This window comes from Bacillus sp. NMCC46, from assembly GCF_002998465.1.
Taxonomy (GTDB): Bacteria; Bacillota; Bacilli; order Bacillales; family Bacillaceae; genus Bacillus.
Window position 1 is genome coordinate 173,014 of sequence record NZ_PVQZ01000006.1, and the last position, 115,343, is coordinate 288,356.

The window sequence follows — 115,343 nt, forward strand, 5'->3', positions numbered from 1 at the left end:
CATATTGGGATGGACGAGTATTTGCACTTGAAGAAGAAGGAATGGATATTGGTTTCTCATATCCGAAAGAAGGCGCTGTTGCAGCTGTTGCGAGCTGGGCTTTAACGAAGGGAAGTCAGCATGAAGAAGCGGCTTACAAACTATTAAACTATTTAAGTGGAAAAGAAGCTCAGGAGGCTTTCTCGGAAAAATCTTATTATGGCATGTCGAATTCTGATGTGAAATACGGTGACAAGATTAAGGGGAAGGTCAAGGTTGGAGAGAATTATTATAGCAAGCTGACTTGGGTAGATTACGAAACAGCAACTTCAGAGCTTGGCAATTGGACAAATCGATGGAACGAAGTATTAGGCGGAGGAAAATAGGTGATCGCATGAGTGGAATCCATTTAGAACATATCAGCCAGCATTTCGGCGAGCAGATTGCTCTTAACGATGTCAGTCTTACGGTGAATGAGGGAGAGTTTTTCTCCCTTCTTGGCCCTAGCGGCTGCGGAAAATCAACGTTATTAAACATCATTGGCGGTTTTTTAGAGCCAACAAAAGGTGTCGTCTATATTGGTGATCAGGATGTGACGACTTTACCGCCTTATCAAAGAAAAACGGGTATGGTCTTTCAAAGCTATGCACTCTTTCCGCATCTGACCGTATTTGATAATGTGGCGTATGGGTTAAAGGTTCAAAAGAAAAAGAAGGCAGAAATCAAAGAGAAAGTAATGGAATGTTTGTCTCTTGTACAATTAGAGGCGTTTGCGAAACGTATGCCGCATCAATTAAGTGGTGGACAGCAGCAGCGGGTAGCGATTGCAAGGGCGCTTGCGATTCAGCCGTCTGTTCTTCTTCTTGATGAACCGCTCAGTAACCTAGATGCAAAACTTAGAAAAAATATGCAGACAGAGCTTCGAAATATTCAAAGGAATGTCGGAATTACAACCATCCTCGTGACCCATGACCAAGAGGAAGCATTAAGCCTTTCTGATCGGATTGGGATTTTAGGTGAGGGAAGAATCCAGCAGATTGGGACGCCTTTAGAGGTGTATCGCCAGCCAAACAATCGATTTGTTGCTGAATTTATCGGGCAGGTGAACCTATTTGAAGCAGTATATGATGAAGCTAAAGCTGCATTTATCGTTCCTCATTTAACCCAGTCAAACGGGCAGCATGTTGAGTTAAAGGCTGCGGCACACCAAGAGAAGAAGGGGAATCATTTACTCATGCTCCGTCCAGAAAGAATCAGCATATCTTCTGAGTGGGAAGACGTTCAGCCCAACCATGTATCAGGCGTGCTGGCAGATGTCAGTTATATTGGTCACTCATTACGTTTGGTGGTGGGGCTCGATAGCGGTGAAATGATTGTCCATGCTTCTGATGCAGCATTTCCTGAACTGCCGAAAGCTGGAGAAGCAATTCATATCAATTGGCAGCCTGAAGATATCGTTTTCCTAGATTCGAAGGTGCATACGTGATGCGTATCAAGAAAAAGAATCAGCGATTTCATTGGTTCATGCTGCTGCCTGCGTGTTTGTTTCTTGTTGTATTTCTTCTAGCGCCGCTTGTGATGATGTTCGTCCTCAGTTTTCGCGATGTGGATTCAATGATGAATACATTACAAACATATAGCTTTTCTCAATATATTCATGTGTTCACGACAGATGCGTATGTGAAGGCGATTGGAAGTACAGTGTGGGTAGCCTTGCAGACAACGGTGATTTGTTTATTGATGGCATACCCCGCAGCATACGTGCTTGTCAAGGCACCTCATCCGCGTCTGCGGGCATTTTTCTATATCTTACTTGTCTCGCCGCTTTTGACAAGTGTTGTGATTCGGACGTTTGCATGGATTGTCCTTCTTTCGCAAAATGGTCTGGTCAATGGCATGTTATTAGATTTACATGTGATTGAAAAGCCGCTCTCTATGCTGTGGAATATGAATGCGGTGATTATTGCTTATGTTCAGGTCATGCTGCCTTTTGCAGTGCTGCCTATCGCGACGAGCTTAACCGATATGGATCGTCATTTACGACCGGCTTCTATGAGTCTAGGAGCTGGACGTATTCGAACCTTCTTTCATGTGACCTTTCCACTGACCATTCCAGGTATGGTGACTGGAGCTATTATTGTCTTTTCACTGGCGGCTGGGAGCTATATCACCCCGCTGTTAGTCGGCGGAAGGATGCAGCCTCTGCTGCCGCTGTCTATTTATCAGCAGGTCATGCAGGTGTATAACTTGCCTCTTGCTGCAGCGATGTCCTTTACGTTATTGGTTTGTGTGCTTGTGGTGGTCAGTTTATTAAGCTATCTATTGAAGCGTTGGGAGGCGAGGATGCATGCGTAAAAAATCATTAGGTGACCGCTTGCTTTCAATCCTGATTTGGACTGCTGGGTCATTGGTTTATCTCTTTTTAACCATACCTGTTCTTGTCATCGTCCTATCTGCTTTTAGTCCAAATGCCTTTCCTGAATTTCCGCCGACTTCGTTCTCCGTTCGTTGGTTTCAAGAGGTCGTGTCGAATCCAGAATGGATGGAGTCTCTGCGTATCAGTGTGATTTTGCTATTCATCGTAACGCCGCTCACGGTTCTTTTAGGCACGATGGCTTCGTATGCTTTAGCAAGGCTTACCTTTAAGGGAAAGGAGGCCATCCAAGCCTTCATTTTGTCACCACTTATGATTCCTCAGGTAGTGTTGGGGATTGCCATGCTTTATTTGTTTACGGCTATGGGGTTTACGGGATCTTTGTGGGCGCTTGTCATAGGTCACGTCATTATTGGCTTTCCCTATGTGGTTCGAACAGTAGGCGTCAGTGTCTCGAATTTGGACCCGCGGCTTGAGCTAGCTTCAATGAATCTTGGCGCAGGACCCATTCGCACATTCTTTCGAGTGACGCTGCCTTTGATTAAGCCAGGAATTATTGCAGGCGGGGTGTTTTCAGCTGTGACGTCATTTGGGGAAATATCGATCAGTTTGTTCGTTTCCTCTCCCCAAACCATTACGATTCCCATCAGGACGTTTAATTACATTGAGCAAACCTTTGATCCGAGTGTCAATGCGATATCTGTCATATTTATTATCATTTCTATCATTGCGTTGCTCATCATTGAGAAAACGATTGGCCTGTCTAAGGTGATGTAAATATAATGAAGAAACAAGGGAGCTGTCATTTGAAATGGCAGCTCTTTTTGTGTTGTTTTTACGGTAAATATTTTCAATTTTTCAGGGAATATAGTTCTTAAGATTTAAGAAATTTTGGAGAATGAAAGGAGACCTCTATCCTGCATTTTCGGTCATATTTGCAAATTTTAAGGGGAAACATGAAATTTTTGCGGTATTTAGTCGATTATTTTCGGTTGAACGCAACTATTATTAGTTATTTTCGGTAAATATCGTAAATTATCATGTGATTCATTCGGTATAACGCATGAATCTTTACACCCATTTTTCGGTGAAAAAAACAATAATTTCATATAAAGTGGACGTAAATAGAAAATATTTAAAAAGAAAAGAAGAAAAAGGCAAATCTATGGAAACGTAGAGACGCAAAGCCATGTCCTAAGGTAAATGTTGCTTTTTTACTATGGTCGGCAGGTTACCGAATCAAAATGGGAGTCCCTCCGTTTTATTCGGGGTGGGCTTCTTTCCGTATTGCGTCTATTTAATCAAATAGACTTGGTTCTTTTGATATAGAGGGTTCAGGGTGTCACATTGGTGGAGAAAACATAAAAGAGGCGGAGGATAAGAATGAATACAGTTTATTACCCCTTAACACATGCGCAAAAGCGAGTATTCTACACGGAAAGATTTTATCCAGGTACAAGTATTTCTAATTTGGGTGGATTCGCCAGATTGAGATCGGTATCAGGTTTAGATCCATCTTTAGTCGTTGACGTGCTTCAAGCGTACATTCGCCAAACTGACTCCCTTCGTTTGAGGCTGGTGTATCGACATGAGCAGGAGGAGCCTGTTCAATATATGAAGCCTTATGAAGAACAGCCGATTCGCATGGAGAAGGGCTGGAGTGAAGAAGAAGTGAGGGCTTGGGCGAATGAGCAAATCCGTGAGCCAATGCCGTTAATTGACAGCCCCTTGATTGAATTTACGGTCTTTCAAATCAGTGATCAAGAGTGCTGGCTGTTCTGTAAAGCACATCATATTGTGGCGGATGGTATCTCGATTATCTTGATGGGAAATCGCATTATCGACTTATACCAGGACATGCTGCACGGGGTAGACATCTCACCGGTTGAGGAGATTTCCTTCGTTGATCACATCATGAGTGAGCAAAGCTATGAAACTTCTAAACGATTTCAAAAAGACCAAGCCTTTTGGAATGAGCAATTTGCCAATATTCCAGATTTCGCTTCTTTAAAACCGCATAAGGGATACGAGATGAGTTTACATGCGCAGCGATTTTCGGGGGATATTCCAGATTCTTTGAAGGAGAAACTTCGTGCTTTTTGTGAAGAGCAGAAAGTCAGTATGCTCTCGATGTTTATGTCCACTGTTTATGTATATTTACATCGTTTTAGCGGCTTGGAGGATGTTGTTCTTGGAACCTTTATGGGCAACCGAACGAATGCCAAAGAAAAAAAGATGATTGGTATGTTTGTTTCCACGATTCCAATGCGTGCATCTGTTCATGGATCGCAAACATTTCTTGATTTCGTAAAACAGGTCATGGCGGATCAAATGAAGATCTTGCGTCACCAAAAGTACCCTTACAATCTCCTCATGAATGATTTGCGAGAAAGAGAAGGGTTTACAGGGCGCCTTTTTGATATTTCTTTAGAATACCAGGTCATGCAGTGGCAGAAAAAAGAGAATCTGTCTTTTATTACTGAACCGATTTTTAGCGGGAGCGGAATGAATGATATTTCAATCCATGTAAAGGACCGCTGGGATACAGATACATTGACCATTGATTTGGACTACCGTACAGATGTATTCACCGAAGAAGAAATCAGTAAAATGTTTGATCGATTTTTGATCATACTAGAGGCGGCGGTCTCTCAGCCTGACCAGCTGATCGGGACACTTCCTTTACTTCCATCAGATGAACAAAAGGAACTGCTGCAACTATCTGAGAGAATTCCGTTTGAAAAACCAGCTGAAAAACCGGTTCACCACATGTTTGATGAGACAGCAAATAAGTATGCAGAGCGGACAGCCGTTGTAGCGGAAAATGGAGCATTTACTTATGGAGAGCTGTATCAAAAGGCAGAAAAGCTGGCGCGGTTTTTACAAATGAAAGGTGTCTCGCGTGATGTGCCTGTTGCTGTCCTAATGGATCGGAAGGCAGATGCTATGGTGGCGATCTTCGGCATATTAAAGGCTGGCGGGGCGTATGTACCGATTGATCCGGCATTACCTGAGGAGCGCATTCAATATATTGTGGAGGATTCTGGTGCTTCCATTGTGTTAACAGAGGAATCGTTCGTTTCAACATACCGTGCCCTCTCGGAAAAAATGGTCGTTCAGCAGCAAATCGAATTAGATGATGGTCTGCTGCCTGAGCTTGTAAATCAGTCGGCACCTGAGGATTTGGCTTACATGATTTATACATCAGGTACGACTGGAAAGCCGAAAGGCGTCATGATTGAGCATCTTCAGCTGCATCATTTGGTCCATGCCTTGCATCATGAGATTTATCAAGGGGCGAGTGAGCTTCAAATGGCGCTTCTTGCACCATTCCATTTTGATGCATCGGTGAAACAAATCTTTGCTGCTCTTTTATTTGGGCATACGCTTCATATCATCCCGCGAGAAACGACGAGAAATGGTGTTCAATTAGCGGCTTATTATAAAAAACATCAAATTGAAGCAGCAGACGGAACACCGGCGCATGTGCAGCTTTTACTTGCAGCGGATTTGGACGGGCTGTCATTGACACACATGTTGATTGGGGGAGAAGCATTGCCTGCGAAAGCAGCACACTCTCTTATCGAAGCGGTTCGTATGAGTGAGCCTGATTTTACTTTGTGGAATGTGTATGGTCCGACTGAGACGTGTGTCGATGCGGCGGTTCATCGTCTGGAACTAAGTGAGCTGCGCGAATCATCTGAACAGCAGCGTTATGTGTCGATCGGAAAACCACTCGGTCATCACCGTCTTTATATTTTAAATGACCATGATCAATTACAGGTGCAGGGGGCTGTTGGAGAGCTATGCATTGCAGGGATAGGTGTTGGACGAGGCTATGTGAATCAGCCTGAATTAACGGAGAAGGTATTCACGGCAGATCCGTTTTCTCCACACGAGCGTATGTATCGAACGGGGGATCTAGTCAGATGGCTTCCGGATGGCAAGATTGATTATCTTGGCAGAATGGATGATCAAGTAAAAATAAGGGGTTACCGCATAGAAACAGGCGAAATTGAAGCAGTGATGGAGCAGGTAGATGGAGTTGATCAAGCTGTCGTACTTGTGGTTGATGAAGCGGACGGGGAAAAGGCGTTAAGTGCTTACTATCAAGCTCGTCAAGAAGGTGTGTCAGTTGACATGCTGCAAGCCGTTATCAAACATCAGCTTCCAGCTTACATGATGCCGCTCTATTTCAAAGAGCTCGATGCATTTCCACTCACAGTCAGCGGCAAAGTCGATCGTCGTGCACTTGCTGCTTTAAAAGGCGACAAAGCAGTTCATGCTGTATATGCTGCACCTAGAAACGATCTCGAAACGAAGCTTGTGCGTTTGTGGGAAGAAATCCTTGGTCAAGAGAAGATTGGTGTATATGATTCTTTCTTCGAGCGAGGTGGTCATTCACTTAAAGCGATGACAGTACTCACACATGTTCAGCGAGACTTTCAGGTGGAAGTGCCGCTCTCCATTTTATTTGAACAGCAGACCATTGCCGCTTTGGCTGCCTACATTGAGCAAGCGGAAACATCTTCTGAAACGTTGATACCAAAAGCGCCGGCAGCAGACCACTATCCATTGTCACCTCCACAGCAGCGCGTTTATATGGTGAGTCAATTGGAGCAAAGCACCGCATACCATATGCCAGCTGTTGTGAGGTTAAAAGGAACATTGCAGCGAGAGAAGCTGACTGAAGCCTTTGAAAGACTCATCACACGTCATGATATGCTGCGTACTTCTTTTCATACGTTGAAAGGTGTTCCATGTCAGCAGGTAGCTCCATCAGTGCCATTTCAAATAGAGCAGCTGACAGGCGGCACGATGGAAGAAAATATGCAGCAATTTGTCAGACCTTTTGACCTTGAGTGTGCACCACTTCTTCGTATTGGCTTGAAGTCATTACATGATCAGGAGCACCTGCTCTTTTTCGATATGCATCATCTCATCTCAGATGGTCTTTCGATTGATTTAATGCTGCGTGAGCTGTCAGATGCTTACGAGGGATCGGTCAAAGCTCCATTGAAGCTTCAATATCAAGATTATGCTGTTTGGCAAGAACAACAAGATTTTCAAAAAGAAGAGGCATTCTGGCTGCAGGAATTTCCGGGTGATCTTCCTGCTTTACAGCTGTTGACCGATTATCAACGCCCAGCGGTCCAGTCTTTTGCAGGGGACCGTGTGATCAAAGAAATAGATGAAACGTTAAAGGAACAATTGCAGGAGCTTGCGGCAAATCACCACACGACACTGTATACGGTTCTGCTTTCTGCTTACTATACATTGCTTGCGAAATACACGGGTCAAAAGGAATTCGTGGTTGGAACACCGGCGGCAGGGCGTGTGCATGCAGACCTGGATGACATGATCGGCATGTTTGTCCAGACACTTGCTTTGCGGTCAGAGGTTGATCCGAATGGAACCATGTCGCAGTTGATCGAGCAAGTTAAGGAAAAGACGATGCATGCATTTGAGCATCAGCAATATCCATTTGAACGGCTGCTTGAAAAGCTGAATATACCAAGAGATTTTAGCCGTCATCCTTTATTCGATACCGTTTTTACACTCATGCCAGATCATGGAGCAGCCCAGCATATTGGAGAGATGCAAGTTGAAATTGAAGAAACCAATTTCCATATTGCAAAGTTTGATTTAACGCTGCAAGCGATGGAGTCAGATCAAGGTTTATCCTTTGTCCTCGATTACAGTACGGCGCTATTTAAACGAAGTACAGCCGAGCAAATGCTGCATCATTATATGTATTTGCTGGAGCAGATGGTCCAATCGCCGGAGGAAGCGATTCGATCCTATCGATTACTGTCTGAACAGGAAGCGGAAGCGCAACTGAATCTGTGGAATCCGTTACCGACGCCTTATCCGGCAGAAGAAACCATTGTGACGCAGTTTGAAGCGCAGGTGCAGGAGCATGGTCATAAGTCTGCACTCCAATGTGAAGGTGTGATTCTTTCTTACCAAGAACTGAATGACCGAGTGAACCAGCTGGCTCATTATTTGCGTGAACATGGGTTTGAAAGAGGGATGAAAGCGGCCTTATTCTTTGAACGATCCAATGAGATGGTACTCTCTGTTCTAGCTGTGCTTAAGGCGGGCGGCGTCTATGTACCAATTGATCCTGATTTCCCTGATGAGCGCGTGAAGCACTTTTTGACAGATAGCGGTGCACAATTTTTACTGACACACCAGGTGCTGCGCCAACGTTCGGTACTCGCTTCTTTTGAGGGAACCGTCGTCGAAACAGAAGATCAACTGATTGTTCAGCAGTCAGGCAGCAATATAGACATACCTATTTTACCTGAGGACTTGGCGAATTTGACCTATACATCTGGTACAACTGGCAAGCCGAAAGGAAATATGGTGACACACCGGAATATTTTGAGAACGGTGAAGCAATCAAATTATCTTGCCATTCATCATGAAGACACGGTGATGAGTCTATCAAACTATGTATTTGATGCTTTTATGTTTGATGTGTTTGGTGCTTTATTAAACGGAGCGAAACTGATTGTTCTGCCAAAGGACCATATCTTAAATATGAATGAGCTTTCTGGAGCGATTGAGAAGGGAAAAGTCAGTATTTTAATGATCACGACAGCTCTTTTTCACTTACTCATCGATATGAAAAAAGACAGCCTGAAGAACGTCAGAAAAGTTCTGTTTGGCGGAGAGCGAGCTTCCGTGCCTCATGTCATGACTGCACTTGAAACGGTGGGGGAAGGCAAGCTTGTTCATATGTACGGTCCTTCTGAAAGCACGATTTTCACTACGTATTATCCAGTGAATCACATTGAGAAGCAGGCGTTATCCATTCCAATTGGAAAGCCAGTGAGTCAAACGGCTGTTTACATTGTAGATGAATTTGGACATGTGCAGCCGCCGGGTGTTGCGGGAGAGCTATGTGTCGCTGGTGATGGACTGGTGAAAGGATATTATGGGCAGCCAGAACTCACAAGCGAAAAATTTGTGGAAAATCCTTTCCGCCCTGGTGAGGTCATGTATAAAACGGGTGATCTTGCACGATGGCTGTCAAATGGAGAGATTGAATTCATTGGACGGATTGATCATCAAGTGAAGATTCGAGGTCAGCGTATTGAACTTGGAGAAATTGAGCATCAGCTGCTGCGACATCCGCAATTGAAGGAAGCCGTCGTCATTGCAGCTCCAAATGACACATTATGTGCATATTTTACAGCCGAAGGGTCCGTCTCATTAACTGATTTGCGCGAGCAAGCAGGGCGTGAACTGCCTGTGTATATGATGCCGTCGTTCTTCATGCAATTAGACGAGCTTCCGCTGACGAATAACGGCAAGGTAGATAGGCGCGCCTTACCGGTGCCTGACCTAAGTGAGCAGGGGGTAAATGAGTACATCCCTCCTCAAACCGAAACAGAGCATCACGTAGCGCGCATTTGGGAGGAAGTTCTTGAAGTGCCGAGAATCGGCAGGGACGATCATTTCTTTGAATGCGGTGGCCATTCGCTGCGCGGCATGAAAATGCTGAACAGGCTGTATGAAGAGATGCACGTGGAGCTCACTTTGAAGTCTTTATTTGAATCTCCAACATTAGAGGCGTTTGCCTTTGCGGTTGATCAAGCGGATCAAACGGAGATCAAGCGGGTGGAGGTTGCAGAAGAAGCGGCCTATTATCCAGTGACATCTGCTCAGAAAAGGCTGTTTGTATTGGAGAAAATGACCGATGCGGAGCAAAGCTATCATATGCCGGCTGCTTTAAAGCTAGAAGGTGTTTTTGATGAAAAACGATTTAAAAAAGCGATTGAGCAGCTTGTCCATCGTCATGAAGCATTTAGAACGAGCTTTGACTTTGTTCAGAATGAACCTGTTCAACGGATTGAATCAAATATTTCCTTAGACATTGAGGAAATCGAAGGGAACGGAAGAGACATACAGGAATTGATGAATGACTTTATCCGTCCATTTGATGTAGGAAAGGCGCCTTTACTCAGAGTAGGTCTAGTTTCTGTTTCCGTAAATGTCCATTATTTACTGATTGATATGCATCATATCATTTCAGATGGCGCATCTGTTGGCATTTTAATTGAGGAGCTTTCAGCCTTGTATCGAGGAGACAAACTACAGGAATTACCTGTTCAATATAAGGATTATGCGGTTTGGTCAAAAAGTGAGACGTTTGCTGCACAAAAAAGAGCTGAAGAGGCGTTTTGGCTGGAGCAATTACAAGGAGAGCTGCCTGTACTGGGACTGCCGGAAGACCTGCCAAGACCAAAAGTGCAAACATTCGCAGGAGAGCGTGTCTCCTTTACAATCGATGGGCCGCTTAAAGCGAAATTGGATGAGCTGGTCAGAGCGCTAAACAGCACGACGTATACAGTCCTGCTCACTTGCTACAGTACCCTTTTAAGCAAGCTTTCGAGACAAGAAGATATCATCATCGGTTCTCCGATTGTAGGCAGAACTCATCCTGATATTCAATCTGTCATCGGTATGTTTGTGAATACGCTGGCACTTAGAACCAAGCCAGCAGGACATCAGACAGCTGCAGAATTTGCGTCAAATGTACACCAGCTTGTGTTAGAGGTAAATGAGCATCAGCTGTACCCATTTGAAGAATTGGTAGACCAAGTGCAAACGGTTCGAGACACTAGCCGTCATCCCATCTTTGATGTGGTGTTCTCAATGGAAAATGCGGATATCCGTGACTTAACGATGGATGGACTTCACATTGTTCCAAAGCCATTCGAAGAGAACATCGCCAAATTTGATTTGACCTTAACTGGAAACGAATCGGCTGATCATATTGAGCTTGTGTTTGATTTTAATTCTTCTATCTATCAACAGTCGTCGATTGAAAAGTGGAAGGAATATTTCCTTCATCTGTTGGAACAAATGGTATCAGCGCCAGATCAATCGTTAGATCAAATGCAGCTATTATCACCGAAGCAGCAGCAAAAACTGCTCAGCGAATGGTCAGGACCTGTCCTAGACGTCCCGTCAGATCAAACGGTCCATGCACTGATTGAGGCCAAGGTACATGAGGCACCCCTACAAAAAGCGGCGACTTTCTGCGGAACGAGCTGGACGTATGAAGAGCTCAACAGCCGGGCGAATGTAGTTGCTTCAAGACTTATCTCAAGCGGTACAAAACCAGGAGACCGCGTCGGTATTCTCACCCGCCCATCGCTTGATATGACGGCCGCTGTCCTTGGAGTTCTCAAGACAGGTGCGGCATTCGTTCCAATTGATGCGGATTATCCTGATCAGCGTATTGCTTACATGATGGAAGACTGCGGGGCAGAGATACTTCTGATGCAAAAAGGATTAACTGCACCAACTTCCTTTGCAGGTCATGTCCTGCTGATAGAAGATGCCGTAGAAGGCGAAGCAAAAGAGATTCAGGTTCATATGAAACCAACGGATCTCGCCTATATGATTTACACATCGGGAACGACTGGACAGCCGAAGGGTGTCATGGTCGAGCACCAGTCCCTTGTCAATCTTGCTTTCTGGCACAATGATGCCTTCCAAGTGACAAATGCGGATCGAACCGCCAAATATGCCGGCTTTGGCTTTGACGCCTCCATTTGGGAAATGTTCCCGTCATGGATCGCCGGCGCAGAGCTGCACATCATCGATGAAGCGATTCGTTTCGATATGATCAAGCTCAATGCGTATTTCAATCAAGAAGGTATCACCATTGCGTTCCTGCCGACCCAGTTATGCGAGCAATTTATGTCAATGGACAATCATTCACTGCGCTACCTACTGACTGGCGGAGACAAGTTGAAACAGGTAAAGCCTGTTCCATATAAACTCGTTAATAACTACGGTCCGACGGAAAATACAGTCGTGGCGACAAGCGGGATCATCAACCCAGATCAAGGAACGCTTCCAATCGGAACAGCGATTGCCAATACCCGTTTTTACATTATGGGTTCGTTATATGACCTCTCGCCGCCAGACGTACCGGGTGAGCTCGTGATTGCGGGGAAAGGACTGGCAAGAGGGTACTGGAATCTTCCAGAGGAAACCAACAAACGATTTGTCCCAGATCCATTTTATCCAGGTGAGCGCATGTACCGTACAGGCGACTTAGTGAAATGGACAGAGGATGGCGAGCTGATCTATCTCGGCAGAAAAGACCATCAGGTCAACATTCGAGGCTTCCGGATTGAGTTGTCAGAAATTGAGGCGCAGCTTCTTGAACTGAATTCAGTCAAAGAAGCAGTCGTGACAACGGTGAAAGATGCAAGCGATCAAGACGCCCTTGCCGCATATGTCATCACGGAGAATGAAACAGAAGACTTAAAAGAAAGCTTAAAACGCACGTTGCCAGACTATATGGTGCCTTCATGGATCATCAAGCTAGACCAACTGCCGATGACGGCAAATGGCAAAGTCGATCTGAAAGCATTGCCAGCGCCTGATATGGAAGCAAACCAAACGGCATACGAAGCGCCAAGAGACGAAGTCGAAACGCTTCTATGCGGCATTTGGGAAGACGTGCTTGGCGTGAGCCAAGTCGGCATTCACGATCACTTCTTCTTCCTTGGCGGAGATTCGATTAAAGGCATTCAAATGGCAAGCAGACTCACACAAGCGGGCTGGAAGCTTGATATGAAGCTATTGTTCCAATATCCAACGATTGCGGAGCTCCGCCCATATATTGAAGAAGCTGATCAAATGACAGCCGACCAATCACCAGTTGAAGGGGAAGTCATTTTCACACCGATTCAGCGCTGGTTCTTTGAGCGAAACTTTACGAGTCAGCACCATTGGAACCAATCGGTTATGCTCCATGCGCTAAATGGCTTGGATGAAGCCATCGTTCAGCAAGTGTTGGAGCAGCTGATGATCCATCATGATGCCTTGCGAATGGTGTATCAGCTTGAAGAAGGGCGCATGATCCAGCGTCATCGAAGAATTGAGGAAAACATGGTGGCTGTTGAGGTGATGGAAGTACAAGGAGAACTGTCGCAGCAAATCCAGCAGGTAGAAAAGCTTGCAAATGAAGTGCAGGCGAGTATATCGCTGGCGGAGGGACCTTTAGTGAAGCCAGTCATTTTCCGAACGGATCAAGGGGATCATTTATTGCTCGCTGTACACCATCTTGTCATCGATGGTGTGTCATGGCGTATTTTCCTTGAAGATTTTATGGCTCTTTATGAACAGTCGAAGCGGGGGGAAGACCTGACACTTCCTGAAAAAACACACTCCTTCCAAGAATATGCCCAGAAGCTGACGGAATACGCGATGTCAGATGAACTGCTATCGGAAAGAGCTTATTGGAAAAAGGTACTTGCACATTCCGTTACACCGCTTCAAAAGGATCATGTGACGGAGGATCAGCGGATGCTTCATACACAGACCATTCGCTTTACATTGTCTAAGGAGGAAACACGCAGTCTGCTGACAGATGTACATGAAGCATACCAAACAGACATCAATGATATTTTGCTGACAGCATTAGGATTGTCCATGAAAGAGTGGACAGGTGAAGAGAGACACTTTATTCATCTTGAAGGACACGGAAGAGAGGAAATCCTCCCTGGGGTCGATGTATCACGAACCATCGGCTGGTTTACAAGCATGTATCCTGTGTTACTGGATATGTCGCATGCAGACGATCTTTCTTATCAGATCAAGCATTTAAAAGAGGAACTCAGGCACATTCCGAACAAGGGAATCGGCTATGGCATATTAAAATATTTAACCCCTGACAAGATGAAGGACGATATCTCATTTGATGTCACACCAGATATCAGCTTTAACTATCTTGGTCAGTTTGATGAACAGATCGGCGGTGAGTTAAGCCGCTCAACGTGGCATCCAGGACAATCGTTGAGCCCTGAATCAGAGAAGCCTCATGCACTTGATATTGTTGGTTTCGTAGAACAAGCAATGCTCCATGTGACGATTTCTTATCATCATCTTGAATTTGAAGAAGGTACGATGGAACAATTCAAGAATCTCCTTGAAAAGAATGTGAAGGCGCTGATCTCACATTGCGTATCACAGGAGGAAACCCAGATGACACCTAGTGATGTAGGGGATGAAGATCTCACCATGGATGAACTTGAAAAGCTAATGGATATATTTTAAGCAAACGAAGAGGTGGACTTATGAGCAAGCAGAAGATTCAAAAGGTATATCCTTTAACACCCATGCAGGAGGGCATGCTGTATCATGCCATGCTAGACCCTAATTCCTCCTCTTATTTCACACAGCTTGAGCTTGGAATAAGCGGAGAGTTTGATCTCGCTCTTTTTGAAAAAAGTCTCAATGAGCTCATACGGACATATGACATTCTCCGTACAGCCTTTGTCTATCAACAATTGCAAAAGCCTCGTCAGGTTGTACTGGCTGAACGTCATCTAGATGTGTATCGAGAGAATCTATCTCATCTGAATCATCAAGAGCAGCAAAAGGTATTGGGTCAATATAAAAAGCAAGTGAGAAAGCAAGGATTTCACTTAACGAATGATCTATTATTGAAGGTCGCTGTTTTTCAACTAAATGAAACAAATTGGCATCTGATTTGGAGCAACCATCACATCATCATGGACGGTTGGTCCATGGGTGTTTTAATGAAAAAACTGTTTCATTACTATGAATCTTATCGGAACGGTCGAACGCCGGATCGCTCACAGGGTAAGCCTTATGCAGATTATATCCATTGGCTTGGAAAGCAAAATAAACAAGAAGCGGAAAGCTATTGGAAGAAGCGTCTAGATGGCGCTGTTCAACATCAAGGACTGCTGCAGCAAAAAGAATCGAACGGACAATACGACCATCGGGAATGGACGTTTACATGGGATGCTCATACGGTACAAGCCATTCAAGATGTGGCAAGACAAAGCCAAGTGACGGCACCGAACTTGTTCCAAGCGGTCTGGTCCGTTCTTTTAGGCACCTATCATGCAGCAGATGATGTGACATTCGGAACCGTTGTATCAGGCAGACCTCCTAGTGTATCTGGGATTGAGCGCATGGCAGGGCTGTTTATCAATACGATACCCGTTCGGGTGACATTGGATCAGGGGCAGACGTTCAAACAGTTGTTTCAAAAGGTTCAGCAGCATGCACTGGAAGCGGAAAACTATGATTTTATGCCGCTTTATGACATTCAGCAAAAGACAGCTGCTGGAGGGCAGCTCTTTGATCATTTGGTTGGGTTTGAGAACTATCCTTTAGATCAGGAGCTGTCTGGAGATACCATGTCTGCACGGCTTGGTTTTTCCATTGATGTAAAGGACGGATTTGAACAAACGAATTTCGACCTAAATGTCCTTGTTTATCCAGGTGAAACGTGGACATTGAAAATCAAATACAACGCCATAGCTTTTGAAGAAAAGATCATTGAAAACATATCAAAACATCTGACCAATCTCATGAAGCAAATCATCCAGAACCCTGATGTACGCCTTCATGATGTGACATGTATCACAGAAAAGGAGAAGCAGCAGATTGAAGCGTGGAATCAGACAGAGCGAGATTATCCGAAGCATCTGTCTATTCCTGAGCTGCTTAATGAACGTATGAAGGCGCAGCCTGACTATCTGGCATTAGTTGAAGGCGATCGAACATTCACGTACGGGGAGCTTGGACAAGAAATCCGTCGTTTAGCCGGCAGTCTTGTTGAAAACGGCGTACAGCCGGGGGATGCTGTCGCGGTGTATATGAACCGATCAACAGATGCGGTGATCGCCATTTTAGCAGTTCTGCACGCAGGGGCTGCTTATGTGCCGATTGATCCTTCCCAGCCTGAGGAGAGAATCCGATGGATGCTTGAAGACAGCGGCGCATCCATTTTGCTTCATGCTGACAATCAGCCGCCAGTTGATGAACATATCAAGGCTGTACATGTGACGAGTAAGCCTCATCACTCACACGTGGATTTATCAGTTCGGACGTCTCCATCTCAATTGGCGTATATCATGTATACATCAGGATCAACTGGACAGCCAAAAGGGGTTCAAATTGAGCATCAGCATATTGTGAGATTGGCTTGCTCTCAGGAGAAATTAGGCTTGACCCAGTCGGATCGTATGGCGCATACAGGGGCCGTTAGCTTTGATGCTATTACCTTTGAGATATTTACCACGCTGCTAAATGGGGCGACGCTTTATCCTGTTGACCGTGATACTTTATTGGATATCCATCGATTCGAACAATTTATCCAAACACATCAGTTGACGGCGCTCTTTTTAACAACTGGATTATTTAATCAGCTCGCTCAGCAGCGGCCGCAAATGTTCAAAGGATTAACCACATTAATTACAGGCGGTGACGTCATCAATGTGAAGAGTGCGGAGCTTGTGAAACAGCATCATCCAGCACTTGTCTTACTGAATGCCTATGGCCCAACAGAAAATACAACCATCTCGACCATTTACGAAGTAAGAGGAGATGAAACGGGGCCGATCCCAATTGGCCAGCCGATCAACCATTCGTCAGCTTATATTTTAGATGATGATCAAAGATTGCAGCCAATTGGAGCGCCAGGAGAGCTGTATGTTGGTGGAGATGGTGTCGCAAGAGGGTATCTCCATCGTCCAGATTTGACCAATCAAGTGTTCATGGCAGATCCTTTTAAGCCGTCAGGCCGTTTGTATCGAACAGGAGATTTGGCTAGATATGGCGCGGATGGCCAGATCGAATTCCTCGGCCGGACAGATGATCAGGTGAAAATTCGAGGCTTCCGTATTGAGCTTGGTGAAATTGAAACAGTGCTTCAGCAAGAATCGGGCATAGATGATGCGGTTGTGCTTGTCCATTCGTTTTCCTCAGATGAAAAGGAAATCACTGCTTACTTCACAGGGACGATGACAGAAGAAGAGGTGCGGGATTTATTCAATCAAGAGCTGCCAGCTTATATGGTGCCGCACCATGTGATGAAGCTGGATGCTTTTACGCTCACGTCGAACGGGAAGGTAGATCGAAAAGCTTTACCAAAGCCGGACGCGCATCGGGATGAAAAGGAAATCATTCCGCCTGAGACGGAGACGGAAAAGGCACTTGCTCAAATTTGGGAGGAGCTCCTTGGGAAAACGGTAGGAGTAGATGAACATTTCTTTATGGCTGGCGGGCACTCTCTCAAAGCGATGATGATGTCCGCGAAAATTCAAGAGGTGCTTCAAAAGGAAGTACCGATTCAAGTGATATTTGAGAAGCCGACAATTCGTTCATTAGCGGCGTACATCGATCAGGACGGTCAAGAAGAAACGGGGCATCCTATTTTACCAGCAGAGCAGGCGGAAGAATATCCGGTATCACCAGCCCAGCGCCGTTTATACATTTTGCAGACACTTGAACCTGACAGCACGAATTATCATATTCCGATCGTCTTAACGCTTGAAGGGACACTCGAATATCAGCGGCTCAGATCGGCGTTTGATCAGTTGATCCAAACGCATGAAATCTTAAGAACGAGTTTTCATATAAATGGAGAAGACATCGTCCAAAGGGTGAATGAATGGACTGCATTTGACCTTCCCGTTCATGACATCAAGGAAGAAGAGGCGGAGGCATTCCTTTCTGAAAGTCAAACACCATTTGATTTAACAGCTGCGCCTCTATTGCGAGCTCAGTTGTTGAAGGTCAGTGAGAACCGTCATCTTCTCGTCTTGGAAGCACATCATCTCATTACAGATGGCAGCTCCATGAAGACGTTCATTCAAGATTTGGCGAAGGCCTATGATGGAGAAGCTCTTGCAGAAAGAGCCATTCATTATAAAGATTACGCTGTCTGGCAGTTAAGTGAAGAAGAGACGGAGAAACAGAAGGAGCATGAAGCATATTGGTTGAAGCAATTCGAAGGGGACTTGCCGGTATTAGAGCTGCCAACTGATTATCCGCGTCCAGCGGAACGTGATTTTTCCGGGGAACGATTCATGTTTGGCTGTGATCAAGCGACGACTCAGCGGATTCATGAATTGCTTCAGAAAACAGATACGACCATGTACATGTTCTTGTTATCTGCTTTTCAAGTGCTGCTTGCCACTTATAGCGGCCAGGAAGATATCATTGTTGGTTCCCCTGTTGCAGGACGGACACATCCTGATATACAGGACATGCCGGGGATGTTTATCAACACCGTTGCGATGCGCGGAAAACCAGAACAAACGAAAACATTTTTACAGCTGCTTGAAGAAATAAAAGAAACGAGTGTTGACGCTTTTGCTCATCAAAGCTATCCGCTCGAAGAATTAATTGCACGCCTTCCGCTAGATCGTGATACAACCCGAAGCCCGCTCTTTAGCGTGTCATTTAACATGCAGAACATGGAGGTTCCGGCGCTAAAGCTCGGCAATCTGCACATTTCGCCTTATGCCATTCAGCATCACTCTGTCAAATTTGACTTGTCTCTAGAAGCATTTGAACGAGAGGGAGCATTAAAGCTGAGCTTTGACTATGCAGCGGCATTATTTAAAGAAGAGACGGTCCGCAGGTTCGGAACTCATCTTCTAGCGATTATTCGTGAAGCGGTCCAACACCCGGATGAACAGATCGGCTTGCTCCGTATCCTTGATCAGCATGAGCAAATAGAGCGATTGGAGAAAAAAGACGAAGTGCAATCGAATCGTCATGAGCCCTTCCATGTCCAATTTTCGCGTCAGGTAAAGGAAACACCAGATGCCATTGCGGTGATGGATGATCAACGGAAGCTCACTTACCGCGAGCTGGAAGACATGGCAAATGCGCTTGGCAGTGAACTGAAGGTACGAGGCGTCGAGAAAGAAAAGACTGTAGCACTGATTCTTGACCGCTCTGTCTATGTCATCGTCTCAATGCTTGGTGTGATGAAAGCAGGTGGTGCATTTGTACCAATTGATCCGGCCTTCCCTGCGGAACGTATCCGTTACACATTAGAAGATTCAGGTGCACAAGTGATCGTGACAAATGAGTCTCTTGCAGGTTCCTATCAAGATCACAAGTCGATTCAGGTGGTGCAGGTTGAAAAAGCAGTGCAGCAAAGCCGCTCGCTAGATCTGCCGGAAGGCTCAGCCGATCAGCTCGCTTATGTAATATACACATCTGGTACAACAGGGAAGCCGAAGGGTGTACAGCTCACGCATCGTAATCTATCACACTATGTCAACTGGCTGACAAATGAGGTGACATTGCAAGAATGCGATAGGACGGCACTGCTTTCTTCTTATGCATACGATCTCGGTTACACAAGCATTTTCCCTGTTTTAAAAGCAGGGGGGACACTGTATGTGCCTCGTGAAGATGTGTATACAGACCCGGTGCGTCTCATGCGTTTGATTGATGAACAAGAGCTGACGTATATCAAAATGACACCATCCTTATTTCATATGATGGCAGATTCGAAGGATCATGCATTTAACGCTTTACGCCTTGTGATACTTGGAGGGGAACCGATTGTCTCTGAGGATGTTGAAACGTTTATGGAGCAGCACCCATGTGTGGCAGTGATGAACCACTATGGTCCGACAGAGACAACTATTGGGACTGTGACCAAGCTGATCACACCGCAAGAGCTAGGCGCTTTGAAGGATCGCTCTGTGATCGGGCAGCCAATTGCTCACACAAGAGCGCTCGCACTCAATCGTCAGAAGCGCCTCGTCCCTTACGGCGCACCTGGAGAGCTTTATATATCGGGGGAAGGTGTATCGAGAGGGTATTTGAATCAGCCTGAATTAACAGCAGAGCGTTTTCTTGAAAATCCGTATTTTCCTGAAGAGCGGATGTATCGTACAGGGGATTTGGTGAGACAGCATGCAAATGGAGACATTGAGTTTCTCGGAAGAATAGATGATCAAGTGAAAATCCGCGGTTATCGTATTGAGAAACAGGAAATTGAGCATGCCGCGCGTGCACGATTATCCATTCAAGAGGTGTATGTCAAAGTAATTCACATGTCCCGTTTACCGGAGCTTGCACTCTATTACGCAGCGCCTGAACCAATTGGAACACTGACGTTTAGAGAAAAGCTTGCGGAGACACTGCCGGATTATATGATTCCAACGTACTTTGTCAAAGTCGACCACATTCCGCTCACACAAAACGGAAAGGTAGATGCGAAGTCTCTGCCGCTTCCGCACGAGGTGCATATGAACCGCGCGGTGCATGCAGCACCAGAAACGGCACTTGAGCAATCGCTGTGTGACATTTGGTCAGAAGTACTTGGGGTTGAACAAATAGGTGTTCATGGTCACTTCTTTGAATTGGGAGGTCATTCTCTCAAAGGCATGGTGCTCATTTCGAAGGTACAAGCCAAGCTGAACAAGCATGTGCCGCTCAAAGTCCTTTTTGAAAAGCCAACGATACGGGCGATGGCAGCCTATTTGGAAGAAGTGGATTCTTCGGACATCACATCCATTCATCCGGCGGAGAAGCAAGATTTTTATCCTGTCTCTTCCGCTCAAAAGCGGATGTATGTGTTACAGCAGCTGCATCCAGAAGCAGTTACTTACCATATGCCTGCCGTTTTGATGATGGAAGGCAGCCTTGATGTAAAGCAGCTAGAAGAAGCGCTGCAAGCCTTGATCGAACGACATGAATCATTGCGGACAGCCTTTGTAGAAATTGACGGCGTACCAGTTCAAAAAGTCTATCGCCGAGTGCCGTTTACGTTAGAGGTTGTTGAAGTAGAGAGAGGTCATGAGCAGCCTGTCATAGACGCATTTATCACCCCATTCTCATTACATCAAGCACCATTAATGAGGGCAAAGGTGGCGAAGCTTTCTGATGAGAAATATGTGTTCATGATGGATATGCACCATATCATCGCAGATGGTGTCACACGCAGTTTGCTCATTCAAGAATTGGCAGAGTTGTATGAGAAAAAGACATTACCGCCAGTTCAGCTGCACTACAAGGATTATGCGGTATGGCAGCAGGAAGAAAAGCAGCAAGCGCTGCTCGAGAAACAGCGTCAATATTGGCTGGAGCAATACGCTCAGCCGCCTGAAGATTTGGCGCTGCCACTTGATTTTCCACGCCCTCATGTTCAGTCATTTGAAGGAGACCGCGTCGATAGATGGTTATCTGCTGAAAAGGTGCAGTCCATTAAAACGCTCATGGCTGAAAAAGGTGTGAGCTTGAACATGGTCATGCAAACGGCATTTGCCATTTTCCTTTCCAAATTAACTGGGCAGACAGATATCGTTATAGGCGCTGTGACAGCAGGACGTACGCAAGCTTCAATCGAACGGGTTCCGGGCATGTTTGTGAATACACTGGCTCTTCGACATGAAGTGCAGTTAGAGGAAACGACAGCACAATTGCTTGAAAAAATGAAAGATCGCAGCCTAGCAGCCTATGAACATCAAGAATTCCCGTTTGAGGAATTGGTGGCACAGTTAGATCTTCCGAAAGACACGAGCCGCAACCCATTGTTTAGTGTCATGCTGACAACGGATGACCGAGACCTGACGTTACCGGATCTGGATGGACTCAAGCTTTCGCAAAAACAGCAAGAAACAGTTCAAGCAAAATTTGATGTAACGCTCGGTGTATTTGAAGAAAAAGACCAAGTGGGCCTGCGTTTTGAGTATGCAGGGGCACTGTTTAAAAAGAAGACCATTCAGCGTTGGAGTCAATATTTTGAACAAATCATAGACGAAATGCTGGCTAAGCTAAATCAGCCAATTTCAGCGCTATCGATCTTAACTGAAGAGGAAAAACGAGAACTGATCAATGAATGGTCAGGTCCTGTCCTAGACGTCACGTCAGATCAAACGGTCCATGCACTGATTGAGGCCAAGGTACATGAGGCACCCCTACAAAAAGCGGCGACATTCTGCGGAACGAGCTGGACATATGAGGAACTGAACAATCGGGCGAATATAGTTGCTCAGAAATTGATCTCTCTTGGCACAAAACCCGGAGATCGCGTCGGCATTCTCACCCGTCCATCGCTTGACATGACGGCAGCCGTCCTTGGCGTCCTGAAGGCAGGTGCGGCATTCGTTCCAATTGATGCGGATTATCCGGCTCAGCGTATTGCGTACATGCTAGAGGACTGCGAGGCAGAGGTGCTTCTGATGCAAAAAGGACTGACTGCACCAACTTCTTTCACAGGTCATGTTCTGCAAATAGAAGATGCCGTAGAAGGAGAAGCACAAGAAATTCAGGTACATGTGAAACCAACAGATCTCGCCTATATGATTTACACATCGGGAACGACTGGACAGCCGAAGGGTGTCATGGTCGAGCACCAGTCTCTTGTCAATCTTGCTTTCTGGCACAATGATGCCTTCCAAGTGACAAATGCGGATCGAACCGCCAAATATGCCGGCTTTGGCTTTGACGCCTCCATTTGGGAGATGTTCCCGTCGTGGATCGCCGGCGCAGAGCTGCACATCATCGATGAAGCGATTCGTCTCGATATGATCAAGCTCAATACGTATTTCAATGAAAAAGGTATCACCATTGCGTTCCTGCCGACCCAGTTATGCGAGCAGTTTATGTCAATGGACAATCATTCACTGCGCTACCTACTGACTGGCGGAGACAAGTTGAAACAGGTAAAGCCTGTTCCATATAAACTCGTTAATAACTACGGTCCGACGGAAAATACAGTCGTGGCGACAAGCGGGATCATCAACCCAGATCAAGGAACGCTTCCAATCGGAACAGCGATTGCCAATACCCGTTTTTACATTATGGGTTTGTTATATGACCTCTCGCCGCCAGACGTACCGGGTGAGCTCGTGATTGCGGGGAAAGGACTGGCAAGAGGGTACTGGAATCTTCCAGAGGAAACCAACAAACGATTTGTCCCAGATCCATTTTATCCAGGTGAGCGCATGTACCGTACAGGCGACTTAGTGAAATGGACAGAGGATGGCGAGCTGATCTATCTCGGCAGAAAAGACCATCAGGTCAATATCCGAGGCTTCCGTATTGAACTGTCAGAAGTTGAGGCGCAGCTCCTTGCGCTGGCGGAAGTCAAAGAAGCAGTCGTGACAACGGTGAAAGATGCAAGCGATCAAGACGCCCTTGCCGCATATGTCATCACGGAGAATGAAACAGAAGACTTAAAAGAAAGCTTAAAACGCACGTTGCCAGACTATATGGTGCCATCATACATCATCAAGCTTAACCAACTGCCGATGACGGCAAATGGCAAAGTCGATCTGAAAGCATTGCCAGCGCCTGATATGGAAGCAAACCAAACGGCATACGAAGCCCCAAGAGACGAAGTTGAAACACTGCTTTGCGATATTTGGGCAGATGTCCTTGGCGTGAGCCAAGTCGGCATTCACGACCACTTCTTCTTCCTTGGTGGAGACTCAATTAAAGGCATCCAAATGGCAAGCAGACTCACGCAAGCGGGCTGGAAGCTTGATATGAAGCTATTGTTCCAATATCCAACGATTGCGGAGCTGCGCCCATATATCGAAGAAGCCGATCAATTGACAGCTGACCAATCATCGGTTGAAGGGGAAGTCATTTTGACTCCAATTCAACGCTGGTTCTTTGAGCGAGCATTCAGTGACCAGCACCATTGGAATCTCTCGATGATGCTTCATGCGCCAAACGGATTTGACCTTTCGATTACAGAACAAGTGATGCAGAAATTGCTTTCACACCATGATGCACTGCGCATGGTATACAGGCAGGAGCATGATGACATTCTGCAATACAATCAGCGGGAGCTCACGGAATCGATTGCGATTATTTCTCATGATGTCTCTAAAGAGCACGACGTGAAAAAGGCCATTTCCACATATGCCAACGAGTATCAGCGTCAGCTGAACCTCGAAACAGGTCCGCTCATGAAAGTGATTTGTTTCCGTGCAAAAGATGGCGATCACTTACTCATCGTGACACACCATCTTGTCATTGACGGTGTTTCATGCCGAATTTTACTAGAGGATTTTATGTCTCTTTATCAGCAGGCAGCTCAAGGACAAACGCTCGTCCTTCCGCCAAAAACCCATTCCTTTAAAGAATGGGCAGAGGCAATCGAACGATACGCACAGTCCAAGCCGTTAAAAAGCCAAAGTGAGTACTGGACAGAGATTGACACTCTGCCATTGACCACTTTACCTGTTGATCATGAAGTAAAGAAAAGAAAAGTTGCTCAAACAAAAGCAGTACAGATGCAGCTTTCAGAGTCCGAAACCGAGCATCTCTTAACCGATATTCATCTACCGTACACAACGGAAATGAACGATATTCTTCTATGTGCTCTCGGGCTTGCCGTTCAGGAGTGGACAGGGAAGTCCCATGTACATGTGCAGCTTGAAGGTCATGGAAGAGAGGATATTTTATCAGGGCTGGATGTCTCCCGCACGGTTGGCTGGTTTACGAGTATGTATCCAGTTGTTCTTGAAGCAAAGCCGGATCAGACCATAGCTGATGCTATTAAAGGAACGAAAGAGATGCTGCGGCGTGTGCCAAATAAAGGAATTGGCTACGGGATTTTGAAATACATGACAGCCACTGAGCCGTCAGGACAGCACGTACATCCTGAAATCAGCTTGAACTATCTTGGGCAGATCGATCAGGAAGTGACGACAGAACTCTTTGGACCGTCCACCTATGATATGGGACGACAAGCAAGCCCTGATTCAGAAGCTGTCTATAAGCTGAACCTCAGTGGTCTTGTTCAACACAATCGATTCATGTTGTCGTGTTCCTATTGTACAGATGAATATGAAGAACAAACGATACAGCAGTTCATGGCATTGTTGAAAGAAAAAATCCAATCCATCATTACCCATTGTTTAGCGCAGCAAGAAAGAGAATTTACGCCAAGTGACTTCTCTGCGGCTGATCTTGAAATGGATGAAATGGACGACATTTTTGACATGCTTGAGGAAAAATTGACCTAACAACACGAGATCAGTCATACAAACGGGAAGGGAGGATGAAATAGATGAGTTCATTTAAAAGGGATCAAGTTCAAGACATGTATTATCTGTCACCGATGCAAGAAGGAATGCTGTTTCATACCCTCCATCATCAAGAAAAGGGATTTTATGTAGAGCAAATGGATATGAACGTAAAGGGCACACTGCGTCATGACTTACTTGAGAAAAGCATGAATGTCATCGTGGAGCGGTACGATATTTTTCGTACCGTATTTCTCCACGAAAAAGTGAAGCGCCCTGTCCAAGTTGTGCTGAAGAAACGCCCTTTTACGCTTGATGTGGTGGACATGCAGGATCTTTCTAAAGACGAACAGCTTGTACGTATTGAGACATTTAAACAACAGGATCAGCTGAGAGGATTTGATCTCTCGAAGGATTCTCTCATGCGGGCATCCGTTTTCCAAACGGGTCCTGCCAGCTATCGCTGGATATGGAGCTATCACCATATCCTCCTTGATGGCTGGTGCTTTGGGCTTGTGGTGCAGGAGTTATTTGCAATTTATCATGCACTTTTGCATGACGTCCCTTACAAGCTGGAACCGGTTAAACCATACAAAGAATATATTCAATGGCTGGAAAAACAAGATAAACAAGCATCACTTCAATATTGGCAGCAATCATTAGCCGGGTTTGATGGACAATCAACCTTTAAAGAACAGAGAAAACAAACGAATGAACATGAATTAGGCGAAATGGAATGGTCGATGAGCAAAGAAGAAACGGCTGCTTTATCAGAGTTAGCGTTGCAGCAAAATGCCACGTTAAGCAGCGTGCTTCAATCGGTGTGGTCAATTCTGTTGAGCAGATATCAGCGTTCAAATGATGTGTTGTTTGGCACGGTTGTGTCGGGACGTCCGGCAGATTTGGCTGGTGTTGACAGAATGGTTGGCTTGTTCATCAATGTCATCCCAAGAAGAATTCAGCTGACAGATGACATGACATTCCGTTCTCTTCTATCAGAGACTCAGCAGCAGTCTCTTGCAGCCGAGCCGCACCAATATATTCCGATTTATGATATTCAGGCAAAGACAGGTCAGCAGCCACTCATTGATCATATTGTCGTGTTTGAAAACGTCCCAGCCGCAAAGAAGGACGAGCAAGAGGCGCGATTAGGGTTTACTGTGGAAAACATGAATGTATATGAAAAATCGAACTATGATCTCAATTTGCTGGCATCACCAGGAGAACAATTGCAATTGAAGCTGGCCTTTAACCAAAAAGCATTTGATCCTCAATTTGTCCACCGGTTAAAGGAGCAGCTGAGTCTATTGATGAACGAGGCGATCAAGCATCCCGATCAATCGGTTCATACACTTACACTCGTCACGAAACAGGAAAAGCAGCTGATTCTTGAGGAATGGAATGCGCCTGAGCTTGAGCATGACCAGCTGTATTTGTCGAAATGGTTTGAGCATAATGTCCGCAAACAGCCGAATGCAGTGGCATTATCAGCAGGTGAGCACACGATGACATATGCGGAGCTGAATGAACAAGCCAATCGATTGGCAAGGCATTTGCAAAAAAATGGGGTCACGCATCAAACGGTCATCGCCATTTTAGCCGACCGCACGCCTGAACTTATTGTCAGCCTGCTGGCTGTCTTAAAAGCAGGCGCAATCTATGTGCCAATTGATCCCGATTATCCAGAAAGCCGCATTCAATACATGCTTAAAGACAGCGGGGCAACGCATCTTCTGACTCACTCATGCTTTATCGGTCAGGCGAAGGCACTTGCGTTTGATGGTACGTATCTGTTTGCGGATGATCAGGAAATTTCACTGATGAGCTCAGAGAATCTTCTGCTAGAAGCAGGCTTACACGATACGGCTTACATCATGTATACATCTGGTACAACAGGTCAGCCAAAAGGCATCATGACGACCCATTCCAATATTGCCCGGGTGGTCAAAAATACGAACTACTTAACCATTTCAGAAACAGATACACTGCTGTCACTATCCAACAGCGTATTTGATGGCTTTACATTTGATGTATATGGCGCACTTTTAAACGGAGCAAAGCTTGTCTTGCCGAAAAAAGAGACCATTTTAAACATGGGCGAGCTGACGGGGGTGATTAAAAGGGAAAACATTTCTGTCATGTTTGTTCCGACGGCATTATTTAATCTCCTCGTTGATGAAGAAACCGACTGGATGCGCAGTGTGCGCAAGGTGCTGTTCGGAGGAGAGCGGGCATCGGTACAGCATGTGAGGAAAGCCTTTGATGTCATGGGGAAAGACAGACTGATCAATGTCTACGGTCCAACCGAATCAACGGTCTTCGCCACCTATTATCCAGTAGATGAGGCTCTGCCGGTAGAGACGCGTTCGATTCCAATCGGAAAGCCGCTCAACCAGACGGGTGCTTATATATTGAGCCCGCACGGACAGCTTCAGCCGATTGGAATGGTCGGAGAACTATGCCTGAGCGGAAAAGGGCTTGCGAAGGGGTATTTGAATCGTCCTGATCTGACAAAACAAGCCTTTATCGCCCATCCATTTGCTGCGGGAGAAAGGCTGTATCGTACGGGAGACTTGGCCTATTTTCGAGCAGACGGTTTGATTGAGTATGCAGGCAGAGTGGATGACCAGGTGAAAATTCGCGGTCATCGAATTGAGCTGACAGAAATTGAAGCCCACCTTCTCATGCATCCAGGCGTAAAGCAAGCTGCCCTTATAGCTGATCAGCATAACACGCAGCATACAAGGCTGCTCGCCTATATGACGTGTGAGGAGGAGTGGAAGGACAAACTCGATGTGATCAAGTCAGGGCTGAAGGAAAAACTTCCGGCTTACATGCAGCCTCATGAGCTGATCAGACTTGAGAAAATGCCGCTTACGCCAAATGGAAAGGTTGATAAACGTCAGCTGCCAAAGCCAGAGGCGCCTCAAGGAAACCGCCATGTGAAGCTTCCAGTAAATGAGGTAGAACAAAAGTTGCTTGTGATGTGGAGGGAAGTGCTTGAAAGAGATGATATCAGCACAGATGACCATTTTTTTGAGCTTGGCGGGCATTCATTAAAAGCGATGTCGCTTTTATCCAAGGTGTCGAAGGAATTCGATGTTCAGGTGCCCATTCACTTGCTGTTTGAGACGCCTACTATTGAAGCAATCAGCCGTTATATTCAACAGCAGGATCAGGAAGCCGCAGGCTATCTTGTATTCAATGAATCTCAAACGCCAACAGTCTTTGCTCTCCCGCCATTACCAGGCTATGGCTTTATTTATCAGGAAGCCGCAAAAACGCTTGATGGTGTTCGTTTGATCGCCTTTGACTTTATTGAAGCCGATCATCGAATTTCGCAATATGTTCAGCATATCCAGCACCTTCAGCCTGAAGGACCGCTGACTTTGATGGGATACTCTGGCGGGTGCTACCTAGCCTTTGAGCTTGTTCAATCGCTCGAACAAGCAGGGCGGACCGTCGAAAAGGTCATCATGATCGATTCCTATAAGAAAATAGGAGAAAGTGATTTAGAAGGACGATCCATTGATGACGATATAGCAGCGATCGTCCATCAGTCGCAGCAAAGTGAACTTGCCCAAGCGGAGCTCATCCAAGACGCGCTGGCTCAAAAAACGAGAGCCTACTATGAAACTTTTGTTAAGGGGGTGAACCAAGGAGAGATACAAGCAGACATTGACTTCATCCAATCCGAAGAGCAAATTGCGATACCAGACTGGATGGAAAATTGGGAAGCTGCGACGACCGGCGCTTATCGACAATATCAAGGCTATGGTCAGCACGCTGACATGTTCAAAAACAAAGAATGTGCCGCTCAAAATGCACAGCTGATCCAAAAGATAGTCCATCATAAAAATAGAGAAGCAGTCTTGTAAACTTTAGATTAGGCAGGGGTGCACACTGGCAGCCCTGCCTGACAAAAAAGGAAAGGAACTCATATGAAACCATCAACCATCAATCAATCGAATGTACATGAATCAATGGATACGATTTTACAAGATGTACAGAAAACCATTTTACAAACCAACGAAATCGAACGCTTCGCTGTTTTTTCTCGTGAAAAAACCATTCGACCTCGGCCATATCACCTCTCTCATTTATTTCTCGACCATCACATGGAGCAGGAGGCCGCAGTTGAATGGATACAGACGCAAATGGCTTCGCCTATTTTAGCGGACATGCCCCCAGCCATTTCCTATGGGGGGGATATAGATGTTAGTGCAGGAGCTCAAACCTTGCAGGACGCTCTAACTGAGGCAGCCAAAACGACAAACGGGCTGACTTATATCATCAATAGTGAAAATGAACTCACGCAATCCTACGCACAGTTAAAGGAGGATGCCGAACGGGTTCTGACGGGTTTAAGGGCACTAGGGCTTGAGCCAGGTGATCCTGTCTTCTTTCAATTTTCATCGAATCATGCGATGGTCACGGCCTTTTGGGCATGTGTGTTAGGCGGATTTGTCCCAACACTTGTATCGGCAGCCCCGACCTATCGGGAAATGAATGCCTCAGTGAAGAAGCTTCATCACGCTTGGAACCTGCTGGAACACCCGCTCATTCTCACGGATGACTCGCTAATTGATGAGGTGCAAGGCTTAGCTTTACTGTGGCATACAGATCAATTACGTGTGGCAGCCGTTGAACCGATGCTCACTTTAGAAAGAGATCTAGAAGCACATCCAGTCACGCCTGATGATTCAGTCTTTTTTATCTTAACGTCTGGAAGTACGGGGATGCCTAAATGCGTAGAGCATTCTCATAGAAGTGTGCTGGCGAATGTCAAAGGGACAGTGGCAGCCAATCAGTTTACACAAGAGGATGTCTCGTTAGACTGGATGCCATTAGATCATATTGGCGGCATTGTGATGTTCCACCTTGTCAATGTGTACACAGGCTGTGAACAGATTCGGGCAAGGACAGATGACTTCATCGCTCAGCCGCTGCGCTGGCTTGACTGGATGGACCGCTATCGTGCAACGAAGACGTGGGCACCTAACTTCGCATTTGCGATGATCAATGATTATGAGAAAGACATTTCTTCAGGTTCTTGGGATCTTTCTGCCATGACGTGTATGATCAATGGGGCAGAAGCGGTCGTACCGAAGACAATTCACCGGTTTTTACACCTGCTCGCTCCGCACGGCTTAAAGGGAGACGTCATCAGACCGGCTTTCGGCATGTCTGAAATCTCATCAGCCGTTGTCTTCTCTTTTGCGATTGAGCGGGGAGATGAAAACAGCGGGGTTCTGACCTTTGAGGAAACGTCACTGACAGAGCAGCTAAGACCAGCGGAGGCACGTGAGACAGGAACCGTCAGCTTTACAGAGCTGGGGAAACCGATTCCGGGTATCACGATTCGTATCGTCAACCATCAGCATGAGCTTCTTCCCGAAGATCACATTGGCAGCGTGCAAATCAAAGGGCCGACGACGATGAAGGGCTATTACAAGAATGACGAAGCGAATCAAGAGGTTTTTCAAACAGAGGGCTGGTTTCACACGGGTGATTTAGGTTTTCTGCACGAAGGAAGGCTGACATTAACCGGTAGAGAAAAAGACATGATCATCATCAACGGGAAAAATTATCACAACTATGAGATTGAAGCCATGGCAGAGGAAGTACCAGGCGTAGAAACGAGCTTTGTGGCTGCTTGCTCCGTTCGGATGGAGGCATCTGCATCCGATGAACTGATTCTCTTTTTTACACCGAAACTGTATGAGCCTGCTTATATCATGAGGGCTAGCCAGCACATTAAAACCCATATTGCGACAAAAATGGGTCTGTCTGCATCAAAGGTTATCCCTGTCCAGAAGCATGCCTTTCCGAAAACAAGCTCTGGAAAAATAGAAAGGGCACAGCTCAAGACAAGGTGGCAGGAAGGTGAATTCGACGAAATCATTAAGGAACTGGACATCAGACTTGAAAATGAACACACCTTGCCTGATTGGAGTTATCAAAAGAAGTGGACACCTGCTCCGCTTCATGAAACTGAAAAGCAAACAGCAGGGGACATGGTGATCTTTGCAGATGCATTAGGGCTGGCAGATCAATTGAGATCTCTCTCAAACAAAGAACAAACCTATATTACGGTTGAACCGGGTCAAGCATTCACACAACTCACACATACTCACTTCATCATCCACCCGAATCGGCCGTCAGACTACGAACAACTCTTTGAGACGCTCCGTTCGTATGGCGTTTCGGTGAAACAAATCATTCACCTTTGGAACTACACAAACAAGGAAGACACACTTCAAGCGGCAATGGCGAAGGAAGCGCAGAAAACTGGCAGCATGAGTGCATTATATGTAACAAAAGCGATTGCCGCCTATGAGGAACCTGTAGAGATCACCTTTGTCTCAGCTCATGCGATTAATTTGCCAGAAGATCAAACGCATCATGTGGAAAAAGCAACGACAACAGGATTGATGACAGCTGTACAGCATGAATGGCCGTTTATCAAGGTGCGATGTCTTGATTTTTCTCTAACAGAACCGGCTGACCGTTCTCATGCATCAGCGATCATGACAGAGCTTACACATGACACAAGCCATCATATCGCTGCTTACCGCGAAGGTGTTCGTTATATTCCTCTTTTATCACCGCTGCATCTGGAAAAAGATCAAAAGAGGAAGAAACCGCCATTTGAATCATCTGGGCTTTACGTGATGACAGGAGGGCTTGGCGGCATTGGGCGGATGCTGAGTGAACACCTTCTGACGTCCTATCAAGCGCATCTTGTGCTGCTTGGAAGAAAGGCACGAGAGGCTTTATCTGCGGAGCAGCAAGACGTTTTGACCTCACTTGAGAAACAAGCGAAAGACCATGGCGGCACAGTTTTTTATGAAGAAGTGGACATGACGAACGCAAAAGACATTGAAGCGCTCATCTCAAGACAAGAGGCGGCTCAAGGAAAAAAGCTGCATGGCGTGATTCATTTCGCTGGCATCATTCAAGAGGAGCTGCTTGCTGACATGACGTCTGCGTCCTTACATGCGATGTACGAAGCGAAGGTATATGGCACGATTGCGCTTCATGAAGCGGCTTCTAAACGGCAGAACGTCTTATTTCTATCTAGCTCGTCAGCACGAACGTTAAAGGGCGGGATGACCGTCGGCGCTTATTGCGCTGCCAATGAGTTCGTTGAACAATTTGCTCATTATCAAAGGCTGACATCTACAGTGAAGCCGTATTGCTTTAGCTTTAGCATGTGGGATGAGGTCGGCATGAGCGAGGGTTCGATGATCAAAGGCATGTTAAAAGAAAGAGGCTATCTCCCGATTCCGAAGCGGGCGGGCTTCCAGACAATGCTGGCATGTTTGATGACAGATGCGCCACTCATTTATATGGGATTAGATCGGTCGAAGCAGGACATTCAAGAAATGAGCCAAGCGGAGAGGCAAACAGAGCAAGCCGTGTATGTCTTTTTTAAAACCGACAAAACAAAGGCCATTGAAGAACGGCTGTATCAGTCCATTTATACGTGTTTGCAGTCTCATCTATCTGGTGAATATTCCGTGCATCTATTTCCTGAGGAATATTGGAAAGAATCAGAGGGTGGCATGCCGGATGAAGCGTATTTCAAAGCATTCATTGAGGAAAGTGGACAGGATGCAGAGGACAGAGCGCCTCAAACGGAGACGGAGAAACTTTTGGCAAACATTTGGTCCGAGCTGCTTGATGTCTCACATGTCAGCTGCGGTGATCATTTCTTTCTACTCGGGGGTCATTCGCTCAAGGCAACGCAAATGCTGTCTGCGGTGAGACAAAGAATGGGATTTGACGTGCCGCTCGCTGTTCTTTTTGAGCATACGAGACTTGGGGAATTAGCGGAATGGATCGATTCGCATGCAAAAGTGGATGAAGCGGTACAGGTGCGGAAAATGGAAAAGGGTCAGGAGATTCCGATGTCTTATGCCCAGCAAAGACAGTGGTTTCTCTATCAATTACAGCCCGATCTGCCATTTTACAATAATACAATTTCCTTTCGGATGAATGGACCTTTAGATGTGAAGGTGCTTCAGAGCAGTCTTCAGCAAATGGTGCAAAGGCATGAATCGCTCAGAACTTCCTTTACCATGAGCGGCGATGAACCAGTGCAGATCATACATGAGCATATGACTCTTCCAGAGCTTGAAGTGGTGGATCTATCAGATCTGACAGCACAGAAAGAAAAAGAACAAAAAGCGGCTGAATGGGCAAAAAGAGAGGCGGGCACACCTTTCCGCTTAGAACATGATCCGCTCTTTCGAGTGAAACTGATTCGGCTGTCGGAAACAGATCATTTACTGCTGATGTCCATTCACCACATTGTGTCAGATGGCTGGTCGGTTGGGATTGCCGCAAGAGAGCTGTCTGAGTGGTATACAGCGATGATTGACAAGAGAGAGCCTGATCTTTCGCCGCTGCCAATTCAATATGCGGATTACGCACTATGGCAGAAGGAGTATTTGACTGGAGAGACGCTGCAGAAGCAGATTTCCTATTGGAAGGAGCAATTTGCGGTCCCTGTAGAAGATTTGGTTTTGCCGTATGACTACCCGCGGCCAGCCGTTCAATCCTACAAGGGAAAAACGAAAAAATACCACTTGTCGAAGTCGCTGTCTGAGCAGCTGGCTGCCCTTTCTAAAAAGACAGACAGCACCCTTTATATGACGTTACTGACTGCCTTTTCTACCTTGCTGCATCGATTGTCTTCACAGGATGAGTTTGTGGTTGGATCAGTCATTGCTGGGAGAAATCGGACGGAGATGGAGCATCTCATCGGATTTTTCGTAAATACGCTGGCACTTCGGATCGATCATAGCGGGAATCCTGCTTTCACTGAACTATTAGAGCGGGTGAAAGAAACAACAATGGGCGCCTATGCGCATCAGGATGTGCCGTTTGAGATGGTCGTAGATGAGCTGAATATTGTACGTGAGGCTGGCAAGCAGCCGCTGTTTCAGGTCATGTTCGTTCTGCAAAACCTACCGCTTGAAGCTTCTCCGATGGGGGAGGCGACATCCGTTTTAGCCATTGAAGATAACGATACCGCCAAATTTGATCTATCCCTGTTTGTTTTTGAAGGGGCGGAGGGTCTTCAATTAAAACTGGAGTATGATGTGGACTTATTTTCTGACGACACGATGGATCGGTTCCTTCGGTACTACGAGCATCTGCTTGCGTGTATTTGTGAAAATCCAGCACAGCCGATCAGACAAATGAATTACCTGCCAGAGAAAGAAAAGTATCAGCTGCTCTATGAATGGAGCGGTAAAACCAATCAGCCTGCAGGCCCGCTTCTCATCACGGAACGGTTTGAAGCGCAGGTGAGAAAGTCACCCGATGCCATTGCTCTCGAATTCGGGGAAGAGCAGTGGACGTATCGTGTGTTACAAGAGAAAGTCGACCGGCTTGCTGCTTCTCTGCAGCAGCGAGGTGTGACGCCGCATGAACCAGTAGGGCTGCTCATCGACAGGTCGCCTCAAATGATTCTTGGGGTGCTGGCGATTGTGAAAGCAGGAGGCGCCTACGTGCCAATTGATCCTGAATATCCAGATACACGGATTGATTATATGCTGAGGGATACAGGTATTCAGCTGTTACTGACAAAAAATGAATGGCTGAAAAAGGTGTCCATCAGTCAAACCGAACTCATTTGTCTTGATGAGGGATATGAAGAGTTTTTATCAGAAGCAGAACTCATACCTGCTGCCCTAAAACCTGATGGACTCGCTTATATCAATTACACGTCAGGATCAACTGGACAGCCGAAAGGGGTTTTGATCCCGCATCAAGCAGTCATCCGGCTTGTCTGTGAAACAGATTATGTCACCCTTGATGAACATACGCGCATTTTACAAATCGCCAGCTTCTCCTTTGATGCCTTTACGTATGAAATATGGGGAGCCCTGCTAAATGGGGGAAGGCTGATCCTGACCGATCGAAATACGATTTTATCAATGGATACGCTGGCTGAAACGCTGACATCATACAAGATCACAACAGGATTTCTGACGGTGCCGCTGTTCAACCGGTTAACAGAGGAACATCCTGAAGCCTTATCTGGATTCGATGCATTATTGGTTGGTGGTGATGCGCTCTCAGCTGCTCATATCCGCAAGGCACTGCCGTATTTACCTGAAGGGCTTTTAAACGGCTATGGACCAACTGAGAATACGACGTTCTCCTGTGTGCATCACATTCGCTCATTAGACGAAGGGCAGGCGACAGTTCCTATCGGTCAGCCAATTGCTTATTCACAAGCCTATGTATTAGACGACCAGCTGCAGCCGGTTCCGCAGGGTGTTATTGGAGAGATCTACGTTGGCGGAACAGGGCTGGCACTCGGTTACCTTGGAGATGAAGAAAAAACATCGCAATCATTTATCCCGCATCCTTTCCAAAAAGGAGCGCGTTTATATAAAACAGGCGATATGGGCCGCTGGCTCTCAAATGGCACCATCGACTGCCTTGGAAGAATCGATCATCAAGTGAAAATACGCGGACACCGCGTCGAATGCGGAGAAATTGAAGCCGCTATGCTGAGTGTTGAAGACATCATAGAATGTGCTGTCATTCCGCATCAGCACGAAAGTGGTCATAAGCGGCTCATCGGTTATTTTGTCCAAAAAGGTGCATGGATCCAGCAAGACATTCGCAGCGCCTTGAAAGACAAACTGCCAGATTATATGGTACCAAGTCTATTCATAGAGCTAGAGAAACTGCCGCTCACGCCAAACGGCAAGGTAGACCAAAAGCGTCTCCCGCCGCCAGAGTGGAGACAGGAAGAAGTGGACAAACCAGCAGATAAGGCACTCAGTGAGGAAGAACGAGTGCTGGAAAAAGTGTGGACTCAGCTTCTTGGCACTCCTTCAATTAGTGTACATGATAACTACTTTGAGCTTGGCGGAGATTCCATTATTGTCATACAAATGGTGGCACGTCTAGCACAGGAAGGCTACATCATTCAGCCAAGAGATGTATTTGAAAAACAGACCATTTCACAGCTGGCACGCGCTATGAAAAGAGCGGATGTGTCTGTGTCCTATGATCAATCGCCTGTTACAGGAGAAGTTCGTCTGCTTCCAATCCAATCTTGGTTCCTTGAGCAATCAATGACAAACCAAGATTATTGGAATCTATCAGCGCATATTGAATTCAAGCAATCTATACAACCCGAACAATTATCAAAAGTTCTTTCAAAGCTTGTCGATCATCACGATATGCTGAGAGCCATTTATACAAAAGCAGCAGACGGCACATGGATTCAAACCATTCGTGCGCCTGGCATCATCCCTTGTGTCACATTTTTTGATTTGACGGATGTTTCTTACGAGGAAGCGCTGGAGCAAATTCACTTGGAGACAAGCGCTTGTCAAGGAACATTGTCATTAGAGCGGGGAGAAGTGATCAAAGCCATTCTTTTTCAGACAAGTGGTCGTACGTCTGAACTCTTTATCGCAGCCCACCATCTTGTGATGGATGGAATATCGTGGCGCATCATACAGGAAGATCTATTAAATGGATTGAAGCAGCTTGCAGCAGGGCAGGAGATCACACTTGCAAAGAAAACCGCTTCCTATCAGCAGTGGGCAGATGCACTCTATGAATATGCACAAACCGATCAATTACAAGAGCAGGTTCCTTTTTGGCAAAAGATCATGGATCAAGAGGAAGAAGGTTCTCCTTTTCAAACACCTGCGCTTTTCAATATAGAAGAACATGCAGAGATCCTGACTGTTCAATTGACGAAGGATCAAACAGACATTTTACTAAGGCACGCATCACAAGCGTACCGAACTGAGGTCAACGATTTACTTTTATCAGGACTTGCGCAAGCCGTTGGAAAGCCAATATTGATCACGTTAGAAGGACACGGACGCGAGGATTTATTTGAACAGATGGATTTGTCACGGACAGTCGGCTGGTTTACAAGCTCTTATCCTATTTTTATTCCTTTTATTCAAACCGATGTGGAGAGACAAATCAAAGATGTCAAAGAAACCTTAAGAGCTGTGCCGCAAAAGGGGATCGGCTATGGCTTGCTTCAATACATGACAGCATCTCGCTTACTCAAAACGGCAGCGCCGCAGATGAGCTTTAATTACCTTGGACAGTTAGATCAAATAGATGGTGAAGCAAATCTGTATTTAGCAGATGAACGAAATGGACATGTACATGATCCAAAAGCAGAAAGACAGCATTTAATCGATGTGTACGGATACGTTGTCAGTGGCCAGCTTCAGATGAATTTTATGATCAATCGTGAACTGCTTCAGCATGAAGAGGTGCGCCATTTACCTGAACGGTTCAAAGAAAAAATGGAGGACATTCTGACGCATTGTGTAGAGACAAAAGGCGGCTTTACGCCATCTGATTTTCCAATGGTCCAGCTGACACAAAAGCAAATAGATGAGCTTCCAGACAATGTGGTGGATGTGTATCCACTATCTCCGATGCAGCAAGGGATGCTGTTTCATGCACTGTTAGATCAAGCGTCACAGGCTTATTTTGGTCAGGTGCATATGACGCTCGAAGGCTTAACGGACGGCGAAGCCTATGAAAAAGCATGGAATCTGCTTGTAGAACGTCATTCGATTTTGCGGACAAGATTTGCTTGGGAGGGGCTAAAGGAGCCTGTCCAATTGATTCAATCAGAAGGAAGCATTCACCTCACTCAGCACGATGTGCGCCACCTGAGTGAAACGGATCAGAAGAAAACCATTGAGCGTTATTTACAATCCGATCGTTCAAAGGATTTCGAATTAGAGGATGCGGCTGAACCGCTCATTCGTATCGCTTTATTCCATCGTGACGAGAAAACATGCACGTTTGTTTTTAGCTTTCATCATATTTTAATCGATGGCTGGAGCCTGTTCGGCTTGATTGAGGAATCCTTTTCAATGTATCGCTCTCTTGTGGATGAACGAGAGATGAACCTTCTGGCTGTGCGTCCATATAAAGATTTTATTGAGTGGCTGCAAAAGCAGGATCAAGAGAGGGCGCAAGAGTTCTGGAAACATTATATGTCAGGAGTGGAGGAAGCCACACCACTTCCTGGGGACGGAGAGCAGACTCCGAATGAAGGAGCAGGTATTGATCAATTTAGTATCAAACTGACGCCTGAAATGCAGCAGAAGCTGGAGAAGATGACAGGCACACAGAAGGTCACGATGAGCACACTGATTCAGGCGGCATGGGGGCTGCTCTTGCACCTTCATTCAGGCTCAGAGGATGTCGTGTTCGGTGTCACAGTATCTGGACGGCCGGCGGACTTACCAGAGGTTGAAAGCATGACAGGGCTCTTTATTAACACCTTGCCGCTCCGTTTGCCGATCACACCAGACAGGACCATTGCCGAGCTGCTGGCACAGACGCAGGAAACGGTTTTTCACATGCGAGAATTTGAGTATACCGTATTGCCAGATATTCAGCAGATGACCCAAATCCCGAATGGAGAATCATTGTTTAACAGCATTGTCGTGTTTGAAAACTATCCGATTGAATCTGTAGAGCCGTATGGTGTACGGATATTAGACATTGCAAGTCATGAAGAAACAAACTATGACCTGACCCTTGTGGCTGTCCCAGGAGATACGCTGGAGCTTCGAGTCACATACCGCTTCAATCAATATACAGAAAAACAAATACAATCGCTGATGCAGCAGCTGGGCCACACACTTGAAGCCATGACAGAACAAGTGGAGACACCACTCTCTGATTTCACGATGGTAACAAATGAAGAAAAAGAGCGGATGATCACCGAGTGGGCGAAAAACGCACAAGTCAGCGTGCTGTACCCAGACCAAGAAGAGGTCTACTCAGGAGTGCACGATCCTTCCTGTGAGACGGAAATATTTGTGCTAAGCGAAGAGCATCAGCTCATGCCGATAGGATTTTCTGGAGATATTTTTATCGGCACGAAGGATATCAAAGCACTTTGCGGGGAGCTTGCCGATTGGATGGAGACGCATAAAATTCCGCATCCATTCAAACATCAAACAGGCGAATACCTCTATCCGACAGGGGATGTCGGCGTTTGGACTGAAAAAAACAAGATTCAGATTTTGGATTGGATGTAGGAGGAGAAGAACGATGTTAGTTAGTAGACGAAAAGGACATGCAGCAAATCATATCGTCAGAATCAACGGAAAACGAATCGATCTCAAAGCATTAGAGCAAGTCATGATGCTTCATTTTCCGCTAAAGGAATGTGTGTTAATCCCTAAGAAAAATCAAGAAGGCAGCCTCTCGCTTGTGCTATTTGCACAGGCGAAGGACCCTTCGCTGACAAGAGAGGACTTGATGAAAGGCCCGCTTCATCCCTATGAAGTACCAGCCGCTCTCGTCTTATTGCCTTCCTTGCCAAGAGCAGAAAGTGGAGCCATCGATACAGAAGCATTGCTTTCGATTGACATCATAGATGAAGAGGGTTTAAGAAAGATAGAAGAGCGTACGAAAGCCATAGATGGAGTGGAGGAAGCGGCCGCTCTCATTGAAAGTCAGACAGAAAAACAAATGCCTTATCACCTAGATGACCTGTTTCCTAATCGACAGCGTGCGCAAGGGAACGTATCGATCTCGAAGGATGAAGCGGGCGAAACAAAGCAAGCATCCGCTCATGAAAAGCCGCCAGCACTTGTGTATGGCGGGGATGTCATCAAAAAACCAGGCACACCTGTCACACTGACAGAGGTGCTGATTCGATCAGCCTTTATGTCACCTGACCGCGGGGTGACCTATATCAAAGAAGGCGGGCGCACATTGACCCAAACCTATCCTGAGTTACTCACAAACGCAGAACGGGTTCTGTCTGGTTTAAGGAAAGCAGGGCTGACAAATGGCGATCAAGTGTTACTTCAATTAAAAGATCATCATGATTTCATCACCGTGTTTTGGGGCTGTATTCTCGGTGGCATCATTCCGACTCCAGTCTCTGTTCCGCCTGTTTATGATGAGATGAATCAAGGAGTGAACAAGCTCAAGGGCGTGTTTCAGCTGCAAAATGAACCGTTTATTATTACAAACGAAGCAAGTGCTGAAGACATTGCTGGGCTGCGTGAGACATTTGAGGCAAAAGAAATACCTATTTTAACAGTAGAAACATTGCTTACGTGTGAACCGGATGAACAGCATTATGAGCCAGAGCCGGATGAGCCTGTGCTTCAGCTGCTGTCTTCAGGAAGTACGGGTGTGCCTAAGTGTATCCGTCACAACCATCAAAGTATTTTATCTCGGATCATCTCCTTTGAGCAGACAAATGGCTTTACGCATGAGGATGTGTCGCTTAACTGGATGCCGCTTGATCATGTAGGAGGCATTGTCATGTTTCATGTGCATGACGTCTACCTTGGCTGCCAGCAGATTAGTCCATCCATCGATCAATTTATCGAGCGGCCGATGGTGTGGCTGGATTGGGTAGAAACATACGGCGTCACAAGGACATGGGCACCGAATTTTGCTTTTGCCATGATGAATGAATATGAGGACGACATTCGCAAGGGGAGCTGGGATCTCTCCACACTGACTTATATTATGAATGCAGCCGAAGCGGTTGTTCCAAAAGTGACGCAGCGCTTCATGCATATCATGGGTCAGCACAGATTAAGCCGCCATGCGATGGTGCCGGCGTACGGCATGTCTGAAACATCCTCAGCCATTGTTCAATCAAAGAAATTCATGCGGCATGATGATCAGGATGGACAGCTGACGATTGATCAGACCTCGTTAACAGGTGAAATTCAATACGTGACGCAAGATCATCCGCACAAGATGACGTTTACAGAAGTCGGCGTACCTATTCCGTCTGTATGGGTTCGGATTGTAGACGAGCATCATCATGTGCTGCCAGAAGATCAGGTCGGGCGCTTACAGGTGAAGAGTCCAACGATTATGATGGGCTATGATCAAAATGAGGAAGCCAATCAAGAGGTATTTGCGGAAAATGGCTGGTTTCACACGGGGGATTTAGGATTTATTCACGAAGGGCGTCTTGTTCTGACAGGTCGAGAAAAGGACATCATCGTCATCAACGGAGCCAACTATTTGAATTACGAAATTGAAGCGGTTGTGGAAGAGGTGGACGGGGTTGAAGTCACCTTTGCCGCTGCGTACGGCATTTACAATCCCGAATCAAGCAACGACACGCTTGCCGTCTTTTTTGTCTCGCAAAAAGATTCAATAGAGGAACAAATCACGATGATTCAGCAGATTAGAGAGGCCATCATCCGAAAAATCGGGATAGAGCCTGATCACATCATTCCGGTGAAAAAAGACCAATTTCCGAAAACAGAGAGTGGGAAAATCCAACGTGCCCAGTTAGGTGCAGCGCTAAAAGAGGGAGTATTCCGTGACATTGAAAGGGCACTGGATCTTGCTTCTGAAAATGAACAAACACTCCCAGATTGGTTTTTCAAACGCACTTGGGCAAAGGAGCATATTGGTCCGTCTCAGCCTTCTGCTGATCATGTACTCGTTTTCGAGGATGAAAAAGGGCTGTACCAATCACTTTACGCACAATTTGAACAAAGAAATCAGCCCTATGTTTCTGTGAAAAAAGGGCGTGAATTTTTGCGTTTGTCCAAAGGGATGTACCAGATGAATCCGAGAATCAAGGGGGATTATGTCAGGCTCGCTGCAGCACTTGAAGCAGATGAATTAAAGACAGGGCAGGTACTCCACTTGTGGAATGTGACAGACAAAGAAGCCATCGTTGAGCCTGCGCAGTTCAAAGAAATGCATGCGAGTACCAATCAATCTATTTTGTACTTGTATCAAGCTTGGAGGCAAGAAAACAAAGAGCCAGTCCGGCTTGTCGTGGTGACAAAGGGTGGTCAATTTGTAAGCCCTGAAGAAGATCTTCATGTGGAGAAAACGTCGCTCGCTGGTTTATTAAAAACCATCCCGCAAGAATGGGAAGGAGCAGAGGTGTCCCATATTGATATTGAAGCGGAGCGTGTGGAACAGGATGCAAAGCACATTGCTGAAGAGCTGTCAGCGATTCATATAAAAGCAGAGGTGTCATACCGAAACGGGCACAGGTTCGTACCAAAGCTGGAAAAAGTCAATATGATGAAAGCACCTCAAACAGAAGGGTTTTTAGAATATGAAGGTCTTTATTTGCTGACTGGAGGTCTTGGCGGTATTGGATTTGAGCTGTCTAAACAGATGCTCCAATTTGGCCTAAAGCTCGTATTGATTGGAAGGACTTCTCTGGAAGACAGCCTGGAAAAGAAAGAGGCGTTCTCACAGCTAAAAGGCCTCGGTGATGTCATCTATGTACAAGCGGATGTGACCAATTTAGCTGACGTCGAGCGGGCGATTTACAAAGCAGAAAAACACTTTGGTCAATCCATCCGGGGCGTGCTGCATTTAGCCGGGGCTGGCAATGTGTCAGAGCATTTTCAGCATGCGGATAAGTATGCATTGGCTCATACGTCAGAAGAGGATTTCACAAAGGAGCTGTCAGGGAAAGCAGACGGAGCGTTTGTCCTGCAGGAAGCCTTCAAGCATGACCCGGCAGTACCACTCGTCTTTTTTGGATCGGTGAATGGCTTTTTTGGCGGCACAACATTCGGGGCATACTCTGCAGCCAACAGCTTTTTAGATGGACTTGCGCACGCTCTCACCTTTCAAGAAGGAAGACGGGCGATCTCTTTGAACTTCAGCATGTGGGATAATCTTGGTTTGTCTAAGGGACATACCGGCGCAGCGCTAACCGTCCGCAAGGGATTTCAATTGATTGGAAAGAAGCAAGGTCTCCATTCATTAGGTCTAGGTGCCCGGCTGAATGAAGCGCATCTATTTATCGGACTAGACGGAGCCAATCCAGAAATCGCTGAGTATCTTCAGCCAGCACCAATTCCGACTTTTGAGAAAAAGCTTTTTTACACGGTTCAGTCTGGCAAAGAAGTGCATGTTGAAGATATCGCAGGCGTAACAAAAGGTGACTGGGATATTCAGCAAGTACAGGAAATACCGAAAAAACAAGATGGCTCTATTGATCATGAAGCCCTCAAGCTGAATCATCACAAAAATGGACAACCCCTTGAAAAACAATTGCCAGAAACGAAAACAGAGCAAATTCTTGCTGCCATATGGGAGGACATTTTAGACGTAGATCGTGTGTACAAAGAGGATCAATTCTTTGATCTTGGCGGGCATTCATTAAAGGCGACTCAAACTATTTCTCGGATCAATCATGAATGTTCAATCAAGGCGCCTTTAAAAATATTATTTGAAAGTAAGCATCTGGCCCATCTGGCGCAAATGGTTGATGACATCAAAGGGGCACCGGCTGTTCAGGAAGCCAAGATTCCAAAGCTTGAAAAGCGAACAAGCTATGAGCTGTCACATGCTCAGAAGCGCATTTGGTTCTTATCCACATTAGAAAAGAGCCATCATTACAATATATTAGGTGCTTGGAAGCTGACAGGACAACTGCACATTCAAGCGTTAACAAAAGCGATCGGTCTCTTAACGAAACGTCATGAAGCACTGCGTGCAACATTTAAATCGCTTGGGGGCAAGCCAGCTCAACTGATACGTGAAGACCTTCCGCCATCCGTCACAGTTGCGAATTTCTCATTATTTAATGAAAAAACGAGAACGAGAAGACTCAAGCAGCTTATTCAGCAAGAGGCAAACCGCGTCTATGATTTAGAAAGAGGGCCTCTTTCACACTGGACGATTGTGGATATGGGCAATGAGGAATTTTATCTTCTTTGCGCGCAGCACCACATCATTTCAGATGCATGGTCGCTCAGCCTGCTCATTCAGGAGTTAGAAGTGGCATATGACGGGCTTCTTTCAGATGAATCGCCGCAGCTCCCGGCGCTGGAAATCGAATGGACAGATTATGTTCATTGGGAAAATGAGCAACTAACGCATCATCAAGCAGACCAAACCTATTGGCTCGATACCTTACAAGGTGAACTTCCAGTGCTAGAGCTGCCATTTGACCGCCCTCGTCCGCCGGTTCAAACATTTAACGGCGCTACAGAGCAAATCGTCTTGGAAGAACCGCTTATCCGCCGTTTGCAGGCTTTGTCCAAGCAGCAGGGCACAACGCTGTTCATGACGATGCTGTCAGCGTACTACGTCCTGCTTCACAAGCTGTCCGGACAGACAGATATCATCATTGGCTCGCCGATCGCAGGGCGAGATGCCAAACAATCAGAGAAGCTCGTTGGGATGTTTGTGAATACACTTGCGCTGAGGCAGGATATCTCCACAGCAGATACGTTTGCTGATGTCCTGGAAAACGTGAAAGAGATGACGTTAAAAGCATTTGAGCATCAGCGTTATCCATTTGACAAGCTTGTCGATGATCTTTCGTTGGATAGAGATTTAAGTCGATCGCCTATTTTCCAAGTGGCCATGGGGTATGTAACAGATTCGCTCAATGTAAATCTCAAAGGGCTGACAAGTGAACATGTGATGGTCCATCATACAGTGTCTAAATTTGATCTCACCCTGCATGTATTTGAACAGGGAGATCAGCTGTCGATCCATGTGGAATACAATACAGATTTATTTGATCAAGAGACCATCCATCGTTATATGAATTATTATCTTCATCTGCTAGATGGTATGACGGCTCAGCCTGAACGTACATTTTCTGACTATTGCTTAATGGACAAAGCGGAACAGGCCGCCATGATCATAGGAAAAAACCAAACGGCTACATCATATCCAAAACGGACCCTTCAAGAGCTGTTTGAAGAACAGGTGCAGCGTGATCCGCACCGTATTGCCTTGTCCTATTTGGAAGAGCACATGACTTATCAAGAGTTGGATGAGAAGGCGACACAGCTTGCTGCTTACTTGCAGTCTAAAGGAGTTGGACCAGGTTCACTGGTACCGATGCTTTTTGATCGTTCCTTTGACATGATTGTCTCGGTGCTAGGTATCGTCAAGTCTGGTGCTGCGTATGTTCCGATGTCACCTGAATATCCAGATGCACGCATCCGCCTCATCGTTCGCGATACGCAAAGTGATGTGATCATCACTCAGTCTCATTTTGCAAGTCGTCTAGTAGACTTTACAGGTACAAAGATTAACATGGACAAGCCGTTATCAGAAACAGATGCAGTGTATCAAAGAGAACAATCGATCATAGGGGAAGCCCAGCTGGCCTATGTCAACTACACATCAGGCTCAACAGGTACACCAAAAGGCGTGATGCTCCCTCATGCAGGAGTTGTCCGCCTGGTTAGAGAAACAAACTATATTGAACTAGGTCCAGATGACAAGATGCTTCAGCTCTCAAACTATGCTTTTGATGCCTTTACATTTGAATTATGGGGAATGCTGCTGAATGGCGGTCAGCTGATTCTGATCCCAAAATATGCCGCACTGAATATGGATGAATTATCACGGTTGATCAAAACGCATCAAGTGACAGCCAACTGTCTGCCAACCGCCTTATTCAATCGGCTGGTGGAGCACGATCCAAAAAGTGTAGCAGGCTACCGCACATTACTTGTTGGCGGAGAAGCGATGTCTAGTGAGCATGCACGAAAGGTACTCCCACATATGGAGGGTGTGCTCATCAATGCTTACGGTCCAACAGAAAACACGACCTTAGCAGCAACACATCAAGTCACGCACATGCCAGAGGGTACAAGATCAGTTCCAATTGGTGTCCCGGTATCGAACTCAACTGTCGTCATACTAGATGAAGCGCTCAACCCAGTGCCAGCAGGCGTCAAAGGAGAAATCTATATCGGCGGAACAGGGCTGGCAAAAGGCTACCTTCATGATCCAGAGCGGACGCAGGAGCGTTTTATTGACAATCCATTTCCTGAACTAGAGGGAGACAAGCTGTATCGTTCAGGTGATCTTGGTACATGGCGCTCAGATGGCACCATTGAATATCTCGGCCGAAAAGACAACCTCGTGAAAATTAGAGGCTACCGGATTGAATGTGGGGAAATTGAAACAGCTCTCCTCAAGCATCCGCAAGTAAAGGAATGTACAGTCATCGCCAAAACGTATGGCAGCTCTAAACGGCTGGCAGCCTACCTTGTCACAGACGGGGAGAATCCTGTTCCGGGCTGGAAAGCATTTTTGCAGGAAAGCCTGCCAGGCTACATGATTCCAAGTTACTTTATTGTAATGGACGAAATGCCAGTCACAACGAACGGAAAGGTTGATCAAAAAGCACTGCCAGAGCCGACAGAAACGATCTCTCTTTCCCAGGGGGATGACAAACCAGTCACCGAAACGCAGGAACAAATTGTCACAGCTTTCAAGGAAGTGCTTGGTGTCAAACAAGTAGGCATGCATGACTCCTTCTTTGATTTAGGCGGCGATTCGATTATGAGTATCCAGGCTGTTGCCAAATTAAAAGAAAAGGGGATTCGTGTTGATCCAAAATGGATTTTCATGCATCCAGCACCTGCGCAGCTAGCCGCACATTTGGACGCAATTCCAGAGGCCGGGGAGCATGTCGAAAGGTCTCCGAAGGACTATGTGATTGAGCTGAAAAAAGGCGATCCAGCTGAACCGAGAATATTCTTTGCACCGCCTGCCGGTGGAACGGTCATGGGCTATATCGATGTTGCTAAGCTGATGACACATCAAGGCGCTGTTTATGCCATGCAGTCTCCTGGCTTATATGAGGATGAAGAACCGCAATTCCTCCATTACACAGAGCTTGTCACCATTTTTATTGAAGCCATTGAGACCTTCTATCGACCAGGCATTGACTATCTAGCAGGGCATTCAATGGGCGGGCATCTTGCCTACGGAATGAATCAGCGGCTCTGCCATGCAGGAAAAGCGCCGAAAGGATTGATCATTTTAGATACGGTGCCAGTGCTAAGAGATGAGGCAGATCAGGCGCTCCATGCCGATATGAACGAAGAAGAAGTGAAAATGCTTGCGCTTGTCCTAGGAATGGGAAATCTCGTCGGCATCCAGCCAGAAGCATTACAAGGGCTGAGCTTCCAAGAAGTGAAACAGACAATACTCAAAGAGGCAGAAAAGGATGAAGTGGTTCATCAATTTATGAATGATCAATATTTAGATAAATATTTGCAAATGCAAACGCATAATACGATCATGTCACAAGCCATTGAATTAGAAAAAGAACCATTCCCTGTGCCGTTTTATATTGTACAAAGCAGTGATCACGCCATCGATTTCCAGAAGAAGTTCTCAGACTGGGAGGCTTATACGAAAGGGTCGTGCTCGTATTATCACATCAAAGGAGACCATGTCACCATGATGAAAAGGCCGCAGGCAGATGAACTGGCACGGATTCTTCAAACGATTATAAAGGGGTAAGGACGTATGAATCAGTTATTTAAAACCTTTGAAAAAAAATCAGGCCTTATTCAGCTTATTTGTTTTCCTTTTGCAGGCGGTTATTCCGCCTCGTACCGCCCGCTCTTTGAACAGCTAAAAGGCTCTGCCGAAGTAACAGCAGCAGAGCCCCCAGGGCATGGAACCAATCTCATGCCGCTCGAAACGAGCATTGACCAATTGGCTGAGCTGTACAAAGAAGGGCTTACAGGCAACCTGAACCGCCCATTTATCCTGTTCGGACATTCCATGGGAGGACTTGTCGTGTATAGACTGACGCAGCTGCTAGAAAAGGAAGGGGTCTATCCTGCAGCAGTTGTGATCTCGGCCATTCAGCCGCCGCAAACAAAACGGCAGATCCTGACCCATTTATCCAATGAAGCATTTGTTCAGCATATTGCCGAAATGGGCGGGATTCCAAAGGAATTATTAGAGAACAAACCAATGATGGATTACTTTACGCCGTCCTTACGTGCAGACTACCAGGCACTGGAAACCTTCCAGCACAAAGATCAATCCGTCATCGAAACACCCGTTTATTTATTCAATGGAACACAAGATGAAAAATGCATGCAAGATGCAAACGGCTGGCTGCCATGGGCAAAGACCATCAAACGCACCAATTTCGATGGAGGCCACATGTACATCAACACACACCTCGAGCACTTCGCAGAACAGATGAGACATGTGATTGACCTTGCAGCCAAACAACAATTGATAAAGAAATAAGAAAAAACGGCCCATATTGGGTCGTTTTTTACTGAGGAAGAATACTTGAAAACGCTGATATGGCCAAAGAAAATAAGAATAATAATACGAATGGGATGTAAAATTTATAACTTCTATTTTCTTGATTTTTCACGTAGGAATAGCACCATACACTAAATGAGACTATAACAAAAATATTAATATTCCACAAAAATGGAATTGTGATCGTGTGTTCAGCATTAGGTACATTAAAGAGGTATAAAATAATGACAATCAAGTTACCTATTAAGATGAAATAGTAAGATAATACCCCTCTTTTAAATATACTTTTATAGGAATCTTTTATTCCAAAAATTATAAAGCTTAGAAAAATGATTAATGAAAAAAATAAAACTTCTACTATAGGCTTGAATACTTCTCCAATAACAGCAAGAGAAATACCTATCCACTTACTAAATTCAATTATATCTTGATTTCCTTCAAGTTGCAGCTCAAGTAGATTTTTATTTATTTCATCCATTTTTAATATAGAAAGGATAAAAGCTATAATACCAGAGAGCATACATACTAATAAAATGTGTTTTTTCATAATAACACCCTTTAACAATATCAAATTTTTATGAAATAAAATTCAATAATAGAAGCAATAAATAAAAAGAAAACCCCGGTTATGAGCTGACTGAAATAGATTTTCCCTTTTGTTTTAAAAGAGATTTTGTCTTTAGATAGTATATACCGCATAATTTGCCTTGATATATCAAATGAGACAAAATAAAAAAGAAACAACCCGACAATTTCCACCGGAGAGTGGAAAATAATATAGTATAGTGCTATGTCAATTCCGTATATATACGTATACGATATGAAAAATGCACCTAGGAAAAACCCATTTAAAAAAATAATAATACTAGATAACAAGCCTAAACTAACTATTCCAGAAACTAATATAAGAAGTGACACAAAAAGGTTATTAAAGAAAATTTCTTGATAGCTGTCAATATTTATGTTGTTTTTAAAATCAATACTATCTATAAATGTTGAAGCAAAAACACTTAAACTAAAACCTCCTAAAAAAAATATAATAAAAACTAAAAAATTTTTAAGATAATTTTTCAAAAAATTTCTTTTCGAGTTGATCTTCATGAAAAGTCACTCCTGAAGATTTTTTTTCTGAGTGAATAATAGTACCATTATCAATAAAAAGGATTTCATCGCATAAGTCTGCTGCAAATTGAATGATATGAGTGGAGAGCAAAATGATTTTGTTGGCTTCTTTGAAATTTCTTAAATGTTTCTTCATGTCAGCCATGTTTGTAGGATCCAAACCTGTAAATGGCTCATCTAATAAAATAATGTTTGGATTATGTAATATTGTTAGAATAAAGGACATTCTTTGTCTCATTCCTCTTGAAAGAGAAGAGGAACGCCGATGTGTTTGCTCTTCTAATCCATAGTTACGCAACATCTCATTGATCTGGTCATTTTCTAAAGGTTGTTCTACAAGCATAGATTGATATTTTACCAATTCAAAACAAGTTAAGTTTTCAAATAGAGTTGGATCGTCTTCCATATATCCTATAGATGAGAAATTTTGCTTGCTATGATTTATCAATATTTGGCCTTCATCAGGTTGTATTAATCCAGCTATCATTTCTAGAATAGTAGTTTTTCCAGCACCGTTTTTACCTAATAAGCCAATTATTGAACCTTCTTTGAAATGCATCTCAGAAATCATAACTTTAAAGTTAGAATCTTTATATTCTTTAGTTAGATTATGAAGTGATAACATACAATCCCTCACTCAAATAATGTTTTAAATGATTTGTAGTTTTTATTTATTGTTCTATCCCAAAATCTAATTATTAAAAATATAATAATAAGTGAACTAGTGACCATAACGATATTTGTTACAATAAAATATACTGTGCTATAGGATGAAATTACTGATAAAGCTAAAATGAAACCATAACAAATATTTAAAGTCAATTTACTAAGGGAACTAGGAACTTGATAAACAAATTCCCACTTGAAATATGGAAATACGACAGTAGAACCTACAGTGCAAATAGCTACAAGTATACAGGTGTTTACTAAAGTGATTATCACGTATACAGGCTCATCTAGTTTTATTGTGAAACTTGAAAAAATGGTGTATAAAATACAAAACAACAAATGTAGTATGATAGATAAAATAACCTTATTTTTGATTTTATTTTTAACTAAGTTAGGTAATTTTCGTTTTAAAGGGAGAATGGGACCGTCAATATCAAAAGAAACATACGGTTGTATTGCATTTGATATAAAAATCATAGGAAAAATAACACTAAAAATAAATAAAAAATCATTTTCTATATTTAATGTTTCAAGTTGGTTCGTATTAACACCATAAAGAATTAAACCAAACAGTCCCCCGGATATTGTTAATATAAATAATAATACTGACCATTGAATAGGGGGATTTCTCATGAGGAGTGTAATTTCATAAAACAATATATGATTAAATTTTCTAGATGTCCCTTTTTGTTCTTTCGCTTTTTTCTGGAAATGGAAAATTGGCACATTACGAACGTTTCTTCTCCAATAAATCACTAAAAGTATACTAATGAATGTGAAGGCTAAAATAATATATATTGAATAACTAGATAAAGAACTTTTTAATAAATTGAATTTGAATACAGTGAATACCCAAAGTGCAATGAGACCTGTAGTTATATATCCAATAGTTGATGAAATTGCGAAAAATTTGGTGTTTGAAAGTAGTAACAATACATGCAATCTAAGTAGGTAACCTAAGATGAAAGAAGTGATGGCCAGAGCTGCTAGTGTTAAAGATCCTTGAAACCCATGTATACTTAAATTTGTTAAGTAAGAACCTAGAATGAAGAATAATAATCCAACCATAATACTAAAAAACTTACTCATATCTTTACCGAAAATATATTGATCTAGCTGGAGTTTTAAAATAGCCATCTGTTTTTTATCTGAAGAGAAAAGTATCCTCATTAAACTCTTATCAATATTTACTGTGAACATTAATATAAACAACGATAAATAGATTATTGATAAATTTTTAACTAAGTAAGTAGTTAATACACCTAGTAATAGGGGAGTAATTATGTATAAGAAAGAAAAAAATACAAAAATGAGAGCATTATTACGTTGATGTCTTCTTAAATCATTGATTAACAAGATTTTTGTGTATATTAAATATTTATGCATTTACAACACTTCCATTTTAAAGGTGTAAAGAGAAGGCGTTTACACCTTCTCTATAAAAATTCATTTTTTAGAAAGCAATAGCGTATTTAACCCCATATTTTCTAGCATAACTAATTACTAGAGAGGCAATAGCACCAAGTCCAAAAGTACCTAAGACAGCAGCAATAGCACCAACTGTACCAGCAGCATTTAGAATTGCACTAATAGAAGTTAATGCCCAAGTAGGTATTTGAGGATAGTTTGCTGCTAGATTTGCAAAAGGTGTGACTGGTTCAAGAGTCAATAAAATCATAGTTGTTAAAGTTAAAGTGAAAATAAGACTCAAGCCTAGGATTGCGAACAATCTATTTTTTAAACCCATTTCCATATTTAACACCTCCCACCCTTGATTATATACCCATATTATACATAAAAAGGATTTTAGATAAATAGGTTTTTTATACTGTATTTTCCATTATAATGGAAAATTTAGATTTATTTTGATGAAATAACAGGACTGATGGCGAATTTATTCAGAAAATAACACCTCATAAACTTGTATTTTATTAATTTGATAATGATAATACTTCAGTAACTATCTATGAAGTGCGAAGTAAATAGAACCATTATGTAATTCTAACTATTTTGTTACAATATTTCTCGCTTGGATAAATAGAGGAAGGTGCATTGACCTGACAAGCAATCAACACTTCATCAGACATTAAAAAAAAGCGGTCCTCGTTTGAGAGACCGCTTTTTCTTATGAATTCCGCTTCTTCACTACATTCCCGCCAATCACTCCGCCAATAACCAGCACACCTCCGATGAGATGATACCAATCGATTGTTTCATGTAAAATGAGAACCCCAGCGGCGACCGTAATAAACGCAGATAAATTGTTAAAGATGCTGACCTTTGCCGCTTCAAGCTGAGAGAGGGCATAGTTGGATAAATATGCCGTGAGAAGTGAAGAAAGAATGCCTAAAAAGAGCATTGACCATACAAAGGATGCTTGTGTAAATGGGCTGAAAAATTGCGGCATTGTCCCGTTGACCGAATGCCGAATGAGCGCAGCGGCATTGAAGAAGACAAACCCAAAGAATGTCATCACGAAGGTGAGTTCAATCACATGGAAGCGCCGTGTAATCACCCGGGCAAATACACTATATGCACTGGAGGATAAGGCTGAAAGCAATATCAGTACATAGCCGATCATGTGTGAATGCTTTACATCAATTCCTTTCATAACAAAGAGAAGCATCACCCCGCACACAGAAAGAATGGTAAACAGCACTTGTATCCATGTCGCGCGTTCCTTTAAAAACCACGCGGCCAGCACCATCGTCAGAATGGGAATCGTTGCCTGGATAATACCAGCCTCTGACGAAGAGGTATACATCAGCCCCCATACTTGAAAAGCAAAAAACAACACAGGGTAAAGCAAGGAAAACGGTACGATGTAGAGAAGATCACGCCATTGAATAGAGAGACGGTTCTTCTTTCGTAAAAATGGATACAGCAATAGTGCGGCTGCAAAAGAAATCGTAAAGCGGTGTGCCAATAAATCGATCGGATTTGCTGATTCTAATGCAATTTTGACAAACAAAAATGAAAAACCAATAATCGTGGCGTAGCCTATCGCGGCAGCATACGCTTTCTGTTTTGAAATGTTCACAAGTTGACTCCTTACACGAGCATGCATGCTTCAGATGAATTGACCGGTTCTGTTCTTCTATCGTAATCGGATCATCTAAGGTGTACAATAAGAGAACATGATATCTGTACCGGTACAAGGAGGAAGCGGTGTGAGGAAATATGATCAGCTTATTCTCAGCTTAAAAGAGAAAATGGCGTCTGGTGAATACAGTGCTGGCATGAAGATCCCTTCCATTCGCCATTTAGCAACTCAATATGCAGTGAGTAAAAGCACTGTCATCAAAGCGCTGGCTACATTAGAACGTGAACATCTGCTGTATTCTGTAGAAAGAAGCGGCTATTATGTTGTGAAAACGAAGCAGTCGGCGGGCAAACAGGACAGCACATGGATTGATTTTGCTTCATCTGCACCTGATCCCGTCGTGTTTCCATATGTCGATTTCCAGCACTGCATCAACCAAGCCATTGATTTGTATCAAAATGACTTGTTTATTTACGGCACAGCCAACGGATTACCATCGCTGCTTCCAGTCATTTCTAAGCGATTAATGGATTATCAAGTATTTGCAAATCCAGAACAGATCGTCATGACCTCTGGTATTCAGCTGGCGTTATCCATTTTAAGCACCATTCCTTTTCCGAATGGAAAACAGACCATACTAGTCGAACAGCCTGGCTATCACCTATACCTCCAATATTTAGAGAAAAATCAACTGCCCGTGCGGGGGATTCAGCGGACGGAAAAGGGAATTGATCTTCAGGAATTGGAGCGTATCTTTCGAGAAGAGGAGATTCGTTTTTTCTATACGATGCCAAGGTTTCAAAACCCGCTTGGAACGAGCTTGTCAAAACAGGAGAAAAAAGCGATTGCAGCTCTTGCCGAGAAATATGATGTCTATATCGTTGAAGATGATTATATAGCCGATTTAGAATTCGATGCAAAAAGAGACCCGATCTATTCATACGATCAGGCGGGTAAGGTCATTTATTTAAAGAGCTTCTCCAAAATTATCTTTCCGGGACTTCGAACAGGAGCAGTCGTTTTACCTGAGGAACTGATTGGACCTTTTAGTGAACACAAACGGCTCATTGACATCGACAGCTCCATGCTGTCACAGGCAGCCTTAGAAATATATTTAAAAAGTGGGATGTTTGAACGGCATCGAGAAAGAATGCAGACAACCTATCGCAACCGATCCAAACAGCTGGTGACTTGTCTGAAAAATGATCAAATCGCTTATCAACTGGGAGAAGAGGGGCCAGCTACTCATACACATGTACGTGTCGATCGGTCGATTCCGATGAATCAGCTCATTCAGCACCTAAAAAAGGAATCTGTTTCCATTCAGTCAATCGACCGCCATTACCTGTCAACCCATCAAAAAGACCCCATTCTTCAGCTGAACATCTGGCATGTGAAAGAAGAGCAAATCACACGTGGAGTCGATTTGCTAAAGACAGCATTTCAGCAAATTGGGCGATATTAAAGGCGGGACAGCACATCTCTGCAAGAGAGTATCTCAACACTTTCAGCCGCAGCAGGCTTTCGTGTGCACACCGCCATTTGGTAGGCAGGATCGAGTGAGTATGTTTGAACAAAGCAGGGCGCTTCATGATCAGGTAATATCAACGTCGCCAGTCCATCCTCTGACAGACGGGCTGTAAAGGACGAAAGACCATAAGATAATCCCTTTCCAGTCAGCTTGATAAAGGCCTCCTTCATTGACCATAAATGAAAGAAGTAGGCTTCCTGCCGTTCTGCCGGTTGTGAAAGTAAATCCTCATACTCATCTGCTGAAAAAAATCGTTTAGCAATCGCTAGGTCAATCGGTTTGATCTCCTCAATATCAATACCTACAGGTGCATCATCTATTGCGCATACGACCCAATCACCAGAGTGAGAAAGATTAAAGTGAAAAGAAGGAATGTGCCGGACGAAAGGCTTGCCGTTGCCCTCTGTTGCAAAAACGATTTGATCAATAGGCAGATCGTACATATCATGGATCATTTGACGAACCAGCACCTCACCTAACAGGGTCCTTCTTGCATCGACCAAAAAACGAAAGCGCTCAGCCGCAGCACGCTTTGCAGGTGATACAAAAGGTTTCAGGCAATCGATTTGTTGTCGTGCACCTATTTCATCTAAGTGTAGTAATTGGATAGCAAATATCTTCATAACGAACCTCAATTTTTTACATTGATTGTAACATTGGAGAGCGCTGGGAAAAAGGGAAACAGGCCTCCTTTTCACTGAAAGCCTAAAATGACAGATGTAGGCTTATTTCATCTTATGAATATAAGAAAAATCTGTTTATTTATTTCAGCACAAGAAAAGCCATTCTTTTTGTAGAATGGCTTGTTCTTATCTGATAAGCGTTTGAACAGGTTTCTCTGCTGTTTTAGTAATAAGCAGCTGCAGGAGCCGTGTAGACTGCGGCAAGGAGAAACGAAGGACGATACCTGTAAAAATAGCAGTCAGAATCGTGCCAATGCCAATCGGTCCGCCGAGCATCCATGCAAATAAAAGCACTGTTAACTCAATGCCATTTCGAACCCACTGCACGTTCAATCCTGTTTTCGCTGAGATGAGCAGCATTAATGAATCTCTTGGCCCGGCGCCAAGATTGGCTGAGACATAAATGCCAACACCATACCCTGATACCACAACGCCTGTAATAAACACATATAAAGCGGGTAAATACCCATGTGGTGCAGGCAATACCGCATTAAAGAAATCTATAAACACGCCAATCAGCACCATGTTCAGTAATGCGCCGATCTTTGGAAATGATTTCGTAAAAACAGAAGTCAGTGTCACAATCAGTGCACCAATAATGATGGACCACTGTCCAATCGTGAGTCCAAAGTGCTGAAACAGTCCGTAGTGGAAAGCGTCCCAAGGACCAATCCCAAGAATCTTTCCTTTCACTGTCAGCGATAATCCAAAAGCTAGTACGATCAATCCAACAAAATAAAAAAACCAACGTAAAAGATGTTCCCGCTTCAAAAGCATTCCCTTCTTTCTTAAACACTCGAATTCAATCGTAACATACTCCCACGCCCCTTTAAATGGCTTTGCTCAATTGTAATCGCTTACTTTTAAAAATATGAAAAAAGGCTGCTCTCATCACGTGAGAACAGCCTTTTTTCATCATACTGGATTCAAAATCCGGTTTAAGAATTGTTTTGTTCGTTCTTCCTTCGGTCGTTTGAAGATTTCTTCCGGAGGGCCTTGTTCGACGATGACGCCGCCATCAATAAAAATCACTTCGTCTGCCACTTCTTGGGCAAACTTGATTTCATGTGTGACCACTACCATGGTCCAGCCTTCTTTCGCTAGATCCTTCATGACCTTTAAGACTTCCCCGACAAGCTCAGGGTCAAGTGCAGAGGTTGGTTCATCAAAAAGCATGAGCTCTGGCTGAATGGCAAGTGCACGGGCAATCCCGACACGCTGCTTTTGACCGCCTGACAGCTGGAATGGATACAGATCTTTTTTATCTTCAAGACCGACCTTTTGCAAGAGCTGGATGGCTTCTTTTCGAACCGTTTCCTTCGGACGGCGCTGTACTTGAACAGGACCTTCCATCACATTTTCAAGCACTGTGCGGTGTGGGAACAGGTGATAATCCTGAAACACCATTCCTGATTTCCTGCGAAGCTTCAGCAGGTCAGCTGATTTATTTTTTTTCGAAAAATCTATCGAGAAATCATCGAAGGTAAAGGAGCCGCCATTTGGTGTTTCAAGTGCATTTAAACAGCGAAGCATCGTTGTTTTTCCTGAACCTGATGGACCGAGAATGGCCACAACCTGCCCTTTGTTGATTGTAAAATCTATTGACTTTAAAATCTCATTTTCACCAAAGGATTTCTTTAGACCTTTGACTGTTAGCATGTCGTTCCCTCCTTACCTTGCGACATATCGATCAAGTCGTTTTTCAATTTGATGCTGAACGAGCGATAGAATGAAGCAGAATACCCAATAGATCAGGGCTGCTTCCATATAAATGAACAATATCTGATCCAAGTTCGCTGCAGCAATTTCCTGAGACTTACGGAAAAGCTCTGCCACGAGGATTTGGGAGGCAAGAGATGTATCCTTCACCAAACTAATGAATGAATTAGATAGCGGCGGAATCGATACACGCACAGCCTGCGGTAAAATGACGCGGACGAGTGTTTTACGATGCGTCATCCCGATCGAATAACCAGCTTCCCATTGTCCTTTTGGAACAGACAGGACGGATGCACGGATAATTTCCGACGCATATGCACCTACGTTTAATGAAAAAGCAATAATGGCACTTGGATATGGATCCAGTGTGATATTAAATGTCGGAAAGAAATAGAAAATAATAAACAATTGCACAAAAAGCGGCGTTCCGCGAACGGCCGACACATAGATGGAGAAAATCCATCTGAGGGCTTTGATTTTAGACATTCTAGCAAGAGCTGTCACAAGCGCGATAAAAATACCAATGATAAAGGCAATGATGGCGAGGGGAATTGTATAATAAATCCCCTGCATCACCATTGGCCAAAAAGATTGCTGAAGAAGATCCCAAGGAATGACGACTCCCAGGGTATTACTTTGTAACATCTTCACCAAACCATTTCTTAGAAATCTTTGCGAGTGTACCGTCTTTTTTCATTTCTTTTAATGCGCCATTCACATTGTCAACGACTTCGCCGCTGCCTTTTCTGAATGCAAAGTAAGTTTCTTGAGGATCTCCTGTTTCAAATGCAACTTTTAGGTTTTTGTTACCGCTTGTTTTCAAGTAATTCAATACAGCCAGCTTGTCATTGAACGTCAGATCAGCACGTCCTTGCTGAATCAATTGAATGGATTGTGCAAGACCTTCAACGCCTTCAATTTTAGCACCAGCATCTGTTGCTAGCTTATTGTAGTTACTCGTTAATGATTGTGCTGCTTTTTTGCCTTTTACATCAGATAGTTTCTTGATGTCGTTGTTATCTGATTTTGTCACAACAATGGCTTGAGACGTTGTGTATTTGTCAGAGAACTCATATTGATTTTCACGTCCAGTTTTACCAACTTGGTTCGCTACCACGTCAAAACGTTTTGAATTCAGTCCAGCAAACATGCTGTCCCATTGTGTTTCTTTGAATTCAGGTTTTAAGTCAAGTCGTTTTGCTACTTCTGTGATGACTTCTACATCGTAGCCAGTTAATTTATCTGTCTTTTTGTCATGGAATGTGAAAGGAGCATAAGTACCCTCTGTTCCGATCGTCAGAACACCTTTATCCTGAATGGATTTCCAAAGGTCACCTGATTCCTTAGACCCAGATTGTTTATTCGCGTTGTCGCTTGCACCAGATCCACATGCCGTGATCAATGCAACACAAGCGCCTAAAATAATGGCAAAGAACATTTTTTTCATTTTATTCCCCACTTTTCTTGTTGGTATTTACAACATATGATCTTACAGAGAAGCAACCTAAAAGTAAAGCATTTGAAACTAGCTTGAGCGAATCTCACCAACTTTATGCCCGCAACCCATTTCTTTCAAACCTCTCACGTCTATAAAGCCTCTCATCTTTTATTTGTGCGAACATTACTAAAATAAAGACTTTGAGACAGTGACCATAGAAGGAAGAATATTTATTATAAAAGATGTATAATTAGTAGGTTGTTTTGAAAATGGAATGAATCACATGGAGACATGTTTTGATAACTGAGCATCTTAGAAGAAGGAGGGCATCATTGTGGATGTTGGACAAAATCAGCCCGAACAACTGAAAAGGGCGATGACCTCCCGCCATTTATTTATGATTTCACTTGGCGGTGTCATTGGGACAGGCTTTTTCTTAGGAACGGGCTATACGATTGGACAAGCAGGGCCAGTTGGAGCCGTTCTTTCTTATATTGTGGGCGGATTGATTATGTATTTAACCATGCTCTGTCTTGGAGAGTTGTCGGTCGCACTTCCTGTGTCGGGGTCGTTTCATACGTATGCGACGAAATTTGTCAGCCCTGCAGCGGGTTTTGCTGTCGGCTGGATTTATTGGCTTGGCTGGGCGGCAACGGTCGCCCTAGAATTCTTATCAGCAGGACAGCTGATGAGGCGCTGGCTCCCGCAAGTGGATGTGTGGATTTGGTGTCTCATATTTGGACTGTGTCTTTTCTTATTAAATGCCCGATCGGCGAAAGCGTTCGGGGAGTCGGAGTTTTTCTTTTCAACCATTAAGATTATTGCGATTTTACTCTTTATAGGTGTAGGCGGAGCGGCGATGTTTGGTTTTATTGAAACAACGAGCGGAGAACCTGCCCCTTACTTCAGTCATTTTGTGAGTGATGGTTTGTTTCCAAATGGATTGCTCGCCGTTGTGGTCACGATGATCACCGTGAACTTTTCATTCCAAGGAACAGAGCTGATCGGGATTGCAGCAGGAGAAAGTGAAAACCCTGAGAAAACCGTTCCTCGTTCGATTCATCAGACTGTTTGGCGTACACTCGTCTTTTTCGTCTTATCAATCTTCGTCTTAGCGGGTATGGTGCCTTGGAAGGAAGCGAGTGTGCTGCAAAGTCCATTTGTTACTGTATTTGAGAGAACGGGAATTCCTTTTGCGGCAGACATCATGAACTTTGTCATTATCATCGCTTTATTATCTGTTGCCAACTCTGGCTTGTATGCATCGACGAGAATGCTGTATTCCTTATCGAAGGAAGGAATGGCAGGAAAAGCATTTAGACGCGTGAATCAGCGCGGTATTCCGATGAATGCCTTACTGCTCACGTTCCTGTTTACAGGGATTTCGCTATTATCCGGGTTCTTTGCAGAGAAAACAGTATTTGCCTGGATCGTGTCCATTGCCGGCATGAGTGCCCAGACTGGCTGGATCACCATTACATTATCACAGATGCTTTTCCGCAGAAGATATCTTAAAGCAGGCGGAAAGCTGGAAAACTTAAAATTTAAAACCCCTCTCTATCCGGTTCTGCCAATTATTGCGATTACACTCAACACAATCGTTTTAATCAGCCTTGCCTTTGATAAGGAACAGCGCATTGGGTTATATGTCGGCGTCCCTCTCATGATCATTGGGTATGTCGTCTATCACCGCTATGTGAAAAAGCATCAGGCGAAAAGTGAACCGCTTAAGCTGCAAATTCATGGAGATGATGAGATTCGGTTTTAAACGATGAAAAAGAAGCCAACCCAATCGGGAGGCTTCTTTTTTTATTTAATGAATGCCTTTCATTGCTTTCTTGATCACTGGTGTTAAGAGCAGCATCACACCGCATAAAACGATGGCAAGCATTCCGATGATACCGAAATAGACGGTTTCTGGCACTTTATCAAACAGTTTGACCACTTGCGCATTGATCGCCTGTGCCATCGCATTTGAAAGGAACCAAAGGCTCATCGTTTGCGCTGAGAAGGCAGCAGGTGCAAGCTTTGTTGTTGCTGACAGCCCAACTGGTGATAAGCAGAGCTCTCCGATCACGACAAGGAAGAAGCTCAGAACAAGCCATAATGGGCTCACAAGTGTATTCGAACCAGACATGTAGGCAGGAATGATCATGATGATGAAGGATAATCCTGCAAATAGAAGGCCAAGTGAGAACTTAATCGGGGTAGACGGCTGTTTCTTTCCAAGTCTAATCCACAACCAAGCAAACACAGGAGACAGCAGCACAATAAAGATTGGGTTCAATGATTGGAACCACGAAGAGGCAAGTGTCATCCCTAGGAAATTCAAGTTTGTTCGTTGATCTGCATATGTGGCTAAAATGTTTGAGCCTTGTTCTTGAATTGCCCAGAACATCACCGCAGCAAGGAACAATGGAATATAAGCGAGAACCCTGGATTGCTCCACTGAGCTCGTCTTTTTACTGAAATACATGACGATGAAATACACAATCGGAATGAGCACACCAAGCACACTGACAAACCAAGTGAATAGATTAATCGTGAGTGCGCCTGTTTGAATGCCAATGACAACAAAAACAGCGAGCACAATGATGATCAATGTTCCGAAAATTTTGAAGTTCTTGCGTTCAGCAGCTGATAACGGATTTGTCACATAAGTGCCGGCAAGACCAAGGTTCGGTTTTTTCGTGATCACAAATGTAATAAGTCCAACAAGCATCCCAACGGCAGCAAGTGAGAATCCTAGGTGGAAGTTCACTTTTTGACCGAGTGTTCCGACAATTAATGGGGAAATAAAACCACCCATGTTGATGCCCATGTAGAAAATACTAAAGCCAGAATCCCTGCGAGGGTCCGTTTTGGTATACAGGTCGCCAACAATGTTTGAAACGTTCGGCTTCAAAAGACCCGTCCCAATAATAATCAGTCCCATACTAATAAAGAGCGCTGTTGCTCCGCTTGGCAAAGCTAAAATGACATGTCCAAGCATAATGAAAACCCCGCCATAAAAGACCGTACTGGACGAACCGAATACTCGATCGGCAAGCCATCCTCCAATAATGCCTGACATATAGACAAGCGCACCGTAGACAGACATGATCGAATTGGCTGTCGTCTGATCAAAACCAAGACCGCCCTTTGTCACCTCTGTGTACATATAGTAAATAAGCAGTGCACGCATGCCGTAATAAGAGAAACGCTCCCAAAATTCAGTGAAAAACAGTGTGTAAAGTCCTTTAGGATGTCCAAAAAACCCTTTTTGAGGAACACTTTTAACAATTTTATCGTGGTCAATTGTAGACATGGCATAGATCCTTTCTTAAAAAAAGAGATATGAGAAAAATGATATTCTTGTATAGTTCTTGTGTCAATATAAAACTATTCTAAAACAGGAAAATGTTAGTTCAATAGGCGTAAAGACTCAAAAAAATGAAACATTCTTTCAAGTGGGAATGGTCAGAAAGTTATATCGAAAAATTTACTTAAAATTTGAAGAATTGTACAAGCAAACCTTTTACACATGCATAGGATGACAAGAGGACTTGTGTGAAAAGGAGGGATTTAGGTTGGGGGAATTGAATGAATCTGTTCTAAAAAAACCTGTTGTCAATGTACAAGATTTTGGTGTGATTGCGGATGGGGAAACGGACTGTACAGCGAGGCTCAATGAATGCTTAGAATGGACGAAAGCACAGGGGTATTCCCACGTCTGGCTGCCGAGCGGCACGTATGTAATCGATGCAGTGTACAGAGGTGATCGATTTTTTCCTTTCCGAGGTGCAGGCATACGGGTGCCAAGTCATATGTACATTGAGATGGCGCCGGATGCCGTGATTAAGGTAAAACCAAATGATTCGTGGGGGTATGCGGCCTTTTATATAGGAAAGGTTCAGCATGTGACCATCAGAGGCGGGCGAATCGAAGGGGATCGTCATGAGCATGTGTACAAGTCGCTTCCCCCTGAACGAAAAACCCATGAGTGGGGCTTTGGGATATGTATTGAAGGGGCCTCCCATGTGGAAGTGAATCGTGTGCAAATCAAGAATTGTACGGGAGACGGCATCATTGTAAGTCCCCACGGTTTATTATCACAAGCTGAATCGTACTCGCCTGCTTCATCTATTCATATTTCTGGCTGCCACATCACAGATTCAAGACGAAACAATATCTCGATTACAGGCTGTGATGGGGTCATTGTGGAGGACTGTCTGCTGGAGAGAGCAGGAGTAAACGGAGTCGAGCCGAGAATGGGTATTGATATTGAAGGCTACGGAGAAAACGCAGTTAATATGGAGGAACCGCTGAATATTCAAATTCGAAACAACATTGTAAGAGGTGGTGCTGCAAGTTCCATTTATAATTTCAACGGCTATGGTGTCATCATTGAAGGCAATCATACAGACAGCAGTATCTCCTATGGCTTTGCCACCGAAACAATCATTGCCAACAATTTGATCCGTGCAGTGGGAGGAGGCGTTACAAAAGCAGGAATTACGAGCTTAGGTGTCTCTCTTGGTCAAACGGAAAACAATGTGATCATTATTGGCAATATGATTGAGGGATTTGAAAAAGGGATTGATGTGAGGGGCGACAGCGTTCACATTACAGGAAATAAGATCAGTCTATTTGAAGATGCGGCTGTGTCCGTTTATATGGCGAATCGTATTCTAATAGAAGGAAATCATATTGAATCGGGGACGAATACAGGGCAAAGAAGCGCAGCGCTGCGTATCTATCAATCGGATAGCGTCGTCTTTTCAAACAATACAATCTACTCGGTGATCGATGGGGTGATGGTGAGAGGAACGAATATCCTGATCCAGCACAATCAATTCAAAGATTTCAGCAGAGGGATATGGGTGCAGGAAGGGGAAGCTGGAATCAATGGCAACCATTTTATTCAAGAAGGACACCCAGAGCTTGCGTCTTCGTATACGATCAGTATCACTGGGAATGCAAAGGCTTTCATCTGGCAGAATCGCTTTAAGCACTACCAAAATTACGCCTTATACAGCAGCACGACGGGTCCATTAGAAATTAAAGATAATTCCTTTGAAGAAACATCTTTATATGTGGTGATGTATATTAAAAATGGTTCACCGCAAATTGGAGATAACCGCTTTTATTTAAATCGTTCGTTCGGACAGCCGACGGCGATCTTTATCGATCAAGCCGCCTCAGCCCGTGTGCTGCGGAATAACATCATTAATTTATCTCCTCAAAAAGCGATTGCCGTCCGCACTATATCTTCCACTCATTCCGTGATCGCCCATAACATGCTGGAACGCAGCCAATTGGTGACACATACCACAGACCGGCTCATCGGAAATATTGAAATCGACACACCATGATGAACAGGTGAAATCCCTAATTTTGGAGGTTCAGAAGGCGGTTGACAATCCTGTAAAAAGGGCATATAGTAATAATTATTTTTCATTTTTCGCAACATTTGCCCTTTTTTTATTGATAAAACCGATTAATTCAATCAGAAAAATGTATCTTCTGAGGACTTCAGTTTGATACAGGAGGATATAGAAAGGATGAAGAACAAGTGTCACAGCCGAAAAGAAAGCTCAAGCTAGGCGTATTCATCGCAGGAACTGGACATCATGTTGCCTCTTGGAGACATCCGAACGCCGTATCAGATGCAGCCATGAACCTGGATTATTTCAAACAATTAGCGAAAAAGGCAGAGGAAGGAAAGCTAGATTTACTCTTTTTAGCTGACAGCTTATCCATTAACCAAACCTCTCATCCGAATGTATTGACGAGATTTGAACCGCTCACCCTGCTTTCGTCCATTGCTGAGTCTACTTCATCAATTGGTTTAGCAGCAACAGCATCCACTACATACAGTGAGCCTTTCCATATTGCAAGACAGTTTGCCTCCCTTGATCATTTATCAGGCGGAAGAGCGGCATGGAATGTGGTCACATCTTCTATTGAAGAAACAGCGAAAAATTTTAGCGGAGAAGAGCATTTAGCACACCATAAACGATACGAACGAGCAGAAGAGTTCGTCGAGGTCGTCAAAGGTCTGTGGGATTCTTGGGAGGAAGACGCCCTTGTCAGAAACAAGGAAACGGGAGAATTCTTTGAATCTAGTAAGCTTCATGAGCTCCAGCATAAAGGTGAGTTCTTCTCAGTACGGGGTCCTCTCAACGTATCACGCACGCCTCAAGGGCAGCCAGTGATCATTCAAGCAGGATCATCCGAGGATGGTCAAAAGCTTGCAGCGAAAACAGCTGAACTCATTTTCACTGCACAAAACGATCTCGAAAAAGCGAAGGAATTTTATCAAAGCTTGAAGGAGAAAGTAGTGGCTGCTGGCCGTGCTAGAGAGGACGTCAGCATCATGCCGGGTATCTTCCCGATCATTGCTGATACAGAGGAAGAAGCCAAAGCAAAATATGAAGAATTACAGGAGCTGATTGTTCCTGAGATTGGGCTGAGCATTCTGCAAAACTACTTAGGTGGGATTGATCTGTCTCAGTATCCTTTAGACGGACCGCTTCCAGAGATTGATCCAAGCACGTCAAATGCGGTGAAAAGCCGCTTTGATCTTGTGATGAATATGGCGAGAAAGGATAACCTGACCATTCGCCAGCTCTATCAATCGGTTGCCGGCTCTCGTGGTCATAATATTTTCATTGGCACACCAGAGCAGTTAGCAGATGTGATGGAAACATGGATCAATGAAGAAGCAGCAGACGGCTTTAACGTCATGCCGCCGCTCTTGCCAGAAGGGCTGGATGTGTTCGTAGACCGCGTCGTCCCAATCCTTCAGGAAAGAGGTCTATTCAAAACAGAATATACAGGACAAACCTTACGAGAAAATCTAGGATTAACACAGCCAAAAAATCGCTACACGACATAAGGGTGAGGTGACTAACGTTGGGATACACGTTTCGTCTGGCAACAGAAGCAGATATAGAGGCGCTGCTTGAACTGACAACAAGAGCCTATGAGCCAATTCGTGAGCTCGGCATCCAGTTTCAAGCAGCACATGCTGATTTCCCTCTCGTTCAGAAAAATGTACAAAAGAATCTTTGCTATGTGATGGAAGAAAACGGAGAACTTCTATCTACCTTGTCGCTCCGTATGCCTTGGGGAGAGCAGCCAGGACCGTTCGGCGTCCCTCACATTTGGTGGTTTGCTTCAGAGCCTTCCGCCAAAAAAGGGACAGGCTCTGTCTTGCTGGAATGGGTGGAAACTGAAGTGCTAAGGGATACCCTGAAGGTGCCATACGTATCTCTAGGTACAGCTGATAAGCATCCGTGGCTCATGGACATGTATGAGCGCAAAGGCTACGTCAGAGCAGGAGAAAAGGATTTAGGCAAGGGTCACATCACGGTTTATTTTAAAAAACAACTAAGGTCAGATATGACACAATTATAAGAAGAAAGAAGGGTTTACGAACATGAAAAACAAAAAGTGGCTAGTCGTTCTATTTGCAGCAATGATGGCAGTTTTAGCAGCTTGCGGCGGCAACAATCAGAGTGAAGGCAAAGAAAAAGTGTTAAAAGTAGGCGCCACAGGACAAAGCTATCCGTTTGCTTATAAAGACAATGGCAAGCTTGTTGGCTTCGATGTCGAAGTAACTGAAGCCATCGCAAAAAAACTCGGCTACAAACTAGACTGGCAGTTGAGTGAATTCAGCGGACTGATGGGACAGCTGACATCTGGTAAGCTGGATACAGTGTCAAACCAAGTCGCAGTCACAAATGAGCGTAAACAAACGTTTAACTTTACAGATACGTACGCTTACGCAGGAACACAAATCATCGTGAAAAAGGACAACAACGACATCAAAGGTCTTGATGATTTAAAAGGAAAAACAGTGGCGGCGGTTCTTGGCTCTAACCACGCCAAAAACCTAGAGAGCAAAGACCCGGACAAAAAAATCAATATTAAAACATATGAAACGCAAGACGGTGTATTAAATGAAGTGGCAAATGGCCGCGTAGATGCTTATGTCAACGGACGCAGTGTATTACTTGCTCAAATTGAAAAAACAGGTCTGCCGCTCAAAATCGTTGGCAACCCAATTGTGTATGAAGAAGTAGGCTACCCATTTGCCAAAGATAAAAAGCATGACAAGCTAAGAGAAGAATTTAACAAAGCGATCAAAGAATTAAGAGAAGACGGGACACTGAAGAAATTGTCTGAGAAGTATTTCAAAGACGATGTCACAGTGCCAATTAAAAAATAACGACAGCGGCGGTGAAGAGCAGACATGAACAAAATTGATTGGCAGTATATGGTGACGGTTTTTCCGACATTGATTCAATACTTGCCGATAACGATCTTCATGGCGATTGTCTCCATGGTATTTGCCATTATCATTGGTGTGGTATTCGCTCTCATTACGAAAAACCGGATACCTGTTTTATACCAATTTGCCAAGCTGTATATTTCTTTTTTCAGAGCGGTTCCAACCTTGGTTCAGCTCTTTCTCATTTATTTTGGTCTTCCGCAGCTATTCCCTGCGATGACCTCAATGGATGCCCTAACAGCGGTCATTATCGGATTAAGTATTAAAAACTCAGCATACTTAGCAGAAATTTTCAGAGCGGCCCTCAATTCTGTAGATGAAGGGCAGCTAGAGGCATGTCTATCTGTCGGCATGACAAGATGGCAGTCTTACGTCAGAATTATTTTCCCGCAGGCAGTCAGAAATGCGATTCCAGCGACGGGGAATACCTTTATCGGTCTTTTAAAAGAAACATCTCTTGCCTTTACCATTGGGGTGGCAGAAATGTTTGCACAAGGAAAGATGATTGCGTCCGCGAACTATAAATACTTTGAAACCTATTTAGCCGTAGGGATTGTGTATTGGGTGATGACCATCATTTATAGCTTCCTTCAAGACCTATTTGAACGAAAAATCAGCAAACCTTACCGGAATTAAGGAGGTGTGGACATGATCAAGCTCACCAATTTGAAGAAATCATTCGGCGATCTTGTCGTCTTAGACGGAATCAATCTCGACGTGCAAAAAGGGCAGGTTGTGGCCATTATCGGACCTTCTGGCTCCGGTAAATCCACCTTGCTGCGCTGCTTAAATTTATTAGAAATACCAGATGAAGGCATGATTGAAATTGGCGATGCGAAGCTCGATGCGTCCAAGTATACACGTAAAGAAGCCCATCATCTGCGTCAACAAACGGCCATGGTGTTTCAAAACTATAATCTATTTAAAAACAAGACAGCACTGCAAAACATCACAGAATCACTGCTTGTGACGAAAAAAATGACGAAGCAGCAGGCAAATGAGATTGGGATGAAGCTGCTGAAGCAGGTAGGATTAGAGCAAAAGGCTGACAGCTATCCAGTCACGTTATCTGGCGGACAGCAGCAGCGAATTGGAATTGCCCGTGCGTTAGCGGTTGATCCACATGCCATTTTACTCGATGAACCAACGTCAGCGCTTGATCCAGAGCTTGTCTCAGGTGTACTTCAAGTTATTAAATCCATTGCGATTCAAGAAACAACGATGATCATCGTCACACATGAAATGGCGTTTGCAAGAGAAGTGGCAGACCATGTGATTTTCATGGCGGATGGTCATATTATTGAACAGGGCACACCAACTGAGTTATTTGATGAAACGAAGAATGAACGGACAAAACGATTTATCCAAAAAGAAGCAGCGGCTGAAGAAGCATAAGCTGCTTTTTACTCTTTAGAGGGGTGAGTATCAGTGAAATCAATAGGAAATGAAGCTTTAAACAAACGTTTAATTAACATTCGCCGAGCGCTTCATGAACATCCAGAGCTGGCATTTGAAGAATATGAAACGACAAAAAAACTGCGCAGCTGGTTAGAAGAGGAAGGGATCACCGTACTCGATTTTCCAGCTCTTCAAACAGGAATCGTCTGTGAAATCAAAGGAGAACAAGAGGGACCAACGATTGCCCTGAGAGCTGATATTGATGCACTTCCGATTGAAGAAGCATCAGGCGAACCATTTTCCTCAAAGGTACCTGGGAAAATGCATGCATGCGGTCATGATTTCCATACAGCTTCTATTTTTGGAGCGGCTCTTTTATTGAAAGAGCGGAAACACGAGATCAAAGGAACGGTCCGCATTTTGTTCCAGCCGGCTGAGGAAGTCGCGCAAGGAGCGAAACACGTCATAGAGGCAGGCGTATTAGATGGAGTGGATGCGATTTTTGGTATGCACAACAAACCTGATCTGCCAGTAGGCACCATTGGTATTAGAGAAAAAGCATTAATGGCAAGTGTTGACCGATTTGAAATCGATATTAAAGGAACAGGTGGCCATGCAGGTATTCCGAATCACACGGTGGACCCGATTGCCATCAGCGGGCAGATCACAAGTGCTCTTCAGCAAATCGTCAGCCGCCGCATCAGCTCATTGCATCATGCAGTAGTCAGTATCACACGCATTCAAGGCGGTACTTCATGGAATGTGATTCCTGATCGTGTTGAGATGGAAGGAACCGTTCGGACGTTTGAGCCTGAAGTGAGAGCGATGATTCCAGATCTCATGAAACAAATCGTGAGTGGGATTGCCGAAGGATTTGGGGCAAAAGGCGAAGTGAAATGGCATCCGTATTTGCCTTCTGTGTTGAATGACGAGCGTTTGACAAAGGTGGTAGAAGAAACGGCTGGTTCGCTTCACTTAAATGTAGCGCAGGCAGAGCAGTCACCGGGCGGAGAAGATTTTGCCCTTTATCAAGAACACATTCCAGGCTTTTTCGTATGGATGGGGACAAGCGGTACCGAGGAATGGCATCACCCTGCCTTTACATTAAATGAAGAAGCACTCCCTGTTGCCGCTGCCTTCTTTTCCGAGCTTGCTGTTCAGGCATTGGAGTCACGATCATGGAACTAACAAAAAAATTGGCAGAGGCTGTGCTTGTAGCTGATCCACTTCAAGATCAGCGGGCGGTAGAAATGGCTCGAAATGGTCTGTTAGATGCTGCGGCGGCGGCGCTTGCTGCGAAAGAGGATGAAGGAATTCAAAAGCTCATGGCACTTGTGGAACAAGAAGGCGGAGCCGCTCAAATTCCTGTCATTGGACAAGGGAAGAAGGTCAGCCGTCAAGCCGCAGCCATGCTGAACGGCTACTTGATCCACGCCCTTGATTATGATGATGTGCACTCAGATGTGAGAGGACATCCCAGTGCGGTGATCATCCCAGCATTGCTTTCACAGCTGACAGACAGCAAAGGGTATGGTGATCGATTTTTAGCAGCCTACATTACAGGCGTTGAAGTGATGGCAAGGCTTGGCGAATCCATCGGCAAGGCGCATTATGAGCGGGGCTGGCATAATACCGGAACCCTCGGAGCCATTGCAGCAGTATGTGCCATTGGGTATTTAAAACAAGTCTCGCAGGAAGAGCTGGCGAAGGCAATCGGCTTTGCCGGAGCGCAATCAGCCGGAATGAGAAAGCAGTTCGGCTCTGATATGAAACCATTACAAGCCGGCTTAGCGGCTAAAACAGCCGTCTGGTCTATGGACTTAGCTTGTTCAGGTTTTGGCGGGAATGAATCGGTTCTTGATGGTACGCTTGGTTTCTTTTCTCTCTATGGAGATCAGGAGCTGGCGGAAAATCGTTTACTAGAGGAGTATGGTATAGCGTGGCGTATTGTCTCGCCGGGGCTGTGGTTCAAAGTATACCCGTTCTGCTCAGCAGCGCATCATGCAGCAGATGCGATTCTATCCTTAATGGAAGAGCATACTTTCTTATCGGATCAGGTGAAACAAGCAGAGGTCCTATTCCCGCCTGGCGGAGATGCAGCGCTTATTGAGCGGACACCTTTGACGGGCGAAGAAGGACGATTCAGTGTCGAATACGTCATCGCACTTGCCGTATTTGGACAGACGCTTACGCTGGATGCCTTTACGAAAAAAACCATTCCATCAGACATGCGCACATGGATGAAGCGGGTCAGCAGAGAATATGATCAAACGACAGAACCCCATCCAGAGGCTGTCCCAAAAGGTCGCTTTACGATTGTGAAGCTTACCTTATCTGATGGCACCACCTTTAGCAAACGAGTCGATCTTCCGCGGGGAGCACCAGGCCATGCACTATCGAAAGAAGACATCATGCAAAAATTAAACAGTGTCACAGACGCATCACATGCACAGCAGATTTTACAAGTTATTGAAGACGGAAACGATTCTTCTTATTTGCAGCTGCTGGCATGATTTAAAAAGAAGAAAAGGGCTAAAATTTATTTAGCCCTTTTTTGTGTATCATTTCTTATTCCATTTTAGTAAACGTCAAGCCAATATGAGCAAGTGCCTGCGGCAAGTCTTTCCGGATGGTGATGTCTTTAAATGAAATATTCGACTGAATCGCACTTAGAGCAAGATCTTGTTTAATTCCTGTTAAAACAGCCGAAATTCCTAAAAGTTTCAGCGTTTGTGCATAGCTGACCAAATATTGAATGCTCTGTTCATTCAGGCGTTTTGTTCCCGATACATCAATGACCAAATGAGAGAGCGACAGTCTGTAGCTTTCCTGTAAAATGGTTTCTAAAATATGCTGAGCACGTGTCTCTTCGATATCACCTAGGAGAGGAAGCACGGCGACACCGTCAACAACAGGGACGATCGGTACAGATAATTGCTGAATCTGCCGGTTGGCACGGTCGAGTTCGAGGACGTAGCTTAATAAAGAAGCCATCGTTTCAAACATATGCACGTGTTCTTCTGTGAATTGCTGCGGCCTTAGATCAAGCCCGCAAATCGTTCCGTAGTTCGTACCATCTGTAAAATCAATCGGTACTCCAATGAATGATCCGCCTTGAAGACGTTTCGTGACTTCTAAGTATTTAGAACGATCATCCAATGATATATCAGGGATCACAAGCGTATCCTGATGATCGACCGCCAGCTTGCAAAATGTCTTCTCGTAAGGAATTTCTTCTCCTTCTTCAAGAAGCTGCTCGTCATGATTTAGCACCTTGACAATCTGATTGGTGGTTTGATCGTTTTTAGCAATAAACAGTGTATTCACATCAGTGAATTGACTCATCATGTTTAAAATACTCGTAGAAGCATCATGAAAATTGCGAAACTGTTTTAATAGTTGTTGACGAGGCATTGTTTTAGGACTCCTTGTAGCTCCGATCATAGACCGGAACAATAGTTGATTTGTCTCTATCATACAAAATGAAACGAGAAATAGATATATTTTAATGCGCAAATTCATGTGAATCGGGCGAGAACAAAAAAGACTGCCGATCCTGAGATCTGGCAGTCTGCTGGTTAAAGGGAGACAGGGACGGTAGACATAGAGAAAAATTCCTCATACAACGCTTGCACGGCTTCTTTTTCTTGAGCCGCTTTGACGCCAAACATCATGCTGACCTCTGAAGAGCCTTGATTGATCATTTCAATATTGACCTTCGCTTTTGACAGCGCCTCTGCCGCTCTTGCTGTGGTTCCAACATTGTGACGCATCGCTTCTCCTACAACCATAATGAGTGAGAGATTCGGCTCTAAAACGACCTCATCTGCATCAAGCACGAGCTTCAAGCGGTCGAGCAGCTCTTGTTCAATATGCTGCTCCTCCAGCTGATCCTGTCTTAAAATAATGTTCATATCATCAATGCCAGAAGGGACGTGTTCATACGTAAGCCCATATTCCTCTAGTGTTTGCAGCACCTTGCGTCCAAAACCGACTTCTCGGTTCATCAAATACTTGCTAATATAAATGCTGCAAAATCCGCTGTCTGAGGCGATTCCGACAACTGGTCCATTTGTATGATCTCTCTGGTTCACGATTTTTGTGCCTTTTGCCGAGGGATTATTGGTGTTTTTAATTTGCACAGGAATGCCTGCACGGAAGGCTGGAATGAGTGCTTCATCATGGAACACAGAAAAACCAGCATAGGACAGCTCGCGCATTTCCCGGTACGTCAGCTCTGTAATCTCCTTCGGCTCATGAACGATCGTTGGATTAACAGCGTAAACAGCATCCACATCTGTAAAGTTTTCATACACTTCTGCCTTCAAACCGTTTGCTAAAATGGAACCGGTAATATCGGAGCCGCTGCGAGAAAAGGTGACAATATCTCCCGATAGGCTAAAGCCAAAAAAGCCAGGGAATATGATGATGCCAGAGCGCCCTCTTAATTTGTACAAATGATCATATGACTCCGGAAGGACTTGCGCTTGGCCAGGCTCATCGCTCACAAATAAACCAGCTTCCTTTGGATTCACATAGTGAGCTTCGACACCTTGATGGCGGAAATAGGCGGCAATGAGCTTTGCGTTATTGTCTTCACCGCTTGCTTTGATGGCATCAAGATATCGCTCTGGACGAGACGAATCAGCCTGTAAGAGGGCGTCTAGATCTTGCCTGATGGTGTCAATCACGTCATGACTTAATCCGAGTTCATCCGCAATGGAGGCATACCGTTCGATGACGGCTTCCTGTAAATCGTGTGCTTCGCCTAAACGTAAATATTGCTCACCGCAGCTAATTAATAGATCGGTGACCTTCGTATCCGTTGAATGCCGTTTTCCTGGTGCGGAAACAACGACTGCTTTTCGAGCTGGATCTGCTGTTACAATGTCAAATACCTTTTGCAGCTGCTTGCCAGATGCAAGTGAACTGCCACCAAATTTAACGACCTTCAATGCATACATCTCCTATAGTAAAAATTTTCTCACAAATTGAATAGTTCCTATTATCAACTCTTTTCTTTAAATTATCAAGGTTTTTCTTCGCTGTAAATACAAATGTCCTTTTGGAGAGGACGATATAGCGTGAGTATATGAAAAAAGAGCCGGCAATATGCCGAGCTCTTTTCTTATGAAGAAGATGAGGAGGAAGATAGCTCCTGCTTCATCACTTTATTCTCGCGTTTTTCCTTTAAGAAAAAAGAGAGGACGAGTCCAAGGACCGCAATCAAACCAGACACGATAAATGATGTGTTCATGCCGTGAACGGCTGATTTTAATGGGCTGGCTAATTCTGCATTTGCAGCAGAACTGCTCATGATGGAGACAAGCACAGCCGTCCCAATGGAGCCGCCCATTTGTCTCATCGTGTTATTCATCGCTGTCCCATGCGGGATCAAATGAGGCGGTAAAGAGTTAATACCTGCGGTTGTCAGCGGCATCATGATCATCCCAACCCCGATTAAGCGAAGCGTGTAGGCGACCGTAATGAGGGCGATGGATGAATCAAGGGTGAGCAGCATAAATGGCAGGGTAGTAACAGTAAGTATCGTAAACCCGCCTAATGCCAGCCCTTTTCCACCGACTTTATCAAAAATCCGTCCAATAATTGGTGAGAGGAGCCCCATAAAGAGAGCACCAGGCAATAAGATCAGTCCTGTATCAAGAGCAGACAATCCTCTGACATTTTGCGTATAGAGCGGCAGAATCGTCTCTGTCCCAATCAATAAAGCAAAGACAAGCATCCCAAGGAAGGTCGTTAAGCTAAAGATCGCAAACTTAAAGACACCAAATTCAAGCATCGGTCTTGTCAAATTCGACTGGCGCAGAATAAAGAAGAACAAGCTCACAGCGCCGACAATCAGCGATATGAGGACAGTGGCACTCGTCCAGCCATATGTTCCGACACTAGAAAATCCGTAAAGCAGCCCGCCGAAACCGAAGGACGACAAGATGACTGATAAAACATCAATACGTGTCTCTCTTTGCTGCGTTACATTTTTCATTAAGAAGAAAGCAAGAATGAGATCAATGATACCGATTGGCAGAACAATATAGAACAAGAACTTCCAGCTGAAGGAATCAACAATCCAGCCGCCAAGTGTCGGCCCAAGCGCTGGTGCGAACGAAATGACAAGACCGACCATGCCCATCGCCTGCCCGCGCTTTTCTTTCGGGAAAATGGTTAAAAAGATCGTTTGCATCAGCGGCATTAAAATCCCTGCGCCGGCTGCCTGCACAATACGCGCTGCAAGTAATACAGGGAAATTCGTTGCAAATGAAGCAAGAATTGTACCGGCTGTAAAGATGCTAAGCGCCGTTAAAACTAAAGAACGGCTTGAAAATTTCTCGATTAAGAAAGCCGTGATCGGGATGAGAATCCCGTTTGTCAGCATAAAGGCTGTGGTGAGCCACTGTCCCTTGCTGACATCAATATTGAATTCCTCCATGATATGTGGGATCGCTGGAATGAGGAGCGTTTGGTTTAAAATCGCGACGAATGCCCCAACGAGGAAAATCCCCACAATCACAGATCGATTATACGATGTTGTTGATTGGTTCATGTTATCCCTTCTTTATCTATAGAATGATGCTTTTCAGCTGTGACACGTTTTGTGATAAAGCGCTGTTTTTACCTAAATAATCGAGCAATGAGCTGATTAAAAAGGTTCTCGGTTGGTCCTTTGATAATTCTTGGCTCAGCAGCTCAAACGCAGAGAGGAGATCGTCCTTTTCTTCTCCGTTTGGCAGTGCGTGAAGCTCTTGTTTGATCTTCGTTAAGGACGAGATGACAAGCTTTTCTTCATCATATTCGTCCTGTGAAGAAAGCAAATAAGAGTCCATCAGCTGATCTGTTAACACAGGCTCAATGGAACAAGGCTTTTTCGACACACGGTCCATCACGCCGATAATCATTTCGGCGGCATTTTCTAATTGGATGTTCTTGCGCTCAATCGCCAGCATTAAGATGAATTCTCTCATTAATCCGTTGAGGACGATCACAAGATCCCAGACATAAGGAGCGACAGATTCACCATATGTGCTTAAAATAATGTCTCTGTGCCGCTGCATGATAATGGAGCGTGTCTCACGTAAATGCTTAATGACAATGGGCGAATGCTGCGAAAAAGCTTCAAAGGACAGCATATTCAAAAATTTATGATTCTCTTTAAACTCTTCAAGCTCAAGTTTGATCTTCTTTGTGAATTTTTCCTTTTTGGACAGCGTCGTTTCTGAATGAATGATCTGAGAAATCTCTCTCATTTTGCACTGATTGTATTTAATCAGTTCTAATAGAAGAGCTTCCTTTGAATCAAACAGTTTATAAATAGACGCTTTTGATATTTTACAGGCATCGGCAATTGACTGCATGGAGACACTCATATAGCCTTTTTGAGAAAATAATTTCTTTGAAACCCGCAAAATCTCTTCTTGCTTTTCGTTCATCTTCATAAGTCCTTTCCGAATCGGTAAAACCATATGGTCACAATGGAAACCGAGTGGTCACTTTTGCAATGATAACAAAACCAATGACCCATGACAAGAAAAGAAACTTAAAAAATACCTATCTATATGACAGGTATTTTATCCTTCCGCATGTGCGGCATATATGATGATCTGTCCGTTAAGTTCGACGATCAAAAGGTCTTTTCGCTGCTTTACACAGTATATAGCTTTCCCTTTTTTTAACCTGGAAGCTGTGCCGTGATCAAAATTCTTGGCAGCTGTTTTCTGAATGACACCTACTTGCTGATCTTTAGTGACGGTTAGTTGATGGGTCCAATCTACATTTGCTTGATAGACAGTCCTTCCCTTCAAGACAGCTTTTATATAGTCATAGTCGTTTCCAAAGGATGTATCGTTACTTTGTATGAGGCGAGTCATGAGATTGTATGTTGGCACAAAATACGATACATTTATCGTATGAATAATCCAATCCATCCAACTCAAGAAGACATAAGACTGATTTCTGTGCTGCACGCATTGGCTGATCCAATCCGGTTAGAAATTGTCCGCTGCTTAGCAGAAGCGGGCGAGAGGACATGCGGTACGTATGAGATGAATATTGCCAAATCTACGCTTTCTCATCACTTCAAAGTGCTGAGGGAGGCAGGCGTCGTGAAAGTGAGAATTGACGGTAAACACCGCTACTATTCTTTAAGAAAAGAAGACATCGAGACCGCTTTTCCTGGACTCGTGTCATCCATTTTAGCCGTAGATAAAGAGCGGTGGTAAGCCAGCTGTCTGTAAAGCAGCTGGCTGTTTTATTTCCCATAAATCGACTCATACAGCCTTTTCACCGCCGGCTCAATATCCTCTGGCCGCATATGAGAGAAGCCGAGGACGAGTGGAACAAAGCCTTCCTGATGCCCCGGCAATTGCTCATCAAGGGTAAAACGGTCCATCCCGTACATTTTAAGCTTTCTTTCTTTGGCTCGCTGTAAAATCTCATGCTGCGTGCGGTTTGAGCGGAACTCTGCGATAAAATGAAGTCCAGCATTTTCCCCAATAATCCGTACATTGTCAGTAAAAACCGTGTCGAGCTCTTCAATGAGCTGCTTCCGCTTTTCCTCATATAAACCATTCATCCTCTTAATATGCCGCTGATACGCCCCATCTTTTATAAAATGAAGAAGGGTGTATTGTGTAAAAAGGTTGGCTGTTTGAATGAAGAAGTGCTGTTCTTTCTTATAGCGTCTCAATAAATGCTGCGGGAGCACCATGTAGCTTATCCTTAAGCCTGGCAGCAATGACTTTGAAAAGGTCCCCATATAAATGACTTTGTCATATCGATCCAAACTTTGCAGCGCTGGAATGCTGTCTGTACCATACTTGAATTCACTGTCATAATCATCCTCAATGATATAACGGCCGGGATGATCGGCTGCCCAGTTTAAGAGCTGAATCCGCCGTGAAATCGGCATGATGACGCCAGTCGGAAACTGATGTGAAGGGGTAATGATCAACACATTCGGCTCTTTCTTCTGAATGTCACTCATCCGCACCCCTTTTTGATCAATGCCAATCGTTTCAATTCGGTGATGATTGTTTTTTAGCATTTGATAGAGCCGGCGATAGCCAGGGTTTTCTAATCCGTATACTTGATCGGCTGGAAGAATGCTTGATAAAGAATGGATAAGTGACTGCGTGCCTGCACTTAAAATGAGCTGTTCTGGATAGCATTTGACCCCTCGCGCAAGCCCGATCAACCGGGCAATCGTTTCCCGAAGCTCGTACACACCTTGTGGATGCGGAAGCTCACCAAAGGCTTCTTGGTGGAGACTGATCGCCTTTTGTTCACTTTTCAGCCAGCTTTTAAATGGAAAATTGGCTGTATCAACAGAGATATGTGAAAAGGAATACCAGTCGTCCCGTGCAATCGGCTCCTCCTTTAAATCTGCTGGAAGGGAAGAGGGTTTCAGCTGACCTGACTCATGAAACGTTTCTAATGATTCCACAAAAAAACCTTTGCGTTCAACCGAATATAAATATCCCTCAGCAAGCAGCTGCTGATATGCGCCATTCACTGAATTGACGCTGACGTTTAATGTATCGGCTAACTCTCGTTTTGAGGGTAATTGATCGTGCGGCTGAAGGTTTCGGTTTAAAATTTCACCTTTAATTTTCGTATAAATTTGATGATAAATAAATCCGTTTGCCCCTGTTTGGTCTAGTTGAATTGTCAGCATCTCGTCATTCCTTCCTCTCTGGTACCATGAAAAAAATGATATTGGTACTTTCTATCATACCAAAAAATATTCAGAATAATAAAAAAGACATAAAGGGGATGGATGACAATGAGTCAAACGACAACAAACCGTTTTTCAACAGAAGAATGGCAGGGGAAAAGAGACCAATACGTCGCAAGAGGCGTGAGTAATGGCAACCGTCATCTTGCAGCGAAGGGGAAGGGAGCCGAGCTGTTCGATATCGATGGGAAACGTTTTATCGATTTTGCAGGCGCTATCGGTACATTAAATGTAGGCCATTCACATCCAAAGGTTGTGGAAGCCGTCAAAGCACAGGCAGACAGTCTGATTCACCCAGGATTCAACGTCATGATGTACGAATCGTATATTGAATTGGCAGAGAAGCTATGCCGCCTCACACCAGGCGATCATGACAAGAAAGCCATTTTTCTCAATTCAGGTGCAGAAGCTGTTGAAAATGCGGTGAAAATTGCACGTAAATATACGAAAAGACAGGCCGTTGTGTCGTTTACAAGAGGCTTTCACGGCAGAACGAATATGACGATGAGCATGACGAGCAAGGTCAAGCCATATAAATTTGGGTTCGGACCATTTGCGTCAGAGGTGTATCAAGCGCCGTACCCTTATTACTATCAAAAGCCAGAAGGATTAAGCGATGCAGCCTACGATGAGTACATCATTGATCAATTCAATCAATTCTTCGTCGCAGCCGTTGCACCAGAAACCGTTGCTTGTGTGGTCATGGAGCCAGTCCAAGGGGAGGGCGGTTTTATTGTACCATCGAAGCGTTTTGTACAGCACGTTGCTTCATTCTGTCAGCAGCACGGGATTGTCTTTGTGGCAGATGAGATCCAAACAGGCTTTGCGAGAACAGGGAAATATTTTGCCATTGAGCACTTTGATGTAGTGCCGGACTTAATCACGGTGTCAAAATCTCTTGCCGCTGGATTGCCGCTAAGCGGTGTAGTAGGCAGAAAGGAAATACTTGATGCGGCAGATCCAGGTGAGCTCGGGGGGACATATGCAGGAAGTCCATTAGGCTGTGTGGCAGCACTAGCGGTTCTTGATATTATTGAAACGGAACAATTGAATCAACGATCTGAGCACATCGGACAAGTCATTGAGGACAAAGCAAATGATTGGAGAACAACGTATCCATTCATTGGAGAAGTCCGCCGATTAGGGGCAATGGCGGCGATTGAAATTGTGGAAGATCAAAAAACGCGTACACCAGATAAGAAAACAGCCGCAGCGATTGCAGCATATGCAAATGAGCACGGGCTGCTCTTATTAACGGCAGGGATTAATGGGAATATTATTCGCTTCTTAACACCACTTGTCATCACAGATGAGCTGCTGAATGAAGGACTAGGGATCATCGAGGACGCCTTCAAAGCACGCTAAACAACAAAGGGGGATGGTTGTATGCAAAAACAACAAATGGCAAAAACCATGTCGCAGTCTGACGTACTGTTTTTATCCATTGGTGCAATGCTTGGATGGGGCTGGGTTGTACTTTCGGGAGATTGGATTTTAACAGCAGGATTTTTAGGCAGTGTCATCGCCTTTGTCATCGGCGGTATTCTCGTCATCTTTATTGGACTCACGTATGCTGAGCTTTCGTCTGCAATTCCAGAGACGGGAGGAGGGCTCGTCTTTGTCCAGCGGGCATTTGGGATGAAATCAGCGTTCGTCTCAGCATGGGGCGTATTGTTTGGTTATGTGTCCGTCATTACGTTTGAAGCTGTTGCCTTGCCGACAGTTATTGATTATGTCATTCCAACACAGCATGTTGGCTTCCTATGGAATATAGGGGGATGGGACGTTTATTTCACATGGGTGTTGATTGGATCTGGTGGTGCATTGTTTTTAACAGCACTGAATTACATTGGGGCAAAGCCTGCGGCCATTTTTCAGTCTGTGTTCACTGTAGCGATTATTTTGACAGGCTTTCTCCTTTTAGGTGGCGCGACATTTAATGGAGATTTTGCAAACCTTGAGCCAATGTTTCAAGGCGGGGTTGGCGGTCTTATGGCCGTGTTAGTCATGATTCCTTTTTTATTCGTTGGATTTGATGTGATTCCGCAAGTAGCAGCAGAGATTAATGCGCCAAAGAAAATCATTGGGAGAATATTAATTATCTCCATCGTGAGTGCGGTCGTATTTTATCTGCTTATTGTCTTTGGGGTAGCTGCGGGGCTGTCAAAAGGACAGCTTGAAGCCTCTTCATTGGCGACAGCAGATGCGATGGTGCAGCTGCTCGGTCATCAGGCGTTTGGAACAGTGCTTGTCATTGGCGGTGTAGCAGGGATTGTGACGAGCTGGAATGCTTTTATCATCGGTGCAAGCCGTATTCTATATGCGATGGCGGAAAGAGGCATGATTTCCAAATGGTTTGCGTATATTCATCCAAAGTATAAAACGCCGACAAATGCCATTTTATTTCTTGGTGCTTTGGCTTTTTTTGCTCCATTACTAGGGCGTCCTGCCCTCGTGTGGATTGTCAATGCGGGCGGTGTCGGAATTATCGTTGGGTACTTAATAGTGTCCATTGCCTTTATGAGACTTCGAAAAGCAGAACCAGAGCTTGAGCGTCCATACCGCATTAAGTATTGGCGGACGACAGGCGTTTTAGCTATCGGGCTGAGTCTCCTTTTTCTTTCATTTTATTTTCCAGGAATGCCGGCCTCCTTATCATGGCCAGCTGAATGGATATTGCTTTTAGGTTGGGCACTCATTGGGTATATACTATATGTAATGAATCCAAGAACGAAGGAGACGGTAGAGCATGACAAACGAACTCAAAGTGTATAATCCTGCAACAGGAGAAGAAATTGCTTCAGTTGCTCAGCATACAAAAGAACAGATCGAAGACGCCATTACCCGCTCACACAAAGCATTCAAAGCATGGGCAAAAATGTCTGCGCATGAACGTGCCAATATCATTCGCAAGTGGTTTGACCTCATGATTGAACATAAAGAAAGGCTCGCGAAAATCATCACGGAAGAAAACGGGAAGCCGTATCAAGAAGCATTAGGCGAAATCGTCTATGCAGCTGGATACATTGAATGGTACGCAGAGGAAGCCAAACGGATATACGGCAGAACCATTCCGTCACATACGACGAACAAACGCCTTTTTGTCACAAAGCAGCCAGTTGGTCCTGTTGCGGCCATTACACCGTGGAATTTCCCAGCAGCCATGATCACGAGAAAGGCTGCACCAGCACTTGCAGCGGGCTGTACGTTTATTGTGAAACCTGCTGAAGACACGCCGATGACGGCTATTGAACTTGTGAAATTAGGCCACGAAGCTGGAATTCCAGAGGATGCACTGCAATGGGTGGTTGGAGATGGAAAAGAAGTCGGTGAAATATTCACAGATAGTCCATTGATTCGCAAAATCACGTTCACAGGCTCAACGCCAGTCGGAAAGCATCTGATCAAAAACAGTGCGAGTACAGTCAAGCACGTATCAATGGAGCTTGGCGGTCATGCTCCGCTCATCGTAGACAAAGATGCCAATCTTGAACTAGCTGTCAAACAAGCAGTGGCATCTAAGTTCCGTAATGCAGGACAAACCTGTGTCTGTGCCAACCGCTTAATTGTACATGAAGACATTCATGAAGCATTTGCTCAAGGCTTCAGCAAAGAAGTAGAAAAGCTGAAAGTGGGAAATGGCTTTGAAGAAGGCACATCCATCGGCCCAATTATCAATAAGCGCGGCTTTGATAAAATTGTCGGCCAAATTCAAGATGCAGTCGATAAAGGAGCGAAAATTCTTGTCGGCGGAGATACGCATTTCGATGATGAAAAGTCGTATTATTTTGTCCAGCCAACGGTTCTCACACATGTAGACCCTTCAATGAACATTATGCATGAAGAAACCTTTGGGCCAGTGGCGCCGATTACGACGTTCAAAACGCTAGATGAAGCGATTGAATTAGCGAACGATACACCTTTTGGTCTTGCAGCTTATTTCTTTACAGAAAATTATCGAAACGGACTTTACATGTCAGAGAATCTTGATTACGGGATAATCGGCTGGAATGATGGCGGTCCATCGGCTGTTCAAGCACCATTCGGAGGAATGAAAGAAAGCGGAATTGGCCGTGAAGGCGGCATCGAAGGCATCGAACCCTATTTAGAAACCAAATATGTATCCATTGGTTTAGACGAATAGACGTGAAAAAGACTGCCTGAGGAATCTTGGCAGTCTTTTTTATGTTAAACAGCCGGCGGAAAAAGCTGCTCCACCGTTTCTTTTGTTTCTTTTAGAATTTCGTGGATGTAATCTGCTGGTGCCTGCTCCATGCTGCTGAACAAAAGTCGTTCAACAGGCTCAACACCAATAAAATTGAAGACTTCTGTATCTGTTGTCATGCGATGGGAGGCGGAAACGATCCGCTTAGAGTCAAGAAAGGTCCTTGGAGCATCATGCGTGTTGATAATGACACCTTTTTTGTGCCGAAGCAGGTTTTCAATAGCCCCATGCTCATTGATTTGATAAGCGAAGCCCTCAGAAAAAACGCGTTCTACATAGCCCTTTAGCATAGCGGGTAAGCCTGTCCACCAAATGGGAAAAATAAACGTTAGGACATCTGCTTGCTGAATCAGCTTCTGCTCTGTTTGAATGGCAATTGGGACATCACCCCCTTTGATCGCAGCCTTTTCCAACATGCTTAGCTCTGGCGAAAAACCAAGAGCATAGACATCACGAACAGTCACTTCATGACCATTGTTCAAAAGAGTGCTGACAACAAGATCTAATAAGGTTTGATTTAAGCTTTGCTGGGGATGAGCAAATATAATTAAATGGTTCATCTCATAGCCTCCTAGGTGGTCATGTGTCTCATTATGGCACGCGCCACCATCCTATTCAATCCTATATTGGTAATAATAGGTTGGAAAAATGATCTCGTGTTCAAGGTGGAAAGAAACAAAGCGATCGTTTCCGTGAAAACGATCGCTTACGAATCAATTATTTCTTTCTAAAAGCAAGCCCAAGCGCAATCAGTGCTACGACTAGAGCAGCAATGGACAACCCTAGCACAAGTGGTGAGGAAGAGTTGGAGGCTGTTTCAGATGCCTTTTCTTCTTTTGGTTTTTCTTGTCCATGTGAATCCGTTACCGTATTAGATGCCACAATGTTTGTGATCGAATGCGGCTTATCAGCATCTTTATCGCCTGTCCATTCAACGACCGTTCCATCCTTATAATATTGATATGCATCCCATGCAGCTTCACCTGCTTTTTCAGGGTTTTTCGCTACAAAAACGAATTGCTGGAACTGTCCGGCAAGCACGCCTTTACCCGTTGCTTCCCAAGTCACTCTTGTCACCTTGCCATCTTTTTCTTCAGTTGACGTTTTCCATCCAGGGACTGGCTCATATTGCTGGAATTCTACGCCTTTAGGTATTGTCACGACAACCTTAGTCGTTGGACTGTCACTCTCAGAAGGAACTTTTAACGTATAGGTTTCCCACGCATTTGTCGCAGACGTATCAGGCTTGACTGTGACATGAGCACTCACAGGAATCGCCAATAAAAATGAAGCGAGAAGCATTGGTAATAAAGCTTTAACGTATTTTTTCATATGGTATGAACTCCTTTTAGTTTCTTCTAATAAATGTGGTATCGATATTTTCAAAAGAACCAGTTAACGCATGGATTTCAATTTTCCAAGTGCCTTTTTCATTTAACAAGAGATTTTCAGCAGAGAAATGACCATTTTTTAATCGTTTCAGCTGAAATTCACTCGGTTTCTCTTCACCGAATAAGGCGACTTTATGGATCTTGGCTGTCACAGATTGAATATCAGTAATCGTTTGTCCATCCTTCTTCGTAAATGCGACTTCGAATGTGTTTTTTCCCGGGGCATTCGGGGTAATGCTCATGGACACAATGTCACGATGCTCGACCTGGTTTGCGCCAAAGAATGGCTCAGGTGCAGGCGGAGGAGGGCTCGGAATATTGGTGAACACAGCCGTTAATAACAAAATGGCGATTCCGATGATCCACTCAGCTCGTAACGAAACGTTTTGTTTCTGTTTCTTTTCCCATCTCAGCATCAAGTAATGGACAAGTCCTAGAAGGCCCATCAAGATAAATAAACCAAGCTTGATTAAAAAGGTTCGTCCATACGCTGATTCGAAAAGAGCATCAAACGATTGCAAAATGAAGATGGCATTCACAAATCCTGAAAACACAATGAGTCCAACAGAGAGCATCGCCCAAGGGTGAAACGCTGTTAACGTACTCCGTATGAGCGGCTGATCTTCATTTGGCAGCTTCTTCAGCAATAAAAGCACAATGGCTGTTAAACCACCGACCCAGATCGATGCAGAAACGAGATGGATGAAATCAAGGGACGTTGTCAGTATTTTATTATCTGTTGCTGCTGGATGTCCGATTTGTGCTTTCAGCCAGAGAAGCACTGCGAATAGGAGCAGTGGAAACAACCATACCCGAAAAGAAGTAAAAACCCCTTTTTTCATCGCGACTATGCTCCAAATGGTCAGAAGAACAAATGACACCATGAGCATCATCCACAAACTGCCGCCAGAAGTCGACGCAATGGTTTCTTGTAAGAGCGATGGTTGAAATGCCCCCAAAAAGGACACGTCTGCCGCTGATTTTGTTTGAATTGGCAGCTGGAACACGAGTGCTCCGCCCATCATGATCAGTGACAAAGTCAAAAGCCTCTTCATTCGTTTCGCTAATACAGGTGAAATGGATGTTTTAAACCAAAACAGTCCAAACAAAATGGTCCCGAGAAATAAGCTAAACGATGTATAAAGTAAGGCTTTATCAATGGTCGAGGCAACATCGATGGATTCATTCGTTTGACCTTGATCTAATTGGTCAAAGCCGCCATCCGCTTTGCCAATACTAAACGGGATCATGCCAGAGACAGAGTGTCCGTCTGCTGAAACCGCATTCCACTGAATGGTATATATTCCTTTTGGTAAATCCTTTTTTAAAGCAGCTTCCATGATTTTTTGATCTTTAATGACCGTATCTCCCTTATCCACACGATCACCTTTTGCATTGAGCACCTTAATGGCATGAAATCCGCTTTCGATTCCTTCACTAAATGTGATAGAGACCGAAGGAGGCTGCTTCTCCAGCTCTTCATTTGCCTCTGGATTCGAGCTGACGACGTATGCATGAGCAAATGCTTCCTTTGGAATGAAAAAAGCCAACGTGACGATAAGGAGCAGAAGCCACTTACTATGTTTCAACAAGTGAATAACCGCCTTTCTACCTATGAAAATGTCTCATGTATCAGAAAGAAAGCGGCAGTAAACTGTGAGTCACAGAAAAAACCGCTCCTCCTATTGTGCCGCTCACTCTAAAAGGTAAACGAAACAAACAGCAAGATGGTTCACTTTTTCTGTGTCATGTCTGCGCAGACATTTCTTGATTGAATAGGTTTGATCATGTATAAGCCTATTCGATTTAAGAAGAGGAAACAAGAAGAGACTATTTGAAAGTTGTGAAATTCCAATGAATTTTGCATCAAAACCACGGCACGTCAACCTTTTTACTCCATTTGTCCTATGCTCTGACAGAGAATTCACATCATATTTCAATTTTGTCACACACTAAGTGACAAAGTGACATTTAGTTTCAATTGAAGGGAAAGTGAAAGCGTTTTACGATAAGGTTAAGGGCTTCACTGACACTTATTATTATATCTTTTGACCTATAAAGCCCTGAATAAAGGGAGAGAAGAAAGGAGTTTTCATAGATGCAGGAAAAAAGCGGATTCCGCGTAAAAGTACAGCGCTTTGGAAGCTATTTAAGCGGCATGATTATGCCGAATATTGGAGCATTTATCGCTTGGGGACTCATTACGGCATTGTTCATTCCGAGTGGCTATTTGCCAAATGAACAATTAGCTTCACTTGTTGGTCCAATGATCAACTACTTACTGCCGCTCTTAATCGGTTACTCAGGCGGTAAGCTCGTATACGACCATCGAGGCGGGGTACTCGGTGCAACCGCGACGATTGGGGTCATTGTCGGTTCGGACATTCCAATGTTTTTAGGTGCCATGATCATGGGACCACTTGGCGGTTACTTGATTAAGAAAATTGATCAGCTGTTCAAAGATCGAATCAAATCGGGCTTTGAGATGCTTGTGAATAACTTTACGGCAGGGATTCTAGGTGCCATTCTTGTCGCGATTGCCTTCTACGCCATCGGCCCAGTGGTACTTGGTCTAAATAAAGCCCTTGCAGCTGGTGTAGATATCATTGTGAATGCACATTTGCTTCCGCTGGCAAGTATTTTCATTGAACCAGCGAAAGTCTTGTTCTTAAACAATGCGATTAATCAAGGAATTTTAGGTCCTTTAGGGGTGGAGCAAGCGGCAAAGACAGGGCAGTCCGTTCTGTTCTTGCTTGAAACAAACCCAGGACCAGGGTTAGGTGTTCTACTTGCGTACATGTTCTTTGGTAGAGGAAATGCGAAACAGTCTGCACCGGGTGCGATTGTCATTCAATTCTTAGGAGGAATTCATGAGATTTACTTCCCGTACATCTTAATGAAACCAAAGCTCATTTTGGCGGTGATTGCAGGGGGAGCAAGCGGCGTTCTGACCTTTACCCTGTTAAATGCAGGCTTAAAGGCTGTGCCGTCACCAGGAAGTATTATCGCCCTCATGCTGATGTCACCAAAAGGCGGACACCTTGCCGTTCTTGCAGGTGTTGTCGTGGCAGCCGTCGTATCATTCCTTGTCGCTTCTGTGATTTTGAAGGCTTCAAAAGCTGTTGATGAGGATCTAACAGCAGCAACAGAAAAGATGCAGGACATGAAAGGGAAGAAAAGCGCAGCAGCTGCTGCTCTCACAGCTCAAAAAGAAGATGCTGAAGCAAATGAGCAAGCAGCATCTCCAAGTGATGTCAATCCAGATGACGTGAACAAAATCATCTTTGCCTGCGATGCAGGAATGGGCTCAAGTGCGATGGGCGCATCCATCTTAAAGAATAAAGTCAAAAAGGCAGAGCTTGATATTGATGTGACAAACACATCCATCAGCAACATCCCAGATGACGCCGATGTGGTCTTTACTCATAAAGATTTAACAGACAGAGCCAAGGCGAAACTGCCGGGCGCTGTGCATATCTCAGTTGATAATTTCTTAAACAGCCCGAAATACGATGAGCTGATTGAGAAATTGAAAAAATAACATGACGAAACGGGTTGAGTTCAATTTTTCTTTATTGAACTCCCCGTTTTGGTTGTTTTTCTGATTTTCCATTCTAAAAAAAGGTGTGTGATCATTCATGAAACAAGTACTTTCAAAAGACAATATTTTTCTAAACGAACAAGCAGGCTCAAAAGAAGAAGCCATTAAAAAAGCGGGCGAGGTCCTAGTGGCAAACGGCTATGTCACAAGTGATTATGTTGACAAAATGTTTGAAAGAGAAAATATCTCATCTACATTTATGGGCAACGGGATTGCGATTCCTCATGGAACAGAGGATGCGAAAGCGGCTGTCCTTCATTCTGGGATTTCCATCATTCAAATTCCAGAAGGTGTTGAATACGGAGAAGGAAATATCGCCAAAGTTGTCTTTGGCATCGCTGGTAAAAACAACGAACACCTTGATATTCTTTCTCAAATTGCGATTGTCTGTTCAGAAGAAGAAAATGTAGAACGCATCATCCATGCAAAGGATCAGGATGAACTGATCGCCATTTTTAACGAGGTGAACTAACATGAAGGCACTTCATTTTGGAGCAGGAAATATCGGCAGAGGGTTTATCGGATCTTTGTTAAAAACATCAGGCTTTGAGCTTGTCTTTACCGATGTAAATGAAGCGGTCATCAACGAGCTGAATGAAAGAGGAGAATACACGGTTGAACTCGCAGCGCCGGGTCAAAAACAAGAAGTAGTCGGCCCAGTTAAAGCGATCAATTCTGCACAAGACACAGCGGCATTAACAGAGGCCGTCGCATCAGCCGATTTAATTACAACAGCTGTTGGACCAGCCGTTTTGAAGATCATAGCTTCATCGATTGCTGAAGGATTAAAACAGAAAAAGCCTGACCATATCATCAACATCGTGGCATGTGAAAATATGATTGGAGGCAGCTCTCATTTAAAAGAAGCCGTTTTCTCTCATTTAACAGAAGAGGAACAAGAAGCGTTGTCACAAACAGTTGGTTTTCCAAACGCTGCTGTGGACCGCATTGTTCCGATTCAGCACCATGAGGACATTCTGAAAGTATCAGTTGAGCCTTTTTTCGAGTGGGTCATTGATGAGACTGGCTTTATTGGTGACGTTCCTCAGATTGAAGGAGCAACCTTTGTAAAAGATTTGACGCCGTATATTGAGCGCAAACTCTTTACTGTCAACACAGGGCATGCACTAGCTGCTTATGTCGGGTATCAGCAAGGCGTTCAAACGATTAAAGAAGCCGTCGATACACCAGAGATTCGCCGAGTTATTGAAGGAGCACTTCGTGAAACAGGCAGTTATTTAATCGACACATATGGCTTTCAGAAAGAAGAACATGATGCCTATATTCAAAAAAACATCAAACGATTCGAAAATGCTTTTATCTCCGACGAAGTCACTCGTGTCGCACGTTCTCCTCTTAGAAAGCTGGGAGCAGACGACCGTTTAATCGGTCCAGCGAAAAAGATCAAACAGCCAGTGTACTTAATCAAAGGTATCGCTGCAGCTCTCGCTTATGACTTTGCCGAAGACGAAGAAGCGGTTCGTTTGCAGGCATTAAGAAAAGAAAAAGGCATTGAAGGTGTGCTGGAAGAAGTATGTGGCCTCACGCCAACAGACTATCTCTATCAAGCCATTCTGAAAGAAACAGCTCGATAATCAGAAAATCCCTTTCCAACGAGTGAAAGGGATTTTTTTACGACTTTTTTAATAGTTTTCCCCGCTTGACGATATATGATGTAAGGGGGAATTTGTATATGAAAAAGAAAACGTTTGCGTCAAGAAGTGTCTTTTTTCAATTAATGTCTGCCATTATCGTGATCACGATCTTAACCGGCGGACTTGTTGGGACAACGGGGTATTTGTTAGCGAAACATGTCTTAATTGATGCGGGGAAAGCAGATTTAAAGCACATCGTCAGCGGAGCAATGGCCACACTTGAACAGTTGAATGATCGTGTAGAGAAAAAAGAACTGACGCTTGAACAGGCGCAGGAACAAGCCCGTATTTACTTGAGCGGGCCTAAAAATGACAACGGGAAAGGGTACCAATTTCAAAAATCAGATTTTATCTATAAAAATAAAGGCTATCTCGTCGCATATGGAGCAGATTATTCCTCTCAAGTCCATCCTGTCAACGACATTGGCGTCATTCCAGATAACACGACCAATCGTGAAAAAATGGTCGCTGGAGCCAATGCAAAAGGCGAGGATACACACTATGTGACCTATCTAGATAAGGACGATGCCACCGGCGAAGAAAAGCAAAAGCTTGCCTATATGAGCCAGTTCACGCCATGGAATTGGAGTATCGGTATCGCCGTCTTCCAGGATGAATTTTATAAAGAATTAGAGCAGATGAAGCTCTATATCATGCTCATTACAGCAGGTGTCGCTCTTCTCGGTCTTGGCGTCTTTTATTTAGCTGCTCGAGGAAAAGTCAGACTGCTCAAGCAAGTCACTGCTGCTTCAAAAGAAATTGCGGCGGGGAATCTTGAACGCACGAGTTTAAAAGAAACAACAGATGAAATTGGACAGCTGGCAAAAGGCTTTAATCATATGTCAGGAGAACTCAGGGCACTTGTGAGCGGTCTACAGGAAACGAGCAGCCAGCTTGTTGAATCAGCGACAGATTTATCGGCGATATCTGAAGAAACCTCAGCCAGCAGTGAAGAAATTGGCCGAGCCATTGGCGACATATCGACCGGAACGCTTCATCAGGCATCTGACCTTGATGCAGCCAATCAACAAATGACCCAGTTCAATCAATCCATCGAAAATGTCAAAGAACAAAGCGATCAAATTAAACGAATCTCTGACCAATCGAGTCAATCATCGCAGCAGGGCCAGCAAATTGTTCAGCAATTAAAACAATCAAATGAACAATCAATTCAGGCGTCTAAAGGTATTAGAACAGGAATCGAGCAGTTAAGTATAAAAGTACAGGATATCTCTAAAATCACTGATACGATTGAAAGCATTTCAAATGAGACGAATTTACTAGCGCTGAATGCAAGCATTGAAGCAGCACGCGCAGGAGAGCAAGGCAAAGGCTTCTCGGTTGTGGCGAGTGAAGTGCGGAATTTAGCTGAGCAGACAAAGCAATCAGCCGTTCAAATTCAGCAAATGGTACAAGGCATTAAAGAAGAAACGACGGCAACAGCCGGTATGATGTCGAGCACAATGGATCGTTTTGCTGAGTTAGATGAAGCGGTACATGCAACAGAACATGAATTCAATGCCATCTCTGCGTCAATTTCACAAACCATCGTTGAAACAGACGCAATGGCAAAAGAGCTGAATGCATTGTTGGAGCAAAACGATCTCATCACAAAAGCGATGCAAGGCGCCGCCCATATTTCTCAAGAAAATGCCGCTGCGATCGAAGAGATCACCGCATCCACAGATGAACAAGTGACAGCCATCTCCAATGTGGCAAAAGCAGCAGAAAGGCTTAATGAATTAAGCATGAGATTGAATCAAGACATTGCGCGTTATCGTCTATAAATCATTTTGACTGTGTGTCTCGTATCAGGTACTATATAGTTAATCAAAACCTTGCTCACGCAATAAAAAGGAGTGTTTCGGTCATGAAAAAGAAGATATTGATGTTCTTACCTTGTGGCTATGGATACTCCACTGCTGTTTTCTTTTAGAATAGATAGAAATTGGTGAAGTCTGTCTACATGAGGAAGAATCTAGCAGAAAAATCAAAGTGAGTGAGGGATATAACATGGAAAAAATCACGAGAAAAAACCCAGAAAGTATGCCGAAGCCCGTTGGCAGCTATAGTCATATCACAAGAGTACCAAAGGGCGCGGGATTATTTGTTACATCGGGTCAAGTCGGAACAGATATCGATGGACAGGTCCCATCAAGTTTAAACGACCAAGTAACCAATACATTTGAAAATATTAAAAAAATCCTTGAATCAGAAGGATTGAATGAAGAGCATGTCATCAAGGTCAATATATGGGCAACGGAAGAAATCGACTGGGATCATCTATATCCTCAGTGGGATACGATCTTTAAAACAGCTTATCCATCAATGACGGTTGCTTATGTATCAGCTTTAGGATGGCCTGAGCTGAAAATTGAAATTGAGCTATGGTGCGCCGATATATGAACCAAAAAAAGAACAGTGCAAACTGTTCTTTTTTACTTGAGCTACTTTTGTAATCCATGCAGCAATAAACGTAAAGACGGTGTAGGTGATGACCCAAATGAGAAAGGATTCATTCCCGCCAATGTATGTGTACATGAGAATGACCTTGCTAACAGGACAATCAAAGTCGGCATCCAAACATTCTTCAAAAGCATTGTCCCAAAAATGCCAATCAGCACGGAAATAATGGGGAAGCCAAATACAACGAATAAGACAAAAACAGCCATATGACGAACTCCTTTTAACAAGTGTTTACATCAAAACATAAAAGATTGATACTGCCATGTGCGGAAGTGCAAAGATCATAATGAGAAAGGCCGTATCAAGACGCCATATGCGGTGCTCTTTTGTTTCAGAATGATAGGCTGCCCGCGTCTCTTCTCCGCTTGTCCAAGCCCCCATTAGAAGTCCAGACATCATGACGCCAATAATAGAGATTCCACCACTGATCCACCCTATCCACTCATGGTGCTGCAAAATAATAGCGGCACTGCAAATCACAGTCATTGAGCAAACACCGGCGATAAAGGCATGTTTTTTTCTCATGCTGATTCACTTCCTTCAAAGAAGATTAGGAGATGGCATCACATATTTCAATGAAATGCCCATCAGGATCAGCGGCATAAGCGACGGTTTGACCCCATGGTTTCTTTACAGGTTCTTTGATGATCGGAACCCCTTTTTCCTTCATTGATGCAATGGTTTGATCCACGTCATCCACAACAAACCCTATCTCAAACGTTTGAGAGGATTGATTTGCTTCAGGGACAGGTAATCCAAGTGCATCTTTGACATCCTGGCGTGAATTAATTGATAATGTCACGTCCCCCGTGTCAAACTCAACATAGGATTCAACCCTGAGTTTGATAGGAAAGCCAAGTACATGTTGATAGAAATGAATACTTGCCTCAACATCGTTTACATATAGAATGGTATATTTCATTTTCATGTGAAAAACTCCTCTCTTCATATACGTGTCAAAAACGGAAAGGTTTCCCACTCATTGTACCACATAGGAGATAAAGCACATTTTATTCCAAAAAAATCAATTTTTTTAGCGCAATAGTCTTGAAAAACAAAAAGTGGTGACATATGATAAAAATGTAAAAATAGAAAAAATAGGGGGATCATACATGTTGAAAAAAATCATGGTGGCTGTCTTGTCATTAGGTCTTTTACTAAGCTTTACACAAGTCGACACCCACACTGCAGATGCAAAAACGGTCAAGTCCTACAAAAACTGCAAAGCACTGAACAAAGTCTATAAAGGAGGCGTGGCAAAAAGCAAAAACACGAAAAACAAAGGCGGCAAAACAAAGTACAAGCCGTATGTGTCAAAAGCACTTTACCAAAAAAATATGCGACTTGACCGTGATAAAGACGGCATTGCGTGTGAACGCTAAGCCAATGCAAAGAGACCTGTAACAAGGTCTTTTTTCTATGGGATCAAACTCGTCCCTTTGTGCCAGCTTCCTCTTTATATTAAAATAAAGATAGTTACAAAAAATGATACAAAGTGGGGTACTCAATTTGTCCATACAAGCTGATAAGAAAGACATCCGATTGATTGCCATTGATATGGATGGCACGCTGTTAAACAGTGAACACGTCATTCCAGAGGAAAATAAACAAGCCATTAAAGATGCTGAAGCAAAAGGGGTCCATGTGGTGATTAGCACAGGGCGGACGCTGATGACATGCCGAGAGCTGGTTGAGCCGCTTAAGCTGTCTTCTTACCTTGTGACAGCAAATGGAAGTGAAATCTGGGATTCAAACTTCCAACTGATCGAACGAGATCTGCTGCATCCTGATCACGTCCAAATGATGTGGGATCTAAAAAATAGGTTCGAAACCGATTACTGGGCTTCCACTGTGGAGAAAGTGTGGAGAGGTGAATTCCCAGAACGAATTCATGACCATGAATGGTTGAAATTTGGCTTTGATATTCATGATGATGACGTTCGTGAGGAAGTACTTAATACATTGAAAGCAAATGAGCATCTAGAGATCACAAATTCAAGTCCGACCAATATCGAAGTCAATGCGGCAGGGATTAACAAAGCTGCGGCTCTTGCAAAGGTAGCAGAACGCATTGGCTGTACGATGGACAATGTCATGTCACTTGGCGACAGCCTAAATGATATGGCCATGATTCAAGAAGCCGGATTAGGAATTGCGATGGGAAATGCGCAAGAAGTGGTGAAAGAAGCCGCTGATTGGATTACAGCTCCTAACACAGAACACGGCGTTGCAAAAGCCATCCAACATTGGGTGCTGTCTAAATAAGGTGTATTTCATTACAAGAAAAAGTGAGAGGACTTTGCCTCTCGCTTTTTTTGTTTTCTCCTAGTTCTATTGTTATGTTTTCTGACAATGTCATGTGCAATCTATCCAAAATTGATATAATCAATATAAATTCGAATATTCGGACTTTATATTCCGTTATTCGGAACAACAAGGAGGGGTCCTATGTATCAAGTGGATATCAACTGTGATTTGGGAGAAAGCTTTGGTCAATACACAATCGGTGCGGACGAACAAATTCTTGAATATGTCACGTCAGCCAACATTGCTTGCGGTTTTCATGCAGGAGATCCAACGGTCATGAGAAAAACGGTCAGAATGGCGCTGGATAAAGGGGTCCAAATTGGTGCGCATCCAGGTTTGCAAGATTTGGTCGGCTTTGGCAGACGTCCAATGGCGATCTCGGCAGAGGAAGCCTATGATCTCGTCGTCTATCAAATTGGCGCTCTATCAGCCTTTCTCAAGGCAGAAGGCGGCACGATGCAGCATGTCAAGCCGCACGGCGCCCTTTACAACATGGCGGCTAAAAATACTGAATTATCTGAATCGATTGCAAAGGCTGTGTATCATGTCGATCCAAGTCTTGTGTTATTCGGTCTCTCAGGCAGTGAACTTGCGTTAGCAGGTGAGAGAATTGGCCTTCAAGTGGCTCATGAAGTATTTTCTGATCGGACCTATCAAGCAGACGGGACGCTGACATCTCGCCGCGAACCACATGCACTCATTGAAGATGATGAACGGGCAGTTCAGCAGGTCGTTCGTATGGTGCGAGAAGGGAAGGTTCGTACCGTTCAAGGGGAAGATATTTTGCTTAAAGCAGATACGGTCTGTATTCACGGAGACGGCAGCCATGCGCTTCAATTTGCCAAAACCATTACATCAAAACTAAAAGAAGCGAGTATTCATCTCAAAGCCTTTCAATAAAAATCGTCATCAAAGGGGGAAACAGCATGAAAAAAGAGGAAGTCAAGCACACGAAGGCACCAAAGGGGAATCGTTCTATGCTGATGGGCGCAGCCTTTTTAATGGCGACGTCCGCAATAGGACCGGGATTTTTAACACAAACGACTGTCTTTACACAGCAGCTTGCGGCTAGCTTTGGGTTTGTCATTCTCATCTCTATTTTGTTGGATATTTTTGCACAAACGAATGTATGGCGCATCATCGCCGTGTCAGAAAAGCGAGGTCAGGATATTGCGAATATGGTTCTGCCGGGGCTCGGTTATGTGCTGGCCTTTTTGATTGTCATTGGGGGACTTGCCTTTAACATCGGAAATATCGCTGGTGCTGGTCTCGGTTTTCAGGTCATCTTCGGAGTCGATCCGCGAAACGGAGCAGGGGTCAGTGCTGTCATTGCCATTCTGATCTTTGTGATCAAAGAGGCTGGAAAAGCGATGGACCGTTTCACACAGGTAGCAGGCTTTGTCATGATCGGCCTGATGCTGTATGTGGCGATTTCAACAGCGCCGCCCGTTGGGGAAGCAGCACTCAGAACATTTGTCCCAGAAGAAATTGATATTCTATCGATTGTGACACTTGTCGGGGGGACAGTTGGCGGCTATATCGTTTTTGCTGGCGGACATCGTCTATTGGATGCTGGAATTAAAGGGAAGGATGCACTTCCTCAAGTGACAAAAAGCTCTGTTTTCGGCATCCTGATTACATCTGTGATGCGTGTCGCTTTATTTTTAGCCGTACTAGGAGTGGTCTCAAAGGGTTTACAGATTGATCCAGCGAATCCGCCTGCTTCTGTATTCCAGTTAGCGTCTGGAAAAGTTGGATATAAAATGTTCGGGATCATTATGTGGGCTGCGGCGATTACATCGGTTATTGGAGCGGCTTACACATCTGTTTCTTTCTTTAAAACCTTCTCGCCAAAAATTGAGCAAAATCAACGTGGCATTATCATCGGCTTTATTGCCCTCTCTACTATTTGTTTTATTACGATCGGACGACCTGTGAACATATTAGTTTTAGTTGGGGCCATCAATGCATTGATTTTACCTCTCGCACTTGGCACCTTGCTGGTTGCGGCCTATAAGAAAGAAATTGTCGGCGATTACCGTCATCCATTCTTTTTGACAGCGTCAGGTGCATTGGTTGTCATCATCATGGCTTTGATGGGCGGATATACCATTATGACTGAAATCCCGAAACTATGGAGTTGATTTGAATGAGTATTGATCAAACATATGAGCCTTCACAGATCAGAGAGTTGATTCGTAAAAAAGAAATCACAGGACCAACGGCGGGTTTAGCAGAGGGATATGCTCAAGCCAATTTAATGATCGTTAAAAAGGAACTTGCCTTTGACTTTCTTTTGTTTTGTCAGCGCAATCCGGCTGCATGCCCCTTGCTTGATGTACTGGAGCCGGGTGATCCAGTGCCGAGAAGGTCGGCACCCCAAGCGGATATTCGTACGGACTTTCCTAAATACCGTATTTACCGAAAAGGGATTCTTCAAGAAGAGGTTTCAGATATCTCTGCTTATTGGGAGGATGATATGGTTGCCTTTCTCATCGGTTGCAGTTTTACGTTTGAGCATGCGCTCATGCTGAATGATATCCCTGTTCGCCATATTGAAAACGGTCATAACGTTCCGATGTATCAAACGAATATCTCTTGTGAAAGAGCAGGGGTGTTTCATGGCCCGATGGTTGTCAGCATGAGGCCCATTCCGGCGCATCAGATTACAAGAAGTGTACAAGTGACGTCTAGATTCCCGTCAGTTCATGGCGGCCCCATCCATATAGGCGACCCAGCGATGATTGGAATTGCCAATGTGGATCAGCCGGACTTTGGAGAACCATCTTTGATCAAAGAAGGAGAAGTCCCGGTGTTTTGGGCATGTGGTGTGACGCCGCAGGCCATTGTCATGCATACAAAACCAGACATTGCGATTACCCATGCACCTGGGCATATGTTCATCACAGATCAAAGAGATCAACAGCTCGGTGTGCTTTAGAAAGAGAGGGATCCTCAAGTGGCATTTTCAACGATAAAAGATTTTATCACCTTCCACCCGCTAGGAGATGCAGCGATCGTTATCCAAGCAGGAGCAGACATATGTGAAGAGATTCATGAGCGTGTTGTGCAGCTGTTTTCGTGTATTGAGCAGCATCCATTTGCTGGATATGTGGAAGCTGTTCAAGCCTTTACAAACGTGACTGTTTTTTACGAGCCTTATACTGTTCATCAATCTGCCCACCTTCAAAAAAAGGACTTGTCTCCGTATGAATGGGTGAAAAACTATATTGAAACACTTCTTGAAGAGAAATGGCAGGAGGGGGTTCAGTCGAAGCGCCGCATCGTCGATATTCCAGTCTGCTACGGGGGAGAGGTGGGACCTGATTTAGAAGAAGTCGCCCGGATCAATCGTTTAACACCTGAGGAAGTCGTGCGTATTCACACCGCAGGGACGTATCTTGTTTATATGATTGGATTTGCCCCGGGGTTTCCATTTTTAGGCGGGCTGTCTGAAAAGATCGCAGCCCCGCGCAGGGAAACACCGAGAATGTCCATTCCAAAAGGATCTGTCGGCATTGCGGGAAAGCAGACCGGCGTTTACCCCATTTCCACACCCGGCGGCTGGCAGCTCATTGGACAAACCCCGCTGCCACTCTTTTACCCAGACGAGAAAGTCCCAAGTCTATTGAGAGCAGGGGACGAGGTCAGATTTGTCCAAATGTCTGAAAAGGAATTTTTCAGCATGAAGGAGGCAGAACGTTGAGTATTCATGTCATCAAGTCAGGAATGTTCACAACCATTCAAGATAAAGGTCGGAAAGGCTATCAAAAGTATGGCGTCTTAACGAGCGGCGGCATGGACCCGCTCTCACTTAGAATTGCCAACATTCTCACAGGCAACGAGGAAAACGAAGCCGTACTGGAAATAACTTTAATGGGGCCGGGTCCTGTGTTGACGTGTCAAAAGGATGAGCTTATTGCAGTGACTGGCGCTGACGTGGAAATCGACATCGATGAAGAGCCAGCCCCTTTATGGAAGCCGCTCTTTGTTCGATCAGGAAGCACGATCACCTTTGGTCCTTGTAAGAGAGGCTGCCGCGCTTACCTTGCTGTGGCAGGTGGATTCGATGTGGAGCCGGTCATGCAGAGCAAAAGCACCTATGTGAGAGCAGGAATAGGTGGACTGAACGGACGTCCGCTTGAAAAAGGAGACGTCCTGTCCATTGGAAAGCCTTCAATCGTAGCGGATCGATTGTCTGATAGGCTCAAAAGCGAAGTGAAACAGGCGGCGTACAGCGCACCCGATTGGACTGTAAGTCATACGCATTTTTTGCCGCTGCGGAAATCGCCCGTGATTCGGGTGCTGCCAGGGAGACACCTTTCTTTTTTTCAAGAAATATCTCAACACACCTTTTTCGAACAGCCTTACCAAGTCACGCCTCAATCAGATCGCATGGGCTGCCGCTTGAAGGGGGAGCCGGTTCATTTAAAAGAAAAGCTTGAATTGATTTCAGAAGCGGTTGCCTTTGGTTCTATTCAAATTCCTCCTGACGGCCAGCCGATTATTCTGCTGGCAGATCGGCAAACAACAGGCGGATACCCGCGTATTGGAGAAGTAGCGACGGTCGATCTGCCGCTCATTGCACAAGCGATGCCTGGGGCGAATCTGTATTTTAAGCGAATCGATCATCAGGCCGCAGAGCAGGCACTATTTAAGCAAGAAGCAGAATTGAAGGAGCTGGCTGCCAGAATCAAGCTGGAAGCATTCGTTTAGAAAAGGGGATGGACATGCAAAATACAAATAAAACCGTGGTGAAATCAATGGAGATTTTGCGGCTGTTTATCGCTCGTGACCAATTAACGTTAAATGAAATGATCGAGCTCTCCGGCATGCCGAAAACGTCTGTGCACCGCATGGCGAGCTCGTTAGCCGATATGGGATTATTAGAAAAACATGATTCAGGTGTTTATCGTTTAGGCCTGATGTTTCTTGAATACGGTCAACTTGTGGCGGACCGCCTTGATATTCGGAGAATTGCAAGACCATTTATGGAAGGCTTGCGGGATGAAGTGGGAGAAGCTGTACAGCTCATCGTTCGTGAAGGAGACGAAGCCATTTACGTGGATAAAATCGAAGGGACGCAGCCTGTTCGTCTCTACACCGCCGTCGGCAGGCGCTCTCCCCTATATGCGGGTGCTTGTGCAAGAAGTATTCTCTCCTTTTTACCAGAGCGCGAGAGACTCGCTTATATTGATTCGATTGAGCTAGGGAAAATCGGAATCGGGACTATTACAGATAAAGAGGTTCTTCGAAACATACTGGATGAATCAAATGAAAGGGGCTATACGTTAAGCTATTCGGAGCTTGAAAACTATACCGCTGCGGTTGGAGCCCCTATTTTCAATCACCTTGGAGAAGTCGCAGCAGGTATTAGCATTGCAGGGTTTGAAGCAGGCTATCAAAAGGAACGCCTTCCATATTTAATTGAGCAGGTCAAAAAAGCCGCGAGTGGTATCTCTAGAGAGTTAGGCTTTCATCTAAACAAATAAAAAGCCAATGACCGTTAAGATCATTGGCTTTTCGCGTTCAGTTTATTAGAAAGTTTTTCCTAAAGCTTTTGCACGTTCGATCGCATCTGCTTTAATTTGCTCTGCTTTCGCAGGTTCAGCATTGTGACCTTCAACGATAAGACCTTCGAAGGAAGGAATTCCGAAGAAGCTCGCAATTGTACCAAGGTAACGGTGGCCTGCTTCAAGTTCAGCAGCAGGACCTTCAGAGTAGTATCCGCCACGTGCTTGGATGTGTAGAGCTTTTTTGTCTGTTAATAATCCAACAGGACCTTGCTCAGTGTATTTGAATGTTTTACCAGCTACAGCAACAGAGTCGATGTATGCTTTAAGAACTGGTGGGAATGAGAAGTTCCAAAGTGGTGAAACAAATACATATTTGTCAGCAGAAACGAATTGATCGCTTAATTCGTTTAGGCGAGCAACTTTCGCTTGCTCTTCAGCTGAAAGTGTATCGAAGCCAGCACCTGATTGCAGCTTGCCCCAGCCAGCGAATACATCTGCATCAATGTGAGGGATGTTTTCTTTGTACAAATCGATATGTACAACCTCGTCACTTGGGTTTGCTTCCTTATAAGATTCGATAAATGCTTTAGCAGTAGCCATACTGTAAGAAACTGTTTCATCATGCGGATGTGCAGTGATGTATAAAACTTTTGCCATGTTCATTCAATCCTTTCTGTTTCAGTGTTTTTTTTAGTGTATCCCAAAGATACACTGAATATGTGGCATCTTTAATCATATTGGAATGCTATGAAAAAGATGTAACAAGCACAGTTACATAAAAACTGATATTTTCATTGTAATCACAATGTAGTTTGAAGTCAAGGTATAAAGTCTCGAAATCAAGATAAAAAGTTTGTAAATTTTTCTGAAACGCTTGGAGATACGGATTTCATCATAAAAACCTACTCCTATTGAACAAAAAAACAGTCGATCTCACAAGTAAAGAGTTTGTAAAGACGTCTCATGAAAAAAAGATGAATGCCCCTAAGCCATCTGCTACAAGCATCTGTTCTCCGATTTCGTATATATAAGAGAAGGCAGGAGAGAGTGAGGGATAAGAGTGGGACGATCCTATGTTGCGATTGGAGATTCCTTAACAGTGGGAGTGGGGGCACGTTTATTTGGCGGAGGCTTCGCTGAGCGGTATCAATGGATGCTTGAAAAAAAGACACAGGCGTCAGTCGAGCTGTCCGTATTTGCAAAGTCAGGGTTAACGACGGATCAGATTTTACAGCTGTTCAAACGATCTGATGTGAGGCGTGCTATTGCACCAGCTGACATCATCACCATCACAGGCTGCGGGAATGACCTTGTTCAAGCTGTTCAGCAGTATGAAGAGGGTGAAGATGAAAAGAAATTGCTGCAAGCGACCTTGCATTGCCAAGCGAATTTTAGCAAGATGATTCAAGAAATCGCTCATATCAAAAGAGGGCAGCAGCCCTATTGCGTGTATCTCATGAATTTATATAATCCTTTTCCGCAAATACCAATAGCGGAGCGGTGGCTTCAGCAATACAATCATCAGCTTCGCTTGCTTGCTGCAAATCCGCATGTAGAGGTTGTGGATGTGTACCGGGCGTTTGAGGGACATGAAAGAGATTACTTATCGATTGATCAATTTCATCCGAACCATAAAGGATATGAAGCAATGGCAAAAGCATTGTTTCAACAATCCTGGAAACAGCTGTAATCCGTTGGGGTTGCAGTTTTTTTCATCCTTTTCAATAAATGACGGTTTCGATATGATAAAAGAAACGAAGTCGAAAGAGGTGTGCAGTCATGGAGGAAATCAGTGCATATTTTCATGAAATGACAGGAACCGCTTATGAAGTGGGAAAACAGCAGGCTGTCTGGTTTAAGGAGAACCCGTTGCTACAGACACAATATATTCGAACAGAACCGCTAGAAAAAGAGGCTGTGAAGGAAACGAAGCAGCTGATGCGCCCTCATCTTCCTCAGTTAGAAGAAGAGATAGCTGGATTTTGTGATGAACTGCAATTAGATGAGCGTTATTTGACCTTTTTCTATTCATCTCATCTTCAGCCAGGCTGTTCCCACTGCGTGAGGCAGGGGAATATGGCGGCCGGTCAACAAACGGTCATGCTGCGTAACTATGATTTCTCCCCAATATTTGATGATATGCGTCTTGTGACGACACATGTGAAAGGCTCGGCATGTCATACGGGCTCGTCACTGCTCTTGTTTGGCAGATCTGATGGGATGAATGAGCATGGTCTTTCTGTGACATTCTCTGCTTGCGGTCCGCCGGTTGGAAATGAAGCCGGTTTAAAGGCTCCAGCAGTTGCCGGTTTGCAAGTGTATCATGTGATTCGATCTGTTCTGGAAAACTGTAGAACGGTTGAGGAAGCCATTCACTCTATTCAGGAAATGCCCGTTGCCTCAAATGTTCACCTCATGCTTGCCGATCGAAAAGGAGAAGCGGCTGTGATTGAAATCATTGATGGCCGCAAAATGGTCAGAAGACCGGAGACAGGTTATATTGCAGCCACAAATCATCCGATTGCTGATCAAACAGGAAAAGGGATGACCAAGCATCATTCTATTGTCAGATACGACATGTTAATGGAGGCTTTAGAAGAACAACGATCAAGTGATTCTCTTGCTAAGCTGTTCCAGACAGAATATCCAGATGGTCTGACTGTGCACAATTATGAGGAGCTGTTTGGGACGATGCGAACCGTCATCTTCCGCCCGGAGGAAGGAACGATGGATTATTGCTTTGGCTCTCCAATATATAATCCGACTTATTCTTTAAAAGCTGGGGGTACACTGCCTTTTCGTGAACAAAAGGTTCAATTTCATCAAAAGGAGTATGGACCGTCATTTTGGAGAAGCGTCTGATGAATCCTTGTTTTTAATTTTGTCACAGCCACTGTGCCAAAGTCAGATCAACTTAAGATTGCATCGTTTGATGAAAGCGTTTTATATTAAGGTGTGACAATAGACCTATTTTTGCAGAGGGAGGCATTTCATGTACATAACGGCACGAGAACAGAAGATCATCAAATACATCATTCAGCAAAATCGTTATGTCACCATTCGTGAGATAGCCGATTCTGTTCAGGTGAGTACAAGAACCATTCATAGAGAACTAAAATCGATCAAACCGATATTAAAGAATTATGATCTTTCACTAGATAAACAGCCGGGGAAAGGCTTGAAGGCAGTCGGTGAACAGGAGGATAAACAGCGGCTTCTTGCTCATATGTCAAATGAGGATCAAATTGAATATAGCTCTGACGAACGGAAGCTCTTAATCCTTTGTGCATTGCTTGAAGCAAAGGAACCGGTGAAATTATATACACTCGCAGCCGATTTGCAGGTAACAAATGCGACCATCAGCTATGACTTAGATGAACTGACGGAGTGGATCGCTCCTTACGGTTTGCAGTTGATCCGAAAACGCGGGTATGGCATTGAATTAAAAGGACCGGAGGAAGCTAAACGAAAGATTGTCGGCAACCTGATTGTCGACCGGCTCGATATTCAATTATTTTTAGAAACAATTGAAATGAATATCAAGCATCGAACGAAAGCGACGGAAAAGGTGTTTGGCGTTGTCAGCAGAGGGCAGCTGCTTAAGGTAGAAAGACTGCTCTTTCATTTGAAAAATAGACTGTCACTCTCTTTATCTGATAGTGCCTATATTGCGCTTGTCGTTCACTTAACCTATGCCATTGAACGGATTCAGCTTGGCGAAACCATTCGAATGGAAGAGGAAGAGCTGCTTGAACTAAAGCGGACGAAAGAATTTGAATCATCACTGCGAATCGCAAGAGCACTTGAACGCATGTTTAATGTGGAGATCCCTGAAGCAGAGGTCGGTTATATGACCATCCACCTGCGCAGTGCAAATCGCAGCTTTGGGGCAGAATACCGTATTGATGAGATCGAGCTGGATATAGCGATCAGAACGAAGAAGCTCATTGATTTTATTTCAAATAAAACCGGCTATCATTTAAATGAGAATGATTCATTGTATGAGGGACTCGTGTCTCATCTCGAACCTGCCATGAACCGTTTAAAGGAAAAGATGAGAATCTATAATCCACTTACACAACAAATTAAAAAGGACTACTTTTTGCTTTTTATGGCGATTGAAGAAGGAGTCGAGCGTTTCTTCCCAGAGATTGAATTTCCAGAGGATGAAATCGCCTTTATTGTGCTTCACTTTGGCTCAGTGCTTGAAATCAAAAAAGAAGAAACGAACATTCATGCATTGGTCGTTTGCTCAAGCGGCATCGGTTCCTCCAAAATGCTCGCTTCTCGTTTAAAAAAGGAATTGCCAGAAATCGCCGAATTCGATCTATCGTCTTTGATGGAGCTAAAAGAAATCGATGCATCAAGCTATGACATGATTGTATCGACTGTTCCGATCCCATATGACCATATCGATTACATCATGGTCAGTCCGCTCCTAAACGAGGATGACGCTATGCGTGTGAAGGCTCATATTAAACGAAAGATTCCTTATATGATTGAGAAAAAAAGGTTGAAAGAAGCTGCCAAAGAAACGGTACAAGAATCCGTTAATATGATGGCGGTTGCAGAAAAAGTGACGAATTACATGTCTGTGATTCGCAGCATCTTGTCCCATTTTACCATCGAAAATAGAGAGACGCTGCCGCAGCATGAGGCAACAATCAGGCAGCTGCTTCGTCAGCTTGAAGAAGAAGGAGCTATCACACATGCGGATGATGTAGCGAGCGGCTTACTGGAACGTGAACAGCAAGGCGGTTTAGGCATACCTGGTACCGAGTTTGCTCTTTTTCATTTAAAGCATGAATTCATCAAGGAACCAATCTTTCATATTTATGATCTTGATCAGGCATATGAGGTCAAAAGCATGGATGGCGGGCAGCAAATGATGTCACGAATGCTTATGATGCTGGCGCCGCAAAAGCTTGGCAAGGAAGGGTCTGAAATGTTTAGTCTGATCAGTTCATCCATCATTGAAAGTGAGGAAAGCATGGTGCTTTATGGACAAGGATCAAAGGAAGAGATTGAACAGAAATTGCATCAGCTGTTCTATCAATTTGTAAAAGAAGCAAAATGGTAAGAAAAAAAGCCGAGAGCTTATTCGCTTCTCGGCTTTTTGGCTGTGACACAGACAGCAAGTGTTGGACGAATTTCCTCATACTCAACAGAAAAATGGTCAAACCCCGCAAACTGTAAGTCATTCAATATGTTTTCACCCATCTCTTTTGTCCGGCTGGCGTCAGCACTTTTTTCTCTTGGCTGCATCACAATGACGAGTTTCCCGCCTGGTTTCAACGTGTGATAAAGGTTGAGTAGGCCAGTCTTTGGATCATCCCAAATCGTAAAGTTGTTGACAGACAGTACTTTGTCATACTGCTCTCCGGGCAAGCGTGTTTTCTCGATTTTCCCTACATACAGCCGGACCTGTTTGTCTTTTGACCGTTTGCTGACGCGGGACTGTGCTTGCTCCTGCATGGTGGCGGAGGCATCTAGACCATCAATGTGAAGATCTTCATAATGCTTAAGCATATGTTTGATGCTGTAGCCGGGCCCATAGCCGATTTCCAAAATGTTTTCACTATCTGTCAGATCTAAGTGCTGGATGGCCCACTGATTCAATGCTTTATTTTCATTTGCCATAATGAAGCCTGCGATGCTTCCGAGCCAGCCTTTTGGTCTGCTAAAGGTTTTCGAAATGGTTGACAGCATTTGAGAACGCTCCTTTTTAATGATCATGTAACCGATTTTCCCCATCTTGAAACATGCCGATTTACAAAACGCATCTGTGCAGTTTAGGGATGTTTGAGTAAAAAAAAGAGGTGGTAATGAAAGGATACATCAACAAATCAAGGAGGAGCTTACACATGGATTTACGTGAATACTTAACAAATGGCATTCCGCGCCAAACACAGGATCAGCAGCCAGGCAGTGAAAGAGAAATGAATCCTGCGCCGATCTTTGAGGATGAATCATATCAAGGGTCTGGCAAGCTCAAAGGGAAAGTCGCACTGATTACAGGCGGAGATAGTGGAATTGGACGTGCTGTATCTGTTGCCTATGCAAAAGAAGGTGCACACGTCGCCATTGTGTACTTAAATGAACATGAGGATGCAAAGGATACGCAAAAGCGCGTAGAACAGGAAGGCGTTAAATGTTTAACGATTGCAGGAGATGTCGGTGACGAAGCCTTTTGCGAGAAAGCGGTAGAAAAAACAGTTGAAGCCTTTGGGCAATTAGATATTTTAGTGAATAATGCGGCTGAACAGCATCCGAAAGAACGGATTCAAGATATTTCTAGTGAACAGCTTCACCAAACCTTTAGAACCAACTTCTATTCTTATTTTTATTTTACGAAGAAAGCACTGGATTACTTAAAACCGGGAAGTACAATTATTAATACAACATCCATTAACCCATATCGAGGCAACAAAGTGCTGATTGATTATACGGCGACAAAAGGGGCCATCAACGGCTTTACGCGTTCTATGGCACAGTCGCTTGTGAAAGATGGGATTCGGGTGAACGGTGTAGCGCCAGGTCCAATTTGGACGCCGCTCATTCCATCTACATTTGATGAGGATAGTGTGGAAAGCTTCGGGGCAGAAACCCCAATGGGAAGACCAGGACAGCCTGTAGAGCATGTCGGCTGCTATGTGCTGCTTGCTTCTGACGAATCGTCTTATATGACAGGACAAACACTTCACGTCAACGGCGGTTCCTTTATGAATACATGATCAATAGCGCCACCGCCCAGCATTGATTGGGCGGTGTGTTTAGTATTTCTTGCGATTCTTCTGCACAGATAAGACAGACCATACGATAATGCCCACTACAACTGCCGCAATGACAAGTGAACTTAAATGGAACATCGTTTCATGATGCATGTTCAACTTCTCCCTTCATTGAGCCTCTTTTCTATAGCATCAGCCAGAAGATCTCTTTTTATGAAAAACACATTTCTTTGTTTAATGAATGGATTGTCGTGGAAACCTAAGAGTACGGATGAAATTTGAAGGAGTGAAACGATATGTCACAAGAAGAATTAAAACAAAAGGTACTCAACCTATTAGATGAACAAAAGGTCGGAACACTGGCGACCGTTGAACAGGATAAGCCGCATACCCGCTACATGACTTTTTTCCATGAAGGGCTGACATTATATACACCAACGAGCAAAGAAACACATAAAGCAGACGAAATTGAAAAAAACCCGAATGTCCATATTCTCATTGGTTATTCAGGTGAAGGATTCGGTGACACGTATGCAGAAATCGCAGGTACCGCAACATTAACCGATGATCCAGAACTGATCGACTGCCTTTGGTCTGAGGAGATGGAGAAATGGTTTAAAGGAAAAGATGATCCGAATCTAGTGATTCTGAAGATTGATCCAACCTCCATTCGTTACATGAATGAAGGAAGCCGTACGCCGGCAGAATTATCACTTTAACACTTGCGTAAGCTGGGGGTATGTGTTATAGTTTTATATTAAGTGTTGAAATAAGCAAATAAATAAAGAAAGTAAACTTTCTTTTTTCTATGACATAATGAGAAGCAATAGAGCTTCTACTTGATAAGAACGAGACGCTGTCAAAGCGAACAACTTATTCTTTTCCTTCTGCACCCGCCCCCTATAAAAGCGGAAGAGTGGAAAAAAGACGTTTTGATTTACAATTCACACTGGCACGGCTTCGGAGCCGTAAGGACGAATGAGAGGTAGGGCTTTCGTTGTCTTGTTATCCAGAACTTCCATGGCGTTTACTTTCAAACGTAGGTTCACTCGGAACACATATGACACACTGATATGATCGAATCTTAATTCATACACTCCGTAACGGAGATCACACATTGATTATTTATTTGCATGAAAAGAGCAAGGAAAAGGCTGCCATCTATTTGGCAGCCTTTTTCATTGAGTTAATTTCATGATCACTCACTTCTTCCTTTCTTCTGATAACGCCAAATCCGCCCGATAAAAAAGAACATCACCGCAAACAAAATAGAAAAGACGAACATGTCCAAGAGTGTCACGCCTCTATTTGGGTGCACGATGCCAAACCAAACCCATTGCAGAACAAAAGAGATAGCAAAATAACTGATGGATTCTTTCATGATTTTCCCCATTTCATTTATTTTTTTGACCTTTTATCCACAACATCCAAATGAAGAAAGAACCAATCACGCACGAGCACAACGTAACAGGCGGCAAGGTATGCCAGCTAGTCAGCCCCTTTACAAAACACATATAAAAAAAGAAAATGGAAATGGATACAAGCACCCATTGCTTGAACCAACGAGGAACACGCAGCCAAGCCGCTAGAAAGTAGAAGATAGCTTATCCAATGAGAAAAACTCCTTTTTTGAATCTGATTGGATTTTATCGCAAACAACGAAGTTTGTAAAATATGGAACTGGAAGGCTGGAATGGTATTCTTCTAGCATAGAACATTTTCGCTGCACTGACGTATAAGATAAAGGAACCTCATGAAAGGAAGCGATCAAGTGAAAAGAATACCAGTGATTTTTCTACGATATATTGTCTTCTTTATTCCAGCTATCATTATCAGTTTCATGGTGTGGAACCATTACCAAGATGATTTGTCGGATGGGAAAGTAACAGAGTATGACGTCAAACGAATTTTTACATTTGATGAAGGAAAACGAGTGGTGAGTGCTGTATCAAAAGACCAGCAGCTTCATTTTGGTATGTATGATCCTCAATCAGGAAAAAGAATCAGTGATTGGACCACGGAAAGCGATCCGTTTAATGAAATGCTGCCATCCATTCAAGGTAACAATCTCTTACTTGCTTTAAAAAATAAAGAGGGGCAGCTGGTGATCGAGAAGCTGTCTCCAAGCGGAGAAAAGAAAGAGCTCGTTAAGCAAAATTTACAGATACCCTCGTTTTTAAAAACGAATACATATCAATGGAATGGACGGCTTGTGTTTACAGGAGAAATGGAAGGCGCCGCTGCGGTCCTCGGTGAGCTAAAGAATGGTCAGTTTCATGTACACAACCTCAACGAGCTAAAACTGCCAGCAAGGTCAGTCTCTATGGATGTCGTCATGAATTCCTTTAGAGGACAGACTCCTATTCCTATATTTGAATTGACTTTAAAAAATGACCAGAAAGCATATGTCAGCGGAGTCTCAAACGATAAGCATCAGCTTGGGGTCTATGTCTCCAAAAACGCTGAACCGTTTAGCCTCATTGAAGATAAAGTGGAAAAGCAGCTGGAAAAAACGATCGGAACATCCCAAAACTTTGCAGTCGCTGTCGAATCTAACTATCCAAAAAGACCAAGGAAAGTGAATGCAGAGGGAAGGCTTGGGGAAGCCCTCCCAACACCAAAACCGATTTATCAAACCTTTATCTACCAGCTTAATGAAGAAGAAGTTCTTCTTGTAGGCTCTACAGCAAAGGACGAAGCAAAAGGCAAGCTGACTGGTTATATTTATAACCACCGCACGAATAAGACGACGTCTGTCAGCAAGCTTTTTCAGTCGTTTTCATATGAAACTTTACAAAGAGAAGGACTCTCTTTCAATAAAAATGTGAAAAGCGATTGGATCTATTATTCATTCGAAAATCAATTAACGGGTGCATTTGAGACGAAAAGCAAACAGCTAAAGGAATTTCCTCTGCAAAAAGTCATCTCAATCGAAAACGCAAGTCCTGCTCACCAAACGTCTGTTGACACCTTTATGCAATATGTCATGAAAGGCGGACCGCTCATTCTCAACTGGGCGATATGGCTGTTTATTCCACTGCTGTTATTTGTGCTAGCCATCTTCCTGCCGCCGATTTTGAGACTGGTGAGAAAGAACAAGATCAAGGACAGTATCACATTAGAAGCCAATATTGTATCTGTCAAAGAAACGGGTACCTACATCAACGAACAGCCGCTTGTCAAAATGCAGCTGCAATTTCAATATGATGGGGAAAACATCGAGAAGACAGTTAAAACGGTTGTATCCTATACCCAGATACCACAGCCGGGTCAGCGTATCGCCATTCTCTACAATCCGAAGAAGAAAAAGGCGCTGCTCTTAAAAGAGGGGAACTTCTCACAGACAAGTGAGCCAAAGTTCATCAAAGGCGCTGTTTTAAGAAATATAGAATCATGTGGAACCGTAGGACGAGGCACTGTCTTATCGCTTACATTTGAAGCAGATCAGAAAAGGTATACCATTCCGATGATTCAAGCCGCTGGTTTTGAATTTAGAACAGGAGAAAAAGCCGACCTCGTCGACATCAACGGTCAGCTGAAAATGGCAGCCTATGCCCATGAAGTGCGGAATCGATCGGGGAAAGACGTGACATTAACAGGAACCATCCAGCGGGTGAAGCAATATCCAGTCACGATTCATGATCAGAAACCTATTATGCTGGATGTGACGGTTTCTAGCGGAGATCAGTCCATCACAAAAACGGTCAGTCAATTCATCCCTGACCATATGGAGGTCGCGCCAGGAACTCAAATCACGATGCAGACAAAACAAGAAGAGTTGGATAAAGAAATCAGTCTCATGCAAGAGAAACAAGGAAGTGCAAAAGTGACCCATGTCGCATTTTCTGGTGTCATCGGCAATCAGCCGTTAGCGATCATTCAGATTGAGAGAGATGGCGTGATGTATGAAGTGAAGCAGCCAATCGATCCAATCACTAGCGTACTGCCGGGTGATGAATTATGGGTTGCATATCACGAAATGACACGTCAAGCAGCCATTGTGAAATATGCATCAATTTAAAAAATACTTCAGCGTGTAGACAAACCCTCGCATTCGGTGTCAGTCCTGCGTGCTGGTGCTCACGAATGTCAAATTCGCTCCGCGCCAGTACTCGTCCTTCCTAGGGCTGCAAAGGTTTTCTATCACGCTGAAAAGGAGAAAAAGGGCTAAAACGAAATTCGTTTTAGCCCTTTTTGATTAAGCTTTTGTATCATACTGGCGGAGCACCTTATCATAGGCGAAGTTGCCGAAAGGAATGAACGCCGCAAAAAAACCAGCGATGGACCATTTCAAATGCCAGCGAACTTTAAAAGTCACATATGCCAAAACAAGCATATAGATGACAAACAATGCGCCATGAAGAGAGCCTACAATGGTGACTGCCATCGGAATATCCGCAAAATATTTCAGAGGCATGGCAATTAAAAGAAGGGTTAAAAGAGACATACCCTCAATAAAACCCGCCTGTCGAAGACGGCTAATACTTGTATGCATATACAAATCCTCCTGTATAAGAGCTAGTTTCTCATCTTCTAATATAAACGAAAGATCGTCTGGACATGCTGAAATCTACGAAAAATTCAAAATATGTTCATGTAATGCTTAAAAAATGGAAAAAAGGAAAAATCACTTAATCCTTATTTGTTTCAGAGAGTACTTGCTTTAAGTGCATCACATCATGTAACAAATGATTCGTCATCGCTTGAACGGCTTCTGTGGAGCGGCGCTCTTTCATTTCAGAATAAATGGCCGCATGCTCTTTTTGAATCGTCTCAGCACGCGCTCCGCCGCTAAAATGAAAGATACGGCAAAAATGAATGAGTGCATTCACATGATTCAATTGTTTACATAAGCGGTGATTGTGACTCGCTAGAATAATTTTTTGATGAAAGGCTTCATGTAACTGGACGATCTCTTTAGATGGCAGCTGCTGCTTGATTGCTTCGTCTGCCTGCGTGAGGACCTGCTCAATATCATCAAGCTCTCTTTGCGCGGCTTCCTTGCATGCAAGCTCAACAGCTAGCGTTTCTAGGGCGGTTCGAACTTGATAAAGCTCCTCGACATCTTTTTCCGTTAACGTATAGACAGAGTAGCCTGACCGATGATCAGCGATCAAGAGCTCATCTTTTTCTAAAAGCCTCATCGCCTCTCTAACCGGTGATCGGCTTACACCAAATTGTTTGGCAAGCTGTGTCTCATTGATGCGTTCCCCTGGCTGAAACTGCCCATCAAATATCATTTGCTTCAGCTGTTCATAAAATTGCATATGGTATGGTGCTGGTCTTTCCATCTCGAATGAATTCATCCCGTCATTCCCTCATTTACACATCATCTTTTGTCTCATGTTATCCAAGTTTTTCCCTCTAGGCAAGCCTGCATCGGAAAAGTCAATATCGTACAATTCAAGAGAAAAAGGGTGTGCTACACTAATGATCAGTTCAGTGAAAGAGGGGATCGACATGAAAACACAAGAAGAACGAACGGTACATTTTGATCAGGACTTGCAAATAGAGGCGTATCGCTTTCATGGCATCATGCAAAAGTTCCCGAATCATTTTCATACATACTATGTGATTGGATTTATTGAGGACGGTCAAAGACGTTTGATCTGCCAAAATGAAGAATACATCATTGAAAAGGGAGACATCCTTCTTTTCAATCCATATGACAATCACGCATGCGAGCAGATTGATCACAGGACACTAGATTATCGTTGTTTAAATATAGAAGCAGATGTCATAGAGAAAATGTTTCAGCACAAGCCGCATTTTAAAGCCCCTGTGTTTTCACAAAGTGAACTGACAAAGCCATTATATGATCTTCATCAAATGATCACAGAAGAAGCTCCAGCTTTGAATAAACAGGAAACGTTTTATTTCTTTATGAAGCAGCTGATTGAAGCCTATGCTGATACATCAGAGGAAAAAGCGTCAGCAGCGCATGCCGCCGAACAGAAAGTCCAAGATGTACAGCAATATATTGAAACATACCGCACGGAAAATATATCGTTGGACGACTTAGGAGAGCTTGTGTCCATGAACAAATACTCTCTTCTGCGTGCTTTTACAAAGTACAGAGGGATCACGCCATATCGTTATTTACAGACAGTGAGAGTGAATTATGCGAAAGAACTTCTCTCACGAGGAGTAAAGCCTGTAGATGCGGCAGTCTCCGCTGGTTTTTCTGATCAAAGTCACTTGAGTCATTTCTTTTCAGAATTTATTGGGCTCACCCCAGGGCAATATCAGCAAATTTTTGCAAAGCAGGTAACAGCAGATGAAAAATAAACAGCTGCTTGGTCATCTAGCGGCCATGTTCACTATTTTTCTATGGGGCTCGACCTTTATCTCAACCAAAATATTGTTAACGGCTTTTTCTCCAACAGAAATATTATTTTTTCGCTTTTTTATTGGATATCTGGCTCTGATGATGATCTACCCGGTCACCATGAAGGTGCAGCGTAAAAAGCATGAAGCGATGTTTGCGCTCGCAGGATTATGCGGTGTGGTCTTATACTATTTTTTAGAAAATGTCGCACTCACCTATACGTTCGCTTCGAATGCAGGTGTCATCAGCTCAGTTGTACCATTCTTCTCATTTTTATTGGCTTATTTTTTATTGAAAGATGAGCCTTTGCACCGCCGGTTTTTCATAGGCTTTTTCATCGCGATGACAGGAATTGTACTGATTAGCTTTAATGGAATGACGACGTTCCAATTGAATCCAATCGGTGATGCGCTAGCATTAACGGCGACCATTGTCTGGGCCTTCTATTCTATTTTATCGAAAATGATCAACCAATATGGATACCATATCATTCAAGTGACGAGGCGTGTCTTTTTTTACGGCTTGCTTTGGATGCTTCCCCTGATCTGGTATTTTAAGATTCGTTTAGACTGGGAGCGATTGACGAACCCGTCGTTTGCCTTTCACTTGCTGTTTTTAGGCCTGTTCGCATCTGCCATTTGTTTTCTAACATGGAGCTTTTCGGTGAAAACGCTCGGTGTGGTGAAATCGAGTGTGTATATTTATGGCGTTCCTATTATTACAATGGTCATTTCAATGATCGTTCTTCATGAGAGATTGACCCTCATGTCTGTACTTGGAACGGCACTGACCTTAGGAGGACTGCTGCTTTCAGATAAAAAAGATGCGGGGAGGAAGAAACAGAAACCCTCGATGCTTTTCCAGGATAAACAGGCGCTTTGATCAAAAAAGCGTCTTTTGTCCATTGAAAGAACGTGGACGGTCTAGTAAACTCAAGCTTAAGTGGTCGACGGTCGACCGATAATGAAGGGGGAAAAATGAATGAAGCATGTTTCAATTGCGGCGATACCAGGTGACGGGGTTGGGAAGGAAGTTGTACCAGAAGCGATACGAGTATTGAAAGCGGTATCAGAATTACATGGCGGTCTGTCTTTTACCTTTCAGGATTTTCCGTGGAGCTGTGAATATTATTTAGAGCATGGCGAGATGATGCCAAAGGATGGATTGAATCAATTGAAAGCCTTTGACAGTATTTTCTTAGGGGCTGTCGGAGATGCCAATTTAGTGCCGGATCACGTATCGCTTTGGGGACTGCTTATTAAGATTAGGCGGGAATTTGAACAGGTGATAAACGTCAGACCTGCAAAACAGCTGAGCGGCATTCGCTCACCGCTTACGCAGCCAAAGGATTTCGATCTTCTAGTTGTCAGAGAAAACGGTGAAGGTGAATATAGTGAAATTGGAGGCCGTGCTTATCAAGGGGAAGATCAGCTTGCTGTTCAAAATGCGGTGTTCTCAAGAAAAGGGACAGAGCGTGCGATGCGTTTTGCCTTTCAATTAGCAGAAAAAAGGCGAAAGCATGTGACGAGTGCAACAAAATCAAATGGCATCGTTCATACCATGCCTTTTTGGGATGAAGTGTTTCAAGACGTAGCAAAGGATTATCCAGAGGTGGCAGCAGACTCTCAGCACATTGATGCGCTCTCAGCCTTTTTTGTAACAAGACCAGAAAAATTCGATGTGATTGTGGCCAGTAATTTGTTTGGTGATATTTTGACAGATCTTGGGGCAGCCATTATGGGAAGTATTGGCGTAGCGCCTGCCGCCAACATCAATGTAAATGGCAAGTACCCATCCATGTTTGAGCCTGTACACGGATCAGCCCCAGACATTGCAGGAAAAGGAATCGCCAACCCAATCGGTCAAATTTGGACTGCTAAGCTGATGCTTGATCATTTCGGAGAAGAAGAGCTGGGTACGCACCTTCTCAGCACCATCGAATCAGTCACAGCAGACGGCTTTTTAACAGCGGACATCGGCGGATCCTATCAAACACAAGAAGTCACAAACGAAATCATCAAACGATTGAAGAAATAATCCGTCATTAGAACCGCATCTCCACGTCTGCTATAATAAAAGGATGGATAGAAGAAAGAGATGTGAAATCTAGTGTCAAAAACAGTTGTATTAGCAGAGAAACCTTCAGTAGGACGTGACCTTGCGCGTGTGCTGAAGTGTCATAAAAAAGGAAATGGTTTTTTAGAAGGAGATCAATACATTGTGACATGGGCGCTTGGCCATTTGGTCACACTGGCTGATCCAGAAGGCTACGGAAAAGAATTTCAATCCTGGCGTTTAGAGGATTTACCGATCATTCCAGAGCCGCTTAAGCTTGTGGTGATGAAAAAGACAGGCAAACAATTCCAAGCAGTGAAAGCGCAGCTTGCGAGAAAAGATGTCAAAGACATTGTCATTGCAACAGATGCTGGACGTGAAGGGGAGCTTGTCGCAAGATGGATTCTTGAAAAAGCACATGTGAAAAAGCCCTTGAAACGACTATGGATCTCATCTGTCACGGACAAAGCCATTCAAGAAGGCTTCAAACGATTAAAAGACGGCAGAGAATACGATAACCTGTATCGCTCAGCAGTTGCACGTGCAGAAGCAGACTGGATTGTCGGCATCAACGCAACAAGAGCGCTGACAACCAAGTTCAATGCACAGCTTTCCTGCGGACGGGTGCAAACACCAACGATTGCCATGATCGCCAAACGAGAAGAAGACATTCAGCAATTTCAGCCGAAGCCGTTCTATGGATTGACTGCACAAGTAGATGGACTGACTTTGACCTGGCAGGATGCTAAAACAAAGCAAAACCGTACCTTCCAAGAGAATGTGATCAAAGAGCGCGTGGCAGCATGCGAAGGAAAACCAGCAGTGGTTGATGCGTTGAAAAAAACAGCGAAAAAAGCTTTTGCGCCGGGCCTGTACGATCTGACTGAATTGCAGCGTGATGCGCATAAACGCTATGGCTTCTCAGCAAAAGAAACATTATCTACACTTCAGCGATTGTATGAGCAGCATAAGCTCGTGACATATCCACGTACAGATTCAAGGTTTATTTCAGCGGATATCGTTCCCACATTAAAAGACCGATTAAAAGGAATGAACGTCAGACCATACGCGCAGCATGTGAACCGGATTTTACAATCAGGTGTAAAAGCGCACAAAGGCTTCGTCAATGATGCAAAAGTGTCAGATCACCATGCGATCATTCCAACCGAGGAAGAGCTGTATCCAGGTGCATTAAGTGATAAAGAGCGTAAATTATATGACCTTATTGCCAAACG

General features: G+C 44.2%; 76 protein-coding genes and 1 riboswitch (2 of these 77 only partly in view). Of the genes, 47 read left to right on the forward strand and 29 right to left on the reverse strand.

What is annotated here, in order from left to right:
* The 10 genes from C6Y01_RS16365 to C6Y01_RS16410 form a co-directional block, all read left to right on the forward strand.
* Positions 1-365 carry the final stretch of an ABC transporter substrate-binding protein gene (locus tag C6Y01_RS16365; protein ID WP_034664150.1) on the forward strand. Its footprint begins 721 nt before the window's first position, so the window shows 365 of its 1,086 coding nt (coding positions 722-1,086); its start codon lies off the left edge, out of view; the stop codon is at positions 363-365.
* 8 nt (positions 366-373) lie between these two features.
* Positions 374-1,465, forward strand: coding sequence for an ABC transporter ATP-binding protein (locus tag C6Y01_RS16370; RefSeq protein ID WP_034664147.1), 1,092 nt, complete (start codon positions 374-376; stop codon positions 1,463-1,465).
* Complete coding sequence (locus C6Y01_RS16375) at positions 1,465-2,334, forward strand: ABC transporter permease (protein WP_034664145.1); 870 nt, start codon at positions 1,465-1,467, stop codon at positions 2,332-2,334. Before C6Y01_RS16370 ends, C6Y01_RS16375 begins: the two co-directional genes overlap by 1 nt.
* A complete protein-coding gene (locus C6Y01_RS16380) occupies positions 2,327-3,130 on the forward strand; it encodes an ABC transporter permease (protein WP_034664143.1) in 804 nt (267 codons plus the stop codon). Before C6Y01_RS16375 ends, C6Y01_RS16380 begins: the two co-directional genes overlap by 8 nt.
* 369 nt (positions 3,131-3,499) lie before the next feature.
* Positions 3,500-3,592: riboswitch (cyclic di-GMP riboswitch) on the forward strand.
* Between the two features lie 144 nt (positions 3,593-3,736).
* A complete protein-coding gene (locus tag C6Y01_RS16385) occupies positions 3,737-14,443 on the forward strand; it encodes a non-ribosomal peptide synthetase (RefSeq protein ID WP_189318707.1) in 10,707 nt (3,568 codons plus the stop codon).
* 20 nt (positions 14,444-14,463) lie between these two features.
* Entirely contained in the window at positions 14,464-25,155 is a 10,692-nt protein-coding gene (locus C6Y01_RS16390) for a non-ribosomal peptide synthetase (protein ID WP_106038507.1), read from the forward strand.
* A 44-nt stretch (positions 25,156-25,199) separates the two neighbouring features.
* Positions 25,200-29,033: a non-ribosomal peptide synthetase gene (locus C6Y01_RS16395; RefSeq protein ID WP_106038508.1), complete on the forward strand. Its 3,834-nt coding sequence runs from the start codon at positions 25,200-25,202 to the stop codon at positions 29,031-29,033.
* Between the two features lie 63 nt (positions 29,034-29,096).
* Positions 29,097-39,227 (forward strand): non-ribosomal peptide synthetase, encoded by a 10,131-nt coding sequence (locus tag C6Y01_RS16400; protein ID WP_106038509.1) that lies wholly within the window; start codon positions 29,097-29,099, stop codon positions 39,225-39,227.
* 13 nt (positions 39,228-39,240) lie between these two features.
* A complete protein-coding gene (locus C6Y01_RS16405) occupies positions 39,241-47,436 on the forward strand; it encodes a non-ribosomal peptide synthetase (protein ID WP_106038510.1) in 8,196 nt (2,731 codons plus the stop codon).
* A 6-nt stretch (positions 47,437-47,442) separates the two neighbouring features.
* On the forward strand, positions 47,443-48,183 hold the full coding sequence (locus tag C6Y01_RS16410) for a thioesterase II family protein (RefSeq protein WP_106038511.1): 741 nt from the start codon (positions 47,443-47,445) through the stop codon (positions 48,181-48,183).
* A 28-nt stretch (positions 48,184-48,211) separates the two neighbouring features.
* Here the strand turns inward: C6Y01_RS16410 and C6Y01_RS16415 are convergent, their stop codons facing one another.
* The 6 genes from C6Y01_RS16415 to C6Y01_RS16440 all read right to left on the reverse strand — a co-directional run bounded on the left by C6Y01_RS16415 (position 48,212) and on the right by C6Y01_RS16440 (position 53,035).
* Complete coding sequence (locus C6Y01_RS16415) at positions 48,212-48,751, reverse strand: hypothetical protein (RefSeq protein ID WP_034664129.1); 540 nt, start codon at positions 48,749-48,751, stop codon at positions 48,212-48,214.
* A gap of 20 nt (positions 48,752-48,771) precedes the next feature.
* Entirely contained in the window at positions 48,772-49,305 is a 534-nt protein-coding gene (locus C6Y01_RS16420) for a stage II sporulation protein M (protein ID WP_034664127.1), read from the reverse strand.
* Entirely contained in the window at positions 49,262-49,951 is a 690-nt protein-coding gene (locus C6Y01_RS16425; protein ID WP_034664125.1) for an ABC transporter ATP-binding protein, read from the reverse strand. Before C6Y01_RS16425 ends, C6Y01_RS16420 begins: the two co-directional genes overlap by 44 nt.
* Before the next feature lie 8 nt (positions 49,952-49,959).
* Positions 49,960-51,381: a hypothetical protein gene (locus tag C6Y01_RS16430; protein WP_034664123.1), complete on the reverse strand. Its 1,422-nt coding sequence runs from the start codon at positions 51,379-51,381 to the stop codon at positions 49,960-49,962.
* A 67-nt stretch (positions 51,382-51,448) separates the two neighbouring features.
* Positions 51,449-51,748 (reverse strand): hypothetical protein, encoded by a 300-nt coding sequence (locus tag C6Y01_RS16435; RefSeq protein ID WP_034664121.1) that lies wholly within the window; start codon positions 51,746-51,748, stop codon positions 51,449-51,451.
* A gap of 372 nt (positions 51,749-52,120) precedes the next feature.
* Positions 52,121-53,035: a DMT family transporter gene (locus C6Y01_RS16440; RefSeq protein WP_034664118.1), complete on the reverse strand. Its 915-nt coding sequence runs from the start codon at positions 53,033-53,035 to the stop codon at positions 52,121-52,123.
* 130 nt (positions 53,036-53,165) lie between these two features.
* Between C6Y01_RS16440 and C6Y01_RS16445 the strand changes: the two genes are divergently transcribed.
* Positions 53,166-54,503 (forward strand): aminotransferase-like domain-containing protein, encoded by a 1,338-nt coding sequence (locus C6Y01_RS16445; protein ID WP_106038512.1) that lies wholly within the window; start codon positions 53,166-53,168, stop codon positions 54,501-54,503.
* Here the strand turns inward: C6Y01_RS16445 and C6Y01_RS16450 are convergent.
* From C6Y01_RS16450 to tcyA, 5 genes are all read right to left on the reverse strand, one after another.
* Positions 54,500-55,192 (reverse strand): 4'-phosphopantetheinyl transferase family protein, encoded by a 693-nt coding sequence (locus C6Y01_RS16450; protein ID WP_034664114.1) that lies wholly within the window; start codon positions 55,190-55,192, stop codon positions 54,500-54,502. The genes C6Y01_RS16445 and C6Y01_RS16450 overlap by 4 nt on opposite strands.
* 186 nt (positions 55,193-55,378) lie before the next feature.
* Positions 55,379-56,023, reverse strand: coding sequence for a YczE/YyaS/YitT family protein (locus C6Y01_RS16455; protein ID WP_034664112.1), 645 nt, complete (start codon positions 56,021-56,023; stop codon positions 55,379-55,381).
* 144 nt (positions 56,024-56,167) lie between these two features.
* Complete coding sequence (locus C6Y01_RS16460; protein WP_106038513.1) at positions 56,168-56,911, reverse strand: amino acid ABC transporter ATP-binding protein; 744 nt, start codon at positions 56,909-56,911, stop codon at positions 56,168-56,170.
* A 12-nt stretch (positions 56,912-56,923) separates the two neighbouring features.
* Positions 56,924-57,616 (reverse strand): amino acid ABC transporter permease, encoded by a 693-nt coding sequence (locus C6Y01_RS16465; RefSeq protein WP_034325166.1) that lies wholly within the window; start codon positions 57,614-57,616, stop codon positions 56,924-56,926.
* Positions 57,603-58,418, reverse strand: coding sequence for a cystine ABC transporter substrate-binding lipoprotein TcyA (tcyA, locus tag C6Y01_RS16470; protein ID WP_106038514.1), 816 nt, complete (start codon positions 58,416-58,418; stop codon positions 57,603-57,605). Before tcyA ends, C6Y01_RS16465 begins: the two co-directional genes overlap by 14 nt.
* Before the next feature lie 325 nt (positions 58,419-58,743).
* Here tcyA and C6Y01_RS16475 point away from each other — a divergent pair, with 325 nt between their 5' ends.
* Entirely contained in the window at positions 58,744-60,177 is a 1,434-nt protein-coding gene (locus C6Y01_RS16475; protein WP_034664109.1) for an amino acid permease, read from the forward strand.
* Between the two features lie 45 nt (positions 60,178-60,222).
* Here C6Y01_RS16475 and C6Y01_RS16480 read toward each other — a convergent pair whose 3' ends face one another.
* Entirely contained in the window at positions 60,223-61,716 is a 1,494-nt protein-coding gene (locus C6Y01_RS16480; protein ID WP_106038515.1) for a peptide MFS transporter, read from the reverse strand.
* A 262-nt stretch (positions 61,717-61,978) separates the two neighbouring features.
* Between C6Y01_RS16480 and C6Y01_RS16485 the strand changes: the two genes are divergently transcribed.
* The 8 genes from C6Y01_RS16485 (at position 61,979) to C6Y01_RS16520 (ending at position 70,598) form a co-directional block, all read left to right on the forward strand.
* A complete protein-coding gene (locus C6Y01_RS16485) occupies positions 61,979-63,763 on the forward strand; it encodes a right-handed parallel beta-helix repeat-containing protein (protein WP_106038516.1) in 1,785 nt (594 codons plus the stop codon).
* Between the two features lie 200 nt (positions 63,764-63,963).
* On the forward strand, positions 63,964-65,289 hold the full coding sequence (locus C6Y01_RS16490) for an LLM class flavin-dependent oxidoreductase (protein WP_034664103.1): 1,326 nt from the start codon (positions 63,964-63,966) through the stop codon (positions 65,287-65,289).
* Positions 65,290-65,306: 17 nt separating this feature from the next.
* The gene (locus tag C6Y01_RS16495) at positions 65,307-65,810 is read left to right on the forward strand and encodes a GNAT family N-acetyltransferase (protein ID WP_106038517.1); all 504 of its coding nucleotides are present in this window, start codon (positions 65,307-65,309) and stop codon (positions 65,808-65,810) included.
* A 22-nt stretch (positions 65,811-65,832) separates the two neighbouring features.
* Complete coding sequence (locus C6Y01_RS16500) at positions 65,833-66,624, forward strand: amino acid ABC transporter substrate-binding protein (protein WP_034664099.1); 792 nt, start codon at positions 65,833-65,835, stop codon at positions 66,622-66,624.
* Positions 66,625-66,648: 24 nt separating this feature from the next.
* On the forward strand, positions 66,649-67,323 hold the full coding sequence (locus C6Y01_RS16505) for an amino acid ABC transporter permease (protein ID WP_060595532.1): 675 nt from the start codon (positions 66,649-66,651) through the stop codon (positions 67,321-67,323).
* A 12-nt stretch (positions 67,324-67,335) separates the two neighbouring features.
* Positions 67,336-68,082 carry an amino acid ABC transporter ATP-binding protein gene (locus tag C6Y01_RS16510; RefSeq protein ID WP_060595533.1) on the forward strand — a complete coding sequence of 249 codons (747 nt, stop codon included), beginning with the start codon at positions 67,336-67,338 and terminating at the stop codon, positions 68,080-68,082.
* 33 nt (positions 68,083-68,115) lie between these two features.
* Positions 68,116-69,273 (forward strand): amidohydrolase, encoded by a 1,158-nt coding sequence (locus tag C6Y01_RS16515; RefSeq protein ID WP_106038518.1) that lies wholly within the window; start codon positions 68,116-68,118, stop codon positions 69,271-69,273.
* Positions 69,264-70,598, forward strand: a complete 1,335-nt coding sequence (locus C6Y01_RS16520) for an MmgE/PrpD family protein (RefSeq protein WP_106038519.1) — start codon at positions 69,264-69,266, stop codon at positions 70,596-70,598. The genes C6Y01_RS16515 and C6Y01_RS16520 overlap by 10 nt, the downstream gene beginning before the upstream one ends.
* A gap of 55 nt (positions 70,599-70,653) precedes the next feature.
* On the opposite strand, the gene C6Y01_RS16525 is transcribed toward C6Y01_RS16520, so the two are convergent.
* From C6Y01_RS16525 to C6Y01_RS16545, 5 genes are all read right to left on the reverse strand, one after another.
* A complete protein-coding gene (locus C6Y01_RS16525; RefSeq protein WP_034664090.1) occupies positions 70,654-71,499 on the reverse strand; it encodes a GAF domain-containing protein in 846 nt (281 codons plus the stop codon).
* A 164-nt stretch (positions 71,500-71,663) separates the two neighbouring features.
* On the reverse strand, positions 71,664-73,040 hold the full coding sequence (locus C6Y01_RS16530) for an aspartate kinase (RefSeq protein WP_034664088.1): 1,377 nt from the start codon (positions 73,038-73,040) through the stop codon (positions 71,664-71,666).
* A 173-nt stretch (positions 73,041-73,213) separates the two neighbouring features.
* Positions 73,214-74,647, reverse strand: a complete 1,434-nt coding sequence (locus tag C6Y01_RS16535; RefSeq protein WP_034664086.1) for an MDR family MFS transporter — start codon at positions 74,645-74,647, stop codon at positions 73,214-73,216.
* A gap of 16 nt (positions 74,648-74,663) precedes the next feature.
* Complete coding sequence (locus C6Y01_RS16540) at positions 74,664-75,530, reverse strand: TetR/AcrR family transcriptional regulator (RefSeq protein WP_223249956.1); 867 nt, start codon at positions 75,528-75,530, stop codon at positions 74,664-74,666.
* A 138-nt stretch (positions 75,531-75,668) separates the two neighbouring features.
* On the reverse strand, positions 75,669-75,968 hold the full coding sequence (locus C6Y01_RS16545) for a hypothetical protein (RefSeq protein ID WP_223249957.1): 300 nt from the start codon (positions 75,966-75,968) through the stop codon (positions 75,669-75,671).
* A 39-nt stretch (positions 75,969-76,007) separates the two neighbouring features.
* Here C6Y01_RS16545 and C6Y01_RS16550 point away from each other — a divergent pair, with 39 nt between their 5' ends.
* Complete coding sequence (locus C6Y01_RS16550; protein ID WP_034664461.1) at positions 76,008-76,319, forward strand: ArsR/SmtB family transcription factor; 312 nt, start codon at positions 76,008-76,010, stop codon at positions 76,317-76,319.
* A gap of 29 nt (positions 76,320-76,348) precedes the next feature.
* Here C6Y01_RS16550 and gabR read toward each other — a convergent pair whose 3' ends face one another.
* Positions 76,349-77,773 (reverse strand): MocR-like transcriptional regulator GabR, encoded by a 1,425-nt coding sequence (gabR, locus tag C6Y01_RS16555; protein ID WP_106038521.1) that lies wholly within the window; start codon positions 77,771-77,773, stop codon positions 76,349-76,351.
* Positions 77,774-77,881: 108 nt separating this feature from the next.
* Here gabR and gabT point away from each other — a divergent pair, with 108 nt between their 5' ends.
* The 3 genes from gabT to C6Y01_RS16570 are packed head-to-tail and all read left to right on the forward strand — an operon-like array spanning position 77,882 to position 81,977.
* On the forward strand, positions 77,882-79,198 hold the full coding sequence (gabT, locus tag C6Y01_RS16560) for a 4-aminobutyrate--2-oxoglutarate transaminase (protein ID WP_106038522.1): 1,317 nt from the start codon (positions 77,882-77,884) through the stop codon (positions 79,196-79,198).
* 21 nt (positions 79,199-79,219) lie between these two features.
* Positions 79,220-80,608 carry an APC family permease gene (locus tag C6Y01_RS16565; RefSeq protein ID WP_034664075.1) on the forward strand — a complete coding sequence of 463 codons (1,389 nt, stop codon included), beginning with the start codon at positions 79,220-79,222 and terminating at the stop codon, positions 80,606-80,608.
* Positions 80,583-81,977 carry an NAD-dependent succinate-semialdehyde dehydrogenase gene (locus tag C6Y01_RS16570; protein WP_106037096.1) on the forward strand — a complete coding sequence of 465 codons (1,395 nt, stop codon included), beginning with the start codon at positions 80,583-80,585 and terminating at the stop codon, positions 81,975-81,977. The genes C6Y01_RS16565 and C6Y01_RS16570 overlap by 26 nt, the downstream gene beginning before the upstream one ends.
* 44 nt (positions 81,978-82,021) lie before the next feature.
* On the opposite strand, the gene C6Y01_RS16575 is transcribed toward C6Y01_RS16570, so the two are convergent.
* The 3 genes from C6Y01_RS16575 to C6Y01_RS16585 form a co-directional block, all read right to left on the reverse strand.
* Positions 82,022-82,618, reverse strand: a complete 597-nt coding sequence (locus C6Y01_RS16575; RefSeq protein ID WP_106038523.1) for an NAD(P)H-dependent oxidoreductase — start codon at positions 82,616-82,618, stop codon at positions 82,022-82,024.
* 157 nt (positions 82,619-82,775) lie between these two features.
* The gene (locus C6Y01_RS16580) at positions 82,776-83,390 is read right to left on the reverse strand and encodes a YcnI family copper-binding membrane protein (protein ID WP_034664065.1); all 615 of its coding nucleotides are present in this window, start codon (positions 83,388-83,390) and stop codon (positions 82,776-82,778) included.
* A 16-nt stretch (positions 83,391-83,406) separates the two neighbouring features.
* Positions 83,407-85,041, reverse strand: coding sequence for a copper resistance CopC/CopD family protein (locus C6Y01_RS16585; RefSeq protein ID WP_106038524.1), 1,635 nt, complete (start codon positions 85,039-85,041; stop codon positions 83,407-83,409).
* Between the two features lie 506 nt (positions 85,042-85,547).
* On the opposite strand from C6Y01_RS16585, the gene C6Y01_RS16590 reads away from it, so the two are divergent.
* The 5 genes from C6Y01_RS16590 (at position 85,548) to C6Y01_RS16610 (ending at position 91,111) form a co-directional block, all read left to right on the forward strand.
* Positions 85,548-86,990 (forward strand): PTS mannitol transporter subunit IIBC, encoded by a 1,443-nt coding sequence (locus tag C6Y01_RS16590; RefSeq protein WP_106038525.1) that lies wholly within the window; start codon positions 85,548-85,550, stop codon positions 86,988-86,990.
* Between the two features lie 97 nt (positions 86,991-87,087).
* Positions 87,088-87,522: a PTS mannitol transporter subunit IIA gene (locus C6Y01_RS16595; RefSeq protein ID WP_034664060.1), complete on the forward strand. Its 435-nt coding sequence runs from the start codon at positions 87,088-87,090 to the stop codon at positions 87,520-87,522.
* A 1-nt stretch (position 87,523) separates the two neighbouring features.
* The gene (locus C6Y01_RS16600) at positions 87,524-88,645 is read left to right on the forward strand and encodes a mannitol-1-phosphate 5-dehydrogenase (RefSeq protein WP_106038526.1); all 1,122 of its coding nucleotides are present in this window, start codon (positions 87,524-87,526) and stop codon (positions 88,643-88,645) included.
* A gap of 98 nt (positions 88,646-88,743) precedes the next feature.
* Positions 88,744-90,492: a methyl-accepting chemotaxis protein gene (locus tag C6Y01_RS16605; RefSeq protein WP_034664058.1), complete on the forward strand. Its 1,749-nt coding sequence runs from the start codon at positions 88,744-88,746 to the stop codon at positions 90,490-90,492.
* Positions 90,493-90,718: 226 nt separating this feature from the next.
* Positions 90,719-91,111, forward strand: coding sequence for a RidA family protein (locus C6Y01_RS16610; protein ID WP_034664057.1), 393 nt, complete (start codon positions 90,719-90,721; stop codon positions 91,109-91,111).
* A 41-nt stretch (positions 91,112-91,152) separates the two neighbouring features.
* On the opposite strand, the gene C6Y01_RS16615 is transcribed toward C6Y01_RS16610, so the two are convergent.
* The 3 genes from C6Y01_RS16615 to C6Y01_RS16625 are packed head-to-tail and all read right to left on the reverse strand — an operon-like array spanning position 91,153 to position 92,099.
* On the reverse strand, positions 91,153-91,377 hold the full coding sequence (locus C6Y01_RS16615) for a DUF2651 domain-containing protein (RefSeq protein ID WP_392387686.1): 225 nt from the start codon (positions 91,375-91,377) through the stop codon (positions 91,153-91,155).
* 25 nt (positions 91,378-91,402) lie between these two features.
* Complete coding sequence (locus C6Y01_RS16620) at positions 91,403-91,696, reverse strand: DUF5316 domain-containing protein (protein WP_106038527.1); 294 nt, start codon at positions 91,694-91,696, stop codon at positions 91,403-91,405.
* A 25-nt stretch (positions 91,697-91,721) separates the two neighbouring features.
* Positions 91,722-92,099, reverse strand: a complete 378-nt coding sequence (locus tag C6Y01_RS16625; protein WP_034664051.1) for a VOC family protein — start codon at positions 92,097-92,099, stop codon at positions 91,722-91,724.
* Between the two features lie 184 nt (positions 92,100-92,283).
* Here C6Y01_RS16625 and C6Y01_RS16630 point away from each other — a divergent pair, with 184 nt between their 5' ends.
* The 8 genes from C6Y01_RS16630 (at position 92,284) to C6Y01_RS16665 (ending at position 98,970) form a co-directional block, all read left to right on the forward strand.
* Positions 92,284-92,553, forward strand: coding sequence for an excalibur calcium-binding domain-containing protein (locus tag C6Y01_RS16630; RefSeq protein ID WP_080769491.1), 270 nt, complete (start codon positions 92,284-92,286; stop codon positions 92,551-92,553).
* Positions 92,554-92,656: 103 nt separating this feature from the next.
* Positions 92,657-93,436 carry a Cof-type HAD-IIB family hydrolase gene (locus tag C6Y01_RS16635; protein WP_370876201.1) on the forward strand — a complete coding sequence of 260 codons (780 nt, stop codon included), beginning with the start codon at positions 92,657-92,659 and terminating at the stop codon, positions 93,434-93,436.
* A gap of 183 nt (positions 93,437-93,619) precedes the next feature.
* Positions 93,620-94,378, forward strand: coding sequence for a LamB/YcsF family protein (locus C6Y01_RS16640; protein ID WP_034664046.1), 759 nt, complete (start codon positions 93,620-93,622; stop codon positions 94,376-94,378).
* A 26-nt stretch (positions 94,379-94,404) separates the two neighbouring features.
* Positions 94,405-95,622 (forward strand): NRAMP family divalent metal transporter, encoded by a 1,218-nt coding sequence (locus C6Y01_RS16645; protein ID WP_106038528.1) that lies wholly within the window; start codon positions 94,405-94,407, stop codon positions 95,620-95,622.
* Positions 95,623-95,627: 5 nt separating this feature from the next.
* Positions 95,628-96,419 carry a putative hydro-lyase gene (locus C6Y01_RS16650; RefSeq protein ID WP_095285971.1) on the forward strand — a complete coding sequence of 264 codons (792 nt, stop codon included), beginning with the start codon at positions 95,628-95,630 and terminating at the stop codon, positions 96,417-96,419.
* Positions 96,420-96,437: 18 nt separating this feature from the next.
* Positions 96,438-97,184, forward strand: a complete 747-nt coding sequence (gene pxpB / locus C6Y01_RS16655) for a 5-oxoprolinase subunit PxpB (protein WP_034664039.1) — start codon at positions 96,438-96,440, stop codon at positions 97,182-97,184.
* The gene (locus tag C6Y01_RS16660; protein WP_106038529.1) at positions 97,181-98,194 is read left to right on the forward strand and encodes a 5-oxoprolinase subunit C family protein; all 1,014 of its coding nucleotides are present in this window, start codon (positions 97,181-97,183) and stop codon (positions 98,192-98,194) included. The genes pxpB and C6Y01_RS16660 overlap by 4 nt, the downstream gene beginning before the upstream one ends.
* Positions 98,195-98,208: 14 nt before the next feature.
* The gene (locus C6Y01_RS16665) at positions 98,209-98,970 is read left to right on the forward strand and encodes an IclR family transcriptional regulator (protein WP_034664034.1); all 762 of its coding nucleotides are present in this window, start codon (positions 98,209-98,211) and stop codon (positions 98,968-98,970) included.
* A 45-nt stretch (positions 98,971-99,015) separates the two neighbouring features.
* Here C6Y01_RS16665 and C6Y01_RS16670 read toward each other — a convergent pair whose 3' ends face one another.
* Entirely contained in the window at positions 99,016-99,651 is a 636-nt protein-coding gene (locus C6Y01_RS16670) for an FMN-dependent NADH-azoreductase (protein WP_034283819.1), read from the reverse strand.
* A 403-nt stretch (positions 99,652-100,054) separates the two neighbouring features.
* Between C6Y01_RS16670 and C6Y01_RS16675 the strand changes: the two genes are divergently transcribed.
* The 3 genes from C6Y01_RS16675 (at position 100,055) to C6Y01_RS16685 (ending at position 104,074) form a co-directional block, all read left to right on the forward strand.
* Positions 100,055-100,684, forward strand: coding sequence for a GDSL-type esterase/lipase family protein (locus tag C6Y01_RS16675; protein WP_034664032.1), 630 nt, complete (start codon positions 100,055-100,057; stop codon positions 100,682-100,684).
* A gap of 89 nt (positions 100,685-100,773) precedes the next feature.
* Positions 100,774-101,856, forward strand: coding sequence for a C45 family autoproteolytic acyltransferase/hydrolase (locus tag C6Y01_RS16680; protein WP_034664031.1), 1,083 nt, complete (start codon positions 100,774-100,776; stop codon positions 101,854-101,856).
* A gap of 130 nt (positions 101,857-101,986) precedes the next feature.
* Positions 101,987-104,074 carry a BglG family transcription antiterminator gene (locus C6Y01_RS16685; RefSeq protein WP_034664028.1) on the forward strand — a complete coding sequence of 696 codons (2,088 nt, stop codon included), beginning with the start codon at positions 101,987-101,989 and terminating at the stop codon, positions 104,072-104,074.
* A 17-nt stretch (positions 104,075-104,091) separates the two neighbouring features.
* Here the strand turns inward: C6Y01_RS16685 and C6Y01_RS16690 are convergent, their stop codons facing one another.
* Positions 104,092-104,703 carry a class I SAM-dependent methyltransferase gene (locus C6Y01_RS16690; RefSeq protein ID WP_034664457.1) on the reverse strand — a complete coding sequence of 204 codons (612 nt, stop codon included), beginning with the start codon at positions 104,701-104,703 and terminating at the stop codon, positions 104,092-104,094.
* Between the two features lie 155 nt (positions 104,704-104,858).
* Here C6Y01_RS16690 and C6Y01_RS16695 point away from each other — a divergent pair, with 155 nt between their 5' ends.
* Complete coding sequence (locus C6Y01_RS16695; RefSeq protein ID WP_034664026.1) at positions 104,859-105,728, forward strand: SDR family oxidoreductase; 870 nt, start codon at positions 104,859-104,861, stop codon at positions 105,726-105,728.
* A 293-nt stretch (positions 105,729-106,021) separates the two neighbouring features.
* A complete protein-coding gene (locus C6Y01_RS16700; protein ID WP_095285975.1) occupies positions 106,022-106,444 on the forward strand; it encodes a pyridoxamine 5'-phosphate oxidase family protein in 423 nt (140 codons plus the stop codon).
* A 479-nt stretch (positions 106,445-106,923) separates the two neighbouring features.
* Here the strand turns inward: C6Y01_RS16700 and C6Y01_RS16705 are convergent, their stop codons facing one another.
* Positions 106,924-107,106, reverse strand: coding sequence for a hypothetical protein (locus tag C6Y01_RS16705; protein ID WP_095285977.1), 183 nt, complete (start codon positions 107,104-107,106; stop codon positions 106,924-106,926).
* Positions 107,107-107,496: 390 nt separating this feature from the next.
* On the opposite strand from C6Y01_RS16705, the gene C6Y01_RS16715 reads away from it, so the two are divergent.
* On the forward strand, positions 107,497-109,746 hold the full coding sequence (locus C6Y01_RS16715) for a hypothetical protein (protein WP_223249958.1): 2,250 nt from the start codon (positions 107,497-107,499) through the stop codon (positions 109,744-109,746).
* A 177-nt stretch (positions 109,747-109,923) separates the two neighbouring features.
* Here the strand turns inward: C6Y01_RS16715 and C6Y01_RS16720 are convergent, their stop codons facing one another.
* Entirely contained in the window at positions 109,924-110,220 is a 297-nt protein-coding gene (locus C6Y01_RS16720) for a DUF3817 domain-containing protein (RefSeq protein ID WP_034664017.1), read from the reverse strand.
* 136 nt (positions 110,221-110,356) lie between these two features.
* Entirely contained in the window at positions 110,357-111,031 is a 675-nt protein-coding gene (locus C6Y01_RS16725; protein WP_034664015.1) for a GntR family transcriptional regulator, read from the reverse strand.
* Positions 111,032-111,185: 154 nt separating this feature from the next.
* Between C6Y01_RS16725 and C6Y01_RS16730 the strand changes: the two genes are divergently transcribed.
* From C6Y01_RS16730 to C6Y01_RS16745, 4 genes are all read left to right on the forward strand, one after another.
* Positions 111,186-112,013: an AraC family ligand binding domain-containing protein gene (locus C6Y01_RS16730; RefSeq protein WP_034664455.1), complete on the forward strand. Its 828-nt coding sequence runs from the start codon at positions 111,186-111,188 to the stop codon at positions 112,011-112,013.
* Complete coding sequence (locus C6Y01_RS16735; RefSeq protein WP_106038531.1) at positions 112,003-112,935, forward strand: DMT family transporter; 933 nt, start codon at positions 112,003-112,005, stop codon at positions 112,933-112,935. The genes C6Y01_RS16730 and C6Y01_RS16735 overlap by 11 nt, the downstream gene beginning before the upstream one ends.
* A 99-nt stretch (positions 112,936-113,034) precedes the next feature.
* Positions 113,035-114,090 (forward strand): tartrate dehydrogenase, encoded by a 1,056-nt coding sequence (locus C6Y01_RS16740; protein ID WP_106038532.1) that lies wholly within the window; start codon positions 113,035-113,037, stop codon positions 114,088-114,090.
* A 72-nt stretch (positions 114,091-114,162) separates the two neighbouring features.
* Positions 114,163-115,343, forward strand: the 5' portion of a protein-coding gene (locus C6Y01_RS16745) for a DNA topoisomerase III (protein WP_095285980.1). The gene runs 1,006 nt beyond the window's last position; 1,181 of the gene's 2,187 nt are visible here — the first part of the coding sequence; the start codon lies at positions 114,163-114,165; its stop codon lies off the right edge, out of view.

Coding starts and splice junctions, on each gene's coding strand:
- C6Y01_RS16545 (WP_223249957.1), bottom strand. CDS start 75,968: ATGACTCGCCTCATACAAAGTAACGATACATCCTTTGGAAACGACTAT.
- C6Y01_RS16580 (WP_034664065.1), bottom strand. CDS start 83,390: ATGAAAAAATACGTTAAAGCTTTATTACCAATGCTTCTCGCTTCATTT.
- C6Y01_RS16565 (WP_034664075.1), top strand. CDS start 79,220: ATGCAAAAACAACAAATGGCAAAAACCATGTCGCAGTCTGACGTACTG.
- C6Y01_RS16720 (WP_034664017.1), bottom strand. CDS start 110,220: ATGCATACAAGTATTAGCCGTCTTCGACAGGCGGGTTTTATTGAGGGT.
- gabT (WP_106038522.1), top strand. CDS start 77,882: ATGAGTCAAACGACAACAAACCGTTTTTCAACAGAAGAATGGCAGGGG.
- C6Y01_RS16705 (WP_095285977.1), bottom strand. CDS start 107,106: ATGAAAGAATCCATCAGTTATTTTGCTATCTCTTTTGTTCTGCAATGG.
- C6Y01_RS16595 (WP_034664060.1), top strand. CDS start 87,088: ATGAAACAAGTACTTTCAAAAGACAATATTTTTCTAAACGAACAAGCA.
- C6Y01_RS16730 (WP_034664455.1), top strand. CDS start 111,186: ATGAAAACACAAGAAGAACGAACGGTACATTTTGATCAGGACTTGCAA.
- C6Y01_RS16535 (WP_034664086.1), bottom strand. CDS start 74,647: ATGAACCAATCAACAACATCGTATAATCGATCTGTGATTGTGGGGATT.
- C6Y01_RS16685 (WP_034664028.1), top strand. CDS start 101,987: ATGTACATAACGGCACGAGAACAGAAGATCATCAAATACATCATTCAG.
- C6Y01_RS16650 (WP_095285971.1), top strand. CDS start 95,628: ATGAGTATTGATCAAACATATGAGCCTTCACAGATCAGAGAGTTGATT.
- C6Y01_RS16695 (WP_034664026.1), top strand. CDS start 104,859: ATGGATTTACGTGAATACTTAACAAATGGCATTCCGCGCCAAACACAG.
- C6Y01_RS16420 (WP_034664127.1), bottom strand. CDS start 49,305: ATGAAGATCAACTCGAAAAGAAATTTTTTGAAAAATTATCTTAAAAAT.
- C6Y01_RS16425 (WP_034664125.1), bottom strand. CDS start 49,951: ATGTTATCACTTCATAATCTAACTAAAGAATATAAAGATTCTAACTTT.
- C6Y01_RS16625 (WP_034664051.1), bottom strand. CDS start 92,099: ATGAAAATGAAATATACCATTCTATATGTAAACGATGTTGAGGCAAGT.
- C6Y01_RS16605 (WP_034664058.1), top strand. CDS start 88,744: ATGAAAAAGAAAACGTTTGCGTCAAGAAGTGTCTTTTTTCAATTAATG.
- C6Y01_RS16725 (WP_034664015.1), bottom strand. CDS start 111,031: ATGAATTCATTCGAGATGGAAAGACCAGCACCATACCATATGCAATTT.
- C6Y01_RS16600 (WP_106038526.1), top strand. CDS start 87,524: ATGAAGGCACTTCATTTTGGAGCAGGAAATATCGGCAGAGGGTTTATC.
- C6Y01_RS16550 (WP_034664461.1), top strand. CDS start 76,008: ATGAATAATCCAATCCATCCAACTCAAGAAGACATAAGACTGATTTCT.
- C6Y01_RS16415 (WP_034664129.1), bottom strand. CDS start 48,751: ATGAAAAAACACATTTTATTAGTATGTATGCTCTCTGGTATTATAGCT.
- C6Y01_RS16590 (WP_106038525.1), top strand. CDS start 85,548: ATGCAGGAAAAAAGCGGATTCCGCGTAAAAGTACAGCGCTTTGGAAGC.
- C6Y01_RS16405 (WP_106038510.1), top strand. CDS start 39,241: ATGTTAGTTAGTAGACGAAAAGGACATGCAGCAAATCATATCGTCAGA.
- C6Y01_RS16430 (WP_034664123.1), bottom strand. CDS start 51,381: ATGCATAAATATTTAATATACACAAAAATCTTGTTAATCAATGATTTA.
- C6Y01_RS16370 (WP_034664147.1), top strand. CDS start 374: ATGAGTGGAATCCATTTAGAACATATCAGCCAGCATTTCGGCGAGCAG.
- C6Y01_RS16630 (WP_080769491.1), top strand. CDS start 92,284: ATGTTGAAAAAAATCATGGTGGCTGTCTTGTCATTAGGTCTTTTACTA.
- tcyA (WP_106038514.1), bottom strand. CDS start 58,418: ATGAAAAAAATGTTCTTTGCCATTATTTTAGGCGCTTGTGTTGCATTG.
- C6Y01_RS16380 (WP_034664143.1), top strand. CDS start 2,327: ATGCGTAAAAAATCATTAGGTGACCGCTTGCTTTCAATCCTGATTTGG.
- C6Y01_RS16525 (WP_034664090.1), bottom strand. CDS start 71,499: ATGCCTCGTCAACAACTATTAAAACAGTTTCGCAATTTTCATGATGCT.
- C6Y01_RS16410 (WP_106038511.1), top strand. CDS start 47,443: ATGAATCAGTTATTTAAAACCTTTGAAAAAAAATCAGGCCTTATTCAG.
- C6Y01_RS16635 (WP_370876201.1), top strand. CDS start 92,657: ATGATACAAAGTGGGGTACTCAATTTGTCCATACAAGCTGATAAGAAA.
- C6Y01_RS16460 (WP_106038513.1), bottom strand. CDS start 56,911: ATGCTAACAGTCAAAGGTCTAAAGAAATCCTTTGGTGAAAATGAGATT.
- C6Y01_RS16665 (WP_034664034.1), top strand. CDS start 98,209: ATGCAAAATACAAATAAAACCGTGGTGAAATCAATGGAGATTTTGCGG.
- C6Y01_RS16385 (WP_189318707.1), top strand. CDS start 3,737: ATGAATACAGTTTATTACCCCTTAACACATGCGCAAAAGCGAGTATTC.
- C6Y01_RS16700 (WP_095285975.1), top strand. CDS start 106,022: ATGTCACAAGAAGAATTAAAACAAAAGGTACTCAACCTATTAGATGAA.
- C6Y01_RS16540 (WP_223249956.1), bottom strand. CDS start 75,530: ATGAACGAAAAGCAAGAAGAGATTTTGCGGGTTTCAAAGAAATTATTT.
- C6Y01_RS16465 (WP_034325166.1), bottom strand. CDS start 57,616: ATGTTACAAAGTAATACCCTGGGAGTCGTCATTCCTTGGGATCTTCTT.
- C6Y01_RS16500 (WP_034664099.1), top strand. CDS start 65,833: ATGAAAAACAAAAAGTGGCTAGTCGTTCTATTTGCAGCAATGATGGCA.
- C6Y01_RS16640 (WP_034664046.1), top strand. CDS start 93,620: ATGTATCAAGTGGATATCAACTGTGATTTGGGAGAAAGCTTTGGTCAA.
- C6Y01_RS16450 (WP_034664114.1), bottom strand. CDS start 55,192: ATGAAGATATTTGCTATCCAATTACTACACTTAGATGAAATAGGTGCA.
- C6Y01_RS16520 (WP_106038519.1), top strand. CDS start 69,264: ATGGAACTAACAAAAAAATTGGCAGAGGCTGTGCTTGTAGCTGATCCA.
- C6Y01_RS16680 (WP_034664031.1), top strand. CDS start 100,774: ATGGAGGAAATCAGTGCATATTTTCATGAAATGACAGGAACCGCTTAT.
- C6Y01_RS16670 (WP_034283819.1), bottom strand. CDS start 99,651: ATGGCAAAAGTTTTATACATCACTGCACATCCGCATGATGAAACAGTT.
- C6Y01_RS16620 (WP_106038527.1), bottom strand. CDS start 91,696: ATGAGAAAAAAACATGCCTTTATCGCCGGTGTTTGCTCAATGACTGTG.
- C6Y01_RS16435 (WP_034664121.1), bottom strand. CDS start 51,748: ATGGAAATGGGTTTAAAAAATAGATTGTTCGCAATCCTAGGCTTGAGT.
- C6Y01_RS16510 (WP_060595533.1), top strand. CDS start 67,336: ATGATCAAGCTCACCAATTTGAAGAAATCATTCGGCGATCTTGTCGTC.
- C6Y01_RS16570 (WP_106037096.1), top strand. CDS start 80,583: ATGACAAACGAACTCAAAGTGTATAATCCTGCAACAGGAGAAGAAATT.
- C6Y01_RS16645 (WP_106038528.1), top strand. CDS start 94,405: ATGAAAAAAGAGGAAGTCAAGCACACGAAGGCACCAAAGGGGAATCGT.
- C6Y01_RS16390 (WP_106038507.1), top strand. CDS start 14,464: ATGAGCAAGCAGAAGATTCAAAAGGTATATCCTTTAACACCCATGCAG.
- C6Y01_RS16740 (WP_106038532.1), top strand. CDS start 113,035: ATGAAGCATGTTTCAATTGCGGCGATACCAGGTGACGGGGTTGGGAAG.
- C6Y01_RS16400 (WP_106038509.1), top strand. CDS start 29,097: ATGAAACCATCAACCATCAATCAATCGAATGTACATGAATCAATGGAT.
- C6Y01_RS16505 (WP_060595532.1), top strand. CDS start 66,649: ATGAACAAAATTGATTGGCAGTATATGGTGACGGTTTTTCCGACATTG.
- C6Y01_RS16395 (WP_106038508.1), top strand. CDS start 25,200: ATGAGTTCATTTAAAAGGGATCAAGTTCAAGACATGTATTATCTGTCA.
- C6Y01_RS16375 (WP_034664145.1), top strand. CDS start 1,465: ATGCGTATCAAGAAAAAGAATCAGCGATTTCATTGGTTCATGCTGCTG.
- C6Y01_RS16610 (WP_034664057.1), top strand. CDS start 90,719: ATGGAAAAAATCACGAGAAAAAACCCAGAAAGTATGCCGAAGCCCGTT.
- C6Y01_RS16735 (WP_106038531.1), top strand. CDS start 112,003: ATGAAAAATAAACAGCTGCTTGGTCATCTAGCGGCCATGTTCACTATT.
- C6Y01_RS16575 (WP_106038523.1), bottom strand. CDS start 82,618: ATGAACCATTTAATTATATTTGCTCATCCCCAGCAAAGCTTAAATCAA.
- C6Y01_RS16480 (WP_106038515.1), bottom strand. CDS start 61,716: ATGTCTACAATTGACCACGATAAAATTGTTAAAAGTGTTCCTCAAAAA.
- gabR (WP_106038521.1), bottom strand. CDS start 77,773: ATGCTGACAATTCAACTAGACCAAACAGGGGCAAACGGATTTATTTAT.
- C6Y01_RS16615 (WP_392387686.1), bottom strand. CDS start 91,377: ATGGCTGTTTTTGTCTTATTCGTTGTATTTGGCTTCCCCATTATTTCC.
- C6Y01_RS16690 (WP_034664457.1), bottom strand. CDS start 104,703: ATGCTGTCAACCATTTCGAAAACCTTTAGCAGACCAAAAGGCTGGCTC.